Origin of the sequence: Streptomyces johnsoniae, assembly GCF_031845565.1 — a bacterium.
Taxonomy (GTDB): domain Bacteria; phylum Actinomycetota; class Actinomycetes; order Streptomycetales; family Streptomycetaceae; genus Streptomyces; species Streptomyces johnsoniae.
In genome coordinates, this window is the sequence record NZ_JAVREV010000001.1 from 341,475 (window position 1) to 452,730 (window position 111,256).

112 protein-coding genes, 1 tRNA gene and 2 pseudogenes (2 of these 115 only partly in view) are annotated in these 111,256 nt (G+C 71.8%); 44 read left to right on the forward strand and 71 right to left on the reverse strand.

The features are described 5' to 3' along the window. Window positions 1–596, forward strand: the 3' end of a protein-coding gene (gene pyk, locus RM779_RS01515) for a pyruvate kinase (RefSeq protein WP_311614937.1). It extends 835 nt beyond the left edge of the window; the window shows 596 of its 1,431 coding nt (coding positions 836–1,431); its start codon lies beyond the left edge, outside the window; its stop codon occupies window positions 594–596. Between the two features lie 62 nt (window positions 597–658). On the opposite strand, the gene RM779_RS01520 is transcribed toward pyk, so the two are convergent. The 7 genes and pseudogenes from RM779_RS01520 to RM779_RS01550 all read right to left on the reverse strand — a co-directional run. Beyond that, the gene (locus RM779_RS01520; protein WP_311614939.1) at window positions 659–2,044 is read right to left on the reverse strand and encodes a hypothetical protein; all 1,386 of its coding nucleotides are present in this window, start codon (window positions 2,042–2,044) and stop codon (window positions 659–661) included. Beyond that, window positions 2,034–2,573 carry a DUF6114 domain-containing protein gene (locus RM779_RS01525; RefSeq protein WP_394813207.1) on the reverse strand — a complete coding sequence of 180 codons (540 nt, stop codon included), beginning with the start codon at window positions 2,571–2,573 and terminating at the stop codon, window positions 2,034–2,036. The genes RM779_RS01520 and RM779_RS01525 overlap by 11 nt, the downstream gene beginning before the upstream one ends. A 112-nt stretch (window positions 2,574–2,685) precedes the next feature. Continuing rightward, a complete protein-coding gene (locus RM779_RS01530) occupies window positions 2,686–3,300 on the reverse strand; it encodes a DUF6230 family protein (protein ID WP_311614942.1) in 615 nt (204 codons plus the stop codon). A 462-nt stretch (window positions 3,301–3,762) separates the two neighbouring features. Beyond that, a complete protein-coding gene (locus RM779_RS01535; protein ID WP_311614944.1) occupies window positions 3,763–4,746 on the reverse strand; it encodes a tetratricopeptide repeat protein in 984 nt (327 codons plus the stop codon). Between the two features lie 67 nt (window positions 4,747–4,813). Next, the gene (locus RM779_RS01540) at window positions 4,814–6,514 is read right to left on the reverse strand and encodes an acyl-CoA mutase large subunit family protein (protein WP_311614946.1); all 1,701 of its coding nucleotides are present in this window, start codon (window positions 6,512–6,514) and stop codon (window positions 4,814–4,816) included. A 118-nt stretch (window positions 6,515–6,632) separates the two neighbouring features. After that, window positions 6,633–6,968, reverse strand: a complete 336-nt coding sequence (locus RM779_RS01545) for a DUF3817 domain-containing protein (protein ID WP_077058767.1) — start codon at window positions 6,966–6,968, stop codon at window positions 6,633–6,635. A gap of 99 nt (window positions 6,969–7,067) precedes the next feature. After that, window positions 7,068–7,568: pseudogene (locus RM779_RS01550) on the reverse strand (MarR family winged helix-turn-helix transcriptional regulator); the annotation flags it as partial. 92 nt (window positions 7,569–7,660) lie between these two features. Here RM779_RS01550 and RM779_RS01555 point away from each other — a divergent pair. Next, window positions 7,661–8,683 (forward strand): glycoside hydrolase family 6 protein, encoded by a 1,023-nt coding sequence (locus tag RM779_RS01555; protein ID WP_311614949.1) that lies wholly within the window; start codon window positions 7,661–7,663, stop codon window positions 8,681–8,683. Between the two features lie 43 nt (window positions 8,684–8,726). Here the strand turns inward: RM779_RS01555 and RM779_RS01560 are convergent, their stop codons facing one another. The 3 genes from RM779_RS01560 to RM779_RS01570 all read right to left on the reverse strand — a co-directional run bounded on the left by RM779_RS01560 (window position 8,727) and on the right by RM779_RS01570 (window position 12,871). Beyond that, entirely contained in the window at window positions 8,727–10,658 is a 1,932-nt protein-coding gene (locus tag RM779_RS01560; protein WP_311614951.1) for a radical copper oxidase GlxA, read from the reverse strand. Next, the gene (locus tag RM779_RS01565; protein WP_311614952.1) at window positions 10,655–12,430 is read right to left on the reverse strand and encodes a glycosyltransferase family 2 protein; all 1,776 of its coding nucleotides are present in this window, start codon (window positions 12,428–12,430) and stop codon (window positions 10,655–10,657) included. Before RM779_RS01565 ends, RM779_RS01560 begins: the two co-directional genes overlap by 4 nt. Window positions 12,431–12,526: 96 nt before the next feature. After that, window positions 12,527–12,871, reverse strand: coding sequence for a DUF3817 domain-containing protein (locus RM779_RS01570; RefSeq protein WP_077058772.1), 345 nt, complete (start codon window positions 12,869–12,871; stop codon window positions 12,527–12,529). A 135-nt stretch (window positions 12,872–13,006) separates the two neighbouring features. Here RM779_RS01570 and RM779_RS01575 point away from each other — a divergent pair, with 135 nt between their 5' ends. Beyond that, on the forward strand, window positions 13,007–13,480 hold the full coding sequence (locus RM779_RS01575; protein ID WP_311614953.1) for a MarR family winged helix-turn-helix transcriptional regulator: 474 nt from the start codon (window positions 13,007–13,009) through the stop codon (window positions 13,478–13,480). Window positions 13,481–13,526: 46 nt separating this feature from the next. Here RM779_RS01575 and RM779_RS01580 read toward each other — a convergent pair whose 3' ends face one another. Next, window positions 13,527–15,008, reverse strand: coding sequence for a sensor histidine kinase (locus tag RM779_RS01580; protein ID WP_311614955.1), 1,482 nt, complete (start codon window positions 15,006–15,008; stop codon window positions 13,527–13,529). Beyond that, on the reverse strand, window positions 15,001–15,669 hold the full coding sequence (locus tag RM779_RS01585) for a response regulator transcription factor (protein WP_311614957.1): 669 nt from the start codon (window positions 15,667–15,669) through the stop codon (window positions 15,001–15,003). Before RM779_RS01585 ends, RM779_RS01580 begins: the two co-directional genes overlap by 8 nt. Window positions 15,670–15,789: 120 nt before the next feature. On the opposite strand from RM779_RS01585, the gene RM779_RS01590 reads away from it, so the two are divergent. Next, window positions 15,790–16,641 (forward strand): peptidase M4, encoded by an 852-nt coding sequence (locus RM779_RS01590; protein ID WP_311614958.1) that lies wholly within the window; start codon window positions 15,790–15,792, stop codon window positions 16,639–16,641. A gap of 89 nt (window positions 16,642–16,730) precedes the next feature. Here the strand turns inward: RM779_RS01590 and meaB are convergent, their stop codons facing one another. Both meaB and RM779_RS01600 read right to left on the reverse strand, forming a co-directional pair. Next, a complete protein-coding gene (gene meaB, locus RM779_RS01595) occupies window positions 16,731–17,705 on the reverse strand; it encodes a methylmalonyl Co-A mutase-associated GTPase MeaB (protein WP_311614960.1) in 975 nt (324 codons plus the stop codon). Between the two features lie 107 nt (window positions 17,706–17,812). Further along, a complete protein-coding gene (locus RM779_RS01600) occupies window positions 17,813–19,021 on the reverse strand; it encodes an acetyl-CoA C-acetyltransferase (protein WP_311614962.1) in 1,209 nt (402 codons plus the stop codon). A gap of 137 nt (window positions 19,022–19,158) precedes the next feature. Between RM779_RS01600 and mce the strand changes: the two genes are divergently transcribed. The 7 genes from mce (at window position 19,159) to RM779_RS01635 (ending at window position 28,381) form a co-directional block, all read left to right on the forward strand. Further along, on the forward strand, window positions 19,159–19,611 hold the full coding sequence (gene mce, locus RM779_RS01605; RefSeq protein WP_311614965.1) for a methylmalonyl-CoA epimerase: 453 nt from the start codon (window positions 19,159–19,161) through the stop codon (window positions 19,609–19,611). A 122-nt stretch (window positions 19,612–19,733) separates the two neighbouring features. Further along, window positions 19,734–23,042, forward strand: coding sequence for a hypothetical protein (locus RM779_RS01610; RefSeq protein ID WP_311614967.1), 3,309 nt, complete (start codon window positions 19,734–19,736; stop codon window positions 23,040–23,042). 226 nt (window positions 23,043–23,268) lie between these two features. Then, entirely contained in the window at window positions 23,269–24,213 is a 945-nt protein-coding gene (locus RM779_RS01615) for a coiled-coil domain-containing protein (RefSeq protein ID WP_077058781.1), read from the forward strand. 111 nt (window positions 24,214–24,324) lie between these two features. Then, window positions 24,325–25,233, forward strand: a complete 909-nt coding sequence (locus RM779_RS01620) for an ABC transporter ATP-binding protein (RefSeq protein ID WP_311614970.1) — start codon at window positions 24,325–24,327, stop codon at window positions 25,231–25,233. A gap of 3 nt (window positions 25,234–25,236) precedes the next feature. Next, window positions 25,237–26,004: an ABC transporter permease gene (locus tag RM779_RS01625; RefSeq protein WP_311614972.1), complete on the forward strand. Its 768-nt coding sequence runs from the start codon at window positions 25,237–25,239 to the stop codon at window positions 26,002–26,004. Between the two features lie 107 nt (window positions 26,005–26,111). Beyond that, complete coding sequence (locus RM779_RS01630; protein WP_311614974.1) at window positions 26,112–27,494, forward strand: ABC transporter ATP-binding protein; 1,383 nt, start codon at window positions 26,112–26,114, stop codon at window positions 27,492–27,494. Next, window positions 27,491–28,381, forward strand: a complete 891-nt coding sequence (locus tag RM779_RS01635; protein ID WP_311614976.1) for an ABC transporter permease — start codon at window positions 27,491–27,493, stop codon at window positions 28,379–28,381. The genes RM779_RS01630 and RM779_RS01635 overlap by 4 nt, the downstream gene beginning before the upstream one ends. Window positions 28,382–28,420: 39 nt before the next feature. Here the strand turns inward: RM779_RS01635 and RM779_RS01640 are convergent, their stop codons facing one another. Further along, window positions 28,421–28,735 (reverse strand): ATP/GTP-binding protein, encoded by a 315-nt coding sequence (locus RM779_RS01640; protein WP_311614978.1) that lies wholly within the window; start codon window positions 28,733–28,735, stop codon window positions 28,421–28,423. Window positions 28,736–28,930: 195 nt separating this feature from the next. On the opposite strand from RM779_RS01640, the gene RM779_RS01645 reads away from it, so the two are divergent. Then, window positions 28,931–29,995: an LLM class flavin-dependent oxidoreductase gene (locus RM779_RS01645; RefSeq protein ID WP_311614980.1), complete on the forward strand. Its 1,065-nt coding sequence runs from the start codon at window positions 28,931–28,933 to the stop codon at window positions 29,993–29,995. Here RM779_RS01645 and RM779_RS01650 read toward each other — a convergent pair. Beyond that, window positions 29,964–30,362 carry an SCO5389 family protein gene (locus tag RM779_RS01650; protein ID WP_077058787.1) on the reverse strand — a complete coding sequence of 133 codons (399 nt, stop codon included), beginning with the start codon at window positions 30,360–30,362 and terminating at the stop codon, window positions 29,964–29,966. The two genes, RM779_RS01645 and RM779_RS01650, sit on opposite strands and share 32 nt — an antisense overlap. 410 nt (window positions 30,363–30,772) lie before the next feature. Between RM779_RS01650 and RM779_RS01655 the strand changes: the two genes are divergently transcribed. Beyond that, entirely contained in the window at window positions 30,773–31,612 is an 840-nt protein-coding gene (locus tag RM779_RS01655; protein ID WP_311614983.1) for a helix-turn-helix domain-containing protein, read from the forward strand. Window positions 31,613–31,621: 9 nt separating this feature from the next. Further along, window positions 31,622–32,296, forward strand: a complete 675-nt coding sequence (gene nucS, locus RM779_RS01660) for an endonuclease NucS (protein ID WP_077058788.1) — start codon at window positions 31,622–31,624, stop codon at window positions 32,294–32,296. A 22-nt stretch (window positions 32,297–32,318) separates the two neighbouring features. On the opposite strand, the gene RM779_RS01665 is transcribed toward nucS, so the two are convergent. The 3 genes from RM779_RS01665 to RM779_RS01675 all read right to left on the reverse strand — a co-directional run bounded on the left by RM779_RS01665 (window position 32,319) and on the right by RM779_RS01675 (window position 36,065). Further along, on the reverse strand, window positions 32,319–34,637 hold the full coding sequence (locus RM779_RS01665; protein ID WP_311614986.1) for a serine/threonine-protein kinase: 2,319 nt from the start codon (window positions 34,635–34,637) through the stop codon (window positions 32,319–32,321). Between the two features lie 113 nt (window positions 34,638–34,750). Next, entirely contained in the window at window positions 34,751–35,044 is a 294-nt protein-coding gene (locus RM779_RS01670) for an STAS domain-containing protein (RefSeq protein WP_077058790.1), read from the reverse strand. 172 nt (window positions 35,045–35,216) lie between these two features. After that, window positions 35,217–36,065, reverse strand: a complete 849-nt coding sequence (locus RM779_RS01675) for a 3-hydroxyacyl-CoA dehydrogenase family protein (RefSeq protein ID WP_311614988.1) — start codon at window positions 36,063–36,065, stop codon at window positions 35,217–35,219. 244 nt (window positions 36,066–36,309) lie between these two features. Between RM779_RS01675 and RM779_RS01680 the strand changes: the two genes are divergently transcribed. Beyond that, window positions 36,310–37,335 carry an acetylxylan esterase gene (locus tag RM779_RS01680; protein ID WP_311614990.1) on the forward strand — a complete coding sequence of 342 codons (1,026 nt, stop codon included), beginning with the start codon at window positions 36,310–36,312 and terminating at the stop codon, window positions 37,333–37,335. Here the strand turns inward: RM779_RS01680 and RM779_RS01685 are convergent. Then, window positions 37,308–37,949 (reverse strand): TetR/AcrR family transcriptional regulator, encoded by a 642-nt coding sequence (locus RM779_RS01685; protein WP_311614992.1) that lies wholly within the window; start codon window positions 37,947–37,949, stop codon window positions 37,308–37,310. The two genes, RM779_RS01680 and RM779_RS01685, sit on opposite strands and share 28 nt — an antisense overlap. Window positions 37,950–38,028: 79 nt before the next feature. On the opposite strand from RM779_RS01685, the gene RM779_RS01690 reads away from it, so the two are divergent. The 3 genes from RM779_RS01690 (at window position 38,029) to RM779_RS01700 (ending at window position 40,236) form a co-directional block, all read left to right on the forward strand. Continuing rightward, window positions 38,029–38,820 carry an ABC transporter ATP-binding protein gene (locus RM779_RS01690; protein ID WP_311614994.1) on the forward strand — a complete coding sequence of 264 codons (792 nt, stop codon included), beginning with the start codon at window positions 38,029–38,031 and terminating at the stop codon, window positions 38,818–38,820. 74 nt (window positions 38,821–38,894) lie between these two features. Next, the gene (locus tag RM779_RS01695) at window positions 38,895–39,644 is read left to right on the forward strand and encodes an ABC transporter permease (RefSeq protein WP_311614996.1); all 750 of its coding nucleotides are present in this window, start codon (window positions 38,895–38,897) and stop codon (window positions 39,642–39,644) included. 19 nt (window positions 39,645–39,663) lie between these two features. Then, window positions 39,664–40,236, forward strand: a complete 573-nt coding sequence (locus tag RM779_RS01700) for a cob(I)yrinic acid a,c-diamide adenosyltransferase (RefSeq protein WP_311614998.1) — start codon at window positions 39,664–39,666, stop codon at window positions 40,234–40,236. Window positions 40,237–40,287: 51 nt separating this feature from the next. On the opposite strand, the gene RM779_RS01705 is transcribed toward RM779_RS01700, so the two are convergent. Then, entirely contained in the window at window positions 40,288–40,860 is a 573-nt protein-coding gene (locus RM779_RS01705) for a hypothetical protein (RefSeq protein ID WP_311615000.1), read from the reverse strand. Between the two features lie 154 nt (window positions 40,861–41,014). Between RM779_RS01705 and RM779_RS01710 the strand changes: the two genes are divergently transcribed. From RM779_RS01710 to RM779_RS01770, 13 genes are all read left to right on the forward strand, one after another. Next, window positions 41,015–42,199 carry a sensor histidine kinase gene (locus tag RM779_RS01710; protein WP_311615002.1) on the forward strand — a complete coding sequence of 395 codons (1,185 nt, stop codon included), beginning with the start codon at window positions 41,015–41,017 and terminating at the stop codon, window positions 42,197–42,199. Then, the gene (locus RM779_RS01715; protein ID WP_311615003.1) at window positions 42,196–42,861 is read left to right on the forward strand and encodes a response regulator transcription factor; all 666 of its coding nucleotides are present in this window, start codon (window positions 42,196–42,198) and stop codon (window positions 42,859–42,861) included. Before RM779_RS01710 ends, RM779_RS01715 begins: the two co-directional genes overlap by 4 nt. A gap of 79 nt (window positions 42,862–42,940) precedes the next feature. Continuing rightward, window positions 42,941–43,225, forward strand: coding sequence for a gas vesicle protein GvpO (gene gvpO, locus RM779_RS01720; RefSeq protein WP_311615005.1), 285 nt, complete (start codon window positions 42,941–42,943; stop codon window positions 43,223–43,225). 36 nt (window positions 43,226–43,261) lie between these two features. Next, entirely contained in the window at window positions 43,262–43,756 is a 495-nt protein-coding gene (gene gvpJ, locus RM779_RS01725) for a gas vesicle protein GvpJ (protein ID WP_311615007.1), read from the forward strand. Between the two features lie 3 nt (window positions 43,757–43,759). After that, complete coding sequence (locus RM779_RS01730) at window positions 43,760–44,515, forward strand: GvpL/GvpF family gas vesicle protein (protein ID WP_311615009.1); 756 nt, start codon at window positions 43,760–43,762, stop codon at window positions 44,513–44,515. A 1-nt stretch (window position 44,516) separates the two neighbouring features. Beyond that, on the forward strand, window positions 44,517–44,783 hold the full coding sequence (locus RM779_RS01735) for a gas vesicle protein GvpG (RefSeq protein WP_311615011.1): 267 nt from the start codon (window positions 44,517–44,519) through the stop codon (window positions 44,781–44,783). Next, window positions 44,783–45,211, forward strand: a complete 429-nt coding sequence (locus tag RM779_RS01740; RefSeq protein ID WP_311615013.1) for a hypothetical protein — start codon at window positions 44,783–44,785, stop codon at window positions 45,209–45,211. Before RM779_RS01735 ends, RM779_RS01740 begins: the two co-directional genes overlap by 1 nt. Window positions 45,212–45,216: 5 nt before the next feature. Then, a complete protein-coding gene (locus tag RM779_RS01745) occupies window positions 45,217–46,152 on the forward strand; it encodes an SRPBCC family protein (protein ID WP_311615015.1) in 936 nt (311 codons plus the stop codon). A gap of 17 nt (window positions 46,153–46,169) precedes the next feature. Beyond that, window positions 46,170–46,493: a gas vesicle protein gene (locus tag RM779_RS01750; RefSeq protein ID WP_311615454.1), complete on the forward strand. Its 324-nt coding sequence runs from the start codon at window positions 46,170–46,172 to the stop codon at window positions 46,491–46,493. Beyond that, window positions 46,490–47,317 (forward strand): GvpL/GvpF family gas vesicle protein, encoded by an 828-nt coding sequence (locus tag RM779_RS01755; RefSeq protein WP_311615017.1) that lies wholly within the window; start codon window positions 46,490–46,492, stop codon window positions 47,315–47,317. Before RM779_RS01750 ends, RM779_RS01755 begins: the two co-directional genes overlap by 4 nt. Then, on the forward strand, window positions 47,307–47,534 hold the full coding sequence (locus RM779_RS01760) for a gas vesicle protein (protein WP_311615019.1): 228 nt from the start codon (window positions 47,307–47,309) through the stop codon (window positions 47,532–47,534). The genes RM779_RS01755 and RM779_RS01760 overlap by 11 nt, the downstream gene beginning before the upstream one ends. Next, window positions 47,531–47,812, forward strand: coding sequence for a gas vesicle protein K (locus RM779_RS01765; RefSeq protein ID WP_311615021.1), 282 nt, complete (start codon window positions 47,531–47,533; stop codon window positions 47,810–47,812). The genes RM779_RS01760 and RM779_RS01765 overlap by 4 nt, the downstream gene beginning before the upstream one ends. A 264-nt stretch (window positions 47,813–48,076) precedes the next feature. After that, the gene (locus RM779_RS01770; protein WP_311615456.1) at window positions 48,077–49,333 is read left to right on the forward strand and encodes a glycoside hydrolase family 18 protein; all 1,257 of its coding nucleotides are present in this window, start codon (window positions 48,077–48,079) and stop codon (window positions 49,331–49,333) included. Between the two features lie 100 nt (window positions 49,334–49,433). On the opposite strand, the gene RM779_RS01775 is transcribed toward RM779_RS01770, so the two are convergent. From RM779_RS01775 to RM779_RS01890, 24 genes are all read right to left on the reverse strand, one after another. Next, the gene (locus RM779_RS01775) at window positions 49,434–49,883 is read right to left on the reverse strand and encodes a DUF2550 domain-containing protein (protein WP_311615023.1); all 450 of its coding nucleotides are present in this window, start codon (window positions 49,881–49,883) and stop codon (window positions 49,434–49,436) included. Window positions 49,884–49,957: 74 nt separating this feature from the next. Next, complete coding sequence (locus RM779_RS01780; RefSeq protein ID WP_077058806.1) at window positions 49,958–50,341, reverse strand: F0F1 ATP synthase subunit epsilon; 384 nt, start codon at window positions 50,339–50,341, stop codon at window positions 49,958–49,960. A 114-nt stretch (window positions 50,342–50,455) separates the two neighbouring features. Next, the gene (gene atpD / locus RM779_RS01785; protein ID WP_311615026.1) at window positions 50,456–51,898 is read right to left on the reverse strand and encodes a F0F1 ATP synthase subunit beta; all 1,443 of its coding nucleotides are present in this window, start codon (window positions 51,896–51,898) and stop codon (window positions 50,456–50,458) included. A 2-nt stretch (window positions 51,899–51,900) separates the two neighbouring features. Next, on the reverse strand, window positions 51,901–52,830 hold the full coding sequence (locus RM779_RS01790; protein ID WP_311615028.1) for a F0F1 ATP synthase subunit gamma: 930 nt from the start codon (window positions 52,828–52,830) through the stop codon (window positions 51,901–51,903). A gap of 3 nt (window positions 52,831–52,833) precedes the next feature. After that, window positions 52,834–54,405 carry a F0F1 ATP synthase subunit alpha gene (gene atpA, locus RM779_RS01795; RefSeq protein ID WP_077058809.1) on the reverse strand — a complete coding sequence of 524 codons (1,572 nt, stop codon included), beginning with the start codon at window positions 54,403–54,405 and terminating at the stop codon, window positions 52,834–52,836. A 95-nt stretch (window positions 54,406–54,500) separates the two neighbouring features. After that, complete coding sequence (locus tag RM779_RS01800; protein WP_311615030.1) at window positions 54,501–55,325, reverse strand: F0F1 ATP synthase subunit delta; 825 nt, start codon at window positions 55,323–55,325, stop codon at window positions 54,501–54,503. A gap of 39 nt (window positions 55,326–55,364) precedes the next feature. Continuing rightward, on the reverse strand, window positions 55,365–55,928 hold the full coding sequence (locus RM779_RS01805; protein WP_311615458.1) for a F0F1 ATP synthase subunit B: 564 nt from the start codon (window positions 55,926–55,928) through the stop codon (window positions 55,365–55,367). Between the two features lie 40 nt (window positions 55,929–55,968). Further along, window positions 55,969–56,193, reverse strand: coding sequence for an ATP synthase F0 subunit C (gene atpE, locus RM779_RS01810; protein ID WP_077058812.1), 225 nt, complete (start codon window positions 56,191–56,193; stop codon window positions 55,969–55,971). An 86-nt stretch (window positions 56,194–56,279) separates the two neighbouring features. After that, window positions 56,280–57,107, reverse strand: coding sequence for a F0F1 ATP synthase subunit A (atpB, locus tag RM779_RS01815; protein ID WP_311615033.1), 828 nt, complete (start codon window positions 57,105–57,107; stop codon window positions 56,280–56,282). A 228-nt stretch (window positions 57,108–57,335) separates the two neighbouring features. Further along, the gene (locus RM779_RS01820; RefSeq protein WP_077058814.1) at window positions 57,336–57,761 is read right to left on the reverse strand and encodes a hypothetical protein; all 426 of its coding nucleotides are present in this window, start codon (window positions 57,759–57,761) and stop codon (window positions 57,336–57,338) included. Window positions 57,762–58,149: 388 nt separating this feature from the next. Further along, window positions 58,150–59,502, reverse strand: a complete 1,353-nt coding sequence (locus RM779_RS01825; protein WP_311615035.1) for an MraY family glycosyltransferase — start codon at window positions 59,500–59,502, stop codon at window positions 58,150–58,152. 192 nt (window positions 59,503–59,694) lie between these two features. Then, window positions 59,695–60,354 carry an arsenate reductase/protein-tyrosine-phosphatase family protein gene (locus RM779_RS01830; protein ID WP_311615460.1) on the reverse strand — a complete coding sequence of 220 codons (660 nt, stop codon included), beginning with the start codon at window positions 60,352–60,354 and terminating at the stop codon, window positions 59,695–59,697. A gap of 32 nt (window positions 60,355–60,386) precedes the next feature. Continuing rightward, entirely contained in the window at window positions 60,387–61,034 is a 648-nt protein-coding gene (locus RM779_RS01835; RefSeq protein WP_077058817.1) for an L-threonylcarbamoyladenylate synthase, read from the reverse strand. A 31-nt stretch (window positions 61,035–61,065) separates the two neighbouring features. Beyond that, window positions 61,066–61,944: a peptide chain release factor N(5)-glutamine methyltransferase gene (gene prmC / locus RM779_RS01840; protein ID WP_253194596.1), complete on the reverse strand. Its 879-nt coding sequence runs from the start codon at window positions 61,942–61,944 to the stop codon at window positions 61,066–61,068. Window positions 61,945–61,969: 25 nt separating this feature from the next. Beyond that, window positions 61,970–63,040 carry a peptide chain release factor 1 gene (gene prfA / locus RM779_RS01845; protein ID WP_311615041.1) on the reverse strand — a complete coding sequence of 357 codons (1,071 nt, stop codon included), beginning with the start codon at window positions 63,038–63,040 and terminating at the stop codon, window positions 61,970–61,972. Between the two features lie 128 nt (window positions 63,041–63,168). Beyond that, window positions 63,169–63,393, reverse strand: a complete 225-nt coding sequence (gene rpmE, locus RM779_RS01850) for a 50S ribosomal protein L31 (protein WP_077058820.1) — start codon at window positions 63,391–63,393, stop codon at window positions 63,169–63,171. Window positions 63,394–63,562: 169 nt separating this feature from the next. Continuing rightward, window positions 63,563–64,678: an LCP family protein gene (locus tag RM779_RS01855; RefSeq protein WP_394813198.1), complete on the reverse strand. Its 1,116-nt coding sequence runs from the start codon at window positions 64,676–64,678 to the stop codon at window positions 63,563–63,565. Between the two features lie 104 nt (window positions 64,679–64,782). After that, window positions 64,783–66,840, reverse strand: coding sequence for a transcription termination factor Rho (rho, locus tag RM779_RS01860; protein WP_311615043.1), 2,058 nt, complete (start codon window positions 66,838–66,840; stop codon window positions 64,783–64,785). Between the two features lie 406 nt (window positions 66,841–67,246). Further along, window positions 67,247–68,173, reverse strand: coding sequence for a homoserine kinase (gene thrB, locus RM779_RS01865; protein WP_311615045.1), 927 nt, complete (start codon window positions 68,171–68,173; stop codon window positions 67,247–67,249). Between the two features lie 219 nt (window positions 68,174–68,392). Continuing rightward, on the reverse strand, window positions 68,393–69,496 hold the full coding sequence (thrC, locus tag RM779_RS01870) for a threonine synthase (RefSeq protein ID WP_253194598.1): 1,104 nt from the start codon (window positions 69,494–69,496) through the stop codon (window positions 68,393–68,395). A gap of 81 nt (window positions 69,497–69,577) precedes the next feature. Then, window positions 69,578–70,870, reverse strand: coding sequence for a homoserine dehydrogenase (locus RM779_RS01875; protein WP_311615047.1), 1,293 nt, complete (start codon window positions 70,868–70,870; stop codon window positions 69,578–69,580). 109 nt (window positions 70,871–70,979) lie between these two features. Then, entirely contained in the window at window positions 70,980–72,371 is a 1,392-nt protein-coding gene (gene lysA, locus RM779_RS01880) for a diaminopimelate decarboxylase (protein ID WP_311615049.1), read from the reverse strand. 20 nt (window positions 72,372–72,391) lie between these two features. After that, entirely contained in the window at window positions 72,392–73,129 is a 738-nt protein-coding gene (locus tag RM779_RS01885; RefSeq protein WP_311615051.1) for a hypothetical protein, read from the reverse strand. Further along, window positions 73,126–73,563, reverse strand: coding sequence for a response regulator (locus RM779_RS01890; protein ID WP_311615052.1), 438 nt, complete (start codon window positions 73,561–73,563; stop codon window positions 73,126–73,128). The genes RM779_RS01885 and RM779_RS01890 overlap by 4 nt, the downstream gene beginning before the upstream one ends. A gap of 156 nt (window positions 73,564–73,719) precedes the next feature. On the opposite strand from RM779_RS01890, the gene RM779_RS01895 reads away from it, so the two are divergent. Then, window positions 73,720–73,791, forward strand: a tRNA-Arg gene (locus RM779_RS01895). Between the two features lie 376 nt (window positions 73,792–74,167). After that, window positions 74,168–74,797: pseudogene (locus RM779_RS01900) on the forward strand (IS5 family transposase). Here the strand turns inward: RM779_RS01900 and RM779_RS01905 are convergent. Together RM779_RS01905 and RM779_RS01910 are read right to left on the reverse strand one after the other, a co-directional pair. Next, a complete protein-coding gene (locus RM779_RS01905) occupies window positions 74,783–75,037 on the reverse strand; it encodes a heavy-metal-associated domain-containing protein (protein WP_311615054.1) in 255 nt (84 codons plus the stop codon). The pseudogene RM779_RS01900 and the gene RM779_RS01905 sit on opposite strands and share 15 nt — an antisense overlap. Next, window positions 75,034–75,456 carry a nuclear transport factor 2 family protein gene (locus RM779_RS01910; protein ID WP_311615056.1) on the reverse strand — a complete coding sequence of 141 codons (423 nt, stop codon included), beginning with the start codon at window positions 75,454–75,456 and terminating at the stop codon, window positions 75,034–75,036. Before RM779_RS01910 ends, RM779_RS01905 begins: the two co-directional genes overlap by 4 nt. Window positions 75,457–75,567: 111 nt before the next feature. Here RM779_RS01910 and RM779_RS01915 point away from each other — a divergent pair, with 111 nt between their 5' ends. Next, entirely contained in the window at window positions 75,568–76,155 is a 588-nt protein-coding gene (locus RM779_RS01915; RefSeq protein WP_311615058.1) for a TetR/AcrR family transcriptional regulator, read from the forward strand. A 207-nt stretch (window positions 76,156–76,362) separates the two neighbouring features. Here the strand turns inward: RM779_RS01915 and RM779_RS01920 are convergent, their stop codons facing one another. The 4 genes from RM779_RS01920 to RM779_RS01935 all read right to left on the reverse strand — a co-directional run bounded on the left by RM779_RS01920 (window position 76,363) and on the right by RM779_RS01935 (window position 77,868). Beyond that, window positions 76,363–76,650 carry a transposase gene (locus tag RM779_RS01920; protein WP_449657293.1) on the reverse strand — a complete coding sequence of 96 codons (288 nt, stop codon included), beginning with the start codon at window positions 76,648–76,650 and terminating at the stop codon, window positions 76,363–76,365. Next, the gene (locus tag RM779_RS01925; RefSeq protein ID WP_311615060.1) at window positions 76,590–77,099 is read right to left on the reverse strand and encodes a helix-turn-helix domain-containing protein; all 510 of its coding nucleotides are present in this window, start codon (window positions 77,097–77,099) and stop codon (window positions 76,590–76,592) included. Before RM779_RS01925 ends, RM779_RS01920 begins: the two co-directional genes overlap by 61 nt. Further along, window positions 77,086–77,301, reverse strand: a complete 216-nt coding sequence (locus tag RM779_RS01930; RefSeq protein WP_311615062.1) for a helix-turn-helix domain-containing protein — start codon at window positions 77,299–77,301, stop codon at window positions 77,086–77,088. Before RM779_RS01930 ends, RM779_RS01925 begins: the two co-directional genes overlap by 14 nt. Window positions 77,302–77,451: 150 nt before the next feature. Continuing rightward, window positions 77,452–77,868 carry a VOC family protein gene (locus tag RM779_RS01935; RefSeq protein WP_311615464.1) on the reverse strand — a complete coding sequence of 139 codons (417 nt, stop codon included), beginning with the start codon at window positions 77,866–77,868 and terminating at the stop codon, window positions 77,452–77,454. Between the two features lie 76 nt (window positions 77,869–77,944). On the opposite strand from RM779_RS01935, the gene RM779_RS01940 reads away from it, so the two are divergent. Further along, window positions 77,945–78,538 (forward strand): TetR/AcrR family transcriptional regulator, encoded by a 594-nt coding sequence (locus RM779_RS01940; RefSeq protein WP_311615064.1) that lies wholly within the window; start codon window positions 77,945–77,947, stop codon window positions 78,536–78,538. 98 nt (window positions 78,539–78,636) lie between these two features. Here RM779_RS01940 and RM779_RS01945 read toward each other — a convergent pair whose 3' ends face one another. Next, complete coding sequence (locus RM779_RS01945; RefSeq protein ID WP_311615066.1) at window positions 78,637–79,230, reverse strand: TetR/AcrR family transcriptional regulator; 594 nt, start codon at window positions 79,228–79,230, stop codon at window positions 78,637–78,639. Window positions 79,231–79,331: 101 nt separating this feature from the next. Between RM779_RS01945 and RM779_RS01950 the strand changes: the two genes are divergently transcribed. Further along, complete coding sequence (locus tag RM779_RS01950) at window positions 79,332–80,072, forward strand: nitroreductase (protein ID WP_311615068.1); 741 nt, start codon at window positions 79,332–79,334, stop codon at window positions 80,070–80,072. Between the two features lie 21 nt (window positions 80,073–80,093). Here RM779_RS01950 and RM779_RS01955 read toward each other — a convergent pair. The 7 genes from RM779_RS01955 to queD all read right to left on the reverse strand — a co-directional run bounded on the left by RM779_RS01955 (window position 80,094) and on the right by queD (window position 85,916). After that, window positions 80,094–80,968, reverse strand: a protein-coding gene (locus RM779_RS01955; RefSeq protein ID WP_311615070.1) for an IS5 family transposase whose coding sequence is annotated in 2 segments (ribosomal slippage) — window positions 80,094–80,615 and window positions 80,618–80,968 — 873 coding nt in all. Because the reading frame shifts where the segments join, the coding sequence is not laid out codon by codon here. Window positions 80,969–81,144: 176 nt separating this feature from the next. Continuing rightward, window positions 81,145–81,756 carry an LppU/SCO3897 family protein gene (locus tag RM779_RS01960; RefSeq protein ID WP_311615072.1) on the reverse strand — a complete coding sequence of 204 codons (612 nt, stop codon included), beginning with the start codon at window positions 81,754–81,756 and terminating at the stop codon, window positions 81,145–81,147. A 260-nt stretch (window positions 81,757–82,016) separates the two neighbouring features. Beyond that, window positions 82,017–82,949, reverse strand: coding sequence for an NAD-dependent epimerase/dehydratase family protein (locus tag RM779_RS01965; protein WP_311615074.1), 933 nt, complete (start codon window positions 82,947–82,949; stop codon window positions 82,017–82,019). Between the two features lie 64 nt (window positions 82,950–83,013). Continuing rightward, complete coding sequence (locus RM779_RS01970) at window positions 83,014–84,171, reverse strand: glycosyltransferase family 4 protein (RefSeq protein ID WP_311615076.1); 1,158 nt, start codon at window positions 84,169–84,171, stop codon at window positions 83,014–83,016. 49 nt (window positions 84,172–84,220) lie between these two features. After that, window positions 84,221–84,745 (reverse strand): GTP cyclohydrolase I, encoded by a 525-nt coding sequence (folE, locus tag RM779_RS01975; protein ID WP_311615078.1) that lies wholly within the window; start codon window positions 84,743–84,745, stop codon window positions 84,221–84,223. A 50-nt stretch (window positions 84,746–84,795) separates the two neighbouring features. Beyond that, on the reverse strand, window positions 84,796–85,464 hold the full coding sequence (locus RM779_RS01980; RefSeq protein WP_311615080.1) for a 7-carboxy-7-deazaguanine synthase QueE: 669 nt from the start codon (window positions 85,462–85,464) through the stop codon (window positions 84,796–84,798). 89 nt (window positions 85,465–85,553) lie between these two features. Beyond that, window positions 85,554–85,916, reverse strand: coding sequence for a 6-carboxytetrahydropterin synthase QueD (queD, locus tag RM779_RS01985; RefSeq protein ID WP_311615082.1), 363 nt, complete (start codon window positions 85,914–85,916; stop codon window positions 85,554–85,556). A gap of 201 nt (window positions 85,917–86,117) precedes the next feature. Here queD and RM779_RS01990 point away from each other — a divergent pair, with 201 nt between their 5' ends. After that, window positions 86,118–87,011 (forward strand): glycosyltransferase family 8 protein, encoded by an 894-nt coding sequence (locus RM779_RS01990; RefSeq protein WP_311615084.1) that lies wholly within the window; start codon window positions 86,118–86,120, stop codon window positions 87,009–87,011. A gap of 25 nt (window positions 87,012–87,036) precedes the next feature. Here the strand turns inward: RM779_RS01990 and queC are convergent, their stop codons facing one another. The 8 genes from queC to RM779_RS02030 all read right to left on the reverse strand — a co-directional run bounded on the left by queC (window position 87,037) and on the right by RM779_RS02030 (window position 99,289). Further along, the gene (gene queC / locus RM779_RS01995) at window positions 87,037–87,768 is read right to left on the reverse strand and encodes a 7-cyano-7-deazaguanine synthase QueC (protein ID WP_311615086.1); all 732 of its coding nucleotides are present in this window, start codon (window positions 87,766–87,768) and stop codon (window positions 87,037–87,039) included. A gap of 98 nt (window positions 87,769–87,866) precedes the next feature. Then, window positions 87,867–90,743, reverse strand: coding sequence for an AAA family ATPase (locus tag RM779_RS02000; RefSeq protein ID WP_311615088.1), 2,877 nt, complete (start codon window positions 90,741–90,743; stop codon window positions 87,867–87,869). A gap of 110 nt (window positions 90,744–90,853) precedes the next feature. Then, window positions 90,854–91,585 (reverse strand): class I SAM-dependent methyltransferase, encoded by a 732-nt coding sequence (locus RM779_RS02005; RefSeq protein ID WP_311615090.1) that lies wholly within the window; start codon window positions 91,583–91,585, stop codon window positions 90,854–90,856. Window positions 91,586–92,536: 951 nt separating this feature from the next. Continuing rightward, window positions 92,537–94,663 (reverse strand): bifunctional serine/threonine-protein kinase/ABC transporter substrate-binding protein, encoded by a 2,127-nt coding sequence (locus RM779_RS02010; RefSeq protein WP_311615093.1) that lies wholly within the window; start codon window positions 94,661–94,663, stop codon window positions 92,537–92,539. Between the two features lie 167 nt (window positions 94,664–94,830). Next, a complete protein-coding gene (gene secD / locus RM779_RS02015) occupies window positions 94,831–97,116 on the reverse strand; it encodes a protein translocase subunit SecD (protein WP_311615095.1) in 2,286 nt (761 codons plus the stop codon). Window positions 97,117–97,183: 67 nt separating this feature from the next. Continuing rightward, window positions 97,184–97,606, reverse strand: coding sequence for a hypothetical protein (locus RM779_RS02020; protein WP_311615097.1), 423 nt, complete (start codon window positions 97,604–97,606; stop codon window positions 97,184–97,186). 61 nt (window positions 97,607–97,667) lie between these two features. Further along, the gene (locus RM779_RS02025) at window positions 97,668–98,333 is read right to left on the reverse strand and encodes a response regulator transcription factor (RefSeq protein ID WP_311615099.1); all 666 of its coding nucleotides are present in this window, start codon (window positions 98,331–98,333) and stop codon (window positions 97,668–97,670) included. After that, on the reverse strand, window positions 98,330–99,289 hold the full coding sequence (locus RM779_RS02030) for a sensor histidine kinase (protein ID WP_311615466.1): 960 nt from the start codon (window positions 99,287–99,289) through the stop codon (window positions 98,330–98,332). Before RM779_RS02030 ends, RM779_RS02025 begins: the two co-directional genes overlap by 4 nt. 353 nt (window positions 99,290–99,642) lie before the next feature. On the opposite strand from RM779_RS02030, the gene RM779_RS02035 reads away from it, so the two are divergent. The 4 genes from RM779_RS02035 to RM779_RS02050 all read left to right on the forward strand — a co-directional run bounded on the left by RM779_RS02035 (window position 99,643) and on the right by RM779_RS02050 (window position 101,878). Next, on the forward strand, window positions 99,643–99,990 hold the full coding sequence (locus RM779_RS02035) for a TraR/DksA family transcriptional regulator (protein WP_311615101.1): 348 nt from the start codon (window positions 99,643–99,645) through the stop codon (window positions 99,988–99,990). An 86-nt stretch (window positions 99,991–100,076) separates the two neighbouring features. Next, the gene (locus RM779_RS02040) at window positions 100,077–100,397 is read left to right on the forward strand and encodes a hypothetical protein (RefSeq protein WP_311615103.1); all 321 of its coding nucleotides are present in this window, start codon (window positions 100,077–100,079) and stop codon (window positions 100,395–100,397) included. After that, window positions 100,394–101,206: a rod shape-determining protein gene (locus tag RM779_RS02045; RefSeq protein WP_311615105.1), complete on the forward strand. Its 813-nt coding sequence runs from the start codon at window positions 100,394–100,396 to the stop codon at window positions 101,204–101,206. Before RM779_RS02040 ends, RM779_RS02045 begins: the two co-directional genes overlap by 4 nt. A 60-nt stretch (window positions 101,207–101,266) precedes the next feature. Then, window positions 101,267–101,878: an Rv1733c family protein gene (locus RM779_RS02050; protein ID WP_311615107.1), complete on the forward strand. Its 612-nt coding sequence runs from the start codon at window positions 101,267–101,269 to the stop codon at window positions 101,876–101,878. A 329-nt stretch (window positions 101,879–102,207) separates the two neighbouring features. Here RM779_RS02050 and RM779_RS02055 read toward each other — a convergent pair whose 3' ends face one another. Continuing rightward, on the reverse strand, window positions 102,208–103,092 hold the full coding sequence (locus tag RM779_RS02055; protein WP_311615109.1) for a fructosamine kinase family protein: 885 nt from the start codon (window positions 103,090–103,092) through the stop codon (window positions 102,208–102,210). A 485-nt stretch (window positions 103,093–103,577) separates the two neighbouring features. On the opposite strand from RM779_RS02055, the gene RM779_RS02060 reads away from it, so the two are divergent. After that, a complete protein-coding gene (locus tag RM779_RS02060; protein WP_311615111.1) occupies window positions 103,578–104,606 on the forward strand; it encodes an ArsR/SmtB family transcription factor in 1,029 nt (342 codons plus the stop codon). A 31-nt stretch (window positions 104,607–104,637) separates the two neighbouring features. Here RM779_RS02060 and RM779_RS02065 read toward each other — a convergent pair whose 3' ends face one another. Next, window positions 104,638–105,627: an MBL fold metallo-hydrolase gene (locus RM779_RS02065; protein WP_311615112.1), complete on the reverse strand. Its 990-nt coding sequence runs from the start codon at window positions 105,625–105,627 to the stop codon at window positions 104,638–104,640. A gap of 510 nt (window positions 105,628–106,137) precedes the next feature. After that, the gene (locus RM779_RS02070) at window positions 106,138–107,520 is read right to left on the reverse strand and encodes a glycoside hydrolase family 43 protein (RefSeq protein WP_311615114.1); all 1,383 of its coding nucleotides are present in this window, start codon (window positions 107,518–107,520) and stop codon (window positions 106,138–106,140) included. A gap of 382 nt (window positions 107,521–107,902) precedes the next feature. Here RM779_RS02070 and RM779_RS02075 point away from each other — a divergent pair, with 382 nt between their 5' ends. Then, window positions 107,903–109,033 carry a glycoside hydrolase family 5 protein gene (locus RM779_RS02075; protein ID WP_311615116.1) on the forward strand — a complete coding sequence of 377 codons (1,131 nt, stop codon included), beginning with the start codon at window positions 107,903–107,905 and terminating at the stop codon, window positions 109,031–109,033. 87 nt (window positions 109,034–109,120) lie between these two features. Next, a complete protein-coding gene (locus RM779_RS02080) occupies window positions 109,121–109,786 on the forward strand; it encodes a DUF998 domain-containing protein (RefSeq protein ID WP_311615118.1) in 666 nt (221 codons plus the stop codon). Window positions 109,787–109,811: 25 nt separating this feature from the next. On the opposite strand, the gene RM779_RS02085 is transcribed toward RM779_RS02080, so the two are convergent. Then, window positions 109,812–111,256: the 3' portion of an MFS transporter gene (locus RM779_RS02085; RefSeq protein ID WP_311615120.1), read on the reverse strand. Its footprint extends 91 nt past the window's final position; only the last 1,445 of its 1,536 coding nucleotides appear in the window; the start codon falls outside the window, past its right edge — the gene reads right to left on this strand; it ends in the stop codon at window positions 109,812–109,814.

Here is a 111,256-nt window from a genome sequence, read left to right on the forward strand (position 1 = left end):
AGTCGATGATCACCAACTCCCGCCCGACGCGCGCCGAGGCATCCGACGTGGCGAACGCGATCCTCGACGGCGCGGACGCGGTCATGCTGTCCGCCGAATCGTCCGTGGGCCGCTATCCGATCGAGACGGTCAAGACCATGTCGAAGATCGTGGTGGCCGCGGAGAGCGAGCTGCTCTCGCGCGGCCTGCTGCCGCTGGTGCCGGGCAAGAAGCCGCGCACCCAGGGCGGGTCCGTGGCCCGCGCCGCGGCCGAGATGGCGGACTTCCTCGACGCGAAGGCGCTGGTGGCGTTCACCCAGTCCGGGGACACCGCGCGGCGCCTTTCGCGCTACCGCGCGGTGCAGCCGATCCTGGCGTTCACCTCCGACATCGGGACCCGCAACCAGCTGACGCTGAGCTGGGGCGTCGAGACGTTCGTCGTGCGGCACGCCAACCACACGGACGAGATGGTGGAGTTGTGCGACGCCGAACTGTCGCGCCTCAACCGCTTCTCCCAGGGCGACACCATGATCATCACGGCCGGTTCCCCTCCCGGCGTGCCGGGCACGACCAACATGGTGCGCGTCCACCACCTCGGCGGACACGGCGGCGTCTGACCGTCGCGCGGCCGGCACCGGGGGCGGGGACCGGGGACGCGCGGCTCCCCGGTCCTTGCCCGTCAGGCCGGGGGAACGGTCGGGCCGTCGTGGGTGTGGTAGATCTCCATGCCCTGCATGGTCAGCGTGCCGCCGAACTGCCCCGCCTGCGTGACGAACACGTCGGTGAAGTGGACCAACGGCAGATCCAGCGGCGGCTGGTGCTCCGGGTCGAACACGATGGGGATGACGCCGAACAGGTTTCCTTCGAGCCGCTCGGTGTACATGGTGACGGTGCCGTTCCTGAAGGTGGAGTTGGAGCCCTCGGCGGTGCCCACGTGCGTGCGCACGCCGTCCTGGCCGTCCACGATCTGGTGCAGGTCGCCGATGTCCACCTTCTCCGCGGTGAACTTGAGCACCTGCTTGGTGGTGCCGTCCGCGGTGGTGACGTTGACGACGCCGTGGTACTGGAGGCCCGCCAGGGTGAGGTAGGTCGCCTCCAGGTACCAGGGGTCGTTCGGCAGCGTGCGGGGCGTCCGCTCGTCCGTCCCGGCGACGGACTCCTCGACGGGGCAGGGGAACGGCTCGCGGCCCGCCGCGTCCGGCGCGAACGGGTCCGCACCGGCCTCTTCGTCGTTCCCGGCTTCGTCCTCGGCCGCCGCGTCCTCCGCGGCCTCTTCCTGCCGCGCCCCGGGGTCCTCGGACGGCGGCTCCTCCTCGGGCTCCGCCGGTTCGTCGGGCTCCGCCGGCTCGTCCGGTTCCTCCGGCTCCGCAGGCTCCTCCGGGGCGACGGGCTCCTCGGGCGGCTCCGTGTCCTCGGGCCGCTCCTCGTCCCGGCGGCCCGGCGTGAGCAGGTCTTCCAAGCCGTTGCCCAGGTCCTCAAGGCCCTGCCCGAGCCCGAGCGGGTCCCTGGGGTCGAACTCCCCCGCGGCGGACTCCTCTTCCGGCTCCGCCTCGGGCTCCTCGGCCACTTCCTCCGGCCGACGCGGCTCTGCGGCCCCGTCGGCGGCTCCCGCGTCCCCCACGGCGCCCTCGGCCTCCGCGGTGTCCCGCGCCTCCTCCGGCTCCGGATCAGGCTCCGGATCAGGCTCCGGTTCCCCGGCCGGCTCCTCCTCGGACCCGGACTCTTCCGCCGGTTCCTCCGCGGGCTGTTCCGGCTCGTCCGGCTCGTCCGGCTCGGCAGGCTCCTCCGGCTCGGCAGGCTCCTCCGGCTCCTCGCCCGGCTGCTCGCCGTCGGGAACGGCCACGCACGGCCCGCTCTGGAACGGGTTCTCCGGGGGCTGCGGGTCGGCCTTGGCCAGCGGCGAGGTGAACCCCATCCCCATCAGCGCCGCCGAGGGCATCGCCGCCAGAGCGATCGCTTTCCCCACCGGCATGTGCAGGCGTTGCAGCAGCGTCTTGCGGGGGGCGGCGTGCCGCGGGCCCTCCTCGGCCGCCGCGTCGGCCGGTGCTATGTCGTCAGTCGGCACGGTGTTTCCCCTTCCCCGGGTCCTTCCCGCGCTCGGGTGCGGCCCCCTCGAAGCCGGCCAGCGCGCTGCCGGTGCCGGGAGTCGTGGCCGGCGGCTCCCGGTCCCCTGTGTCTTGCTCGTCCGCCGCGGAACGCTGCTCGCCCGGCAGCCACGCGACGCTCATCGCCCCGCCGATCATCCCGAAGAGGAATCCGACGAGAAATCCGCCGAAGTTCGAGACGATCAAGGACACCAGCGCCAGCAGAATCGCCGCGACGCCCGCGAATATCCGTACGTGTGGCTGGAACCATATGGTGAGCCCGAGCAGCATCAGCAGAATCCCGATCACCAGCGACCCCGCGCCCGCCGTGGTGGCCATGCGGACGGTGAGATCGCCGAAGGTGACGTTCCGGTACGGGAAGTAGGCGATCGGCAGTCCCGCGATCAGGACGAACAGGCCGGCCCAGAAGGGCCGCCGCCACCGGAAGTACCGGAACGCAAGGCGTCCGCGGGAGAAAAAGGAAACAATGGGCTGACCCTCGGTGTTGATGCTCACGGCACGTACTCCCCAGTGGCGCGATTCAGTGGCGGGACGCACGATACGGCGTTTTTCCCTGGGGCAGAGACGGGAGTCCGCTCTGCCCCAGGCACGGCTCATGCCGTCAGAAGCACTCGTCCTTGCCCGTGTGCAGGCTCAAGCTCAGATCGGTGAGCTCGAACGTGCCCGCGGACGTGGCCCACGCGGTCTGCTCGACATCGGTGAGCACGACGGACTCTGCCTGCTGCCCGAACGAGCCGGGGGTGAACTCCCCTGTCGGGTCGGGCCCTCTCGACTGATCGTCGACGCTGACACCGATGTCGATGTTCGTGAACACGGCCTGCGCGTCCAGTTGCGAGATATCGATGAACAGGTTGTCGGCGATGACCGGGTTGCTCGGGTCGCTGCCCGCCCCGATCTTCAGGGTGACGTCCCCGATGAAGGGCACCGGGACAACGACCGACTGGCAGAGGTTGTTGATCTCGGCGCGCTCGAACGCCGAGATCGCGACCGGCTCCCGTCCGGGTCCCGGCGGATTGACGCTCGCGCCGTACTGTACGAATCCTTCGCCGTACAGCCGGTCGACACTCACTTTGAACTCCTGCCCGGAAACGCTGAACGAAGCGGCCAGCGCGCCCTGGGCCAGGGCGACGCCTATGGCTGCGGTTGCGGCCACGCTCGGCACCATGACCAGACCGAATCGCCGCCATCTGGTGCCGCCGCGAGCCTGTGACTCCATGACTTTCCTCCTTCACGGACGAACATCTCCACACGACCCGGCGACTGTGGTCAGCAGGCGTCCGGCGCCTGGAGAGGAGAAGCGCGTTATCCCCGGACTGCACCCCGGCGACAGCCACTGGCCGCGGTGTACGCGGCTCACTGCGGAACAGGTCCCGCCCGACGGGCGGGAACCCCCCTGCCCCGAGGCCGACACGTGACTCCATCGGCTTGGCCGATCGTGGTGCATCTCACGGGATGACACAAGGGGTTCATTACTTGCCAGTAATACCGATGTGGGAAATCCGTGGAGAACGCCCGGACTTCCGCACGCACGATGCACACGACAGGTCACCCCACACGCGCACCAAATCGGACGTAACACGCCCGAAATCACCAACAGGAACTACACAATGTGACAGCGGCCGCGATTACCAAGTTTTGGTAAAGCGCGGCCGCTGTCGCTGGATGAGAGGGCCGCGGCTCAAAAGAGCACGCGCGCGAGAGCGCCGCGGGCGGCGATCACACGCGGGTCGTCGGGGCCGACGACCTCGAACAGTTCCAGCAGCCGGACCCGCGCCGCGTCCCGGTCCTCGCCGAACGTGCGCTGCACCGTGCCGACCAGCCGGCCGAACGCGTCCTCGACGTGCCCGCCGACCAGGTCGAGGTCGGCGACGGCCAGTTGCGCGGCGACGTCCTCGGGGCGGTCCGCGGCGGCCTTGCGCGCCTGGTCCGGGTCCGTGCCCTGAATCCGGTTCAGGAGCTGGGCCTGGGCGAGGCCGAGCTTGGCCTCCACGTTCCCCGGCTCCTCGGCCAGCACGTTCTCGTAGGCCTGGATCGCCCCGCCCAGGTCTCCCCCGTCCAGCGCGGCGTGCGCCGCGGCCAGCGCCGGGTTGGACGGCGGCTCGGGCTCGACCGGCTCCTGGACCTGGCGGTCCGCGGCGGCCTGCGCCGGGTCGACCTGCGTGCCGACGATGCCGAAGCGCTGCTCCGCCGCCTCGATCAGCTGGTCGAGTACCTGCCGCACCTGCGGCTCGGGCGCGGCCCCCTGGAACAGCGGCAGCGCCTGGCCCGCGATCACGGCGAACACCGCGGGAATGCCCTGCACCCCGAATTGCTGGAACAGCATCTGGTTGGAGTCGACATCGATCTTGGCCAGGATGAACTGCCCGGCGTACTCCTCGGCCAGCCGCTCCAGGATCGGGCTGAGCTGCTTGCAGGGACCGCACCACTCGGCCCAGAAGTCGATGACGACCGGAACCTCGGTGCTGCGCTGGAGCACCTCCTGCTCGAAGGTCGACTCGTCGACATCGATGACCAGCTGGATGTGGGCTTCCGGCTGCTGCCCGCCCGCCTGGGCCGTGGCCCGCTGAGCGCGGGCCTGCTCCGCCTTCTGCTTGGCCTCTGCGGCCGCCTTCACCGCGGAGAGGTCAACGGCTCCGCTCATGGACATATTGCGTGGCTGCATGAGACCAGTCTCCCCCCTTCCGTGACCGTTCGGGTACGGGCCCCGCGGTGGCGGGGCCCGGAGGGGCCTAAAACCCGGGCGGCTCGGTCCAAGTGCCCCACTCGTCCCGCAACGTTCCGCAGATTTCTCCCAGGGTCGCCTCCGCGCGCGCCGCGCGCAGCATGGGCTCGATCATGTTCCGCCCGGAGCGGGCGGCGTCGAGCAGGCCGCCGAGTGCCGCCCGGACGTCCGCCTCGTCGCGCGCCGACCGGCGGGCGCCCAGGGCGCGTACCTGCTCCCGTTCGACCTCGTGTCCGACACGCAGGATCTCCAGCTCACCGGTGACAGAGCCGGTGTGGCGGTTGACGCCGACGACGCGCTTCTCGCCCTTCTCCAGCGCCTGCTGGTAGCGGAACGCGGCCTCGGCGATCTGCCCCGTGAACCAGCCCTCCTCGATGCCGCGCAGCAGCCCGGAGGTGACCGGCCCGATCGGGTGCTGCCCGTCGGGCACCGCGCGCCTGCCGCGCTCCAGGATCTGCTCGAAGATCTTTTCGGCCTCGGCCTCGATCCGGTCGGTCAGCTGCTCGACGAACCAGGAGCCGCCGAGCGGATCGGCGACGTTCGTGACGCCGGTCTCCTCCATCAGCACCTGCTGCGTGCGCAGCGCGATCTCGGCGGCCCGCTCGCTGGGGAGGGCCAGCGTCTCGTCCAGCGCGTTGGTGTGCAGCGAATTGGTGCCGCCGAGCACCGCGGCAAGCGCCTCCACGGCGGTGCGCACCACATTGTTGTACGGCTGCTGGGCGGTCAGCGAGACACCCGCGGTCTGGGTGTGGAAGCGCAGCCACTGGGCGCGCTCGCTCGTGGCGCCGTAGACGTCGCGCAGCCAGCGCGCCCAGATGCGGCGGGCGGCGCGGAACTTGGCGATCTCCTCGAAGAAGTCGAGGTGGGCGTCGAAGAAGAACGACAGTCCCGGCGCGAACGTGTCCACGTCCAGGCCGCGGCTGAGGCCCAGCTCCACGTAGCCGAAGCCGTCGGCGAGCGTGTAGGCCAGCTCCTGCGCGGCGGTGGACCCGGCCTCGCGGATGTGGTAGCCGGAGACGGACAGCGGCTTGTAGTCGGGGATGCGCGCGGAGCAGAACTCCATCAGGTCGCCGATGAGCCGCAGGTGCGGCTCGGGCGCGAACAGCCACTCCTTCTGGGCGATGTACTCCTTGAAGATGTCGGTCTGGAGCGTCCCGTTGAGCGTGCCGAGGTCCACGCCCTGCCGCTCCGCGGCCACGACGTACATGCAGAAGACGGGCACGGCCGGCCCGCTGATCGTCATGGAGGTCGTGACCTCGCCGAGCGGAATGCCGCGGAAGAGGACCTCCATGTCGGCCGCGGAGTCGATGGCGACGCCGCAGTGGCCGACCTCGCCGAGCGAGCGCGGGTCGTCCGAGTCGCGGCCCATGAGCGTGGGCATGTCGAACGCGACCGAGAGGCCGCCGCCCCCGGCGTCCAGGATCATGCGGTAGCGCTCGTTGGTCTGCTCCGCGTTCCCGAAGCCGGCGAACTGGCGGATCGTCCACGTCCTGCCACGGTAGCCGGTGGAGTACAGGCCGCGCGTGAAGGGGAACTCGCCGGGCCAGCCGATGCGCTCGAAGCCCTCGTAGGTGTCGCCGGGGCGGGGGCCGTACACGGGCTCAACGGGATCGCCGGAGAGCGTGGTGAAGTCGGCGTCCCGGGTACGGGACGCGTCGAAGCGAGCCTGCCAGCGTCGGCGGCCCGCGGTGATGGCGTCGGAGTCCATACCGCCAATTTACTTGGACGTCCTAGTAACTGTCGAGTGCAGAGCCCTCCGGAGCCGGAGGGCTGTAGGACTCCGCCTTGCGCCGCGGACCGCGGCCTGCGGTCCGCGGTTCGCGGCGTTACGCGCCGACGGGCTCGGACTGCTCCTCGTCCTCCAGCAGCGGCTGCACCTCCGCGCTGATCCTCCGCTCGACGACGAACGCGGCGAACGGGATCGTCCCCGACACCAGGACCCACAGCAGCTTGCCGAAGGGCCAGCGGGCCTTGTGGCCGAGGTCGAAGGCGAAGACCAGGTAGATCATGAACAGCAGGCCGTGGGCCTGCGAGACCATGAAGGTGACGTCGTCGCCCGTGTCGAAGCCGTACTTGAAGACCATGCAGGTGCAAAGGACCAGCAGCATCACGGCGGTGACGTAGGCCATGACGCGGTACCGCGTGAGTACACTCCGCTTCATGCGGCCGAGCCTATCCGGTCATTCGGGGCGATCTTCCCCGGCCCCCTCGAAGCCCGCACCGCCCTCGAAGCCCGCACCGCCCTCGAAGCCCGCACCGCCCTCGAAGTCGCGGGCCGCGATCCGCAGCGGGCGCAGCAGCGCGAAGATCTCCTCGCACTCCTCGTCGTCGTAGGCGCCGAGTCCGAAGTCGACCGTCATCAGGTCCCGGGTCGCGGCGTCGCACACCGCCCGGCCCTCCTCGGTGATCGACGCCAGGGTGCCGCGGCCGTCGTTGGGGTTCGGCCGCTTGGTGACCAGGCCCGAGCGCACCAGGCGGTCCACCGTGTTGGTGACGGAGGTGGGGTGGACCATCAGCCGCTCGCCGATCTTGGACATCGGCAGCTCGCCCGCCTTGCTGAAGGTGAGCAGGACCAGCGCCTCGTAGCGGGCGAACGTGAGCCCATAGGGCTTGACCACCGCGTCCACCTCGGCCAGCAGGATCTGGTGGGCCCGCATGATCGAGGTGATCGCCGCCATGGACGGCGCCGGTCCCCAGCGGCGTTTCCAGAGGTCGTCGGCACGGGCGATCGGATCAAAAGGAAGGCTGAGCGGTTTCGGCACGCGGCGACCCTATCGGCCCAGTCGCGGCGAGCGCCGCCGAGCGGTCGGTGGCGCTGCCGGGCAGGCACGTTCCGTCATGACACGATGACGCCATGTACGGCAGTCTTCGCATCCGGCGCCTCGCCGCGGCCGTGATCTGCGCCCTCCTCGCCCTCGGCTGCACCTCCGGCTCCGCCGGCTCCTCTGGGCCCGGCGGGCCCGAGGAGGAGGACCCGTCGCAGGCGGCGGACGCGGGCGGGGAGTTCTGGGTGGACCCCGAGAGCCCGGCCGCGCGGCAGGTGCGGGAGTGGGAGGCGGCGGGCCGGGCCGAGGACGCGGAGGTCCTGCGGCGCATCGCCGACCGCCCGGTGGCGACGTGGCCGCCGGGCGAGGAGGACCCCGCGCCGCGGGTGCGGGCGGTGACCGGAGCGGCCACGGCGCAGGACCGGACGGCGGTGCTGGTGGCCTACAACATTCCGCACCGCGACTGCGGCCAGTACTCGCAGGGCGGCGCGGCGGGCGCGGGGGCCTACCACGAGTGGATCGACTCCTTCGCCGCGGCCATCGGGGACGCGTCGGCCACCGTGGTCCTGGAGCCGGACGCGGTGCCGCACACGGCGGACGGCTGCACCGACGCGTCGTACGTGCCCGAGCGTTTCGCGCTGCTGGCGCACGCGGTGGACCGGCTGAAGCAGCAGCCGAACACCCGGGTCTACCTCGACGCCGGCAACCCGAGCTGGATCACCGAACCGGCCCGCCTCGCCGACCCGCTCCGGCAGTCCGGCGTCGAACGGGCGGACGGTTTCGCCGTGAACGTCGCCAACTTCCAGACGCTCCGGGACAGCGCGGCGTACGGGCACCAGCTGTCGGAGCTGCTCGGCGGGGCCCACTTCGTGATCGACACCAGCCGCAACGGGAACGGTCCTTACGAGGGTGGCGAGGAGGCGTGGTGCAACCCGCCGGGCCGGGCGCTCGGCACCCCGCCCACGACGGACACCGGCGATCCCCTGATCGACGCCTACCTGTGGATCAAGCGCCCCGGCGAGTCCGACGGCGAGTGCCGCGGGGGTCCCGCCGCGGGCCGCTGGTGGCCCGACTACGCGCTCGCGCTGGCCCGGGAGTCGGGCACCGGCTGAGCGCGCGGCACGCGGTCGGTGGCACGCGGTCGGTGGCACGCGGTCACTCGACGACGTGAATCCACTTCGCCTCGGACGGCGTGCCCGCCTCGTCCGTCACGAACAGCATGTACCAGCCGGGCGGGACGAGGGACGTGTCGTCCGGGATGGTGAACGACGCCTCGCCCTCGCCGCGTTCGATCTCCAGCTCGATGGAGCGCTGCTCCACGTCGGTGGTGTGGGTGACGGCGCTGGGGCGCATCAGGCGGGCCGTCTCGATCCGGCCCGGCCGCTCGGTGCGGAACGTGACGGTGTCACCGGGCGCGGCCCGCCGCGGGCCCTCGCCGAGCGCGGGGCGCGTCTCCTCCTTGCCGTCGAAGAGGTACGGCGGGGTGTAGATCTCGATGCGCTTCTCGAACTCGCCCATGCGCGTGTTGTCTTCGTCGCCGAACAGCGGGTCGGAGCCGAACGTCGCGACCCGGCCGTCGGGCAGGAGCAGCGCCTCGGAGTGGTAGTTGCGGCCCACCTTCGGGTCGGCGGCCTGCCGGAACTCGTTCGTCGCCGGGTCGAAGAACTGGGCCCGCAGGATGTCGCTCTCGCCGCGCCCGCGGTAGTCCTCCGAGCCGCCGGAGGTGAAGACGGTGTCGTCCGGCAGGATCACGCTGTTGAGGTAGCGGGTGCCCTGCGGCAGGGACGGGCCCTCGCGGTAGCGGGGGTCGTCCTCGGTGAGATCGACGATCGCGGTGCGCTCCGTCGACTTCTCCGACTCGCCCACGCCCCCGCCGCCGAGCACCATGAACCGCTGGTCCTGGGCCGGGGGCAGCAGCAGGGAGGCGGAGGTCTCCAGCTGGTCGGGGTCGCCGATGCCGCCGACCTCCGTGAACGTGTTGTCCTCCAGGTCCCACAGGCCGGGTTCGCGGCCCTCGTCCGCCGGGCCGTAGCCGGCGTTGGAGCCGGTGTAGAAGATCTTGCCGCCCTGGGTGAGGAAGAGGGCGGGATAGGTGGGGAAGTAGCGTTCCGGGCCCTCGGACCAGGTCTTCGACTCCGGGTCGTAGATCTCGTTGATGCCCGGCACGACCTCGCCGACCTCGTCGAGCCCCGAGACGGTGAGCACCCGGCCGTCGGGCAGCGCGGTGAGCGTCGGGTACCAGCGGGCCTCCGCCATGGACGGCACGGGCACGTAGCGCTCGGCCTCCGGGTCGAACTCGTAGGCCGCATCGATGCCCTGGAAGTCCTGGTCGTCCAGGGTCAGTTCGCCGGCCAGGCCGTAGAAGTTGTCCGCGTCGCGCCCCTTGAGGCCGACGATCTCGTACTGCGCGGAACCGTTCGCGACGCCCTCCTCGCCCTCCTCGGCGGCGACCACGAACACCCGGATCTCGCCCGCGGTGATCCGCACCTCGCCGTCCACGACCTCCTTCTCGGCCCGCGGCACGGTCACCGTGGCCTCGGTGACGTACTCCTGCCCCGAGGGGGAACGCAGCCGCGTGCCCTTCTCGAACTTCCGCTCGACGTCCGGGTTCTCGTTCTTGAGCAGCATCGGGCCGCCCGCGTGCGTCACGGCGTCGCCGAGCACCTCGTAGCGCGCGGTGCCGCCGGCCACCAGCAGGCGGCCGTCCGGCAGTTGGGCGTGCCCGGCGCAGAACAGGTCCTCGGGGGTGGGCACCTCGGAGAACTCGTTCGTCTCCGGGTCCCACAGGACCGTCTGGAAGGTCCCGGCGTCGAACTCCTCCTCGACGTTGCCCGAGCCCGCGATCAGCAGCACCTTGCCGGTGCGCAGCAGCGCGGCGTGGATGGCGTTCGTGCGGAACTCCTCGGGCACGTCCACGACGTCCCAGGAGCCGTACCGCGCCTGGTACTCGGGCCTGGATATGCGGTACTCGTGCAGGCGGTCCTGCGCGAAGCTCAGCGCGGCGGGCACGTTGAACGCGGCGAGCAGCAGGGTGGCGCCGGTGCCGACGGCGGTCTTCTTCATCCGGTCGCTGGGGCGGTACCTCATGCGTCAACTCCCACGGGTCGTTGCGGAGCGGTGTCGTCGGTGGGTTCGGGGGCGCAGGGCTCGCCCGCGCCCGGCGGCCCGGCCTCGGCGGGCCGCGGGGAGCCGGCGGCGCGGCGCAGGTCCAGGCGCCAGACGGCCACGGGGGCCAGGCAGATGACGAGGGCGAGCAGCGCCCAGGTGCGCATCGCGGCGTGGGTGTGCCCCTCGGCGAAGGAGAAGAGGAACGCGCAGGCGATGACGCCGGCCCAGAAGAAGTGCAGCCGGAACGTGGCCGGCCGGTCGGGGCTCGCCTCGCCGCCCTTGGGGGTGACGACGAAGGAGGAGCGGCGGCGCAGCAGGGCGTCGAGCAGGGAACGGGCGTAGACCGGCGCGGAGAGCGCGGACATGAGCATGCCCGCGGCGCCCGAGGAGCCGGCCGGTTCGTGCGGGGAGACGTTGTGCCGCCGGTTCCACATGTACAGGCCGATCTGGAGGGCGGCGACGTCGCTGTAGAGCATCATCCACACCGAGGAGGCGACCTGCGTACCGGAGGCGCCGAGGGTGAGGTAGAGGGCGCAGCCGAGCGCGCCGAGGACCCAGGTGATCGCGGCCATCGGGTAGAAGGCCAGCATCAGCGAGTAGGCGAACGTGGCGCCGGCCGGGTGGCGGCGCGGGCCGCGGCCGTACTGGCGCAGGATGGTGTCGTAGGTGCCGCGGGACCAGCGCAGTTGCTGGGAGAAGAAGTCGGTCCAGCTGGAGGGGCCCTCGCCGACGGCGAGCACGTCGGGGGTGTAGACCGAGCGCCAGCGGTTGCCGGTGTCGGGGTTGACGGCGCGGTGGAGTTCGAAGCCGGTGGCCATGTCCTCGGTGACGGAGTCGACGAGGCCGCCGATGCCGCGGAGGGCCGAGATGCGGACGGCGTTGTTGGTGCCGACGAACATGGCGGAGCCGTAGCGGTTGCCCGCGCGCTGGATCAGGGCGTGGAAGAGGAACTGCTGGCTTTCGGCGGCCTTGGTGACGGGGGTCAGGTAGTTCCCGTACACCTGCGGCCCGACGACGAACGCGACCTCGGGATCGCGGAAGTAGCCCAGCATCCGTTCCAGGTAGCCGGGCAGGGGCACGTGGTCGGTGTCCACGGAGGCGAAGAAGTCGTACTCGTCGCCGTGGGCGGCCAGCCAGGCGTTGTAGTTGCCGTGTTTGGTGCGGGCCCGGTGGGGGCCGGTCGGCCGGTTCCACTCGGGGACGCCGTGCCGGGTGAAGTGCCGCACGCCCAGCTCCGCGCACAGCTCGCGGGCGGCGGGGTCGTCACCCTCGTCGAGCAGCCAGACGTCCAGCGGCCCCGGGTGCCTGAGCCGGACGGCGCCCTCCAGGGTCGCCCGCACCATGGCCAGCGGCTCCTTGCCGGGCACGAAGGTGGTGAGGAACGCGACGCGGGTGCCGGTCTCGGCGACGACGGGCACGGGGTCGCGGGCGACCAGGGTGGCGTGCGCGATGGAGACGACGTTGACGAGGCGGAACAGCTCGATGAGCCCGATGCAGCCGAGCATGACGGCGTCCGCGGCGAGCAGCCACCAGGGCGCGTGGTCGCGGTCGGTCCAGTGGCTCGGCCAGACCAGCCAGATCAGCAGCACCGCGGACAGCAGCGGCGCGAGCGTCATCAGCAGGGTGGCGCGTATTCGGTGCGGCTCACGGGAGATCAGCGTCCGGTAGCGGACCCGGTAGCCGGGCTCCGGCTCGGCGAGGGGCCCGGCAAGGCAGCTGAACGTCTCGTAGTCGTACGCCGCAAGCCGCACGGCACCCTCCTCAGGACGAAAGCCTCAAAGCCGACATATCAACGACACGTCAGGCCACAGGCCCTGTCGACCCGAGGGGGGCCGAGTGAGGGAAGGTCAGGCGTTGATGACGCCCTCGCGCCGCGCCCGGTCGGCGATCACCGCGTCGTCCTGCGCCCGGCGCAGGCTCCGCTCGGCGAAGAAACCGCCGGCGGGCAGCACGGACATCAGGAAGTACCAGGCGGCGGTCTTCAGCGGCCACTTCGTGCGGTTCCAGGCGTCGGCCCAGAACAGCACGTACACGACGAAGAGGAGGCCGTGCACCGCACCCATGACGGGCACGGCGTTGAAGTCCGTGGTCCGCTTCAGCACGGAGCAGAGCAGCAGTACCAGGAAGGAGACCGCTTCTGGGGCGGACACCAGACGGAGCCGGCGCAGGGCGGAGACGGTCTTGAGGTCCATGGGAATCCGCTTTCCGGGAACGGGAACGGGAACGGGAACGGGGTGAACGTGAATGAATGCACAACCCCCGCCATTGTCGCAAGCCGTGAAACGATCATTCCGGCCGGGTCGCCGCGGTTGGTTACAGTTCACCGCATGGACACCGACACCGGGACCCGCTGGCTCACGGACGCGGAACAGCGTGCGTGGCGCACGCATCTTGAGGTCACCAAGCTCCTCATGCACCAGCTCGAACGGGACCTCCAGCCGTTCGGACTGACCATGAACGATTACGAGATCCTGGTGAACCTCTCGGAGTCCGACGAGCGCCGCATGCGGATGAGCGACCTGGCGGCGGCCACCCTCCAGTCCAAGAGCAGGCTGTCCCACCAGATCACCCGCATGGAGAAGGCCGGCCTCGTGCGCCGGGAGAACTGCGACTCCGACAAGCGCGGCCTGTTCGCCGTGCTCACCGAGCAGGGCTGGACCACCATGCTGGAGGTCGCCCCGCACCACGTGGCGTCCGTGCGCCGCCACCTCCTCGACCTGCTCGGCGCCGAGGACCTGGCCGTCCTGCACCGTCTCCTCGCACCCGTCGCCGAGCACCTGCACGCCCAGCGCGGGCGGTAGCGCCCGGCGCCAGAACGCGGGACGCCGGGCGGCGGGCGCGGGGCCGTCAGGCCATGGCGGGCAGGCGCAGCACGAACAGCGCCCCGCCCTCCGGCGCGTCCCCGACCGTCAGCGAACCGCCGTGCCGCGCGGCCACGTCCCGCGCGATGGCCAGGCCGAGCCCGGCCCCGCCGTCGTCGCGGCTGCGCGCGTCGTCCAGGCGCACGAACCGCTGGAAGATCCGCTCGCGGTCGCCGGCGGGCACCCCCGCCCCGTCGTCCGCGACCTCCACCACGGCGTCCCCGCCCTCGCGCCGCACCGACACCCGCACCAGACCGGCCGCGTGACGCTGCGCATTGTCCACCAGGTTGCCCAGCACCCGGGCCAGCTGGCCGCGCGAGCCTTGGACGTCCACCTCCGCCAGCTCGGCCGGGCGCACCGGGTGCGGGTCGGCGGCGGGCCGCTGCTCCAGCTCCTCGGTGACCAGCCCCGCCAGGCCCACCTCGCCCGGCTGCGGCCGTTCGCCCGCGTCCAGCCTGGCCAGCAGCAGCAGGTCGGCGGCCAGGGCCTGGAGCCGGACGGTGTCCTTCACCGCGCCGGGCACGTCCAGCAGTTCGGGGTGGGCCTCCCCCACCTCCAGCTGGGTGCGCAGGCTGGCGATGGGGCTGCGCAGCTCGTGCGAGGCGTCGGCGACGAAACGCCGCTGCCGTTCGACCGCCGTCTCCAGCGCCGCGAGCGTCTCGTTCGTCGTCACGGCCAGACGGCCGATCTCGTCCTGCGCCGGCGGCTCGGGAACGCGGCGGGACAGGTCCGCGGAACGCGTGATCGCCGCCATCTCCCGGCGGATGCCCTCGACCGGGCCGAGCGCGCGGCGCGTGACCAGCCAGGTGACGACGCCGACGACACCGAGCAGCAGCGGCACCGCCACCAGCATCGAGGTGCGGATGCTGTCGATGGCCGCCTGCTCCACGTCGAGCGGCGAGCCCGCGTAGACGATGGCCTCCTCGCCACGCGGGGTGGTCACCTCGACCTCGGCGAACAGGTACTCGCGGCGCTCGCCGTTCATCACCGCCCAGCCGTTGCCGTGCTCGACGTCGTTGTCGACCTCGCTGGGCTCAAGGCCGTCCTGGTCGTCCTGCCGCTCCTCGGTGTCGTCGTCATCGTCATCGTCGTCATCGTCGTCGTCCCGGTCGCCTTCCTCGCCCTGTGGGGCGGACGGCGTGGGCTCGGGCGACGGCGGGTGCGACACGTCGAGCCGGTCGCTGCCGGTACCGCCGATCTCCTCCAGGCCATCGCTTTTCGCACGGGTCAGGCCGGTGCTCCGGTCCACGACCTGCACCGGCTCAGGACTGTCCAGGTCGAGGTCCCTGAAATCGGTGTCCGTGGCCAGCTGCTCGGCGACCATGCGGCCGGTCAGCTCGGCATCGTCGGCGACCTGCTCGTCCAGATTCTCCCGGAGCAGCGCGAGCATCATCAGCCCCGCCGCCACCAGCGCCACGGCCACGACCGCGGTGGCGCCGAACGCCGCCTTCGACCTGACGCTAGCCACGGGGAGCCACCAGCCGGTACCCGGCGCCGCGCACGGTGACGATCAGCCCGGGGCCGATCTTCTTGCGCAGGGCGCTGATGTAGACCTCGACGATGTTCGGATCGCCGTCGTAGGCGAAGTCCCAGCCGTGCTCCAGGATCTCGGCCTTGGAGACGACCTCCCCCTGGCGGCCCGCCAGATACTCGAGCACCGTGAACTCCTTCGCCGTCAGGGCCACCTCAAGGCCCGCCCGGGACACGCGCCGGGCGGCGCGGTCCACGACGAGATCGCCCACGCGCAGCTCGGGCGAGGCGCCCCGGCCACCGCGCCGCCGCAGCAGCGCGCGGACCCTGGCCACCAGGACCACGTAGGAGAACGGCTTGGTCAGGTAGTCGTCGGCGCCCGTGTCCAGACCCTCCGCCTCGTCGTACTCGCCGTCCTTGGCCGTGAGCATCAGGATCGGCGTCTCGTCACCCATGGCCCGCAGGGCGGCGCAGATGCGGTAGCCGTTCATGCCGGGCAGCATGATGTCGAGAATGAGCAGGTCGTAGGACCCCTCGGTGGCCCGGTGCAGGCCGTCGGTGCCCGTGTGGGCCACATCCACGGCGAAGCCCTCGGCCGTCAGCCCCTGGGCGAGCGACCTGGCCAGTCGCTTCTCGTCCTCCACAATCAGCACGCGCATGGAGCAAGCTTGGCAAACCGTTCCTGAAGAAGTCTTCAGGTGCCTTCAGCTCCCCTTCAGCAAGGATCAGGCATCGTCGTTCCCGTTGGCAGGAACCAGGACCACGGGGAGGAAACCCTCATGAAGCGCAACATTCTCATCGCCATCGTCGCCGCCGGTGCAGTCGTCGGCGGGGGCACCCTGGCCGGCGCCGCGATGGGCGGGAGCGGGGACGACAGCGAGCAGACGTCCAACACGCTGGACGAGATCTCGGTCGCGGACGCCGGCAGCGACACCGCCGCGGGCGGCGCGGGCAGCGACGATGACGGCAGCGCGGGCGGCGGCTCGGCCGCCGAGCGGGCGGTCGGCACCGCCGTCGCCGAGCGGCCCGGCGTGGTGACCGAGATCGAGCTGGACGACGACGATGACGACGACGACCGGCACCGCGGCTGGGAGGTCGAGATCTTCGGCGAGGACGACCAGTGGTACAAGGTCTTGGTCAGCGAGGACGGCGCCGAGGTCCTCGGCAGCCGCGCCACGGACGGCGACGATGACGACGATGACGACGACGACCAGGCGGCGGTGACGAGCCTGCGTTCGGGCAACGCCGAGGTCGACGCGCTGGCCGCGATCCGCCTGGCCGAGGAGCAGACCTCGGGTGCCCTGCGCGAGGCGAACGTCGACGACGGCCACTGGGAGCTGGAGCTGCGCGGCGACGACGGCGCGGAGCACGAGCTGAGCATCAACCTCGCGACGGGCGACATCACCGACCGCGAGCGGGATGATGACGACGACCGCGACGACCGCGACGACCGGGACGACGACCGGGACGACCGGGACGACGACCGCGGTGACGACGACGCGGACGACCGGGATGACCGCGACGACCGCGACGACCGCGACGACGACAACGACGACCGGGATGACGACAACGACGACGACCGCGACGACCGCGACGACGACCGCGGTGACGACGACGCGGACGACCGCTGAGGCCGCCCGCCGCCCCGTGCGGCGGGACGGCGAACGCCCCCTGGAGGCCCCGGCCCTTCAGGGGGCGTTCGCCCGTGCGGGGGCGTCCCTCACGCCTCGCCGGTGAGGCCCGCCACCAGCTCGTCCGCCGCCGCGTAGGGGTCGAGGGCGCCCGCGGTGATCCGTTCCGCGAGGGCGGTCAGGCGCCGGTCGCCGCGCAGATCGGCCATCCGCTCCCGCAGGGCGGCGACCGCGATCGCCTCCACCTCGCGCGCCGCCCGGCGCACGCGGCGCTCGGCGAGGGCGCCGCCCCCGGCCAGCCAGGCACGGTGTTTCTCCAGCGCCTCGACGACCTCGTCCAGGCCCTCGCCGCGCGCCGCGACCGTGCGGACCACCGGCGGGCGCCAGTCGCCGGGGGCGCGGGCCTCGCCGAGACCGAGCATGTGATTCAGCTCGCGAACGGTTGCCGCGGCGCCGTCCCGGTCCGCCTTGTTGACGACGAAGACGTCGCCGACCTCCAGGATGCCCGCCTTCGCGGCCTGCACCCCGTCGCCCATCCCGGGCGCGACCAGCACCGCCGTCGTGTCGGCCTGGGCGGCGATCTCCACCTCCGACTGGCCCACGCCGACCGTCTCCACCAGCACCACGTCGCAGCCCGCGGCGTCCAGCACGCGCACCGCCTGCGGTGCGGCCCTCGCCAGGCCGCCCAGGTGGCCGCGGGTCGCCATCGAACGGATGTAGACGCCGGGATCGCAGGCATGCTCGCCCATCCGGATGCGGTCGCCGAGCAGCGCGCCCCCGGAGAACGGCGAGGACGGGTCGACCGCGAGCACCCCGACCCGCTTCCCCGCCCGCCGGAAGGCGGAGACCAGGGCCGAGGTGGACGTCGACTTGCCGACACCTGGCGAGCCGGTGATGCCCACGACGTAGGCGTGGCCGGTGTGCGGCGCCAGCGCGGCCATGACCTCCCGCAGCTGCGGCGAGCCGCCCTCCACCAGGGAGATCAGCCGGGCCACCGCCCGCGGCCCGCCCGCCCTGGCCCGCGCCACCAGCTCACCCACGTCGGCGGTCGTCGCCCTCGCCACCCGTGCTCCCTTCCCGTGTTCCTCGTCGCCGGGCCCGTCCGCTCCGCTCAGGCCCCGCTCGGGGCGCGCTCGGGCCACGCCCGCGGCCAGTCACCGAGCGGAGCCGGTCAGGCCGCCGGCACCCGCAGAATCAGCGCGTCGCCCTGGCCGCCGCCGCCGCACAGCGCCGCCGCGCCCGTCCCGCCGCCGCGGCGCCGCAGCTCCAGGGCCAGATGCAGCGCGAGCCGGGTGCCCGACATACCGATCGGGTGACCGAGCGCGATGGCCCCGCCGTTCACATTCACTCGTTCGTGGCTTACCCCGAGGTCCTTCATTGACTGCACGGCCACCGCGGCGAACGCCTCGTTGATCTCGATGAGGTCCAGGTCCGCGACCGTCAGACCGGCCTTGCCGAGGGCCTGCCCGATCGCGTTGGCCGGCTGGGACTGGAGGGAGTTGTCCGGGCCGGCCACGTTCCCGTGGGGGCCGATTTCGGCCAGCCAGGAGAGTCCGAGCTGCTCCGCCCTGGCCCGCGACATGACCACCACGGCCGCCGCGCCGTCGGAGATCTGCGAGGACGAACCGGCGGTGATGGTCCCGTCCTTGTCGAACGCGGGGCGCAGCGCGGCGAGGGACTCCACGGTGGTCTCCGGCCGGATGCCCTCGTCCAGGGCGAACGGCAGCGGGTCGCCCTTGCGCTGCGGGATCGCCACCGGGGCGATCTCGGCGTCGAAGATCCCGTTCTTCTGGGCGGCGGCGGCCCGCTGGTGGGAGAGGGCGGCGACGGCGTCCTGCTCCTCGCGCGTGATGGCCAGGCGGGTGTTGTGCCGCTCGGTGGAGGCACCCATCGCGATGCCCTCGAACGGGTCGGTCAGCCCGTCGTGCGCCATGGCGTCCAGCATCTCGATCGCGCCGTACTTGAACCCGGCGCGCGACTTCGGCAGCAGGTGGGGCGCGTTCGTCATGGACTCCTGGCCGCCGGCCACCACCACGTCGAACTCGCCGGCCCTGATCAGCTGATCGGCCAGCGCGATGGCGTCGAGGCCGGAGAGACAGACCTTGTTCACGGTCAGCGCGGGCACGGTCATCGGGATGCCCGCCCGCACCGCGGCCTGCCGTGCGGGGATCTGCCCGGTGCCCGCCTGGATCACCTGGCCCATGATCACGTACTGCACCTGCTCACCGGTGACCCCGGCCCGCTCCAGAGCGGCCCGGATGGCGAAGCCGCCCAGATCGGCGCCGGAAAAGGGCTTGAGCGCGCCGAGCAGGCGGCCCATCGGCGTTCTCGCACCGGCGACGATCACGGACGTGGCGCCGCTGCCGCTGCTGGATGTCATGGTGCGCTCCTCGGAAATATGGGGAGTGAACGATGGTTCACACACAATGTACAGAGCGTGACGCACCGGGTCACCGGCGCGTGTCTGTGACGGTGCGCACGTTGCGTGCGTCACGTCAAAGGCGGTGGGATGGGGGAATGTTGACGCGCATCGATCACATCGGGATCGCCTGTACCGACCTTGACGCCACCGTCGAGTTCTACCGCGCCGCCTACGGCTTCGAGGTCTTCCACACCGAGATCAACGAGGAGCAGGGCGTGCGTGAGGCCATGCTCAGGATCAACGGCACCGACGACGGGGGCTCGTCCTACCTCCAGCTGATCGAGCCGACCAGGGAGGATTCGGCCGTCGGGAAATGGCTGAAGAAGAACGGTGAGGGCGTGCACCACATCGCGTTCGGCACCGCCGACGTGGACGCCGACTCCGAAGCGATCCGCGGCAAGGGCATCCGGGTGCTCTACGACGAGCCGCGCCGCGGTTCCATGGACTCGCGGATCACGTTCCTCCACCCGAAGGACTGTCACGGCGTGCTCACCGAACTCGTCACCTCCGCCGCCCCGCACGCCCAGGGGGAGCCCGAGGGCCACTGACGCACGCTGCCCCGGCCGGTAGAGTGGCCGAGCCGGGGCTGTGGGCGCATTCACTCGTCCCGTCGTTCGGCCGATGACCGGATCTTGCAGTGCCACGACCAGGGGACGGATGGGACCGCGCAGTGCGGGGCTACGACGCCTACCAGGCTTCAGACCACCTCTCGCAATTCGAAGCCGAGATGGAGCGGCTGAAGAAGGAGCGGGAGAAGGCGGTCGACCATGCCGACGATCTCGGCTACCAGGTCGAGGTGTTGCGCGCGAAGCTGCACGAGGTGCGCCGGGCGCTCTCCCTGCGCCCCGTCTACGGTGACGCCACCGCCCACGCCGAACAGATCCTGCGGTCCGCCCAGCACCAGTCGGACCAGATGCGCGTCGAGGCCGAACGCGAGCTGAGGGAGGCCCGCACCAGGTCCCAGCGGGTCCTTCAGGAACAGTCCGAGCAGCGCGCCCGCATGGAGGCGGAGCTGCACGCCGAGGCCGTCGGCCGCCGGCGGCGCCTCGACGAGGAGCTGGCCCAGCGCCGCTCCACCGTCGAGTCCCACGTCAACGAGAATGTCGCCTGGGCCGAGCAGGTCCGCGCCCGCAGCGAGTCGCAGGCCCGTCGGCTGATCGAGGAGACCAGGGCCGAGGCCGAGCGGACCGTCGGCCAGGCCAGGGCCGAGGCGCTGCGCCTGACCGAGGAGGCGCGGCAGCGGAGCGCCGCGGAGGCCGAGGCCGCCAGGGCCGAGGCGGACGAGCTGCTGCGCCGCGCCAGGGCGGACGCCGAGCGGCTGCTCGGCGCCGCGTCCGCGCAGGCGCAGGAGGCCACCGAGCACGCGGAGCGGCTGCGCAGTTCCACGGCGCAGGACGCGGAGACCGGGCGCAAGGAGGCCGCCGCGCTGGTCCGCAAGGCCGAGGAGCGCGCCGAGGAGGCGCAGGCCGGGCTGCGCACGGCGCGCGAGGAGGCCGAGCGGCTGGTCACCGAGGCCACCGCGGAGGCCGAGAAGCGGCGCGGCGCCGCCGAGTCGGAGTACGAGCAGCGCACCGCGACCGCCAAGGCCGAGGTCGCCCGCATGGTCGGCGAGGCCACCCGCGACGCGGACAGCCGCAGGGCCGAGGCGCGGCACGCGCTCGAAGAGGCCCGTGCCGAGGCGGAACGGGTGGTCGCGGAGGCCGCCGAGGAGGCCCGTTCCAAATCGGCCGAGGAGTACGCGGCCCAGCTGGCCGAGGCGGCGCGGACCGCGGAGGAAGTGCTGAGCAAGGCCGCCGAGGAGGCGCAGGCCACGAAGAAGGCCGCCACCGAGGAGGCCGAGCGGCTGCGCGCCGAGGCGGAGGCCGAGGCGGACCGGCTGCGCGCCGAGGCGCACGACGTGGCGGAGCAGCTCAAGGGCACCGCGCAGGACGACACCGCGGAGTACCGCGCCAAGACCGTCGAGCTACAGGAGGAGGCGCGGCGGCTGCGCAGCGAGGCGGAGCAGCTGCGCGCCGAGGCCGCGGAGGAGGGCGAGCGGGTTCGCGCGGACGCGCGGCGGGAGTCCGTTGCCCAGATCGAGCAGGCCGCGGCCAGCGCGGAGGAGCTGCTCGCGCAGGCGCGGAGCGACGCGGAGGAGCTGCGTTCCGCGGCGACGGCCGAGAGCGAACGGGTCCGCACCGAGGCGATCGAGCGCGCCACCACCCTGCGGAACCAGGCGGAGCAGGCGCTGCGCAAGGCCCGCACCGACGCGGAGGCGCAGCGCGAGGAGGCGGCCGGCCAGGCGGAGCGGGTCACGCAGGAGGCCGAGGACGCCGGGCGGCGGCTGCGCACGGAGGCCAGGGAGGCGGCGCGGGCCGAGCGCGAGGCCGCGGCGGCCGATCTGGAACGGCTGCGCACGGAGGCCGAGCAGCGGGTCACGGCGGCCGAGGAGGCGCTGGCCGAGGCGCGCGAGGAGGCGGGCCGCCTGCGCACGGAGGCCGCCGCGGAGACGGACCGGCTGCGCACGGAGTCCGCGGAGCGGATCAGGGCGCTCACCGAGCAGGCCGAGCAGGCCGCGGTACAGCTGCGGGACGAGGCCGTCACGGACGCGGCCAGGGCCAGGGCCGAGGGCGAGGAGGTCGCGGTCCGGCTGCGGGGCGAGGCCATCGCGGAAGGCGACCGGCTGCGCGACGAGGCACGGCAGGCCGCGGACCGGGTGCGCGCCGACGCGGAAGCGGCGGCCGAGCGCACCGCGGCCGAGGCCGCGCAGGCGCTGTCGGCGGCGCGCGAGGAGGCGGCGCGGCTGCACGCCGAGGCCGATACCACGCTCACGGAGGCGCGGGACGCGGCGCACCGGGAGCGGGCCCAGGCGCGGGAGCGGAGCGAGGAGTTGCTCGCCTCGGCGCAGGCGCGCGTCGACGACGCGGAGCGGCGGGCGGAGACGCTGGTCGCGGCGGCCGAGCACAAGGCGCAGCAGGTGCGGGACTCGGTGGCCGGGCTGCGCGAGACGGCCGAGGCGGAGATCGCGACGCACCGCGCGGAGGCGGAGCGGGAGGCGGCCCGGGTGCTGCGGGAGTCCGCCGAGGAGAAGGAGGCGGCCTCCGCGCTGGCCGAACGGACGGTCCAGGAGGCCATCGCCGAGGCCGATCGGCTGCGGTCGGGCGCGGAGGAGGCGGCCGAGCGCACGCGGTCGGAGGCCGACACCATCCTGGACCGGGCGCGCCGGGAGGCGTCGCGCAAGCGCAGCGACGCGGCGGCGCAGGCGGACGAGTTGCTGGCGAAGGCTCAGGAGGAGGCGCTGCGCATGGCGTCGGCCTCGGAGGAGCAGTCGGACCGGATGGTCGCCGCGGCCCGCAAGGAGTCGGGCCGGCTGATCGCGGAGGCACAGGAGACCGGCAGCGAGCTGGTGGAGACCTCCCGCAGGGACGCCAACCAGCTGCTTGAGGAGGCCCGCCGGGACGCCACGGCCGTCAGGGAACGGTCCGAGGAGCTGCGGACGCGCGTCGAGTCCGAGGTCGAGGAGCTGCACGACCGGGCCAGGCGGGAGTCCGCCGAGCTGGCGCGCGCGGCCGGCGAGCGGGTCGACAAGCTGATGAAGGCGGCGGAGGAGCAGCGGGCCGAGGCCAGGTCGGCGGCGGAGAAGCTGTCCGCCGAGGCCAACGCGGAAGCGAGCAAGGTGCGGATCGCCGCGGTGAAGAAGGCGGAGGCTCTGCTGAAGGACGCCGAGCAGCAGCGTACGAAGGTGCTGCGCGAGACGCAGTCGATGCGTTCCGAGGCCGAGCGGGAGGCCAAGCGTCTGGTGGACGAGGGCAAGCGGGAGTTGGAGAAGCTCTCCCGCCGCCGTGCGGACATCAATGCCGAAATCTCCCGTGTTCAGGACGTGTTGGAGGCCCTGGAGTCCTTCGAGGCGCCCAAGCCCGGTGGTAAGGGCGGCGGCAAGGGTGCGGTCTCCGCGGGCGCCGGCGGATCACGTTCCGGCGGCAAACGGCCCGGCGGCTAACGGAGTCGGGCCAATCACCTGAACACTCGATTGAGCGGAAGGGGCGAACATTCTCCACGGAGAAGGCGCATCCGCTCGAAGACACGCCGGTTCGCCCCCTAGGATGATGGCCCCGAGGGCATGGACCCGTCTGCACAAAGGCTTTAGGAGCTCGACCTCGAAGCGCTGAACGCCCAGGCCCGACATTCCATCAACTCACTCACCCGTCTGATTCGACAGGAACCCCATGAGCGACACTTCCTCCCCCTTCGGCTTCGAGCTCGTGCGGCGCGGCTACGACCGCGGGCAGGTGGACGACCGCATCTCGAAGCTCGTCGCCGACCGTGACAGCGCACTTGCTCGTATCACCTCTCTGGAGAAGCGGATCGAGGAGCTGCACCTCGAAACGCAGAACGCCCAGGCGGCCGTTACCGATTCCGAGCCGTCATACGCGGGTCTTGGCGCCCGGGTCGAAAAGATCCTCCGCCTCGCCGAGGAAGAGGCGAAGGATCTGCGCGAGGAGGCCCGGCGGGCCGCCGAACAGCACCGCGAGCTGGCCGAGGGGGCGGCCCAGCAGGTGCGCAACGACGCCGAGGCGTACGCGGCGGAGCGCAAGGCCAAGGCCGAGGAAGAGGGCTCCCGCATCGTCGAGAAGGCGCAGGGCGAGGCCGCGGCCACCCGTGCCGAGGCCGACAAGGACGCCCTGGCCAAGCGCGAGGAGGCGGACGCCCTCTTCGAGGACACCCGCGCCAAGGCCGCCCAGGCCGCCGCGGACTTCGAGACCAACCTGGCCAAGCGGCGCGAACAGTCCGAGCGCGACCTGGCCTCGCGTCAGGCCAAGGCCGAGAAGCGGCTTGCGGAGATCGAGCACCGCGCCGAGCAGCTGCGTCTTGAGGCCGAGAAGCTGCGCACCGACGCCGAGCGCCGGGCCCGCCAGACGGTGGAGACCGCGCAGCGGCAGTCCGAGGACATCGTGGCGGACGCCAACGCGAAGGCCGACCGCATCCGCAGCGAGTCCGAGCGCGAGCTGGCGGCGCTGACCAACCGCCGCGACAGCATCAACGCGCAGCTGACGAACGTGCGCGAGATGCTGGCCACGCTGACCGGCGCCCAGGTCGCGGCGGCGACGCTCGGCGACGACGACGGGGACGAGGGCGTCACCAAGGGCGTGCCCGCTCAGCAGTCCCGCTGAGCAGGACCACCGAGCGCTCCCCGGCCTGCCGGGCCGGGGCGCTCACCCCGATGGCGCAGGGGCCGCCGCCTGGACGGGCGGCGGCCCCCGCGGCGTTCTAGCGTCGGTTCCATGATCGAGCTGTCTGAGCTGACCAAGCGGTACGGCGGGAAGACGGCCGTGGAGGGGCTGACCTTCGCGGTGCGCCCCGGTGTGGTCACCGGCTTCCTGGGCCCGAACGGCGCGGGCAAGTCGACCACCATGCGCATGATCCTGGGTCTCGACCGGCCCACGAGCGGCGACGTGCGTATCGACGGGAAACGGTACGACCAGCTGCCGGAGCCGCTGACGTACATCGGGGCCCTGCTGGAGGCCAGGTCGGTGCACCCGGGCCGGACGGCGTACCACCATCTGCTGTGCCTTGCGCAGAGCAACGGCGTTCCCGAGCGGCGCATCGGCGAAGTGCTCGATCTGGTGGGCCTTTCCGGCGTGGCGAGGAAGCGGCCGAAGGGTTTCTCGCTGGGGATGGGGCAGCGGCTCGGCATCGCGAGCGCGCTGCTCGGCGATCCCAAGATCCTGATGTTCGACGAGCCGGTGAACGGCCTCGACCCCGAGGGCATTCACTGGATACGCAATCTGATGAAGCAATTGGCGTCGGACGGCCGCACGGTGTTTGTCTCCAGCCATCTCATGAGCGAAATGGCGCTGACCGCCGACCACTTGGTGGTGATCGGCCAGGGCAGGCTGCTGGCCGACACCTCGATGGCGCGGTTCATCGAGGAGAATTCCCGTCCCTACGTCCAGGTGCGGTCGCCCGATCCGGAGCGGCTGCGCGTTTCGCTGGCCGGCGCCGGGCTGCGGCCCGTGCCGCAGCCGGACGGCGGGTTCGAGGTGGAGGGCGTGCCGGCCGCGCGGGTCGGCGAGATCGCCGCGGCGAACGGCCTGGTGCTGCACGAGCTGTCCCGGCGGCAGGCGTCGCTCGAGGAGGCGTTCATGCGGCTGACGCACGGGTCCGTCGAGTACCAGGCGCGGGAGGGCTGAGCGATGGCGCACACCGGCTGGGTGCTGACCTCGGAGTGGACCAAGATCCGTTCGGTGCGTTCCACACTGTGGACGCTGGCCGCCGCCCTGGTGGTGACGGTGGCGCTCGGCATGCTGATCAGCTTCCTGGTCCGGCAGAGCTACGACGATCTGTCACGCGAGGAACGCCTGACGTTCGACCCGACGTTCATCAGCTTCGCGGGCACCTCGCTCGGGCAGCTCGCCATGATCGCGTTCGGGATTCTGGTGGTGTCCAACGAGTACAGCACCGGCATGATCCGCGCCTCGCTGACGGCCGTGCCGCAGCGCGGCGTGCTGATGGGCGCCAAGCTGGTGATCGCGACCGCGCTGGCGCTGCTGGTGGGGATGCTGACGAGCTTCCTCACGTTCTTCCTCGGCCAGGCGATGCTGGGCGAGCACCGTACGGACCTCGGCGAGCCCGGGGTGCTGCGCGCGGTGTTCGGCGGCGGGCTCTACATGGGGCTGATCGCCCTGTTCGCCATGGGGGTCACGTGGATGCTGCGCAGTCCGATGCTGTCGTTCGGCGTGCTCATCCCGTTCTTCTTCATGATTTCCAGCATTCTGGCCAACGTCGAGGCGACGGAGAAGATCGGCGATTACCTGCCGGATCAGGCGGGATCGCGGATCATGGCGGTGATCGACGACGGTGAGCGTCCCTACGGCCCGTGGACCGGCCTGCTGATCATGCTGGCCTGGGTGGCCGCCTCGCTGCTGGCCGGATACGTCGTCCTCAAGCGGCGGGACGCCTGAGCCGTCCCGGACGGCGGCGTGGCCGCCCCCGCCGCCGATAATGACGAACAGCCGATAGTGTCTTACCTCCATTGGGGGATGAGTTTCGGCTGTGACGGGTGAAAGAGATGATCGAGGCAGTCGGCCTGACAAAGAGCTACGGCTCGAAGACGGCCGTGTACAACCTGAGCTTTTCGGTCCAACCGGGCAAAGTGACCGGGTTCCTCGGGCCGAACGGCGCGGGGAAGTCGACCACCATGCGCATGATCCTGGGCCTTGACCAGCCCACGGCGGGCGCGGTGACCATCGGCGGCTACACGTACCGGCAGCTGCCGAACGCGCCGCGGCAGGTGGGCGCGCTGCTGGACGCGAACGCGAAGCACGGCGGGCGCAGCGCGCGGGCGCACCTGCTGAGCCTGGCGCAGCTGTCCGGCATCCCGGCCAGGCGGGTCGACGAGGTGCTGGGGGTGGTGGGCCTCCAGGACGTGGCGAAGCGGCGCTCGAAGGGCTTCTCGCTGGGCATGGGCCAGCGGCTCGGCATCGCCGCCGCGCTGCTGGGCGACCCGCACGTGCTGCTGTTCGACGAGCCGGTGAACGGTCTCGACCCGGAGGGCATCCTCTGGGTCCGCAACCTGATGCGGCGGCTCGCCGCCGAGGGCCGCACGATTTTCGTCTCCAGCCATCTCATGAGCGAAATGGCGCAGACCGCGGACCACTTGATCGTCATTGGCCGCGGCCAGCTGATGGCCGACCTGCCGGTGGCGGACTTCATCCGGCAGAACTCGACCGGTTTCGCCCGGGTCAGGACCGCCGAGGACGCGGCGGAGCCGCGCGAGAAGCTGGTGCACGCGCTGGCCGAGGCCGGCGGCCAGGTGATCCAGGAGCAGGACGGCGCGCTGAAGGTCGTGGGCCTCGGACTGCCGCGCATCAGCGACCTGGCCCACGAGGCCGGGGCGCGGCTGTGGGAGCTGTCGCCGCACACCGCCTCCCTGGAGGAGGCGTACATGCGCATGACGCAGGGCGCCGTGGACTTCCGGTCGACGGCGGACCAGCGCAGCGGCCTCATCCAGCAGGCCCCGGCCGCGGCATGGCAACCGCAGCAGGCGGCGGCCCCCGTTCCGCAGCAGGCGCCCGCGGGCGCCACGATGGCACTCGGCGTCCCGGCACAGCAGCCACCGCCCGGCGCCACGATGGCACTCGGCGTCCCGGCACAGCCGCCACCGCCCGGCGCCACGATGGCACTCGGCGTCCCGGCACAGCCGCCACCGCCCGGCGCCACGATGGCGCTCGGCGTCCCGGCACAGCCGCCGGCCGCACCCCCGCAGCAGCAGCCGGGCGGCACCATGACCCTCGGCACCCCCGTCCAACCCCCCACCGAACCCCCGCAGCAACAACCCCCCGGCACCATGACCCTCGGCACCCCCGTCCAACCGCCGGCCGCACAGCCCGCTGCGCAGCAGCCGCCGCAGCCGCAGCCGTCCGACCCGTCCAGCTCCGAGGATGCCCGATGACCGCCCCGGCCCAGATGCCGCCCCCGCCGCCCGCCCCCGGCTACGCCTCGCCGATTCCGGTGGTGCGCACACACCTCGGGCACGCGCTCGCCTCGGAGTGGACCAAGATCAAGTCGGTCCGCTCCACCGTGTGGACCCTCGTCCTGATGTTCGTCATCACCGTCGGCATCGGGCTGCTCTTCGCCGTCGCCCTCGCCAGTGACGACTACGTCGGCTGGCCGCTGCTCGCGGGCGGCTTCTTCGGCGTGATGCTCGGCCAGTTGTGCATCATGACCCTCGGCGTGCTCGTCATCTCCTCCGAGTACGGCACCGGCATGATGCGCACGACCCTCACCGCCTGCCCGCACCGCGGGCGCGTGCTGATGGCCAAGACGGTGGTCTTCTTCTCTCTCGCGTTCGTCATGACGCTCGTGGCGACCACGCTGACCAGCCTGATCCACTCTTCCCTCCTCGGCGACCAGGACATCCCGCACTACGCGGCGCAGGACCCGTACATGGAGGGCTCGATCGAGAACGGCGAGCTGGTCGCCACCGCGGGCCACTGGATGGGGGCGACCGTCGGCGCGTCCCTGTACGTCTCGCTGCTCGGCGTGCTCGGCCTGGCTCTCGGCGCACTGCTGCGGCACTCCGCCGGGGCGATCACCACGCTGATCGGTCTTGTCATGCTGCCACTGATCGCCGCGATGTTCATGGTCGGCGAAAGCATGGAGACGGTCCGCGAGAAGCTGATCGAGTACTCGCTGCTGAACGGGCTCGCGTCGCTCTACCGGCTGCCGATGGAGGGCGATGACACGGCCACCGGCTGGCCGCTGCTCGGCATGCTCGCCGGCATCACGGTGGCGGCCCTCATCGGCGCCTACGCGCGCCTGACGTCGACGGACGCCTGACACACGGCAGCCGGTGCACCGTTCGGCGTCTGCGGCCGCTCAGTAGCGTGGGGCGTTCCGCGAACGCAGGGGGCGTGCGCCTCTGCGGTCGCGGGCGTTCCAGCACGGGCCGTGCCAGTGCCTGCGGTCGTCGACGGCGCCCGCCCGCGGCCAGGTGACGACGTGCGGCACGCCGGGCGGGATCTCCTGGTCGCAGCCGGGGCACCGGTAGTGCTTGGCCGCCGCGCCGCCCGTTATGGGCCGGACGACCCACTCCTCGCCCCGCCACAGATCGGTCCGCTCGATGCCGTGGTCGGCGCCGCGGGCGCCGGGCGGCGGCCCTGCGGCGCGTGGCCGGTTGCGACGGGGGGACACGGATACACCTCGGAGGTCCGACGGCAAGCTGTTTTTCGAGTCTACGCGTCGGCCCAACCCGGCCACCTGGCCGATCATCCGAAGAAATTGCCGCTGGCCCGTGCCTCCGGCACGTGTCCTGCGTTAGTGCCCACGAAAGAACGGGGCAGGCGCACTGCGACGACCACGGTGAGAGGGGCCACGGCAATGGGGCCGATGCGGATTGGGACATTTGTGCTGGCTGGTCAGTACCCGGGGCAGAGCGACCGCGAAGCACTGCAACGGGCGCTGCGGACCGCGGAGGTGGCCGACGAAGTCGGTCTCGACTCCGTCTGGCTGGCCGAGCACCACTTCGTTCCGTACGGCGTCATCCCGTCCGCGACCACCCTGGCCGGTCTCCTCCTCGGCCGCACCGGCCGCATCGGCATCGGCACGGCCATCAGCGTACTGACCACCGCGCACCCCGTCGCCCTGGGCGAGCAGGCCGCGCTGCTGCACATGGCCTCGGGCGGGCGCTTCACGCTCGGCGTCGGGCGCGGCGGGCCGTGGGTCGACCTGGAGGTGTTCGGCGGCGGCGTCGAGGCGCTGGAGAGCGGCTTTCCCGAGTCGCTCGACCTGCTGCTGCGCTGGCTGAACGAGCCGCGGGTCGGCGCGGAAGGCAACCGTTACCGCTTCCGCGAGGTGCCGGTGGTGCCCAGACCCGCGGACGCCCCGCCGGTGATCGTGGCCTGCACCTCACCCGCCACCGTCGAACTGGCCGCGCGGCACGGCCTGCCGATGCTGCTCGGCATGCACACCGGGGACGAGGAGAAGGCGGAGATGGTCGCGCTGTGGCGCAAGGCCGCCCGGAACGCGGGGCAGTGTCCGGACGCCGACCACGTGTCGGTCGGCGTGTGCCAGGTCGCGGACAGCCATACGGAGGCGGTCCAGGTGCTGCGCCGCGCGCTGCCCGGCTGGCTGCGCCGGGGCCTGACGGCCCACCGCACCGTGGACGACCGGCCGCGTTCGATGCGCGATCCCCTGGCGTACACGGAGCTGTTGTGCGAGCTGCACCCCGTGGGGCCGCCGCAGCTGTGCGCGGACCGGCTGACCGCGACATCGGAGCGGACGGGGATCACGCGCTTCGCGCTGCTGGCCGAGGGCTCGGGCGAGCTGGTGGCCACCGAGACGAATGTGCGGCGGATCGCGGAGGACGTGCTGCCGCTCCTGCCCAAGGCAGTGGCCGGAGCGGCGGCACGCCCGCGTACCGTCAGCAGTCGCGCAGTTCGGGCGACTGGTTGAGGATCTGACCCCGGATCGAGGTGAACCGGGTGAGGGGCGCGTCGGACGACGTGGAGGCGTCGAGCGGGAAGACTGCCACCCGGTGGCAGTTCTGGAACGCGAGCCGGACGCCGAAGTGCCTTTCCAGGGCGCCCCGGATGGCGTTGCTCGCCAGGGCGCGCAGCAGCTGCCCGCGGGCCTGTTCGTCCGGCGGCGGGGTGGTGTTGTCGGCGAAGGCGCCGCCGTCCACCTTGAGCCGGGCCACCAGGTTGCTGATCATGTCCCAGGCGTAGGGCAGGGACGTTCGGACGCAGTCGACGAACTCCGCTTCGTCGACATCGCCTCGCTCGGCCTGATCGAGCAGTGCCGGTGAGACGTCGAGCGACATGGGATTCTCCTCTCGCGACCCCTGGCCGGGGGGTCTGGCGGACGGGCCGGAGAGCACCGCTGCCGAGCAGGACGCCGCACGCGGCGGCACAATGCGAACGACGGTGACGCCCCCTTGGCACACGGTAAGCCGCCTGGCCCGTGCATGTCAGCGGAACGGGCACATATCTGGCCAATGCTCAATCCCGCCAATCCCGCGCATAACGCTGACCCCGTGACCTTCCGCCCGTTACTCCGCGAGCCGCGCCGCCGAGCCGCCGGACCGCCGCGCCGCCGGGCCGCCGTGGGACTTTCGTGCCATGGCGTTTCCTTCCGGGTGGCGTTTGCGCCGAACTCCCTTCAGTCCGGCCGATATGCACCTACTGTGACCGGCCTGTAGCTGGTGGGGACCCCGATCCGGAAGGTGTGCGCATGCCGGCAAGGAAACCGACCCGGGGGCGGGACAAGCCGTCGGCACGGCTCATGCTCGCCCAGGAGCTTGGCCGGCTGCGCCACGAGGCGGGCTGGTCGCTGCGCCGGCTCGCCGACAAGCTGGGCTGGGACCACACGCACCTGTACAAGCTGGAGAAGGGCGAGGGCCTCGGCGGGCCCGACGTCATCGCGGCCCTGGACTCCGCGTACGGGACCACGCCGCACCTGATGATGCTGTGGGAGCTGGCACGGGACGACGCCGCGCGGGAGAAGTACCGCGGCTATCTGCGCCTTGAGGCGCGGGCGCGCACGATCCACCAGTACGCGGTCGGCGTGGTGCCGCGGCTGCTCCAGACCGAGGAGTACGCGCGGGAGTTGCTGCGCATGGCGCACCCGCGCGAGGCGGACCTGGAGGCGCGGGTCAGGGCTCGGCTGGCACGGCAGCTCGTCCTCACCGCGGAGAACCCCACCGACTTCCGCGCCGTGCTCGACGAAGCGGTGCTGCGCCGCCCGCTGGCCGACCGGGGCGCGTGGCGGCGCCAGCTCGGCCACCTGGCGGAGATGGCCGCCCGGACGAACGTCACGCTGCACGTGCTGCCGTTCTCCGCCGGGCTGCACGGGCTGACGCACACGGAGATGGCCATGCTGTGGCTGCCCGCGGGGCGCACGGCGGTGTACACGGATTCGGGCTGCTCGGGCGAACTCATCCGCGAGCAGCGGGAGATCGAGCGCCTGCGGACGGTCTACGACCGGGTGCGCGACCTGGCGATGCCCCCGCCCGCCACCCTCGCGTTCCTGGAACGCCTGAGGGCGGACGTGCGCTGCGCGGGTCCCGTCTAGGCTGGCCTCATGCGTCTCGTCATCGCCCGCTGCTCGGTCGACTACGCCGGCCGGCTCACCGCCCATCTGCCCCTGGCACCACGGCTGATCCTCGTCAAGGCGGACCAGTCCGTCTCGGTACACGCCGACGACCGGGCCTACAAGCCCCTCAACTGGATGTCGCCGCCGTGCACGTTGAAGGAGAGCGAGGGAGAGGACGGCACCCCGGTCTGGACGGTGCAGAACAAGGGCGGCGAGAAGCTGATCATCACGATGGCCGAGGTCCTGCACGACTCCTCGCACGAGCTGGGCGTGGACCCGGGGCTGATCAAGGACGGCGTCGAGGCGCACCTCCAGGAGCTGCTGGCGGACCGCATGGAGACGCTGGGCGACGGCTGGTCGCTGATCCGGCGCGAGTACCCGACGGCGATCGGCCCCGTGGACATCCTGGGGCGGGACGCGGCGGGCGGGACCGTCGCGGTCGAGATCAAGCGGCGCGGCGAGATCGACGGCGTCGAGCAGCTGACCCGCTATCTGGAGCTGCTGAACCGCGATTCGCTGCTCGCCCCGGTGCAGGGCGTGTTCGCGGCCCAGGAGATCAAGCCGCAGGCCCGCACCCTGGCCACCGACCGCGGCATTCGCTGCGTCACGCTGGACTACGACGCGCTCCGCGGCGTCGAGGACGACAAGCTGCGCCTGTTCTGAGGCGCGGGCCGGACGGGCGGCGTCAGCCGACGCCGCCCACCGCCTCCGAGGCTGTCGGCGCCGGGTCGCCGGTGGAGGTCGGCGTCCCGCCGCCGCCCTCGGCGCCCTGGTCGGCGCCGCCTCCGGGGCCATCGGACGTGCCGTCCTCGGCACCGCCGTCACCGCCCTCCACAGCACCCCCCTCGTCCGTGCCGCCCCCGGGGCCATCGGACGTGCCGTCCTCGGCACCGCCGTCACCGCCCTCCACAGCACCCCCCTCGTCCGTGCCGCCCCCGGGGCCATCGGCCGCGCCCTCATCCGCGCCGCCGTCCTGTCCTCCCCCGTCGCCCGGAGGGGTGGGGTCCTCGGTGGGGGTGCCGCCCGGCGTGCCCGGGTCGCTCGGGGTGTCCTCTTCCGTGGGATCGGGCGCCGGCTCCTCGGCCACGGGCGGCGGCGGCGTGACGTCCTCAGCCGTGGGCGCCGACGGGGTCTCGGAGGGCGTCGGGCTCTCCTCGTCCTCCGGGGAACGACTCGCCGGCCGCTCCGACGGAGAGGTCTCCTCCTCGGTCGGGCCCTCGTCGTCGAGGCCGGCCGGTGTGGTGCGTTCGCCGTCCTCTGAACCGGATTCGCCGGAGCCGCCCGAGAGACCGAACGCCACGACCGTGCCGAGCACCGCGAGGAGCGCGGTGCCCGCCGCGGCGGCCACGGCGTTGCGGCGCGGGCCGGGGCCGCGGCGGGCGGGGCCCGCCGGCCGCGGGATGACCTGGGTGGCGGCCTCCGTCCCGCCGGGCGGACCCGGCGGCAGCCCCGCGGCCGGAACGGGCCGCGGCAGCGCGGCCGTCGGCACGCCGTCGGGCGGCGTCGTGGTGCGCCCCGAGCCCAGGTCGTCCACGAGCGCGAGCGCGCGGCGGCCGACGACGGTGCCCCCGGTGTCCGAGAGCACGCTGCGCAGCGCGGTCGACGCCTCCAGCTCGGTGCGGGCCTGGTCCAGCTGCCCCTGGATGACGGCGAGCACGCCGAGTTCGTGGTGGAAGTACGCCTGCTGCGCGACCTCCCCGGCCGCGCGGGCGGCCTCCTGGCCGCTGTGCAGGACCCGTTCCCACTGGCTCCAGCGCAGCGCGGCGCCCAGCCGCGGGGCCGCGGCGCGGGCCAGCGCGGCCACGGCCGCGTCGTGCCCGGCGCGCTGCGCCGCGTGAACGGCGGCGAGGAGCGCCTCCGTCTCCGCGGCGGCCTCCCGCGTGGTGGCGGACTCGCCGAGCCACCATGCGTAGTGCTGCGCGACGGCGAGCAGGCGGTCGGCCGACGCCTCGCCGTAGCCGGCCGCGAGCAGTTCCGCGTGGGTGCCGTGGGCGAGGCGGTGGCGGGTGCCGACTGCGGTGAGCAGGCCGTCGGTCACCAGCTCCGCGTGCTCGTCGGCGGCGGCGGGGAAGCCGGTGAGGGCGGGCAGCCGGGCGGGGCCTGGCACGTCGCCGCCGAGGGCGACGGCGTAGCGCAGGATCTCCTTCGCGCCCTGGGGCAGCGCCCGCGTGAGGGTGGGCACGAGGGTCGCGGCGTTGGGCAGCGGGACCGGCGTCCCCGGCGTGCGGCGCCGCAGCAGTGCCGCGGCCTGCACGAAGCGCAGCGGCAGCCCCTCCGTTTCGAACCACAGGTCGGCGGCCCAGTCGGTCTCGGCCTCGTCCAGGGGACGGCCGATGCCGAGTTCGAGCAGCTCGAGCGAGGCGGTGCGGCTGAGGCCGGCGAGGTCGACCTCCTCCAGGCGCGCCTCGCCGGCGGGCAGGGGCACGCCCGCCCCGGCGGCGATGAGGAACGCGCACTCCGGGGTCGCGTCCAGCAGGTCTTCGAGCGCGGCGCCGCCGGACTCGACGTCGTCGAGGACGACGACGGCGCCGATCTGCCGCAGTGCGGCGGCGAGTTCGGATGGGCCGGGGCGGTGGGCGGGGGTGTGGTGCACGGCGGCGTACAGCTCGTGCATCAGGTCGGCCGTGGTACGCCGGTAGCCGCTCAGCCGGATGACGCCGTCGGGAGCCAGCCCCGCGCAGTCCCGCGCGACGGCGTCGAGCAGCGCGGTGCGGCCGCCGCCGGCCGGGCCCGACAGGTGGACGGACCGGCCGCGGGCCAGGAGGCGGTAGAGCCGGTGCCGTTCCTCGTCGCGTTCGAGCAGGGGCGCGGCCTGCGCCGCGCCGTCCGCGCCGCCGCCGTCCGCGGGCGCGCGCCGGGGCACGATGGGGCGGCGGCCCGGTGGGCAGGACTCGATCTCGCTGCCGTCCACGGGGTTGATGGTGAGCAGAAAGTCACCCGCGACCAGCTCGACGGTCCGCGCCGAACCGTCGTCGGCTCCCCCTGCGGGGTGCGTGAGGTCCATGGTCAGTGTCTTCCGGGAGCGGTGCGGCCAGGCCGCCTGTGGGGCCAACGCTACCGTTGTGTTCCGTGTGCCTCATGGCCGGTGCCGTGCAACCCGTCGGCAGATTCCGGGGATTACGGGGCAATCGTGAGGATTCGGTGGAGCCGGGTGGCCACCAGTACGCGCTGCACGTGCGGCGGCACGTCGCGCAGCACCAGGCGTCTGCCGCACCGGCCCGCCCGCCGGTGCACGCCCATGATGACGCCGAGGCCCGTGGCATCGCAGGAGTCGAGGTGCTTCAGGTCGAGCACCAGGTCTCCCTGCCCCGCGTCAACGGCGCGGTGGAGCGCCATTCTGGCATCTGCCGCGCTGCGCACGTCCAGACGGCCGCCGACGACCAGCTCCGCGTGGTCGCCCTTGATCTGCATATACGCTCCCCGCTCCCCTGGGACGTGGCCGGTTGGTGACAGATGTCAACCAATGTCAATGACTGATAAATGTGACAGCTTCCTGAGCCAGGAGTTGCTGTCTGTGTTCAAACCGATACCGAAATCACCCGTGGAGGTGATCGAGTCGTGATCGGCGGGGTGTCCGGCGGGCTCAGTGGCGGTAGAAACCCCGCCCGCTCTTGCGGCCGATGTCCCCCGCGTCGACCATGCGGCGCATCAGCTCGGGAGCGACGAACTTGCCGTCCTGCGTTTCGGTGTGGATGTTCTGCGCGGCGTGCAGCAGGACGTCGACGCCGGTGAGGTCGGCGGTCTCCAGCGGCCCCATGGCATGCCCGAAGCCCAGGCGGCAGGCCGCGTCGATGTCCTCCGCGGTGGCCACGCCCGACTCGTACAGCCGGACCGCCTCCATCAGCAGGGCGGAGATCAGACGGGTCGTCACGAAACCGGCCACGTCCCGTTCGACCACGATGCACGTCTTGCCGGTGGACTCGGCGAACTCCCTGGCGGTGGCCAGGGTTGCGTCACTGGTCCGGTGGCCGCGGACCAGTTCGCACAGCGCCATCAGGGGCACCGGCGAGAAGAAGTGCGTGCCGATCACGCGCTCGGGGTGTGCGGTGGCGGCGGCGAGTTTGGTGATGGGGATGGCGGAGGTGTTGGAGGCCAGCACCGTGTGCTCCCCCACCAGGCCGTCGAGGGTCCGCAGCAGGTCCTGCTTGACGTCGAGCCGCTCGAAGACGGCCTCCACGACGATGTCCGCGTCGGCCGCGGCGTCCAGGTCCGTGGTCGTGGCGATCCGCGCGAGGGCGGCCCGGGCCTCGTCCTCCGACACCTTGTCCTTGGCCACGAACCTCGCGAGGGAGGTCTCGATACCGCTCCTGGCACGGGCGAGCGCGGCGTCGGTGACGTCCCGCAGGGTCACGTCCCACCCCGCCGCGGCGGCGACCTGGGCGATGCCTGACCCCATGAGTCCTGCCCCGATGACGGCGAGCTTCCTGGCCACGTTGATCTCCTTTGATGCGTGCCCGGCCGGGAACCTCAGACCCTAGCGAGAGCGGGGCGTTCGTGGGCGCAGAAGAGACGCGCGTCACGATGTGACCCCCGCCCCACGGCGCGCGGTGACTGGTCGCCGCGCGCCGGAGCGCCAACGCCTCGCGCGCTCCGCCGCGTTGACGGGTCGTGCGTGGGGCGCCCGGACCCGGTGGCACTCTGGAACACACGACGGACGAGGGGCGGGCGGCGGACCGATGGTGAACGAGACGGATGCGGTCCGGCGGGCCGCCGCGCTGCGGCACGCTTTCGCGTTCGATCCCCGGCACGGATACGACCTGCCGGCGCTGCGCGCGGTCGGGGCGCCGGCGGCGCCGGACGGGTTCGACGCCTTCTGGCGTGCGCGGCACGCGGCGGCGCGCGCGGTCGAGGCCGCGCCGGTCGTGGGCCCGCGCGAACGCCGGGCGGCTGGCTTCGACGTGCACCCCGTCCGTTACACCTCGGTCGGCGGCCGGCGCATCGGGGGCTGGCTGACGCTGCCCTCCGACGGCCGCGTGACCCGCGGCTGCGTGGCCGCGCACGGCTATGGCGGGCTCGCGGCGCCCGAGCCCGCGCTGCCGCCGCCCGGCGCGGCGACGATCTGGCCCTGCCTGCGCGGCCTCGGCACGCGCAGCCGCTTCCCCGACGTTCCCGAGGCGCCGGACGCGCACGTGCTGCACGGGATCGAGGGGCGGGAGACCTACGTGCACGGGGCGTGCGCCGCCGACGTGTGGTGCGCGGCCTCCGCCCTGCTGGCGCTGTTCCCGGCCGCCGCCGGGCGGCTGGACTTCGTCGGCGTCAGCTTCGGCGGCGGCATCGGGGCGCTCGCGCTGCCCTGGGACGAACGGTTCCACGGGGCCGCGTTGACGGTGCCGAGCTTCGGCAACCACCCACTGCGGCTGACGCTGCCGTGCACCGGCAGCGGTGAGGCGGTGCGCGCCCGGTACGCGCGCGACCCGGCGGTGGCCGGGGTGCTGCGGTACTTCGACGCCGCCGTGGCGGCCTCGCGGATCGCGGTGCCGGTGCTGGTGGCGGCGGCACTGTTCGACCCGGCGGTGCCGCCGCCCGGCCAGTTCGCGGTGCACAACGCGCTGGGCGGCCCCGCGGAGCTGTTCGTGCTGACGGCCGGTCACTTCGACTATCCGGCGCTCGACGCGGAGACGGCGGCGCTGCGCGCGGCGCGGCTCCGCTTTCTCGGCGGCGGGGACGCGCGCCCTCAGCCGGCGACGGGGCGGCGGGCGTAGTCGCGGACCTCGGGGCTCAGCAGGGTTTCGGCGAGGGCGAGCTTCTCCAGCATCAGCCGGGCGGTCTCCTCAACGGACCACGCGTCGAGCGCGCACTGGCCCGCGGTGCGGTACACGGCGCCCTGAACGGCCATCAGCTGGCCGGCGATGAACTCGGCGCGGTGGTCGCCCGCGGGGTCGCCCGCCTCCTCGGCGAGGGTTTCCGCGAGCCGCTGCTGCGTCCGGTACATCATGTGGATCAGCCGGGCCGTGAGCGTCGGCGCGCTGAAGGCGACGCTCACGAAACGTTCGTATCCCTCGCCGAGCCCGGCCCAGGGCTGCCGCTCCTCGATGTCGGTGCGCAGGCCGCGCAGCACCGCCTCGGGGGCGGACTCCCCAGGGGCCCTGGACCTGACGCGCTCCGAGGGCCGTTCGACGACCTCTTCCTCGCGGTCGAGGAAGAGGTCCTCCTTGGCCGGGAAGTAGTTGTACACGGTGTTCACCGAGACGTCGGCGGCCTCCGCGACCTCGGCGACGGTGACCGCGTCGAAGCCGCGTTCGAGGAAGAGGCCGGTCGCGACATCGGAGATGTGGGTCCTCGTCTGCTGTTTCTTGCGTTCCCTCAGCCCGGCCATGCCGTCATGGTAGCGATCCTTGACCAAATGCAAACTTGGAGGCATTGCAAGTTTGCAGTCACTCTGCTTTTCTGGGGCCATGGCACCGGCACCGATCCTGACCACGCACGACCTCGCCCGCACCTTCGAGACCAAACACGGCACGGTCGAGGCCGTCCGCGGCATCGACATGCACGTCGAACGCGGCGAGATCCTGGGCTTCCTCGGCCCCAACGGGGCGGGCAAGAGCACCACGCTGAAGATGCTCACCACCCTGCTCGCGCCCACCCGCGGCCGGGCGTCCGTCGACGGGCTCGACCTCGCCCGCGAGCCGGCGGCCGTGCGCCGCCGCATCGGCTACGTGGCCCAGACCAGCGGCACCGATCCGAACGAGACGGTCCACGGCGAGCTGGTCTTCCAGGGCCGCCTCTACGGGCTGGCCAGGGCCGAGGCCACCGCACGCGCCGAGGAGGTGGCCGACGGCCTCGGCCTCGGCGCGCTGCGGAGCCGCACGTGCGCCCAGCTGTCCGGCGGCCAGAAACGCCGCCTGGACATCGCGCTCGCTCTCGTCCACCGGCCCGCCCTGCTGTTCCTCGACGAGCCGACCACCGGCCTCGACCCCGGCAGCCGCGCCGACCTGTGGGACCTGATCCGGCACGTCCGCGGCGAGCGCGGCACCACCGTCTTCCTCACCACGCACTACCTGGACGAGGCCGACGCGCTCGCCGACCGGCTGGTCGTCGTCGACGGCGGCCGCGTCGTCGCGGAGGGCACCCCGCACGACCTCAAAACCACCCACGGCGGCTCGCCCGAGGCCACCCTCCAGGACACGTTCATCGCCATCACGGGCCGCGGCCCCCGCCGGGACGAGCCCGCGCCCGTCGCCGTCTGACGCCCCGGACGACCGGACGGCACCACCGGCACCACCGGCACCACCGGCACCACCGAGGGGAGACCAACTCCGCCATGCCCACCGTGCTCACCGACACCCTGCTCGTCCTCGACCGCTACCTCCGGCAGACCCTGCGCTCCCGGATCGCCCTGGTCTTCGGCCTGATGCAGCCCGCGCTGTTCCTCGTCCTCTTCGGCCCGCTGCTGCGGGACGTGCCGCTGGGCGAGGGCGACTCCTGGCAGATACTGGTCCCGGGCCTGCTCGTTCAACTCGGCCTGTTCAGCGCCGCGTTCGCCGGCATCGGCATCATCATCGAGAAGCAGCTCGGCATCGTCGAACGCATGCGGGTCACCCCCGTCAGCCGCCTCGCCCTGCTCCTCGGCCGGGTGCTGCGCGACACCGTCGTCCTGCTGACCCAGTCCCTGGTACTGGTGCTCCTCGGCACCGCCCTCGGCCTGCGCGCGCCGGTGCCGGGCGTGCTGATCGGCTTCCTGGTGGTCGCCGGCCTCGGCATCTCGCTGGCCTCGCTGTCCTACGCGTTCGCGATGCGCGTCAACAGCGCCCAGGAGTTCGCGCCCGCCATCAACGCGGTCAACCTGCCCGCCATGCTGCTCTCCGGCATCCTGCTGCCCATGAGCCTCGCGCCCGGCTGGCTCGACGCCCTCTCGCGCGCCGTCCCGTTCCGCTACCTCGTGGAAGGCGTGCGGGCCGCGTTCCTCGGCGACTACGGGAGCACGCTGCTCATCGGCCTGCTGGTCACCGCCGGGCTGATGGCGCTCTCCCTGGCGCTGGGCAGCCGGCTGTTCTCGAGGGCCGGTGCCTGACAGCCTCTAAGCTCACCGCATGGTCAACCTCACGCGGATCTACACCCGTACCGGAGACACCGGTACGACGGCGCTCGGCGACATGAGCCGCACGGCCAAGACCGACCTGCGGATCGCCGCCTACGCCGATACGAACGAGGCCAACGCCGTCATCGGCACGGCGCTGGCCCTCGGCCGGCTCCCCGACGAGGTCAGCACCGTGCTGATCCGGGTACAGAACGACCTGTTCGACGTCGGGGCCGACCTCGCCACGCCCGTGGTGCCCGACCCCGAACATCCGCCACTGCGCGTTCTGCAGACCTACATCGACCGGCTGGAAGCCGACTGCGACCGCTTTCTGGCCGATCTCGAAAAGCTCCGCAGCTTCATCCTGCCCGGCGGCACCCCGGGGGCGGCCCTTCTGCACCAGGCGTGCACCGTGGTCCGCCGGGCGGAACGCGCCACCTGGGCGGCACTCGAAGAGCACGGCAACACGATGAACCAACTCACCGCCACGTACCTCAACCGCCTGTCCGACCTGCTGTTCATCCTGGCCAGGACGGCCAACAAGGAGGTCGGGGACGTACTGTGGGTCCCCGGCGAGAACCGCTAGGCGCGACGACCTGGGCGGGCCCCCGCGCCCCCGGGCGCGCGTCGGCGCGGCTCAGCCGTGTTCGACCGCGCGCCCCGGGTCGCGCTCCGGCGCCGGGGCTTTTTTCGGCCACAGCGTGTAGCTCAGCGCGATCAGCGCATGAATGCCGAGGGCCCGCAGCGCCGTGCCCTGCCAGGTGCGCAGCGGATCGGTGCGGTCCCCGTCGTCGATCGCCCAGATCATGCCCTGGAGCACCGCCAGCCCGATCAGCACGCCGACCAGCGTCATCGTCCAGAGCCGCCACTCGTGCCTGGCCCGCGCCATCCCGTGGCGCGGCGGCTTCGCCGGCCGCGGCGCCCCGCCGAAACGATGCGCCGCATGCCCGTCCGCCCAGCGGACCACGTAGTGCCCGTAGGCGACGGTGAACCCGAGGTACAGGGCGGCCAGGCCGTGCGCGGCCGAGGGATCGGCGCCGCGCCGCAGGTCGATCGCCGTCGCGGTCAGCAGCAGCACGTCGATCAGCGGCACACACAGCAGCAGCGCCCCGCCGAGCCGCGGCCTGCGCAGCAGATAGCGAACGGCGAGGCCGCCGCCGAGCACGACCCAGAAGCCGATCTCGGCGGCAACGATCAGAGTGACGATCACAGCGGGCTCCTCCCCGAGGTTCGCTCGTAAGGCTCGCGCGCCCCGCGCCCCGTTCCATCGCCCCCCGCGACGATTCGCCGCGCGGCGACTGCATCGTTCGATGTACGCCGCCCGACGGTGCCCGCCCCGCGCCCCCACGTGCTGTGATGGAGCCATGCTCAGCCCGCCCCGCCCGCACCGCGACGACGTGCTGATCGCGGTGGCGGGCCTGGCCGGCGGGCTGGTCGCCATCGCCTTCGGCCTCTACACCTTCCGCGTCAACGACCCGCACGGCCCCGAGGTCATGGCCGGGCTGATCGTGACGTGCGCCGCCGAGCTGCTGCGGCGCGTCGCGCCCGGGCGCGCACTGGCGCTCGGCGGCGCGGGGGTGGTCATCGACCTGCTGACGGGCGGGCTGCTCGCGGTCATCGTCATGTTCAGCGACCTCGTGTACGCGGCGGCGCTCTACGGCAGGGCCCGCCTCGCCCGGTCCGTCGTCACGGGCAGCGTCGTTCTCACCGTGGCCATCACCGTCGGCACCCTCGCCTGGCTGCGCGAACCCGAGGTACTGCTGCTCGGCGCGGTGTCCGCCGGCCTCACCGTCGCCCCGGCCTGGACCGGCCTGATCATCCGCAGTCACCGCGACGCCGCGGCCGCGGAACGGCTGCGCGCCGAACAGACCGCGCTGCTCGCCGAGATGGACCGGGTCCAGGCCGTGGCCGCGGAACGTTCCCGGATGGCCCGCGAGCTGCACGACCGCGTCGCCAACCACCTGTCGGCCATCGCGATCCACTCCACCGCCGCGCTCTCGCTGGGCGAGCCCGCCGCCACCCGCGAGGCCCTGTCGGTGATCAGGGAGAACAGCACCCAGGGCCTGACCGAGATGCGCCGCCTGATCGGGCTGCTGCGCGAGGCGGGCGGCGGCCAGGCCGTCGAGGCGTCGCCGAGCCTCGACGGCCTCGACGCGCTGCTGCGCGACGCCGCCAGGAACGGGGCGGCCGGCGGGCTTCGCTTCAGCCGCCGCGACGAACGGCCGCCGGACGCGGCCAGGCCGCCCGCGCCGGTCGAGCTCGCCGCGTACCGGATCGTCCAGGAGTCGCTGACCAACGCGGTCAAGCACGCCGCGCCCGGCGAGGTCACGGTGACCCTCCGGCAGGACGCACAGGCCCTGCGGATCACCGTCACCAGCCCGTTCCACGAACGGACCCCCACCCGCGCCCCCGGCTCCCGGGCCGGCCTGGTCGGCATGCGGGAACGGGTGGACCTGCTCGGCGGCACCTTCGGGGCCGGGCCCGCCGCCCCCGCGTCCTGGCGGGTCGAGGCCGCACTTCCGCTCCGGGAAAGGACCCCGCAGTCATGACCATCCGGGTGCTCGTCGCCGAGGACCAGGCCGCCGTCCGTCAAGGGCTCGTGCTCATCCTGCGCAGCGCGCCCGGCATCGAGGTGGCGGGCGAGGCCGCCGACGGCGAGGAGGCCGTTCGGCTCGCCCGCGAACTCCGCCCCGATCTGGTGCTGATGGACCTCTCGATGCCGCGCCTCGACGGCGTCTCCGCCACCGGCAGGATCACCGGCGAGGGGCTCGCGGAGGTCCTGGTGCTGACGACGTTCGACTTCGACGAGTACGTCTTCGGCGCACTGCGCGCCGGGGCCGGCGGCTTCCTGCTGAAGGACAGCGACGCCGCCGCCCTGATCGACGCCGTGCGCACCGTCGCCGCGGGCGAAGGACTGATCGCCCCGGCCGTGACCCGCCGCCTCCTCACCGAGTTCGCCCGCAGCAGGCCCGCCCCGCCGCGGCCCCCCGCCGCGGACCCGGCACGACTGTCCGGCCTCACCCCGCGCGAACGCGAGGTGCTCGGCCGGGTCGGCGAGGGGCTGTCCAACGCCGAGATCGCCGACCGCCTCGCGATGGCGGAGGCCACGGTGAAGACGCACGTCAGCCGCATCCTCGGCAAGCTCGGCCTGCGCAGCCGCGTCCAGGCCGCCGTGCTCGCGCAGGAGTTCGGCCTCAGCCGCGAGCCCTGACCCGACGTCGGCACAGCGGCCGTTCCCGAATGGTCGTCTCCAGCGGGTGCCCGGCGCACGGTCGGCGAAGACTGGGGCCATGTCAGACGCAGCCGAGAAGTCATCCCGAGTCCGCGGCCCGGTCGGGGCGGCCCGCCGGGCCAGCCGCCGGCTCGCCCGCCTCACGGGACACGCGGTGGACGGGGTGTCCGCGGTGACCCGCGCGGAACACGGGTGGCACGTCAACGTGGATGTCGTCGAAGTGCCCCGCATCCCCGACACCACCAGCCTGATGGCCACCTACGAGGTGCAACTCGACGAGGAAGGCCGCCTGCTGGAGTACCGCAGAGTGCGCCGCTACCGGCGCTGCGCCACCGTCGACTGACGCCACGGCGCCCGCCGGACGAAGGAGAAGCGCCTCATGACCGTCACCCCCACTTACCGCGACGACGTGGCCTGTGTGCCGAGGGCCGGAACGCTCTACGACGTCGTCGACATCATCCTCGACCGCGGCATGGTGATCGACATCTTCGTCCGGGTCTCCCTGGTCGGCATCGAGATCCTGAAGATCGACGTCCGCGTCGTGATCGCCAGCATCGACACGTACCTGCGCTTCGCCGAGGTCTGCGACAGCCTCTGCTCAGAGGAGGACCCGCACAGCCGCCGCCTGGGCGACCTCATCAGCGGCGGCGGGCCGGCCAAGGCGGCGGTGGGCGGCAGCCTCAAGAAGGCCACGCAGAGCGTCGGCCGCAAGGCGAAGAACGTGCTGACCGGCGACGACGGCGACGGTACGGACGACGACGGTCGCGCGAACGACCGCGCCGGGCACCGGTCCGGCGGCGGGGCCGGCGGGGGCGGCGGCAAGGGCGGGAAGCGGCACGGCGGCTCCGCGCGCCGCCGCGGGGACGAGGGCTGAGGCGTGCTGACCGACCACCCCGTCTACGTCTACGGCGTGATCCGCGCCGACCACCCGTTCCCCGCCGGGTGCACCGGGATCGGTGCGCCGCCGGCCCCGGCGCGCACGCTGCGCGCCGGGGCGCTCGCGGCCGTGGTGAGCGCCGCGCCGGACGAACTCCTCGCCCGCCGCCGCGACCTGCTGGCGCACCAGAACCTGCTGCTCGCGCTCGCCGAGGACGGCCCGGTGCTGCCGATGCGGTTCGGCGTGGTGGCGCCGGAGGAGTCCGCCGTCGCCGACCAGCTCACCCGTTCCGAGGCCCGTTATCTCGACACGCTCGCCCGCCTCGCGGGCCGCCTGGAGATGAACCTCAAGGTGTTCCCCGCCGAGGAGGCACTCCCCGAGCTGCTCCGCGCCGACCCCGCGCTCCGCGGGCTGCGCGAGGCGGCCAGGCGCCGGCCCGGCTACGAGGCGAGCCTGCGCCTCGGCGAGGCGGTGGCCGGTGCCCTGACCGCCGCCGCCACGCGCGCCGCCGGCCTGGTGACCCGGCGGGTGGCGCCGTTCGCCGAGGCGGCGGTGCCCGGCCCCGAGGTGCCGGGCTGCGTGCGGAACACCTCGTTCCTCGTGCCCCGCGGCGCACTTGACGCGTTCAGGGCCGCGGCCTCGGCCGGTATGGAACCCGCCGCACGCGCCGATGTGCGGCTGACCGGACCGCTGCCGTGCTTCAGCTTCGTGCCCGCCGATGGCCGGGCGGCCACCACCGCGGCGGGGAGGGCGTGACGTGGGACTGCTGTCCGGGCTGCTCCTGCTGCCCCTGGCCCCCGCCCGCGGCGCGGGCTGGCTCGCGGAGCGCGTCGCCGACGCCGCGGAACGCGAGGCGGCCGACCCGACGCCGGTGCGCACCCGCCTCGCGGCGCTGCACCGTGCGCTCGCCGACGGCGAGATCGGCCTCGACGCGTTCGAGGCCGAGGAGGAACGCCTGCTGCGCCTGCTCCAGCCGGACCCACCGAACGGCCCACCGAACGGCCCACCGAACGGAAGTAGCTGATGAACGAAGCAAGCAAGGCCGCCTTCGCCGCGGGCATCGCCGGCGGCTACCTGATGGGCCGCAGGAAACGGGCGAAGATCGCGTTCGCCGTGGCGACGTACGTCGTCGGCCGCCGCTTCCCGCTCGGCCCGCGGAAGCTGGCCGGCGAGGGCGTGCGCAAGCTACGCGAACACCCGCAGTTCTCCGAGGTCGGCGGCCGCCTCGGCAACCGGCTCGCGGAAGCCGGCCGGACGGTCGCCTCCGGCGCGGTCGGCCGCCGCATCGAGTCGCTCACCGAGGCGGTGGAGGGGCGCGTACAGGCGCTCAACGAGCCGGAGAACGCCGGACCCGAGTCCGCGTCCGAGTCCGAGTCCGGGGACGAGGCGGGGCGGCCGGCGAAGAAGAACGGGAAGGCGGAACGCTCCGCCGTCGGGGCCGAGCGGGAGTGAAGGGCATGGAGAAGAAGACGCAGTCCGGGTCCGACGGCCTGGCCGGGGGCCTGGAACGGCTCGGGACGGCCCTCATCGGCCTCGTCGAGGCCCAGGCCAAGCGCCTCGCGGACACCGCCGGGCAGAAGATCACCGACCTCGCCGGGCGCGTCGGGGAGTCGGCCGCGCCCGCCGCCGCGGTGCCGAAGGCCGGGGCGGCGCTGGCCGGGCAGGGCGCCAAGCAGGCCAAGGACCACGCCGTGGGCACGGCCAAGAAGGCCGTCGGCAAGGGTGGCGAAGATTCCGACGACGGCGGGGACGCGGGCGGCGGAGGCGGAGGCGGCGGCAAGAGCCCCGACGCCAAGGTCACCAGCATCATCGAGACGATCGACGTCGGCGTTCCGCTGCGCGACTGCTACAACCACTGGACCAGCTACGACAACTTCAGCGACTTCATGAAAGGCGTGCAGAGCGTCGACCGCTCCGACGATACGACGAGCGAGTGGAAGCTGAAGATCGGCCCGTCCAACCGCTCCTGGAAGGCGACCGTCCAGGAGCAGATCCCGGACCAGCGCATCGAGTGGCGTTCCGAGGGCGGCAAGGGCAGCACCCGCGGCGTCGTCACGTTCCACGAGGTGGCCCGCAATCTCACCCGCATCGTCGTGGTCGTCGAGTACTACCCGGCCGGATTCTTCGAGAAGACCGCCAATCTCTGGCGTGCGCAGGGCCGTCGGCTGCGTCTGGACCTCAAGCAGTTCCAGCGGTACGTGACGCTGGTCGCCGAGGAGACGCCCCCCGGCTGGCGCGGCGAGGTGCGGGACGGCGAAGTGGTGCGCGGCCCCGACGAGGAGGAGAACGGGAACGGGGACGACGACGAGGATCTGGACGACGAAGACGAAGACGAAGACGACGAGGACGAGGACGAGGACGAGGACGACGACGAGGAGCGTGACGAACGGTGAGCGGCGCGCTCGAACCCCTGACGGCCTGCGAGCCGATCGACCCGTGCCCGCCCCGGGCGGCAAACCTCGCCGACATCCTGGAGCGGGTGCTCGACAAGGGCATCGTCATCGCCGGAGACATCAAGATCAATCTGCTCGACATCGAGCTGCTGACGATCCGCCTGCGACTGTTCATCTCCTCCGTCGACACCGCCAAGAAGGCGGGCATCGACTGGTGGGAGTCCGAACCCGCCCTGTCCTCGCGCGCCGCGCGGGACGCGCTCGCCGAGGAGAACGCCCGGCTGCGGGAGCGCCTCACGGCCCTGGAGGACCGTTCGCGGGAACGGGCGGAGGACCGGTGAACGGCGGCGCCGTCCGCGTGTTCGCCGTCTGCGGCGGGGCGGCCACCCCGGCCCTCGCGGGTCTGCGCGGGCACGCCGAGGGAACGGCCGTCCGCTGCCTGCGAGTCGGCGCGCTCGCCGCCGTCGTCCAGGACGTGCCCGCCGCGCAGTTCACGGCCGAGGCGCTGCGCACGCACCTGTCCGACCGGGCCACGCTGGAACGGTATGCCCGCGCCCACCACGAGGTGGTGGCCGCCGTGGCCGCGGCGGGGCCCGCCGTTCCCGTTCCGCTGACCACGCTGTACGCGGACGAGGCACGGGCGCGGGCGGCCATCGCCCGCGAGAGCGCCCGGTTCCTCACGGTCCTCGACCGGGTGCGGGGCCGGGCCGAGTGGGGCGTGAAGGTGTTCGCGGCCGGCCCCGTGCCCGGCCCCGACGGCATGCCGGGCGCACCGCCGCGGTCCGGACGCGCCTACCTCGACCGGCTCAGGGACCGGCAGCGCGGCCGCGAGGCGCACCGGGATGCGGTCCGGGCGGCCGTCGACCGCATCGATGCCACGCTGCGTGCGACGTCCGCCGCGGCCAGGCGGCTGCGCACGCACGGCACCGACCTCACCGGCGAGGCGCAGCCGCAGGTACTGAACGCGGCCTACCTGGTCGACGCGGCCCGGTGCGACGAGCTGACCAGGGCCGTCGCGGCACTGCGCACCGACCCGGAGTTCGGCCCGCTGGTGCGCATCGAGACCACGGGCCCGTGGGCCCCGTACTCGTTCGCCGACGAGGCCGAAGAGACGGACGAGGCCGAAGAGACCGACCGGGGCGGGGTCGATGACGATGACGCGTGAACCGGTGCCGTGGCAAGGTGCGGAGAGTGCCGCCGGGCCGCTCGGGGTGCCGTTGGTCGATCTGTTGGACCGGGTGCTCGCCACCGGCGTCGTGATCAGCGGTGATCTCGTCATCGCCATCGCCGAGGTGCCGCTGGTCCGGCTCTCGCTGCACGCGCTGCTGTCCTCGGTCAGCGACCGCGTGCCCGCCCCCTGGGGCGATGGCGGTCCGCTGTGACGGCCCCCGCCCGCGTCAACCTCGACGCCGACACGGTGGGCAGGGATCTGGCCGCGCTGGTGCTGACGGTGGTGGAGCTGCTGCGCCAGCTGACCGAGCGGCAGGCGCTGCGCCGCGTTGACGCCGGGGAGCTGACGGACGAGCAAGTGGAGCGGGTGGGCACGACGCTGATGCTCCTCGACGAGCGGATGGTGCAGCTCAGGGAGCACTTCGGGCTCGGGCCCGAGGACCTCAACCTCGATCTGGGCCCGCTGGGTTCCCTGCTGCCGCGCGACTGACACCCGGCCGGCGCGCGCCGGGAACGGAGGCGGAACACCCGCCCGGCGTACGCCCGTCGCGGGTCAAGGACCACCACGACACCTTTGGTACAGACCTATTGACCTGTGGTCCAGACCTCTCTACGCTCACGGCATCTGCGGTGAGCACGCCATGACAATCAACAGCGGGCTCCTGGGGCGGCGCAGATCCTTCGTCCCGTCCGACCGACTTGAGGAGCTCCCTTGAGATCCGCAAGAACCGCGACCCCGGCAGGGCGCGGCGGCCTGAAAACCAAGATCCTCACGGGGATCGCCGCCCTCGCCCTCCCCCTCACCGGCATCGTGGCCCTCACCGGTCCCGCCCAGGCCACCCCCGACGCCGACACCGCCGAGGCCCCCGCCGCGGCCGACACCACCGCGGCGCCGAGCAACCACGTCAACCTCGGCTACTTCGCCGAGTGGGGCGTCTACGACCGGGGCTACCACGTCAAGGACATCGTGGACTCCGGCACCGCCGACGAAATCACCCACATCAACTACGCGTTCGGCAACGTCCAGAACGGCGAGTGCACCGTCGGCGACTCCTACGCCGCCTACGACCGCGCCTACACGGCCGCCGAAAGCGTCAGCGGCGTCGCCGACACCTGGGAGCCGGGCGCGCTGCGCGGCAACTTCAACCAGCTCCGCCAGCTGAAGGAGCAGTACCCGGACATCCAGGTGCTGTGGTCCTTCGGCGGCTGGACCTGGTCGGGCGGCTTCGCCCAGGCCATGCAGGACCCGCAGCGCTTCGCGCAGTCCTGTTACGACCTGGTCAACGACCCGCGCTGGGCCGGTGTCTTCGACGGCATCGACCTCGACTGGGAGTACCCCAACGCCTGCGGCCTCACCTGCGACTCCAGCGGGCCCGAGGTCTTCGAGGAGATGATGCAGGCGTTCCGCGGCGCGTTCGGCGACCAGCTCGTCACCGCGGCGATCACCGCCGACGCGTCGGACGGCGGCAAGATCGACGCCGCCGACTACGCCGGAGGCGCCCAGTACGCCGACTACCTCGCGGTGATGACGTACGACTTCTTCGGCGCGTTCAATGCGACAGGCCCGACCGCCCCGCACTCGCCGCTGACGACGTACGACGGCATCCCGCAGCAGGGCTTCGACAGCCAGTCGGCCATAGAGAAGCTCGTCGCCCAGGGCGTCCCACCGGAGAAACTGCTGCTCGGCATCGGCTTCTATGGCCGCGGCTGGAACGGCGTCACCCAGTCGGAACCCGGCGGCACCGCCACCGGCGCCGCGCCGGGCACCTACGAGGCGGGCATCGAGGACTACAAGGTCCTCGCCGGCCGCTGCCCGGCCAACGGCACCGTCGCGGGCACCGCCTACGCGCACTGCGGCAACGAGTGGTGGAGCTACGACACCCCGGAGACCATCGCGGGGAAGATGGACTGGGCCACGAACGCGGGCCTCGGCGGCGCGTTCTTCTGGGAGCTGTCGGGCGACACCGCCGACGGCGAGCTGGTCCGCGCCATCAGTACCGGGCTGGGCTGATCTCCCTCATCACCCGGCTCCGTACGGCCGGGCAGGCGGACCGCCCCCGCCTGCCCGGTCTTTCTCGTTCGCCCGCCCGCCGGACCGCGGCGGGCGGACGTCACGCGACGTTGACGCGCTGGCCGGGCGGCGCCGCCTCCAGCCAGGCGAGGAAACCCGTCAGCGCGTCCTCGCTCATCGCCAGCTCCACGTCGAAGCCGTCGTGACGGCAGCTGAGCACCACCGCACCCGGCAGCAGGGCCAGCTCCTCCTCGCCGTGCGGATGACGGCGCTCGCGGACCTGGATGCGGTCCCGCTGGAGGGAGCGCCGCGGACGCGGTGCGTAGGAGAAGACGCGGAACCATTCGACCTGGTCCCCGTTGTAGCGCGCCACCCCGTAGAGCCAGCCCTTGCCCTGCGACTGGTCCACGCGCGGCGGCGCGAAGCGCGCGCTGCAGTCGAACGTGCCGCCTGGCCGCTGGATCAGCCGCCGCCGCACGCCGAAGCCGAGCAGGCCGAGGACGACAACGGCGAGAATCACGCCGCCCACCACAAGCAGTGCGAGGACCATCTCTACCGACCTCCTCGCCTCGTGGTGTGCCTACGCGCCTGGTGCAGCAAAGTCCCCTGAGTCGTCCGTGTCCGTCAGCGTCCCGCCGTCGCGGCCCGGAGCCGGACGTCGGCGCGGCGCTCGGCCGATGCGTCCGCCTCCGCACGGGCCTGCTCCAGCGCCCGCTCCGCGCGGTCGACATCGATCTCGTCCGCCAGCTCGGCGATCTCGGCGAGCAGCGACAGCTTACCGTCCGTGTACGAAATGAAACCGCCGTGCACCGCGGCCACGACCGTGCCCTCGCCGGTCTCACCCGTCGTGCGGACGGTGACCGGACCCGACTGGAGGACGGCGAGCAGCGGCTGGTGGCCGGGCATGATGCCGATGTCACCCGAGACCGTGCGCGCGACGACGCGGCTGGCCCGGCCGGACCATACCTGCCGGTCCGCGGCGACCAACTCGACGTGCAGCTCAGCCACGATGGCTCCTCATCCCTTTAGTACCTGGCTTTCCGAAGAATAGTTGGCATGCCCTGTCACGTGCGGGGCGGGGTCGTGGAAACCCCGCCCCGGACGAGTACCGCAGGCGGTGCGTCAGGAAACGCCCAGCTGCTTGGCCTTGGCCTTCAGGTCGTCGAGGCCACCGCACATGAAGAACGCCTGCTCGGGGAAGTGGTCGTACTCCCCGTCCGCGATGGCGTTGAACGCGGCGATCGACTCGTCCAGCGGCACGTCGGACCCGTCGAGACCGGTGAACTGCTTCGCCGCGTGCGTGTTCTGCGACAGGAAGCGCTCGATCCGGCGGGCCCGGCTGACCGTGAGCTTGTCCTCCTCGCCCAGCTCGTCCATGCCGAGAATCGCGATGATGTCCTGGAGATCCTTGTACTTCTGGAGAATCCCCTTGACGCGGGACGCGCATTCGTAGTGGTCCTGCGAGACGTAGCGCGGGTCCAGGATGCGGGAGGTCGAGTCCAGCGGGTCGACCGCCGGGTAGATGCCCTTCTCGGAGATGGGCCGGGAGAGCACCGTGGTGGCGTCCAGGTGGGCGAACGTCGTCGCGGGCGCCGGGTCGGTCAGGTCGTCCGCGGGCACGTAGATCGCCTGCATCGAGGTGATGGAGTGACCACGGGTCGAGGTGATGCGCTCCTGGAGCACACCCATCTCGTCCGCCAGGTTCGGCTGGTAGCCCACCGCGGAGGGCATGCGGCCCAGCAGCGTGGACACCTCGGAACCGGCCTGGGTGAAGCGGAAGATGTTGTCGATGAAGAACAGCACGTCCTGCTTCTGCACATCGCGGAAGTACTCCGCCATGGTCAGGCCGGCCAGCGCGACCCGCAGGCGGGTGCCCGGCGGCTCGTCCATCTGACCGAAGACGAGCGCGGTCTGCGGGAGAACGCCCGACTCCTCCATCTCGTCGATCAGGTCGTTGCCCTCACGCGTGCGCTCACCGACGCCGGCGAACACGGAGACGCCCTCGTGCAGCTTCGCCACACGCATGATCATTTCCTGGATGAGCACGGTCTTGCCCACGCCCGCGCCGCCGAACAGGCCGATCTTGCCGCCCTTGACGTACGGAGTGAGGAGGTCGATGACCTTCAGACCGGTCTCGAACATCTCGGTCTTCGACTCAAGCTGGTCGAACGCCGGGGCCTGCCGGTGGATCTCCCACCGGTCGGTGATCTCCGACTCGGCCTCGGGCTCGTTCAGGATGCGGCCCAGGGTGTCGAACACGCGGCCCTTGGTCACGTCACCGACCGGCACGGTGATGCCCTTGCCCGTGTCGACGACCGGCGCCTGGCGCACCAGGCCGTCGTTCGCGCCCAGGGCGATCGTGCGCACCAGGCCCTCGCCCAGGTGCTGCGCGACCTCAAGGGTCAGGGTCTTGGTCTGCCCGGCGTTCGCCGGGTCGGCGATCTCGACGTGCAGGGCGTTGTAGATCTCCGGCATCTGGTCGACGGGGAACTCCACGTCGACAACGGGGCCCCTCACACCGGAGATGCGGCCGGTCGCGGTGGCCGCTTCAGCAGCAGTGGTCATGATTAGCGTTCACTTCCCGCGGTCGCGTCGGCCAGAGCGCTCGCGCCACCGACGATCTCGGAGATTTCCTGGGTGATTTCGGACTGGCGGGCCGCGTTGGCAAGTCGCCCGAGCGACTTGATCATGTCCTCCGCGTTGTCCGTCGCCGACTTCATCGCGCGCCGGGTGGCCGCGTGCTTGGAAGCGGCGGCCTGGAGCAGCGCGTTGTAGATGCGGCTCTCGACATAGCGCGGCAGGAGCGCGTCCAGCACCTGCTCCGCCGACGGCTCGAAGTCGTACAGCGGCTGCACGTCGCGGCCCTTGGCGAAGGTCTCGGCGGACTCCTCGGCCGACTTGTCCAGCGTGAGCGGCAGCAGCCTGCGCTCGCGCGGCGTCTGCGTCATCATCGACTCGAACTCGGTGAAGGCGATGTGAATCTCGTCCACGCCGCCCTCGTCCGCGTCCCGCTCGATGGACTCGATCAGGGGCGCCGCCACGGCCTTGGCGTCGGCGTACGTCGGATTGTCGGTGAACCCGGTCCAGGTCTGGGCGACGCCCCGCTCCCGGAACGAGTAGTACGAGACGCCCTTGCGGCCGACGACGTACGTGTCCACCTCCAGGCCCCGCGCGACCAGCTCGCTGGTCAGGTGCTCACCCGCCTTGATCGCGTTGCTGTTGTACGCGCCGGCCAGACCGCGGTCGGAGGTGATCAGCAGCACGGCGGCCCGCCGGGGCCGGTCGGCCTCGGTGGTCAGCGGGTGCTTGACGTCCGAGCCCTGCGCCACGGCCGAGACCGCGACGGTCAGCTCGTCCGCGTACGGCTTGGAGGCCGCCACCCTGCGCTGCGCCTTGACGATGCGCGAGGCGGCGATCATCTCCATCGCCCGCGTGATCTTCTTGGTGGCGGTGACGGACTTGATCCGGCGCTTGTACACCCGAAGCTGAGCGCCCATGGATCAGCCCTCGCCCAGCAGCTTGCCGTCCGACGTCTGGAACTGCTGCTTGAACTTGTTCACCGCGGAGCCCACGGCCTGGACCGTGTCGTCCGACATCTTGCCGCCCTCGCGGATGCTGGTCATGAGGTCCTTGTGCTCACGGCCCAGGTAGTCCAGCAGCTCCCGCTCGAAGCGGCGGATGTCGGATACCGGGATCTCGTCCATCAGGCCGTTGGTGCCGGACCAGATGGAGACGACCTGGTTCTCCGTGGAGAACGGGCTGTACTGCTCCTGCTTCAGCAGCTCCACCATGCGCTGGCCACGGGCCAGGGCGGACTTCGACGCGGCGTCCAGGTCGGAGCCGAAGGCGGCGAACGCCTCCAGCTCGCGGTACTGCGCCAGGTCCACGCGCAGCGAGCCGGTGATCTGCCGCACCGCCTTGTGCTGGGCGGAGCCGCCGACGCGGGAGACGGAGATACCGACGTTCAGCGCCGGGCGCTGGCCCGCGTTGAACAGGTCGGACTCCAGGAAGCACTGGCCGTCGGTGATGGAGATGACGTTCGTCGGAATGAACGCGGAGACGTCGTTGGCCTTGGTCTCCACGATCGGCAGGCCGGTCATCGAGCCGCCGCCCATGTCGTCCGACAGCTTCGCGCAGCGCTCAAGCAGCCGGGAGTGCAGGTAGAAGACATCGCCCGGGTACGCCTCGCGGCCCGGCGGGCGGCGCAGCAGCAGGGAGACCGCGCGGTAGGCGTCGGCCTGCTTCGACAGGTCGTCGAAGATGATCAGTACGTGCTTGCTGTCGTACATCCAGTGCTGGCCGATGGCCGAGCCGGTGTACGGGGCGATGTACTTGAAGCCGGCCGGGTCGGAGGCAGGAGCCGCCACGATGGTGGTGTACTCCAGGGCGCCCGCCTCCTCCAGCGCGCCGCGCACGGACGCGATGGTGGAGCCCTTCTGGCCGATCGCCACGTAGATGCAGCGGACCTGCTTGTTCGGGTCGCCGGAACGCCAGTTGTCGCGCTGGTTGATGATCGTGTCCACCGCGAGGGCCGTCTTGCCCGTCTGCCGGTCGCCGATGATCAGCTGACGCTGGCCGCGGCCGATGGGCGTCATGGTGTCGACGGCCTTGTAGCCGGTCTCCATCGGCTCGTGCACCGACTTGCGCTGCATCACCGACGGGGCCTGGAGCTCCAGGGCGCGGCGGCCCGTGGTCTCGATGTCCCCCAGGCCGTCGATCGGGTTGCCCAGCGGGTCGACGACCCGGCCGAGGTAGCCGTCACCGACGCCGACGGAGAGCACCTCGCCGGTGCGGCGCACCGGCTGGCCCTCCTCGATGCCGCTGAACTCACCGAGAACGACGACGCCGATCTCCCGCTCCTCCAGGTTGAGGGCGAGGCCGAGGGTGCCGTCCTCGAACTTCAGCAGCTCGTTCGCCATGGCCGAGGGCAGCCCCTCGACGCGCGCGATGCCGTCACCGGCAACGCTGACCGTCCCGACCTCTTCCCGCGAGGCCGCGTCCGGCTTGTACGACTGGACAAAGTTCTCCAGCGCGTCCCGGATCTCATCCGGCCGGATCGTGAGCTCCGCCATCTGGGTTCCCTGCTCTCCTTGTTGGGCCCGTAAGTTTGTCCATTACGGCCCAACCCGGGCCGCTTGTCCTGCTTCTTGAGTTGGTCGCGCCGCCGTCAGCCGGCCATCCGGCGATTCACCTCGTCGAGGCGGTCGGCAACGGTGCCGTGGATGACCTCGTCACCGATCCGGACCGAGATCCCGCCGAGGACCGCCGGGTCGACGTCGAGATTCAGCTGGATCTGCCGACCGTACAGCCGGGCCAGGGCATCGCCGAGGCGCTGCCGCTGCCGGTCATCGAGCGGCACCGCGGAGGTGACGACAGCCACCGAACGCTCCCGCCTGGCGGCCGCCAGGACGCTCAGCGCCTCAAGCCCTGCTTCCAGGCTACGTCCCCGCGGACGTTCCACGAGCCGGATGACGAGACGCTCGGTGACCGGGCGTGCACGTCCGCCGAGCAGGTCGCGGATCAGGGCGGCCTTGGCGATGCCGCCCGCGGCCGAATCGTCCCTGCCGCTCAGCGCGGCGCGGAGCTGGGGCGCGGTGGCGATGATCCGGCCGAACCGGAACAGCTCGTCCTCCACCGTGTCCAGGCTGCCGTCCCGCTCCGCCGCGATCAGGTCGGCCGTGTCGGCCAGCCCTTCCACGGCGTCCACCAGGTCACGCGAGGCGGACCAGCGGGACCTGACCATTCCGGAGACCAGGTCGACGGCCTCGCCGCCGACCTGTCCGCCCAGCAGGCGGCCGACCAGGTCGGCCTTGCCCTCGCCGGGCTGCGCCGGGTCGGTGAGCACCCTGCGCAGCGACGTCTCACGGTCGAGCAGCGCGGTGACGGCCGCGAGGTCGGCGGCGAGCGCCACGGCGTCGACGGCGGTGTTGTCGACCAGCGCGTCAAGCCGCTCCCGCGCGGCGTCCAGCGCCTCGCGACTCGCTCCCATCATGGCGTCACGCTCCCCTGTTCGCTCGTGGCGTTACGGCCGTCATCGTCCCGCCTCGGAGGACTCGGAGGAAACGGACCGGCCGGCCTGCTCCTCCAGGTCGTCGAGGAAGCGGTCGATCGTGCGGCTCTGCCGGGCGTGGTCCTCCAGGGACTCCCCGACCAGCCGCCCGGCCAGCTCGATGGCGAGCTTGCCGACGTCCTGGCGCAGCAGCTCCGCGGCCTGCTTGCGGTCGGCCGCGATCTGGGCGTGGCCCGCGGCGATGAGCTCCTCGCGCTGCCGCTGACCCTCCTCGCGCATCTCGGTGATGAGCGAGGCACCCTGCTCCTGCGCCTCCTGACGCATCCGGGCGGCCTCGTGGCGCGCCTCGGCGAGCTGTTCCTTGTAGCTCTCCAGCGTCTGCCGAGCCTCGGCCTGAGCCGCCTCGGCCTTCTCCATGCCGCCCTCGATCGCCTCCCGTCGCTCATCGAGCGCCTTGTTGATGGCGGGCAGCAGCTTCTTGTGGAAGACGAAGTAGACGACACCGAAGCAGATCAGGCCAATGACGATCTCGGGCACCACCGGGAGCACAGGGCTCATCGGCTCTTCGGCAGCCAGTTCGATCAGCATGGTGGACCTTTCGTCGGTAGTGGCGTCGTGATCGACGTCAGATGGCGAAGGCGAGCACGAAGCCCATCAGCGCCAGCGCCTCGATGACGGCGAAGCCGAGCAGCATGTTCTGCCGGATGACACCGGTGGCCTCCGGCTGACGGGCGATGGCCTGGACGCCGTTGCCGAAGATGATGCCGATGCCGACACCGGGGCCGACGGCCGCGAGGCCGAAGCCGATGGTGTTGACGCTGCCTTCAACTGCGGCGAGAGTTGCGGACATGTCCGTTTGTTCCTTATCTCTGATGAGCCGGTGGCGGAGTGTCCACCGGATTGGTGCGGTCGGTAGGGGTGGCCGATCGGCCGCTCTCAGTGCGCCTCTTCCAGCGCCTGGGAGATGTAGGTGGCGGTCAGCGCGGTGAACACGTAAGCCTGGAGCGCCTGGATGAACAGCTCGAAGAACGTCAGCGCCACCGTCATGACCATCGAGGTCGCCGCGTAGAACGTGCCGACCACGGAGCCCAGCGTGTACCAGGTGCCGATGATGAACACCAAGAGCAGCAGGTGCCCGGCGAACATGTTGGCAAAGAGCCGGACGGTGAGCGTCAGCGGGCGGACGATGACGTTCGACAGGAACTCCATGGGCGTGAGGATCACGTAGATCCCCTTCGGCAGCCCGCTGGGCACGCACAGGTTCCGCAGGCCGCCGACGAAACCGTTCGTCTTGAAGGTCAGCGTCATGTACGTGACCCACACGATCAGCGCGAGCGCTGCCGGGTACGCGATGATCGATGTCGCCGGGAACTGGGCGAAGGGAATGATCGCCCAGATATTCATGATCCAGACGAAGAAGAAGAGCGACATCAGCAAGGGCACATACGGCTCTGCCTTCTTGCCGATGGTCTCGCGGGCGATGCCGCGGCGCACGAAGTCGTACAGCACCTCGGCGAGCAGCTGGACCTTGCCGGGGACCACCTTCGCCCTGGAGAAAGCCACCCAGAAGAACGTGCAGACGATCGCCGTGCTGAGGAGCACCAGCGCCATCGGCTTGTCCACTTCGAACGAGCCGATCGTGAACAGCGGGTCGAAGATGAACGACCACTCGGACGGGGCGGGGAAGCCACAGCCGTCGAACAGATGGCAGTCGGTCTCGAAGGCGAGCACCTGGTCGTTACTCACCGTGAACTCCCTCGACATGACGCATGGATACGGCTACCTCGATGTGTCGGCGCGGCGGCATGGGCCGCGGAACGGCACTGGACTGGATGGGGCGGGAGGAGCGCCGGTCAGCACCCGCGTGGCTGTCCCGCACAGCCCGCGCACGGCCCCCGGCCCCTGTGGGCGCCGCGATCCGGCCTTCCGGCGAGGGACGATAGCAGCCCGCGACGACACCCCGTATACAGCCCCCGCCTTCGTCGGTACCGCTCATGACGGGCCGCCGGTTGACGCGGTCGCCTTGTCCGGCTCCACGTAGAGGGTCTTGACCTTGGTGTGCGCCCGCACCTGACCGGCCAGCCAGACGGCCGTCCCGGCCAGCACACCGGCGGCGAAGGCACGCCCGTTCAGGAAGGAGGCGTCACGCAGCAGGAGGAGCAACCCGAGCAGGAAGCCCATCTGCGTCGTGTAGATCAGGAAGGCGGCGCCGAAGAAGAGGTCGGGCCAGCGCCTGCCGACGTAACCGAGTGAGATCAGGCCGCCACCGAAGAAGACGGCGGCGACGAGCACGCCGAGCGCGACCCCGCCCGCGCCGTCCCCCCCTGCCACCACGGCGCCGATGACGGTGGCGAGCACGCCTGCCACGGCAGTGGGGATCGCGGCGCCGCGGACGATCCGGGCGTCGTTGGACTGCATCGAACTGCTTCTCCGGCGGGGCTTCGGGGACGTGTCGTCGTTGACGAGCGGGTTCCGGCACGTGGGTGATGCGCCGGGGTTTCGTGAACGCTATCACAAACTATTTGATGAGGTCTTTACCCGATCCGTGTGCAGGACCTCACACTCCGGAGGTAACACCCGCGTTGCGCCGCTGACGTGTGGCACCGCATCTGATAGAGCCGCGTCGGGGCCAGGTCGTGTCGTTTGGATCTTCGCGGGGGCCGCGCTTCCCCCAGACTCCTCCCCCAGACTTCGTCCGGGAGGTGCCCCCACGTACGAGCTGCGATACTCCTCCCCCAGCCGCCAGGCCGGGGGAGCACCGCATCTGACAACGCGACCTGATCCACGAAGATCCAAACGACACGGCCTAGGAGCGGGTGTCGATCTTGCGGCGCAGCGCGAAGCGCTGCCGGTCGCCCACCGCCGTCGCGCCGTGCAGCCCGGCCAGCGAGGTGGGCTGTGTACCGGGCGCGGGCGGCCCGCCCGCGGGCCGGTCCGCGGCGTGGGCGTCGAGCGCGGACTCCACGGGCAGCTGCGGGGCGAGCCGCCGCTTGCGGTCCCGGTAGCGCGGCGGCACCAGCCGCTGCGCCCAGCGCGGGACGCGGGGCGTGAAGCGGGGCATCAGCAGCACCACGAGCCCGACGGCGCTGAGCACCATCACCGCCGGCACCAGCACCGCGTTCGCCGACTGCACGGAGTAGGCGACCGCGCCGAACGCGATCAGCGCCGACCAGAAGTACATGATCAGCACCGCGCGGCTCTGCGAGTGCCCGATCTCCAGCAGCCGGTGATGCAGGTGGCCACGATCGGCCGAGAACGGCGAGTGACCGTTCCAGGTGCGACGCACAATCGCCATCACCAGGTCGACGAACGGCACCGCGATGATCGTCAACGGCAGCAGCAGCGGCATGTAGACGGGCACCGTCTCGAACACCGCGCTGCGCACGGAGCCGGAGAACAGCTTCATCGCGTCCGGGTCCACCTGTCCTGTGATCGACACCGCGCCCGCGGCCAGGACGAGGCCGAGCAGCATCGAGCCCGAGTCGCCCATGAAGATCCGGGCCGGATGCAGATTGTGCGGCAGGAAGCCCAGACACATGCCCATCAGCACCGCCGCGAACAGGGTGGCGGGCGCGGCGGCCTCGATGCCGTACCCGTACCAGATGCGGTAGGCGTACAGAAAGAACGCGGCGGCGGCGATCCCGACCATGCCGGCCGCGAGGCCGTCGAGGCCGTCCACGAAATTGACCGCGTTGATGGTGATGACCACGATCGCGACGGTGAGCAGCGTGCCCTGGAGCGGGGTGAGCGCGACCATGCCGACCGTGGGCACCGGAAGCCACAGAATGGTCAGCCCCTGAAGGACCATGACGCCCGCGGCGATCATCTGGAGACCGAGCTTGATCAGGGCGTCCACACCGTACTTGTCGTCCAGTACGCCGATCAGCCAGATCAACCCGGCGCCGGAGAGCAGCGCCCGCGGCTCGTCGGAGATCCGGAACACCTCGCCCACGTTGGTGAGCTGGGAGGCGACGAGCAGCCCCGCGCAGAGCCCGCCGAACATCGCGATACCGCCCAGCCGCGGCGTCGGCTCACGGTGTACGTCGCGCGCCCTGATGGGCGGCATCGCGCCCCAGGCGATCGCGAACTTCCGCACCGGCCCCGTCAACAGATACGTGACGGCCGCCGTGACGCAGAGCGTCAGTAGGTATTCGCGCACAAGATGCCCCAGAGGTCTCGCAGGACTACCGCGCAACACCCTCTCATGCCCGCGCCCCTGGGTGCGGACTCGGTGTCGCGTCGTTACTGCCTTGGACTCCAGGTTAGGACGGGTCGCCCGCCCGCCGCTCGGCCGGGCGGGAGCGCGAACGCGGGCGCGGGCGCGAACGGGCCGGGGCGGCCCGACCGCGCCCTACAGCAGCGCACGCCCCGACCACGCGCCCCGCGGCGGCACTCCGGTCAGCGCCGTGACCACCGGATCGAGCGCGGCGCGGATCTCCTCGCCGATGGACCGGAAATACGGCAGCGGCGCCCCGTACGGGTCCTGCACCTCGTCCGCCTCCGCGTTCGGCGCCAGCAGCCAGCCGCGGAGCGCCGCGGCGGCACGCGCCAGCGCCCTGGCGCGCTCCACCAGCTCCTCCGGCGAGGCGGCGACCGGCAGCGTGGCCATGTCGATGGCCCGCACCAGCCGCGTGAACTCCTTGAGGGTGAACGTGCGCAGCCCGGCCGAGTGCCCCATCGAGATCACCTGGGCGCGGTGATCCCTGGTCGCGGTCAGCACCAGATCGGCGTCGATGACGTGTTCGTCCAGCAGCTCCCGGCCGATGAAGTCGCCCGCGTCCGCGCCGTATTCGTCCAGCAGCTGGGCGGCGTGCGCCTCCATGGGGGCGCCCTCGTGCCCCCAGGTGCCGGCGCTCTCCACCACCAGACCGGCCGCGAAGCCGCCCAGGCGCTCGGCCAGAGCCTGCCGCGTCAGCCGTTCCGTGATCGGGGAGCGGCACACGTTGCCCGTGCTGACGTGCAGAATCCGGAAGACCTGCCGCGGCCCACCGGAGGTCTCCGGCGCCGGTATGCCAACGTCCGCGGGGCTACCCGAGGGGGGTGTCAATGCGCGGTCTCCAGATCGGGAACGACCTTCCGCAGCTCCTCCTCGCTCACCGCCCCGGCGCGCAGCAGCACCGGAACCCGCCCGGTGACGTCGACGATGGAGGACGGCACGGCATCCGGGGTCGCCCCGCCGTCGAGGTAGACGGCGACCGAATCACCCAGCATCTCCTGCGCGCCGTCGCAGGTCTGCGGCGCCGGGTGGCCGGTGAGGTTGGCGCTGGAGACGGCCATCGGGCCGAATTCCTTGAGCAGTTCGATCGCGACGGGGTGCAGGGGCATCCGCACCGCGACCGTGCCGCGGGTCTCCCCCAGGTCCCACGTCAGCGACGGCTGGTGCTTGGCGACCAGGGTCAGCGCGCCCGGCCAGAAGGCGTCCACCAGCTCCCACGCCTTCTCGGAGAAGTCGGTGACCAGCCCGTGCAGGGTGTTCGGCGAGCCGACGAGCACCGGCGAAGGCACCCCGCGCCCGCGGCCCTTGGCCTCCAGCAGATCGGCCACGGCCGTGGTGTTGAACGCGTCCGCGCCGATGCCGTAGACGGTGTCGGTCGGCAGGACGACCAGATCCCCGCGCCGGACCGCGGCGGCGGCTTCCCGCAGGCCGTGCTTGCGATCGACCACGTCAGAGCAGTCGTAACGCCGTGCCATGACTGAATGTCCTCCTCTTGCCTTGCCCCGGCTACCGCGCGACGCGGCGGGCGGTGGCGAATCGGGGCCGGTTGTTGAGGTCCGGGTGGTCCGCGGCATCGGCCCAGCCGCGGTCCTCGGTGAAGATCCAGGGCACCTGCCCGCCTTGGGTGTCGGCGTGCTCGATGACCACCATGCCGCCGGGCCGCAGCAGCCGGTGCGCGGCCCGTTCCAGACCGCGGATGACGTCCAGGCCGTCCTCGCCGGAGAACAGCGCGAGCTGCGGGTCGTGGTCCCGCGCCTCCGGCGCCACGTACTCCCACTCGGTCAGCGGGATGTACGGCGGGTTGGAGATGACCAGGTCGACCTGGCCGCCCAGCTCGGGCAGCGCGGCACGCGCGTCTCCCTGGTGCAGGACGACGCGGCTGCCCTCCACGTTCTTCCTGGCCCACTCACAAGCCGTGAAGTCCAGCTCCACGGCGTGCACCCGGGAGCGGGGCACCTCCTGCGCCAGGGCGAGCGCGATGGCGCCCGAGCCCGTGCACAGGTCGACGATCAGCGGCTCGGCGACGTCCATCGCCCGGACCGCGTCTATCGCCCAGCCGACGACCGACTCCGTCTCGGGGCGCGGCACGAAGACACCCGGCCCCACCTGGAGCTCCAGATACCGGAAGAACGCGCGCCCGGTGATGTGCTGGAGCGGCTCGCGCGCCTCGCGGCGCGCCACCGCTTCCCAGTAACGGGCGTCGAACTCGGCGTCGGGAACGGTGTGCAGCCTGGACCGCTCGGTGCCGTGCACGAACGCCGCCAGCTCCTCGGCGTCGAAACGCGGCGAGGGCACCCCGGCGTCGGCCAGCCGCTGGGTGGCCCTGGCCACCTCGGCCAGCAGCACGGAACGGGACGCCCCGGAAGACACAGAAGACGCAGTCACATGGCCCACCCTACGCACCCCACGGTCACCCTGCCGCCGCCAGCTTGGCGGCCGAATCCGCGTCCACGCACGCCTGGATGACCGCGTCGAGGTCACCGTCGAGCACCTGGTCGAGGTTGTACGCCTTGAAGCCGACACGGTGGTCGGAGATCCGGTTCTCCGGGTAGTTGTACGTCCGGACGCGCTCGGAACGGTCCACGGTCCGCACCTGGCTGCGGCGGGCGTCGGACGCCTCCCGGTCCGCCTCCTCCTGCGCGGCGGCCAGCAGCCTGGCGCGCAGGATGCGCAGCGCCTGCTCCTTGTTCTGGAGCTGGCTCTTCTCGTTCTGGCAGGAGACGACGATGCCGGTGGGCAGGTGGGTGATGCGGACCGCGGAGTCGGTGGTGTTGACGGACTGGCCGCCGGGGCCGGAGGAGCGGTAGACGTCGATGCGCAGGTCGGCCGCGCTGATCTCCACGTCGACGTCCTCGGCCTCGGGGAGCACCAGCACGCCCGCGGCCGAGGTGTGGATGCGGCCCTGCGACTCGGTGGCGGGCACGCGCTGCACGCGGTGCACGCCGCCCTCGTACTTCAGCCGGGCCCACACGCCCTGTCCCGGCTCCGGGGTGCCCCTGGCCTTCACGGCGACGGAGACGTCCTTGTAGCCGCCGAGGTCCGACTCGTTCCCGTCGATGATCTCCGTGCGCCAGCCGACGCGCTCGGCGTACCGCAGGTACATCCGCAGCAGGTCGCCGGCGAACAGGGCCGACTCGTCGCCGCCCTCGCCCGCCTTGATCTCCAGGATCACGTCCTTGTCGTCGCTGGGGTCACGGGGGACGAGCAGCAGCCGCAGCTCGTCCGTCAACTCCTCGCGCCTGGCCTGGAGGTCCTTCACCTCGGCTGCGAAGTCGGGGTCCTCGGCAGCCAGTTCACGGGCGGTCTCGATGTCCTCCCCGTGCCGCTTCCACGAACGGTAGGCCGCGATGATCGGCGTCAGCTCGGCGTACCGCTTGCCGAGCCGCCGGGCGGTGCCCTGGTCGGCGTGCACCGCGGGGTCGGCCAGCCGCCGTTCGAGGTCGGCGTGCTCGCCGACGAGATCCTCGACCGCCTCGAACATCTTCTGTGCTCCTGAATGGGGACGTGGAGGGGACGCGAACGCTGGGGACGCGGGACGCGAAAGGCGCCGGGCCCGGGGGCCGGTGACGTCGCGCGTCAACGGCCGCCGGCCCGGCGCCGACGGGGTCGCTACTTGCGGGCGGACCCGGCGTTCTTGCCGAAGCGCGCCTCGAAGCGGGCCACGCGGCCACCGGTGTCGAGGATCTTCTGCTTGCCGGTGTAGAACGGGTGGCACTCGGAGCAGATGTCGGCGCGGATACGCCCCTCGCTGACGGTGCTACGGGTGGTGAACGAGGCACCGCAGGTGCAGCTGACCTGGGTCTCGTAGTACTCCGGGTGAATGTCGCGCTTCACGGTGTCTCCTAGCTCGGGAGGGCGCCGGGTCGACGCGCGGGCTGCGCGCCGTGAACCGGGGCCGACGCTCCAGTTTGCCAGCAGGTAGCGTGCCCGACAAAACGGGGTGCCGCTGCCGCTCGTTCCCCGTCCGTACACCCGCCGTTCCGCGCCGGGCGACTACCGGGCGTCACCCCTCGGTGACGACGGAACGGTCCCCGTTCTCCTCGGAGACGGAGCCCTCGACCGCCGAGGCGGGCACCGGCTCGTCGCGGCGCAGCGCCCGCCACACCTGCCCGGCCTGCTCGGCGAGCGGCGTGACGCGGTTGGGGTCGGCCGGGTCGGTGCCGACGGGCAGGGTGACCATCTGCATGGCGTCCGGGCCGATGCCCTCCAGCGTTCCGGCCAGGTCCGCCAGCTCCCGCACCGAGCCGATACCGGAGTCGGTGGTGACCGCGGAAGTCGCGGCGTCGGCAAGGTCGTAGAGCCGCTTGGGGCTGGTCAGCCCCACGCCCCCCGCCTGGTCCGCCAGGGCCCGCAGGAAGGACTGCTGGAGCTCGATGCGGCTGAGGTCGCTGCCGTCGCCGACGGCCTTCCTGGTGCGCACCAGCGCGAGCGACTCACGCCCGTCGAGGGTGTGGGTGCCCGCCGGCAGCTCCAGGTGGCTGTCCTCGTCGTCGATGGCCTGTGTGGTCGTGATCTCCACGCCGCCGAGGGTGTCGACCAGCCGGGCGAAGCCGTCGAAGTCGACCTCCAGGTAGTGGTCCATGCGCAGCCCGGTCATGGACTCGACCGTCTTGACGGTGCAGGCCGGACCGCCCACCGTGTACGCCTCGTTGAACATCGAACGGTCCGCCGCGGGCTCGGTCGAACCGTCGCCCCGCTCGCACCGCGGTCGGTCCACGAGGGTGTCGCGCGGGATGGAGACGACGGTGGCCGCGTCGTGCGCCTCGTTCACGTGGACGATCATCGCGGTGTCGCTGCGGGCGCCGTCCTGGGCGTCCGGGCCGCCGAAGTCGCCGTTCGTCCCGGCCCTGGAGTCCGAGCCGAGGACGAGGATGTCCATCGAGCCGCCCGGGGTGTCCCGCGGCCGGTCGGGTCCGAGCGCGGAGTCGATGTCGACCTGCGACAGATTGCCGTCGAGCTTCACGTACAGGGCGGTGAGCCCGGCGCCCGTCAGCAGGACGACCGCCGCCAGGCCGATCACGACGGCGCGCAGCAGCCGCCGCCTCCCGGGGCCGCGGCGCGCCATCCGCGGACGACGGGGCCGCCCGGCCCGCCCTTCATCGTCCGGTTGGGTGCCCATTCACCCATTGTGCCCCCTTGGCGAGGGTGATGCCTCCCGGCGGAGACGGCGGCGGCCCCGCACCCTGCCGGGTGGGGGCCGCCGCCGTGCGCGCGAGGGACCGGTCAGTCCCCGTTGCCGGGGGCCGGGGTCGTCTTCTGGATCTGGAGCAGGAACTCGGCGTTCGACTTGGTCTGCTTCATCTTGTCCAGCAGCAGCTCGATGGCCTGCTGCTGGTCCAGGGCGTGCAGCACCCGGCGGAGCTTCCAGACGATCGCCAGCTCGTCGCTGCCCATCAGGATCTCCTCCTTCCTGGTGCCGGACGCGTCCACGTCCACGGCCGGGAAGATGCGCTTGTCCGCGAGCTTCCGGTCCAGCTTCAGCTCCATGTTGCCGGTGCCCTTGAACTCCTCGAAGATCACCTCGTCCATCCGGGAGCCGGTCTCGACCAGCGCGGTGGCGAGGATCGTCAGGGAGCCGCCGTCCTCGATGTTGCGGGCCGCGCCGAAGAACTTCTTCGGCGGGTACAGCGCCGCCGAGTCGACACCGCCGGACAGAATCCGGCCGGACGCCGGGGCCGCCAGGTTGTAGGCGCGGCCGAGGCGCGTGATGGAGTCGAGCAGCACGACCACGTCGTGGCCCAGCTCCACCAGCCGCTTGGCGCGCTCGATGGCCAGCTCGGCGACCGTGGTGTGGTCCTCCGCCGGCCGGTCGAAGGTCGAGGAGATGACCTCGCCCTTCACCGAGCGCTGCATGTCGGTGACCTCTTCCGGCCGCTCGTCGACGAGGACGACCATCAGGTGGCACTCGGGGTTGTTGCGGGTGATGGCGTTGGCCACCGCCTGCATGATCATGGTCTTGCCGGTCTTGGGCGGCGCCACGATCAGCCCGCGCTGGCCCTTGCCGATGGGCGAGACCAGGTCGATGATGCGCGTAGTCAACGCGCCCGGGTCGCTTTCGAGACGCAGCCGCTCCTGCGGGTACAGCGGCGTCAGCTTGTTGAACTCGGCGCGCCCGCGCCCGGATTCGGCGGCCATGCCGTTGACCGAGTCGAGACGGACCAGCGCGTTGAACTTCTCGCGCCGCTCGCCGTCGCGCGGCTGGCGGACCGCCCCGGTGACGTGGTCGCCCTTGCGCAGGCCGTTCTTGCGGACCTGGGCGAGCGAGACGTACACGTCGTTCGGCCCCGGCAGGTAGCCGGACGTGCGGACGAACGCGTAGTTGTCGAGGATGTCGAGGATGCCCGCGACCGGGATCAGGACGTCGTCCTCGGCGATCTGCGGCTCGCTGACCTCGTCGCGCCCGCGCCGCCCGCGGCGGTCGCGGTAGCGGCCGCGGCGGCCCCGGCGCCCGCCCTCGAAGTCGTCGTCCGCGTTGTCACGGTTATCGCGGTTGTCGCGGTTGCCGCCGCGGCTGTCGCGGTTGTCCCGGTTGTTGTCGCGGTTGTTGTCCCGGCCCTCACGGCCCTCACGGCTGTCCCGGCCGTCCCGGTTGCCGTCGCGGCCCTCACGGCCGCCCCGGCCGCCGTCCTTGCCGGACGGGCCCTGGCCGTCGTTCTTGCCCGACTGGCCCTGGCCGCCCGCGTTCTTGCCGCCCCGCCGGTCGCGGTCGCGCTTGCCCTGGCGCTCCTGGCCCTCGGTCCTCGGGGCCTCGCCCCCGGCATCGCGGTCCTTGTCGCCGCGGTCCTTGTCGCCGCCCTTGTCCGCGGCCTTCTCCTGAACCTTCTCCTGGCCCTTCTCGCCCGTGTCGTTCGCGGCGGCGGGCGCGGACTTGGCGTCGGCGCCCTGGCCCGGAATCTCGATCTGCTGCTGTGCGGCGGCCGCGGCGGACTCGCCGGTCCTGGTGCGCGAGGTCGCGCGCCGCTTCGGCTTCTCCGTGGAGGCGGACTCGGCCGACGCGCCGTCCGCGTTCGCCGCTCCCGGGCTTCCGGCGCCGGTGGCCTGCTTCTCCTTGATGACCTCGATCAGCTGGCTCTTGCGCATCCGCGCGGTGCCCCTGATCCCCAGCCCGGAGGCAACCTGCTGCAACTCGGCGAGAACCATGCCGTCGAGGCCGGTACCCGAGCGCCGGCGCCGCGTCGCGGCGGGGGCGGCAGGAGCGTCCGTGGCGGACGCGGTGGCAGCACCGGCAGTCTTGTCGGCGGTGTCGGCACTCACGCCCATCAGATCGGTGGTGTCGCTCACGAAGGGTCCTTCCCTGGAGCGGACGTCGGCCTGTCTGGCTCGGCGACCGGTCGTGCTGTCCGGCTGCGGCCCCGTGCGGTGGGCCGGCCGGTGCGGTAATCCCGCCTGCTCACTTGCGGCGGAAGATCAAATTCACGGTGTGGTGCGGGGAGGATCATCAAGAAACCGTCTCGCACCGTTCCGGAGCGTGCTCGTCCCTGCCAGGCAGGCTGCTCAGGCAGATGAGTGGAGGCTCCCGGAAGAAAGTGGGGTGGTCCCCAACCATGGGACCCCGGAATTCCGCACGAAACCGACTGTGGCGGTACGTGCAGACTTGAGGTTAACACTACCGGACCCTGCCTTCATTCCCCCTCTCCCTCTTCCATCCGCGCCCCCGCGACCCGCCCGGGCGGACGGGCTGCGCGGGTCACTGACCAGCCCCGGCGAGCGGCAGGACGCACGTTCCCGCCGTGTCCAGAGCCAGTCGATTCGCCGTCCAGCCGTCTCCGGCCAGCCGGGCGACCTTGTCGGCCTCCCCGTCCTCCGCGAGCGCGAGCACCGTCGGGCCCGCCCCCGAGATGACCGCGGGGACGCCGTCCGCCCGCAGGCGGCCGACGAGATCCATGCTCTCGGGCATCGCTGGCGCCCGGTAGTCCTGGTGCAGCCGGTCCTCCGTGGCCGGGAGCAGCAGCTCGGGGCGCCTGGTCAGCGCCTCGATCAGCAGTGCCGCCCGGCCCGCGTTGGCCGCCGCGTCGACATGCGGAACGTGCTGCGGCAGCAGCCCCCGCGCCGTCTCCGTCGCCAGCGGCGTGGCCGGCACGAATACCACGGGAACGACCGTCTGCGCGGGGTCCATCCGGATCGCCCGCACCGCACCGCTCTCGCCCCACGCCAGCGTGAACCCGCCCAGCAGGCAGGCCGCGACGTTGTCCGGGTGGCCCTCGATCTCCGCGGCCAGCTCCAGCAGCGCGGCGTCGTCGAGCTTGCCCTCCCCGCCGGTGGTCACCGCGCGGGCCGCCACGAGACCGGCGCAGATCGCCGCGGAGGAGGAGCCGAGGCCGCGCCCGTGCGGAATCCGGTTCGCACACACGATCTCCAGGCCCCTGGGCTGCCCGCCGAGCGCGTCGAACGCCGTGCGCAGCGTGCGAACGAGCAGATTGCGCTCGTCCCGCGGCACCGAGTCCGCGCCCTCACCCGCGATGTCCAGATGCAGCCCCGAGTCCGACACCCGGACCACGACGTCGTCGTACAGGCCGAGCGCCAGCCCGAGCGCATCGAAGCCGGGCCCGAGATTGGCGCTGGTCGCGGGCGTGCGGACCCGTACAGCGGCGGCGCGGAAGGCGGGATGGGCCATCGCTCGATGACTCTCCTTGGTGAGATGTGCGGCATGTCCCCGCCGGGCGGGTGGCGCCGCCGAAAGCGACGCGCGCCCTGGCTCGTGGACGTAACAGCGGGCAGTACACCACTCCGGGACGAATACCAGCCTATCGAAGGAAGGTTCAGACGCGATACAGGGCGGGCAGGTGTCGCCCGCGGCGCCCGCCCCCGCGCGCGCCGCCCCGCCCGCGCCGCGTCACCGGACCAGGTCCAGGCGGGCCGCCGCCGCGTCCGCGTCCACCGGCACCGTCACCGGCTGCGGCGCTCCGGAGACCGCCCAGTCCGGGTCCTTCAGCCCGTTGCCCGTCACCGTGCACACGATGCGCTGCCCCGGGTCGACATCGCCGTTCTCCGCCGCCTTCAGCAGCCCGGCCACGGACGCGGCGGAGGCCGGCTCCACGAACACTCCCTCACGGGCCGCCAACAGCCGGTAGGCCGCGAGGATCTGACGGTCGGTCACCTCGTCGACGCGTCCGCCCGACTCGTCCCTCGCCTGCTCCGCGAGCGTCCAGGAGGCCGGGTTGCCGATGCGGATGGCGGTCGCGATCGTCGTGGGGTCCTTCACCGGCTCGCCGCGCACGATGGGCGCCGCGCCCGACGCCTGGTAGCCCCACATCCGGGGCGTGCGAGAGGCGATGCCGTCCGCCGCGTACTCACGGTAGCCCTTCCAGTACGCCGTGATGTTCCCCGCGTTGCCCACCGGCAGCACGTGGATGTCGGGGGCGTCGCCGAGCATGTCGACGATCTCGAACGCCGCGGTCTTCTGCCCCTCGATACGCACCGGATTGACCGAATTGACCAGCGCCACCGGGTACTTCTCCGCCAGGTCCCTGGCCAGCGTCAGGCAGTCGTCGAAGTTTCCCTCCACCTGGAGGATGCGCGCGCCGTGCACGAGCGCCTGTCCCATCTTGCCCAGCGCGATCTTGCCCTGCGGAACGAGAACGGCGCACACCATCCCCGCCCGCACCGCGTAGGCCGCGGCGGACGCCGAGGTGTTGCCGGTCGAGGCGCAGATGACGGCCTGCGCCCCCTCCTCCTTCGCCCGCGACATCGCCATCGTCATGCCCCGGTCCTTGAACGAACCGGTCGGATTCGCGCCCTCGACCTTGAGATAAACGTCACACCCGGTACGTTCGGAAAGCACCACGGCAGGCACGAGCGGCGTCCCGCCCTCGCGCAGCGTCACCACGGGCGTGCGGGACGTGACCGGGAGGCGGTCGCGGTACTCCTCGATCACCCCGCGCCACTGGGAGCTGGTGCGGCCGCCGGCAGCGGCGGCGGACATGGCTGGTGCGTCCATGACGTAAGTCAGGCCCTTCTGTTCATTTCTCCGCCCCCGGAGGACGGACATCCCAGGCGAGGAGCGGCACGCCCGGCCCGGCTACTCACCCTCGACCCGCATGGTGCTCGCGACACCGTGCACGGTATCCAGTCTGCGCAATGCCTCGACCGTTGCGCCGAGCGCCGCGTCCGACGCCCGGTGCGTGACCACGACGAGCTTCGCCTCGCCGTCCTTGCCGGTCTGCCGGACCGTGTCGATCGACACCCCGTGATCGGCGAACACCATCGCGCACTGCGCCAGCACACCCGGCTTGTCCGCGACGTCCAGGCTGATGTGGTAGCGGGTGACCACCTCGCCCATCGGGCTCACCGGCAGCCGCGCGTACGCCGACTCCCCCGGCCCCAGCCCGCCGCCCCGCTTGTTGCGGCAGGCGGCCACCAGGTCGCCGAGCACCGCCGACGCGGTCGGCACACCGCCCGCCCCCGGGCCGTAGAACATCAGCCGGCCGGCCGCCTCCGCCTCCACGAACACCGCGTTGTACGCCTCGCGCACGCCCGCCAGCGGATGACTGAGCGGGATCATCGCCGGGTGCACGCGAGCGGTCACGGAACGTCCGTCCTCGGCCCGTTCGCAAATGGCCAGCAGCTTCACCGTGCATCCCATCTGCCGCGCGCCCGCCACGTCGGCCGCGGTGATCTCCGTGATGCCCTCGCGGTGCACGTCGTCCAGGCCCACCCGGCTGTGGAACGCGATCCCGGCCAGGATCGCCGCCTTGGCCGCCGCGTCGAAGCCCTCCACGTCCGCCGTCGGATCGGCCTCGGCGTAGCCGAGCGCCGACGCCTCCTGAAGCGCCTCGCCATACCCGGCGCCGGTCGACTCCATGCGGTCGAGGATGAAGTTGGTCGTGCCGTTGACGATGCCGAGCACGCGGTTCACCTTGTCGCCCGCGAGCGACTCGCGCAGCGGGCGCAGCAGCGGGATCGCCCCGGCCACGGACGCCTCGAAGTACAGGTCGGCCGCATGTTTCTCCGCCGCCGCGTGCAGCGCGGGCCCCTCCTGGGCCAGCAGCGCCTTGTTCGCCGTGACGACGCTCGCGCCGTGCTCGAACGCCGAGTTGATCAGCGTGCGGGCCGGCTCGATGCCGCCGATCAGCTCCAGGACGACGTCGATGTCGCCGCGCGCCACCAGACCCGCCGCGTCCGTCGTCACCAGCTCGGGCGGCACGCCCTCGCGGTCCTTCCCCAGGCGGCGCACGGCCACCCCGGCCAGCTCGACCGGCGCCCCGATGCGGGCGGCGAGGTCGTCCGCGTGCGTCGTCATCAGGCGGGCCACCTGCGTGCCGACCACGCCGCAGCCGAGCAGCGCCACCTTCAGCGGACGAGTGCGCACCATTCGACCTCGCCTTTCCGTTCTCGTGAACCTTCAGTCTCACGCACCGGCGGGGAAACCCCCGCCGGGCGTTCAGTATGCGGACGAGCCGCTGCCCCGGGGCGCCCGGGCGTCAGCCGATGTCCAGGGCGAGCAGGTCCTCCTCGGTCTCCCGCCGCACGATCTCCCGCGCCGCGCCATCCGTCACCGCGACCACGGGCGGACGCGGCGTGTGGTTGTAATTGCTCGCCATCGACCGGCAGTAGGCCCCCGTGGCGGGCACGGCCAGCAGGTCGCCGGGCCGCACGTCGGCCGGCAGGTACGCGTCGCGGACGACGATGTCCCCGCTCTCGCAGTGCTTGCCGACCACGCGGGCCAGCATCGGCGGCTCCTGGGAGACCCGCGAGGCGAGCACGACCGAGTACTCCGCGTCGTACAGCGCCGTGCGGATGTTGTCCGACATGCCGCCGTCGACGCTGACGTACGTGCGCAGCCCTTCGAGCGGCTTGACCGTCCCCACCTCGTACAGCGTGAACGCGCTCGGCCCGACGATCGCCCGCCCCGGCTCCACCGACAGGCGCGGCACCGCGAGCCCGGCCGCCTCGCACTCCTTCGTCACGATCTCGCCCAGCGCCTTGCCGATCTCGTGCGGCTCGCGCGGATCGTCCTGGGGCGTGTACGCGATGCCCAGGCCGCCGCCGAGGTCGATCTCCGGCAGCTCGACCCCGTGCTCGTCCCGCACCGCGCTCAGCAGCCCCACGACGCGACGCGCCGAGACCTCGAAGCCGGCCATGTCGAAGATCTGCGAGCCGATGTGGCTGTGCAGGCCGACCAGTTCCAGACTCGGCCGCGCCAGCACCCGGCGCACCGCCTCCGCGGCCGTGCCGTCCGCGAGCCCGAGCCCGAACTTCTGGTCCTCGTGCGCGGTGGCGATGAACTCGTGGGTGTGCGCCTCGACTCCCACCGTGACCCGGATCTGCACGCGCTGCCGCGCGCCGTGGCGCTCCGCGGCCCGGGCGACCCGTTCGATCTCCTCGAACGAATCCAGCACGATCCGCCCCACACCCGCCTCGACGGCCCGCCGGATCTCGGCCGCCGACTTGTTGTTGCCGTGCAGCGCGATACGTTCCGCGGGCATCCCGCCCGCCAGCGCCGTCGCCAGCTCACCGCCCGAGCAGACGTCGACGTTCAGCCCCTCCTCGCACAACCAGCGCACAACGGCGCGCGAGAGAAAGGCCTTTCCCGCGTAGAACACATCGGCATCCGGCCCGAACGCCTCCCGCCAGGCGCGGCAGCGCGCGCGGAAGTCGGACTCGTCCAGCACGTACGCCGGCGTGCCGAACGACTCGGCGAGCGCCTCGGCGCTCACGCCCGCGACGCGGACGACGCCGTCGTCCCCCCGCGTGACGGAACGGGCCCAGACGCGCGGGTCCAGCGCATTGAGATCGGTGGGCGGCGCGGCGTAGTGCCCCTCGGGCAGCACGTCGGCGTGACGGGGCCCGGCGGGGTGGGCGGAACGGCTCATGTCGGAAGTCCTCTATCTGTTCACACGTGGTCGGGCGCACTGATGCCCAGCCGGAGCAGGCCGCCGGCCAGCACCGCTCCGGCAGCCTGGGCGAGAGCCAGCCGGGCGCGGTGGGCGGCCCCGGGTTTCTCGTCGCCGACGGGCAGCGCCGACCTGGCCCGTTCGGTCTCGAGGAAGGCGTCGGCGACGCGCACCAGGCGCCCCGCGGACCACACCTGCTCCCCCAGCGCGGCGAGCAACGCCCGCTCCTGCGCCGTCTCCAGCGCCGCGGCGCCCGGCTCCGGCGACACGCCGAGCGCCCGCGCCCCGCGCTCCAGCGCGCGGCTGCGGGCGTGCGCGTACCTGACCCGGAACAGCGGGTTCTCGTCGCGCTGCACGAGCAGCGCGCCCCCCGCGCCGCCCGCGGCGGCCCACCGTTCGGCGTCGCGCGCGGGGTCCTCGGGCAGCGCGGCCGGCCGGGGGCGGGCGAGCAGCTCGCGCAGCAGCTCGGCATCGGCCCCCTCGGCCAGCCTGATGTTGAGGAAACCGCCCCCGACGACCTCGACGTCCCGCACCCCCGCCTGCGCCACCAGCCGCTCGCGCAGCCGCGCGGCGGCCTCGGCCCCCGTCATCCCGGCCGGCCCGGCCAGCCGCATGGCGATCCCAGTCCCCCACTCCCGCGCCCCGCGCGGCCGCAGCCCGGCACGCTCGGGCACGTCGACGAAGCCGAGCTCGCGCGCGGAGCGGAGCACGGCCCGGGAGAGCCGGTCAGGAGTCACGGAGCAAGCGTACGAGAGGCCGGGCGCCGCTCCGCCAGCCGTTTTACCTGCCGGACGGGCCCCGCCCGCCGCCCCTCGTCGCACAGCCTGCGCACGACGCCGACCAGCTCGGCCGGCTCGAACGGCTTGGCCAGCAGCGCGTCGATCCCCGCCGGCGCCTCGGGCCCCGCGCTCGCGGACACAAGCACCAGCGGAATATCCGCGGTCCGCGGGTCCACCCGCAACCGCCCGACGGTCCGCATCCCGTCCATCCGCGGCATGGCCAGGTCGAGCGTGATCACATCCGGACAGAAGCGGTGCACCGTCTCCAGACACTCGGCACCGTCGGATGCGGTCATGACCTCGAACCCGTCAAGTTCGAGGTTCACCTTGATCAACTGCCGGATGACCTGGCTGTCGTCGACGACGAGGACCCGGCCTGAAGCGCCTGGCACCCACCCAGGGTAAGCGCCTTCCCCACCCGGCGTCCGGCCTTTCCCCGAAGTTGTACCCGGGAGTAGCGCCCCCCGCACCCCCGTACGGAAAACACCGGTGCGGACCACCGCCACCAAGCTGATAGAGTCCTTCCCGTCGCCACAGAGACGACACCAGCCCCCGTAGCTCAGGGGATAGAGCAACGGCCTCCGGAGCCGTGTGCGCAGGTTCGAATCCTGCCGGGGGCACCCACTGTGAGGTGCCAACAGACCCCGCGACCAGCAGACTTGCTGCGTCCGGGGTCTTTCAGCCTCATGTCAGTGATCACGTAATGACGACGTAATGGGACCTCTCCGCAGCAGGTCACAGGCGGTTCCCGGGTACGCCGAAGGCCCCGGGGAACCCGGGGCCTCACAGCGTCAGTCACGGGCCATCTGCGGGCCAGGCGCGTCGTTCCCCGCCCCTCCCTCCTCCCCGAGGCCCTTCATGATCCGCTCGTTCATTTGCGTTTCCTGACCGTCGACGCACTTCGCGTAAATCTTGAGCAGCACCTCGGGCACACCCGAGTTAACGCGTGTCCGGTAGGTCGTGTGACGGGCACGTCGACGGGTCGTTCGGTCCGGTATGGGGCGTGGCGGCCTGTCTGATCAAGAGTGGGCTCGGCTGGAGCCATACCGGCATCAATGGCACGCTCTTCCAGCTGAGGACTGGCGTTCCCTGGCGGGATCTGCCCGCGCGGTTCGGGAAGTCGAAGACGGTTCATGATCGGCACCGGCGATGGTCGGCGGACGGCACATGGGAGCAGATCCTTCGCGCCGTCCAGGCCGACGCGTATGCGGAAGGCCGGATCGACTGGAGTGTGGTGAGCGTGGACTCCACCGTGTGTCGCGTGCACCAGCACGCCGCCGGAGCCCACCACCGGCCGGCCCGAATACCGGGACGGCACCGCCGGTCCGTCGGGCATCGCCCCGACGAAGCGGTTGGCCGCTCACGCGCAGGGCTCACGACGAAGACCCATCTGGTGAGTGAGGGCGGCCTGAACGCCGGGACCAACGAGCCAACCGCGAGCGCCGCGGCAGCCGGGGCGGGCGGCCCACCGGCCTCGACCGAGCACACTACGCCCGCAGGAATGAAGTCGAGCGGACCTTCAGTTCGCTCAAGGACGCCCGCGCTGTGGCAACTTGGTACGACAAGAGAGCGTACGTCTTCCTCGGCACGGTCACTCTCGCATCGATTCGGCTATGGCTGCGTTGATGACCCGACGGACAGTCCTTGGGGCGTGGTGAGTTCGTAGCCCGCTTCCTCTACTGCGGCACGCACAGCTATCGGGTCGGATTCCCTCTCACTGGTCACTGTCATCGAGCCGCTCGCGACGTCGACGGTCACCGAGGTGACCCCGTCGACGAGTTCGACCTCCTCGGTGACCGTGGCGGCGCAACTGCGGCAGGCCATGCCGATGACCTCGTACGTGGAGATGTATGTGGCCTCGCTCATGCCCCCTCCTGCGACCTCGGGGCTTCCCTGACGTTCGGGCCGTTGGTGACCGGCCGGGTGAAGCCGTGGGACCGGCGCATCCGGCCGTCCGAAGTGAAGGTGCAGAAGGACATGGTCTCCGTGGAGACCCGCTTCTTGCGCATCGCGGCGTGGATCGTGAGCCGTACCGCGATCCAGTCGCGGTCCGCAATGGCCTCGTGTACCTCGAAGCGGGCCTCGTCGTCCTCGGCCAGGTTCTTGCGTACGGGATGGATGTGGGCGAGGAGCTTGTCCCAGTCGAGTCGTATGCCGTCGCTGATTATGACGATGTCGGGTGTGTAGAAGCGGGCCACGTGGTCGCCCTGCACGACTTCCTCGTGGAACGTGGAGAAGAAATCGGTGATGAACTGCTCGGGGGTGCTGTGTGCCAGTGGCTTCATGCTGCTCCAGTCCAGGCGCGGCGACGGGAAGCGGCCCGTGCGGCACCACTCCACTAACTCTTACATCCCGTAAGATATAGAGGACCCGACAGCTTTGACAAGGTGTAAGAGTTGAATTCTCCTCCGCGGCGCCGTGCCGACGCCGAACGCAGCCGTACCGCCGTCCTCGACGCGGCCATCCAACTCCTCGGCGAACGCCCTGACGCGGGCATGGCTGCGGTCGCGGCCGCAGCCGGGGTCACCCGCCAGACCGTCTACGCCCACTTCCCCTCGCGGGACGACTTGCTCACAGCAGTCGTCGACCACATGACGGAAAGGGTGACGCGGGAGATGGACGCTGCGGGGGCCGAGGAGGGCCCGGCCCCGGAGGCGCTGCTCCGTCTTCTCGACGCCGCCTGGCGCGTCTCCGAGGAGTATCCGGCCCTCATCCGGCTCGGGGGTCGCCCGACGCCGCCCGAAGAGGGCCGCTCCCGCCACGAGCCGATCGCCGACCGCATCGCGCGCGTACTCCAACGCGGCCGTGACGCAGGGGACTTCGACCCGGAACCCGCCCTCTCCTGGCAGGTGGCGGCCGTGATCGCGCTCGGCCATGCCGCGGGCGAGGAGATCCGAGCGGGCCGCATGCCCACCACCGCCGCCACCGCCGCCCTCCACTCCGGACTCCTGCGACTCCTTGCGCCCGGTGCCCAAGAGCCTTAGTGGTTAGCTCCGGACGTTCTTCGGGGGATGATCATGCTGCGAGTGCGGTGGAGGATTCTTCCTGTCGGTCGGTGAGTGCGTGTCGATCAAGTCTGGCCAGTACATCGTCCAGGTCGGAGGTGGTGAATCTGCACTGGAACGGCTGTGCCGTGGCGTTGTAGCGGTCTTCGGACGCTCGGAGCCGGTCCCGGACTTCGTCGAGGTCGGTTAAGTCGTGGGGTGAGACGACCTTGCGCTGTACATGGAGAAGAAGATCTCTATTTGGTTCAGCCAGGAGGCGTGGGCGGGTGTGTGGCCCAAGACGGCGTTCGGGAACCTGGCGGCCAGGCGGTCGGTGGCCGACTTGCCGCGGCGCGAGGAGCCGTTGTCGACGATGAAGAAGACCCGTTCCGCATTGGTGCAGGGCTCGCTGATCATCACCTGCTCGACCAGTTTCATGAACGGCACGATGCCTGTGGTCTGTTCACAGCGGCCGAAGACTTCGGCCCGGTTGATGTCCTAGGCGGCCAGGTAGGCCAGGGCTCCGCCGCGGCCGGGGGCCAGGGTGGGATGGCAGCGACGGCGGGCTTGGATGGAGGTTTTCTCGTCCGCAGAGATGACGTACTCGTCTTCGCCGAGCGAGGCGCCGTCGAAGACGCGGGCGTACAGGTCCAGGACTCGTTGGCCGTGGCGCGGAAGTTCGGGTCGCGGATGAAGATCCAGGATTGGTGTTGCCAGGGCTTGAGTGCGTCGGCCTTGAGCCATCGGCGCACCGTGGGGGCGGAGATCGTGTCGATGATGGCCCGAAAGACGGCCTCACGTGCGAGCTCGGGGCATGACCAGCGGGAGAACGGGGCTTCGGACTCGGTGGGCAGCCGGCAGGCCAGTGCCTTGACTTCGGCGATCTGCGGCGCGGTGAACGTCGGTGGCCGCCCCGACCGTTCGCGGTCGTCAAGGGCGGGCATCCGGCGCGGCCGCGAATCGGCCGCGCCAGCGGCGCACTGCGTCCACGGGCAGGTGGGTTTCGGCGGCGATCCAGGCGTTGCCGCGGCCTCGCGCGGCCAGGAGCACGATCGTCGCGCGCTGGCGTGCCTGGTGTGGGGTCTTGTGGCCGTAAGCCATCTTCGTGAGCCGGTGGCGCTCGGAAGCAGCCAGCTCCACGGGCACGGCGGAGCACACGGGCATAAGAGGACAGCGGCCCATCTCTCGGGGCGGTGAACGGGCGGGACAGCGTCGGCTTCCCTCACCGGCGCAGCCCTCAAGTCGCCGACGAGCAGGGCGTGTCCGGCAGGCCGTAGACGAACACGCCCTTCGGGGTCAGCTGGTGACGTACCGCTCGGAGTATTCCGCGGTGGGGGCGATGGGCGTGATCACGTCGATCAGGACGCCGTTGGGATCGGCCACGATGAAATGCCTTTGCCCGAAGTCCTCGCTGCGCAGTGCAAGGACGGGGTGCAGCCCTTCGCTGGTGACGAGCCGTTCCCATTCCGCGTCCACGTCCTCCACTTCGAAGTTGAGCAGCAGGCCCTGTGCGGGGACCCGGTGACCCTCGGGAAGCGTCGGGTGGGTGTGGTCGAGGAGGGCGAGTTCGTACCCGGGATCTCCCGGCCGGCGCAGGCTGACGTACCAGTCGGCCTCGAACGTCGTCTCGAACTCCAGCAGCCGGGTGTAGAAGTCGCGGGACTCTCGCAGCTTCGCTGTGCTGATCACGGGATAGAAGCCGGTCAGTTTCATGCCTGAACCCTTTCGCATACCATCAGTATGCGAAAGAAGCTATTCACATACCAGCGGTATGTCAATGGGGAGTGCGATGCGACAGCACGGCATCCGGGCACAGCAGCGGGAGCAGACCAGGCAGGCGCTGCTGCGGGAGGGCAGGCGCCTGTTCTCAGGCAGCGGTTACGGCGCTGTGGGCCTGGCGGAGATCGTCCAGGCAGCCGGGGTGACCAAGGGCGCGCTGTACCACCACTTCACAGGCAAGGCGGACCTCTTCCGCGCCGTCCTGGAGGAGTTGCAGCAGGAAGTGGCCCGACGCGTGGCCGCGGCCGCCGACGCCCACGATGACCCCTGGGCCCAGCTGACCGCCGGCTGCGAGGAGTTCCTCACCGCGACCACCGATCCTGACATCCAACGGGTCATGCTCGTCGACGGGCCTGCCGTGCTGGGATGGAGCCAATGGCGGGCGATGGACGAAGCCGCCTCGGCCCGCCATCTCGCCGACGCATTGTCCTTCCTCATCGACGCAAGGATCATCACCCCGCAGCCGGTCGCACCGATGGTCCACCTACTGTCGGGGGCAATGAACGAGGCCGCTCTGTGGCTCGCGTCCTCCTCCGACCCCAAAGACCTGGACCACACCAAGGCGGCGCTGGCACAACTGCTTCAGGCACTGCGCACCGCCTGACCCGATAACCACATCACAGGGCACAATCACTCCGCTATCGAACCGCGGACACCACACGACAAGCGCTGGTCAACCCCCGACCGCGGCGTGGGGGCCTGTCAGATCGTGGTTGGCAGCGCGTTTCCCAGGAGGATCTCCGCCGCTGTCCGCGCGTGCCGGCCGTAGTTCGACTCGCCCAGCACCATGGCGCGGCTGGCAGCGCCGTCCGCGAGGGTCACGAGTTGCTCGGCGAGGACGGCGGGCTCGCGGCAGCCCAGTTCCGCTACCAGGTCGGTCACCAGCCGCACCATCAGCAGTTTCTGCTCGCGGGCGTAGGAGTGGACCGCGTTCTGCGGGTCGGGGAACTCCACGGCGGCGTCGATGAACGGGCATCCGCGCACGGGATCCGTGCCGGCCGGGGGCGGGTCGAACAGCGCGAGGATTCGCTCCTTGGCGGGGATGTCCTCGCGTGCCAGCACGCCCTCCAGGGTGCGCCCCGTCGAGGAGAGGTCCTTGAGGTGGGCGAGGACCAGCTCGTCTTTGGTCCTGAAGTGCGCGTAGAGGGTGCGCTTGGACACCGGCGCCCGTTCCGCGATCTGCTCCATGCCGGTCGCGTTGATCCCCTGGGCCGCGAACAGTCCGGCCGCGGCGGCCAGGATGCGCTCCCGCCCTCCGCGCCCCTGTCGTCGAGACGCCGTCGCCATCGTGGTCATGACGTAAGTATACGCTCTCGTTTACTTCGAAGGGGGCGGCTGGCTATAGTGCGACTTCAGGTAAACGATTCTGTTTACTTCAGCGATCTGAGGAGAGTTCCATGAGCGGACCGGTCTTCACCCGGACACGCACGAGCGAGGCGCCCACCGGCGGGACACGGACGGGCGGGACACGAACGTCGGAGTACGCCGAGCAGCTGATCCGCGGGCGCCGCGCGACCCGCGCATTCCGTCCCGACCCGGTACCCGAGGACACTCTGCGCGGGGTGTTCTCCCTGGCCGGCGCCGCGCCGTCCAATTCCAACGCGCAGCCGTGGCGGGTCGAGGTGGTCGGCGGCGCACGGCGAGACCGTCTGGCCGGCGCCCTGCGAACGGCCCACGCCGAGCGACGCGTCACGGCCGATTACCCGTACTCCGAGGACATGTACGCCCCCGTCCACCAGGAACGGCGGGCCGCCTTCGGCGCCGGTCTGTACGGAGTGCTGGGCATCGGCCCCGACGACCACCCGGCTCGCGCGGCCTACGACGCGGAGAGCCTGGGCTTCTACGGGGCGCCCCATGCCGCGTTCCTGTTCGTCACCGGCGACGGCGGGCCGCGACTGGCCGCCGACGCCGGCGCCTACCTGCAGACGCTGCTGCTGGCCATGACCGGCTACGGCGTGGCCAGTTGCCCGCAGGGCCTGCTCAGCTTCTACGCCGACACCGTCCGCGACCAACTTGGAGTGGACGAGGGGAAGCTGCTCGTGGGGATCTCCTTCGGCTACGCCGACGAGAATGCGCCGGTAAACCGGGTCGCGACCGGCCGGGCGGCCCTGGAGGCAACCACCACATTCCACACCTAGAGTCGGTCCTGAAAGCGCTGGTCACAGCCACTCGTTAAGGGCTGCGACCAGCACGGTCGCCTCATATCGGACGGCAAGTTTGTCGTATCTCGTGGCCACAGCGCGGTTCCGTTTCAGCCGGTTGATCCCGCACTCCACCGTGTGGCGTTTCTTGTAGTCGTCCTTGTCGAAGGCCGGTGGCCGGCCGCCCCGGGAGCCGAGCTTCTTGCGATTGCGTACCTGGTCGGCCTTCTCCGGGATGGTGCATCCGATCCTGCGTCTGCGCAGGTAGGAGCGGTTCGCGCGGGATCCGTAGGCTTCGTCGGCACGGACCCTGTCCGGCGTGGTGCGCGGGCGTCCGGGACCGGTGCGAGGCACGCGGATGCGTTCGAGCATGGGCTGGAACTGCGGGCTGTCGTGACGGTGGCCCGCAGTGATCAGCAGGGACAGCGGCTTCTGCTCCTGCTCGGTCACGAGGTGGATCTTCGTCGTCAGGCCACCACGGGAACGTCCGAGCCCGTGATCGTCCGGCTCGGTGTCGACCCCACCGGGCGGCTCGCGCTGCAGCTCCCCCTTTTGCGCGCGCCGGCGGCGTGCTGGTGGGCACGGCAGACGGTCGAGTCCACACTCACGTCCCAGGTGATCAGGCCCTGCGCATCGGCTTGGACCTGCAGTTGTTCCAGGATCCGCTTCCATGTGCCGTCGCGCTGCCAGCAGCGGAACAGGTCGTAGACCCGGTCCCATGGGCCATACCGCTCGGGGACGTCCCGCCAGGGCGTGCCCGCCCGGGTCCGCCACCGTATCCCGTCGATCAACTGCCGACGCGTCCACGTCCGTGGCCGCCCCGACTTCTTCCCCGCTGGTAGCAGCGGCTCCAGTCGAGCCCACTGCCGGTCCGTCAGGTCCCCTCGCGCCACACCATGATCATCACAGCTCAAGATCCACTTTCGCAACAGGCCCTAGCCGGGGTTGAAGCGGAACAGGATCGCAGCGGATTCCCGGCACTCTCGCGAAGGCGACCGGATGTGGCCGTGCGATGGCTTCATGCCGATGACTACATGAATGACGGTGACGAAGACCGGGCTCAGAACTCTCAGTCGGAGTACGCGACGGCGCAGAGGAGCACGGTCTCGTCATCGACCAACCAATAGGTATACCTGGACCCGTCGCTCGGCGTGCGGTCGCAGTCGTCCGAGGTGGGATGCGCCGGAGCCGCGTAGACGCCGGTGATGGAATACACCTGGTTGTACGGCGCCGGCACGCCGGCCCTGCAGTCCACCCAGCTCCAGAGGTTGACGCTGCCGTCCTGCGAACCCAGGAGGCACTGCCCGACCTCGAACTGACGCGTGATGCACAGCGCCACGGTCTCGCCCTCGTCACTCGTGTACGAGAGGTGGTACCGGCCTCCGTCGGACGGGCAACCACTGGTCGCGTCCGCGACGTGCGAGACCCACAGCGCGGCGCCGTCAGCGCCGCAGGCGATGACCTGCGGCACCTCGGCGGCCCAGGTGTTCTGCCCCGTCGCCCAGTTTCGGAGGCAGTCACCCGCGTTGACTGCCTGGTACGCCTCAAGCTTTGAATCCGCAGCCTGTTCGGTGACCGCCTGCCGAAGCTCCTCGTAGTTTTCGATACCGAAGAAAGCCAATAGTGCCACGGCAGATGCCGCCACACCGGACCACGTTGTCACTTTCGAGGCGCGTTCCACGTCCCGCCCTCCCCCCGACCGGCGGCGGGCGTCTGTGGTGCCCGTCAAGTCCTCGAATAAGCGTGCCAGTTGTTCTCTCGCAGCGGCAAGACAAAAGCGGCGCACCCACCGCCGCTCAGGGCCCGGTTTCCTCACGAGTTTCCCTGGCCCCGGGGGCTCCCGGCGGCTGGGTTCTTCCTGCCATCAGACGGCGACGAGCTCACAGCCGTGCCCGGAACCCCTGGGCCCGACGATCGTGCGATGGACCAGCTCGGGGAAGCTCACGGGTGGTTCCTGAACCATTCGATCGCCCGCGCGAGACCTTCGGCCCGAGTCACCTTGGGTTCCCAGCCCAATGCGTTCCTGGCGACCGCGATGTCGGGGAGGCGGCGTTCCGGGTCGTCCGCGGGGCGTTCGACGAACTCCACCGACGAGGTGGACCCCGTGATGGCGATGATCTCCTCGGCCAGTTCCAGCATGCTGACCTCATCGGGGTTCCCCAGGTTCACGGGGCCGCCGTGGCCGCTCTCCGTGAAGCGGGCTATGCCCTCCACGATGTCGTCGACGTAGCACAGCGAACGGGTCTGTGAGCCGTCGCCCGCGACCGTGAGGGGTTCTCCGGCAAGTGCCTGTCGAATGAACGTGGGGACCGCGCGCCCGTCGTGCGTTCGCATCTTGGGCCCGAAGCAGTTGAAGATCCGCACGATGCCGGCGTCGGCATCCCGATGGCGGCGGTAGGCGGTCGTCATCGCCTCACTGAAGCGCTTGGCCTCGTCGTAGACGGAACGGGGCCCGATCGGATTGACGTTGCCCCAGTAGGTCTCGGGCTGGGGATGAACGGCCGGATCGCCGTAGACCTCCGATGTCGACGCCATGACGAAACGCGCCCCGGCCGAGACCGCCGCGTCCAGCAGATGGAAGGTGCCCAGCGAGCCGGCGCCCAGCGTCTCGATCGGAAAGCGCAGGTAGTCACGGGGACTGGCCGGAGAGGCCAGGTGTACGACGACATCGATGCTCTCGGGCCAGGTGAACGGTGCGGTCACATCATGCTCGATCACTTCAAGTCTGTCGTCCGAGAGGTACTCGGTCAGATTCGCGCGGCTCCCGGTCAGAAAGTTGTCCACGCACAGCACGCGATGTCCCATGCCCAGGAAGCGGGCTGTCAGATGTGCTCCCACGAATCCGGCGCCACCCGTGACGAGTACCTGCGCCATCGTCTTTTCTCCTCTCTGCTGGTGACATGCCATCGATAGTCGGAGGAACGGGCCCCCGGCCGCTTCACAACCCCAGAATCTTGAGGAACTCCTTCGCGACCCCGCTCGGGGTGTAGGCGGTTGTCCGCAGCAGCGCCTGGCGCGAAGCCTCGTGGTAGCCGCTCTCGTCGCCGAGCAACTCGACGGCGGCGGACCACAGCGCGTTCATGCGTCGTGCCACGGAAGGAATGTGCACCGCCGGGCCGCGCAACGCCGGGAGATCGTCTCCCGGCGCCGAGAATTCGACGGCGCGTCCGCCGGCCCCGACCAGCGCGGGCAGGTGGCCCATGCGGAAACCGACGACCGGGGTACCCACGGAGAGCGCCTCGGCAGCGACGTTGCCGAAGCTCTCGGGACCGGTGGAGGGCACCAGGGCGACGGCCGCCCCGGCGAGAAACTCCTGGACCCCGCCCCAGGGCAGGGGCGGCAGGATCTCCACCGTGTCCAGCGTGTCGGCCAGTTCGGCGCACTCCCGCAGATACCGGTCCTGGAGGGCCGGCAGGAGTTCGAATCCCGCTTTGGCCAGGACGACCTGTACGGTGCGGCCCAGTCCTGGTGGCAGCGACCGCAACAGGTCGGCGACCCCCTTCTGCGGATCGGCGCGCGCCACCACCCGGACGGGTCCCGTGCGGCGGAGCTCCTCCCGCCGCGCACCGGACGGTGCGCGGCCCTCGACCAGGAGGGCGTTGGGGAGCGCGTGCCAGGCGCGGGAGTCCAAGCCCGCCCGGGCGGCCTCTTCGATCATGAACGGGCTGACGGTGATGACCGCGTCGGGCTTGTTCGCCAGGCTCTGGCGCATCGCCTCGTCGGCACGCGGGAAGTGCACCATGAGCGCGGTGCGCGTTCCCGGCCCGGCAGGGCTGAGGAAGCCCAGACCGGACACCGCGTCGCCCCAGCAGACGACGTCTGTCCTGTGGTCCGCGAGAATCCGCCGGACCTCCCGCCCGATCGCGTCGGCGCCGGCGAGCAGCCGGGGGATTTCCTCGTAGGGGACCGGGCGGGGAAAGGACACCGAGGACAGACGGACCACGTGCGGGTCGGGCACGTGGTCCGCGGAGTCCGCGGCGATGATGAGGGTGTGATGGCCCAACTCGCGTAATCCGGCGGCGAGGGAGGCGAGGGAGCGTTCGATCCCCGCGGGTTCGTCGGAGTGGTAGGTGAGCATGACGAAGGCGATGTTCATGTCTCCGCTCGCGGTGTGGAAGGGGGGCCGGAGTCGTCGTGGACCGCGCTCAGCCGCGGGGGAAGGCGATCTTGATCAGTTCCTCGCGCGGCGGACCGTAGTCGCGGAAGATGCCGTCGAAGACCGAGCACGTCATCAGGGCGGAGGTGCGGATGCCCCGCATGCTCATGCACAGGTGCTCGCCGCGGCCGATGACGGCGACGTCGTTCGTCCCGGTCACCTTGGAGATCTCCTCGGCGATGTCGCGTACGAGACGTTCCTGGACTTGGAGCCGGTGCGCGTGGCGGTGCGCGATACGGGCGAACTTGGACAACCCGAGTACGTGTTTCCCGGGCTTGTACGCGATGGTCAGCGTGCACGAGAACGGCAGGAGATGATGCTCGCACAGGGACCACACATTGACGTCCGAGACCATCACGATCTGCCCGTCGGTGCGCAAAGGGAAGTGGGTTTCGACCTGTCCCGCCTGGTAATTGCTGAATTCTCGCCACCACCGGGCGAATCGTTCCGGAGTGTCCCGAAGACCACTGCGGTCGGGGTCCTCACCGATCTCGATGAGAAGTTGTCGTGCCACGGCCTCCAAAGGATCGCGAACAGCATGACCACGAGGAAGATCTGCCAGGGTCATACGCCTCTCCGATCGCCCCACATGGTGATGTGCAGTCTTGTTGTCAGATTCCAACCGCGGGCGATGGCGGCATCCCGCACCTGGGCGAGGGACCGTTCGAGTGCAGACTGGTCCCGTCCTTCCGGCATCACCCAGACCGACTCGATGCCATACCTTTCGACGAGCATCCCGACCTCGTCGAGATCGGCCGCGGTACGGCAGACGAATTTGAACGCGGTGCCCGGCACCGCGGTGAACGCCGCCAGCGCGCTTCCGACGATGCGTCTGCTCTCGGGGTCGCCCGAGTGAGCCAATTTCGGTGACACGTTGAACCGGACCAGCTCCGCGAGCCGCGGGTGCGGTGGGATGGTCCCGTTGGTCTCGATCTCGACATCGCGTCCCGAGTCGCGGATGTCCCGCACCAACGGATAGAGCCTGGTCTGCTGGCTCAGCGGTTCGCCGCCGGACACGACGATGAGGGGCACGTCGTACGCGATCAGCCGGTCCCGGACCTCCGTATAGGGAATCGCCCGCAGTTCCTTCTTGGGGTCGTAGGCGATTCGCGTATCGCCCTGCCCGGTCCAGTCCCAGGTGTAAGGGGTGTCGCACCAGCGGCAGGAGAGATTGCACCCGCCCAACCGGGCGAAGGCACACAGCCGCCCCAGCGAGGGCCCCTCCCCCTGCACGGTTCAAGTGGGGCCGAAAATTTCGTTCACCACGAGCCTCGGCATCACCACGGCATCACCTCCTTCCGTCTCGGAATCCGAAACCTCGTTCACGGCCTGTACTCCGCCCACGTCTTGGCCGTCTCCGAGACGCGCACCGCGCTCAGCTCCGGATAGTGGGTCCTCCACTGCTCGAAGATCCAGCGACACAGGTTCTCCGCCGTGGGGTTGAAGGGGACCACGTCGTTCAGATGCCGGTGGTCCATCTTGTCGTCCAACCAGCGGGAGAATTCCTTCAGGTCTCCGTAGTCCCGCACGAACCCCACCTCGCTCAAGGCGTCCGTGCTCGCTGAAAGTGTCAGTTCCACGACGTAGTTGTGGCCGTGGAGGCGTGAGCACTGATGGTCGCGGCCGAGACCGTCGAGTCGGTGGCTCGCCGAGAAGTGGAACTGTTTCGAGATGCCGAAAGGCATGGGGCAACCTCCTCGCTCCGATGATCGCCAGGACGTGTGCCGAACACATCACGGTCGTCACCGAAAGATTCTCCGCGGGAGTACGAAGGGGCGGCGACGGGCCGACCCGGCACCTATGCTCACCGTGCCGCCCCGTCCCGCCGCCGGCGGCGGTTTCCGCGCCCCCGATCCCGGGATCGCCTACCGAGGGAGAGGACATCCGTGAATACAGAAGCTGACGGCGTGGTCCTGTGTTTCGACTCCAACTACGCGTGGCCGGCGTGCGTGGCGATGCACTCGGTCATCCGTACCTGGTCGCACGACAAGCCGCTGAAAATCTACTGTCTTTGTGACTCCTCCCTCACCGCGGCGGACCGGGCGATGGTGGAGGCGGTAGGCCGGCAGAAGAGCTGCGATGTGCGGATCATCGACGTCGAGATCTCGGTCTCCGAGGTGCGCATCCCCCATGTCAGCGCCATGGCCTACGCGCGGGCCATGGCCCCACAGCTCATCGACGCGGAGCGCTTGGTCTACCTCGATTGCGACGTCATCGCATGCACCGGCGTCGGCACGCTCTTGCGGCCCATCGCCGCGGACTACGCACTGGCGGCGGCTCGCGACGTGTACGGGCCGGAGCTCGACGCGCCCCATGTGGGGCCACAGCGCTTTCCGTTCGGGCGACGCGCCGGCACGTTCCCCTATTTCAACTCCGGGGTGATGGCCGTCGATGTCCAAAAATGGCGTGAGCAGGGCGTGACAGAACGCTTCACGGACCTGATGAAAGATCCGGAATGGCGTCCGGCACTGGACGACCAGGACACCCTCAATTTCCTTCTGGACGGCCGCTTCGAGATGCTCGATCCGCGGTGGAACGTCGTTCCTGTGGACTTCCTCAATCGCAGTTTCGGATCGGCCTCCATGCCGGGGGACCGGTATGTCCCGGCCGAGTACCAGCGGGATCTGGAGGAATCGCCCTGGATAGTCCACTATCTGACCGACCGCAAGCCCTGGCTCGTCGACTTCGGTGACGATCCCCTGGGGCACCTGTGGCACGCGACGGCGGCCGAGGCCGCCGACGTCATCGAGCGGGCGCGCGTTTCCCGGCCGCTTCGGTGACGGCCCGGCCGCCTCGCGGGCAGGGTCAGGGCGCCGCGAAGCGCGTGACGCCGTCCAGGTACTCGGTGGGGTCGGGAAGGCCGGCCTCCCGGAAGGCCTCACGCCGCTCGTAGCAGGTACCGCACGTCCCGCAGTGGATGTCGCCGCCCTTGTAGCACGACCAGCTCAGCTCCAGCGGCGCGCGGAGTCGCACGCCGTGCCGCGCGATGTCGGCCTTGGACCACGTCATGAACGGAGCCTCGACACGCGGCGCGTTGAACCCCTCGTTGGCGACCGCTATCAGCCCGCGCAGCGCGTCGACGAAGGCGGGCCGGCAGTCCGGGTAGACGAAGTGGTCGCCGGCGTGCATGCCGAGCGCCACCGTGTCGGCCCGTCGGGCCACCGCCACGGAGGCCGCGAGGTTCGCCAGTACGGCGTTGCGGTTCGGCACGACCGTGACGCGCATGGCCTCCTCCGCGAAATGTCCGTCGGGCACGGCGACCTGGTCGTCGGTGAGGGCCGCGCCTGCCAGCAGCGACCCGAAACCGGCGATCTCCAGCACGTGGTGTTCCGCACCGTAGTGCCGGGCGATCGCGCGGGCCGAGTCGATCTCCTTCCGATGGCGCTGCCCGTACTCCACCGTCACGGCCACGAGCCTGAAACGCAGCGCCGCGAAGTGGGCGAGGAGCGTCGTGGAGTCCATCCCCCCGGACAGCACCACAACCGCGGTGAAGGGGTCCCGAGCGGCATCGTCTCGTGCGGTGTCCTGTGCTTCCATCGGCATCTCCACGTGGGTGCGACTGGGCGCCGAGGCGGTGTCTCGGCCGGGCCGGCTGTCCCGTGTTCCCAGTCTCGGGCGCTCGTGACGTCGGCACATCACGGCTCACCACCGAGATGTTTCGCGCGTCGCGCCGAAGTCGCGGTGCCGTCGGTCAGGATCTCCCAGAGCCCGGGGCGGCCGAGGATCTTGCCGAACTCGCCCCGGCCGGCGATTCCGAGCTTGCGGTAGGCACTCGACAGGTGTAACTCCACCGTGCGGCGTGTGATGTGCCGATTGCCGGCGATCGCGGTGTTCGGCTGCCCGGACACCGCGTCGATCAGGATCTCCCGTTCGCGCGGCGTCAGCGAGAGGATGCCCCGCAGGGAGACGTCCTGCGGGGTGCGTGCGTCCAGGGCCACGAGTTGCAGGCGCACCCGGTCGGCGAGTTCACGAGCGCCGCGATCGGCCGCCAGACGCGCCGAACGGGTCAGGTTCGCCACGGCCTCCCCTGCCCGGCCCGACCGCGCCAGCACCGTGCCCAACTCCGCCATCGCGCGGGCGGTTTCGAGGTCGTGTCCCTCTTCCCGGAGCTGATCGACCGCCGACTTCAGCAGCCGCACCGCCGTCGGTCCCTGGGAGACCGCGCCCAACACCCTGGCGGCCCGCGCCCGTTCCTGCGGCGATCCGGTCCCCTCCGCGAACTTCACCTGCCGGCGGGCCACTCGCACCGCCTGGTCGGGGGACCCGGTCTTCGCCAGCAGAGGGACCCCCTCGTTCCGCCAGTGAAGCGTTCCCGGTCCTGACCCGCCCACCGCCTCGCGATGCCGGACGATTTCCCACAGGTCCTCGGCGCCCCCGGCCAGGTCACCGGCCCTCACCCGCAGCCGCGCCCGGGCGAGCGGCACATCGGCGTCGTACCACTCTGGCGGCGGCCGGCCCTCGTGGTGGTCACGGCGCAGCAGCGTCTCCGCCGCGGCCGGGTCGCCCAGGTCCAGGTGGATGTTGGCCAGGAGACCGACGAGGCGGGTGCGGAACCGGCCGTAGCCGTGGCCCCCGCGCATCGGCAGATCCGAGAGCCGTTCCGTGAGCATGAACCTGGCCGCGAACAGCTCACCGGCGGCGTAGTGTCCCGCGGCCTCGACGAGTTCGACCGCGACGCGCACCCACCGGGGCAGCCGGCCCAGGTCGTGGACGAGTGCGTGCCGACGGGCGAACGCCTCCGCCTGGTGGCCGCCGTCGATCAGCACGGTCAGCGCGGCCGGTAAGGCCGGCGGTTGCAGTAAGAGGTCTTCGAGGTCGTGATCGAGGGCTTCGCGCGCGCGGGCGAGCGCGGTCGACGGCGCCCGGTCCAGCAGATCGGAAAAGCAGGCGCTGACCGCCAGGGCGGCGGGATGGCCGCGCACATCGCCACGAGCGGGAGAGGCGCCGGCGCCTTCATCGGCACGAACGGCGGCCGACGTGGGCGAGACGGGCCTGCTGTAAGCGCGGAAGTCCTGCGGCCAGTCGTGCCACTCCGTACCCGCCACGGCGGACCGCACCGCCTCCAGGACGTCACGTTCCTCGTCGGGTCGGTCCCCCTCGCACAGCGTTGCCCCGACCAGGCCGAGCAGCCGGCGGCCGAGCGCCATGTCGGTCGTGCGCCCGAGCATCTCCGCCGCTGCTCGCATGCCTTCCCGCCGGTCGAGTGCGATGCGGGCGGCGGCCAGCTCGGGCGCGACGCGGGACCACGTGCCCTCCGCACCGGCCTGGGCGGCCTGTTCCAGGTAGCGGACCCGATCGCTCGCGGTGGTGTCGGCGGAGCGGGCGGCCGTGATCATGGCGGTGACCGACCACGGGGTGTCCAGGGGAACCGTTGACGCGGCGAGGTGCCGGGCCACCCGGGGCGCGGCGTCGCGGCGCCGGTGCAGGAAGGCGGCGGCGGCCAGGTGCGCCGCGTTGCGGCTCATCACGGTCATGGTGCCGCGCAGCGTGGTGCTCAGAAGTGGGTGGCGCAGGGACACCGCGTGGTCGTCGGTGACCAGACGCATTCGCGCCAAGAGGTCCAGCGTCTCCAGCGCGTCCTTGAGACGACACCCGCTGACGCGTGCCACGAGCGCGGGGTCCGCCTTGCCGGAGACCGTCGCGACGGCGATCGCCTCGGCCATCGCCCGCGCCCGCGGATCGACCCGGCTCGCGCGGCCGATCATCGCATCGGCCACGGCCGGGATCACGGCCTCCCGCAGCTCGTCCGCCAGTATCGTCAGGGGGTCCTGGGCCCGTATCCAGTCGCACACCGCGATGACCATGAACGGGTTGCCGGCGGTGATCCGGTGACAGGTCGCAACGATGTCGGCGTCGGGGCGGCGGCGCAGCCGCTCCGCCATGAGGGCGCCGGTCTCCCGCTCGTTCAGACCGCGCAGGGTGATGGTGCCGGCGCCGTGCAGCAGATTCGCGAGTTCGGCCGCGGCGACGGCTGGTTCGCCGCGCCGGGTCGAGGCGATGAGCATCACCGGTAGGTGCGCGATGTCCCGCAGGGCGCGTCGCAGCAGGACGAGGGCGGCGGGGGTCGCCTGGTCGATGTCGTCCAGTGCGATGACCAGGGGGGCTTCGCGGGTCAACGCTTCGACCAGGTCGGGGAAGCCGCCCGGCACGCCGTCCTCGGCCGGTTTCCTGGCATGCGTGTCCCCGGGGCGGACATCGGCACGTAACCGCGCGGCGGCGCGTTCGACCTCCGCGCGGTGATGGCCGGCGGCCAGCCGGAGCAGCCCGTCCACGAGCGCCGTCAACAACCGGTTCGCATGCCGGGAGGACGCTATGTGAACGGTGGGATCGGCACGGGACGTCGTGTGGCGGCAGACCAGGGTCAGCAGAGCGGTCTTGCCCACCTTGGGCTCGCCCGTCACCACGTGACAGGTGAGCCCCGTGCGCCTGCTGTGGTGACGCGCCGCCAGCAGTCTCCTGAGCAGCTCGGTCCTGCCCACGATCCCCTCATGACGTGTCCGCGTGTCCAGCATCCCCACTCCTCGCGATCGGAAGACATCGGATCTCGGAGGACGGTGTCCCGCCGTCGGGCGCGCTCCTGCGACGGACGGCGGGTGTGCCGCCCCGGCCGGGCCGTCCGGAATCAGGCGCCCGGGCGGGCGACCAGGACCGTTGCCTGATCACCGATCCCGTGTGGCCGACCGGCGAAGTGGCGGGCCAGGGCGGGCTCCAGAGCGCTCCGGATCTCCTCGGCCTTCGGGTGAGGCCCGTACCAGAAGTCGGTCAGCACGGCCGCCGCCGTCGCGACCCGCTCCGCCCTTCCCACCTCGTCGAACCGGATCGACGCCTCGGTGCGGTGGAGGGCGAAGTCAGTGAAACCGTGCTCGGCGAGTGCCTCGGCCGCCGTCGACAGCAGGTAGCCGTGATGGTCGTAGGGCTCCCCGGCGACCGGCACGCAGACCTCGTTGAGCAGTGTCAGAAGCTCGTTCCCCGAACCGCCGGCGATCAGCACGACCTTCGACTCCGGATGGTCCGGGTCGCAGACCCGGACCATCTCCGTGACGGCGTGCCCGATATCGCTGACGTAGGGGAGGACCCATGCGCAGTAGACGGCGTCGAAGGAGGCGTCGCGGAAGGGAAGCTCCTCCGCGGTCCCGGCGAACACGTTCACCACGCCGGTGGTGTCTCCCGCCTGGATCGACTCCACCAGCTGAGCGTGCGGCTCGACGGCCGTGCAGTGCCCGATCCGCGCGGCGACGGCACGCGCCAGCTCCCCGCTGCCGCCGCCGACATCGAGCACGCTGCGATTGCCTGCCGTGAGGCTGCGCACGAGGTCGATCTCCTCTCCGCGCTCCAGCCGGGTCGCGAAGCCCACCCATCCGTTTCCGGTGACCCGTCGTGGCCCGCGGTATCGCGTGGGCCGCCGGTCGTACGGGCCCAACGCGGAATGCTCCAGCAACTGCGCAAGCGAAAGCGGGGCGGGGCGCTCGGATTTCCATGAAACGCTGCCGTGAGCCGATGTGTCGAGCCGTGTTTCCGTCATGCCAAGTCCACCTCAACCAGTCGTGTGGGAGGGATCGGGTTCGGAACTGGGGCGGCCGTCCCGCGGTCTGCATTCGCAGCACCCGGCGACGCACTTGTGGCGTCGCCCCGAAGGCGGGATCTCTCGTGGATGAATGTGCTCGGAACGAGTATGTCGCCGTCTGGTTCGCCGCGGGTACGGCACCAACTGCCACAGGTATGTTGCCCCATCACACGTGGGAAATGCACACGTGTGTTCGTCCGGCTTCCTTCGCGGGCAGCCGTGGCGTCGTCGCGTGACGCCGGGGTTCCGGCGTTCTGCCAGCTCAGCGGTGGCCTCGGAGCGCGGCAGGCTCGGTGTCCCCCGCGGTGCATGGGCCGACGCGGTCGGCGTCCGCCCCGACCCGCTCATGCCCGGGCGGGTCATGCCCGCGGGACGACCGCCCAATCTCTCTTTATGACCCCCGCCCCCCGAGTTCACGTCGGACGCCGTCGGGCTGTACCTCTCGGATTCCAGCCAAATTTTCGAGCGAGGGGCTCGCGGCCGAGCGGGACATTCCGCGCGAGGCGACGAAATATTTCGCCGCATAGGTGAATCGGAGAACCACTTCCCGTTCACCCGGAGGCCACCACCGCACCCGGAGCCGCCGACCCGCGGGCGGTAGCCGAGGGTCCGGCCGGTCCTCGCCGGGGACGGTCACCTCAATGACGTTGCCCCAGCGTTTCGTCAGTGACGTTTCGCAAAGCGTGTGCCAGGGCTCGGTTCGCGGCACGGCGGTGACGCGATGTGACGGGCGATGGCGCGTCAGGGTTCGTATGTGTGGTCCTCGACCGGGCCGAGCGGGGCGAACTCACCGTTCTGGACCTGGAAAAGCTGAGGGCCGTCGCCCGCGTAGTCGCCGTCGGAGTCGAAGGCGATGAGGCCGGTGACTCCTTCGAGGCGGTGGCCCGCCACCGCCTCGAACGCCGCTTCCCGGTCCGCCTCCCTGCCGGCCCCCGCGACCGCCTCGATGATCAGTGCGGCGACGTCGAACGTCCTGGCCGAATAATGGCCAGGTCGCCGGCCGTTCGCCTCCTCGAAGAGCTGGGCGAACCGTCGGCCCTCCTCGCTGACGGACGAGTCGAACCGGTGAGAGACCAGGTACCAGCCCTCGGAGGCGTCCTGCCACGCGGAGAGGAAGCGGCGGCCCATGAGCCCTTCCCCGCCGACCAGGTCTCCCGTGTAGCCCTTGTCCCGCAGCGCGACTGCCAGTTCACCGGCCTGATCCAGGGAGCCGCAGAACGCCACGGCGTCCACGGTCGCCTCGACGACGTACTGGGCGGCGTCCTCGAAGGGCGCCGACCTCCGGGCGTACGACCCCGCCTCCCGCAGACGCTCCACCACCGCGTCCGCCAACTCCCGGCCGGGCGCGGAGGCATCGTCGATCACCACCGCCGCGCTGCCGGCGAGGAAGCTGCCGATCGCCGCCCCCGCCTGCCGGTCGTTCGGGACGCCGCGCAGGAAGGTGGCGAAATCTCGCTGCCCGGCGAACTCCGGGCTGGTGACCAAAGGGCTCACGGCGGCCAGGCCCGCCGCCGAGTACAGCGGGCCCGCCGCCTGTGCCGTGCCGGAGTACGCCGGGCCGACCACCGCGAGCACCCGACCGTCGTCGATCGCCGCCCGCGCGGCGGCGGTGGCGGCGTCAGCCGTGCCCTGGTCGTCGGCCGCGAAGACCTCGAAGCGGAGGCCGGGGTGGTCGCCGGACTCGTTGGCCAGGTCGGCGGCCAGTTGTACCGACGCGAGCATGTCGCGGCCCACGTCGGCGTTTTCGCCGGTCAGCGGGCCCTGGACGGCTATCCGCACGGTCGTGGGCTCGCCGCTGGAGCCGTCGCCGTACGTGTCACCGCCGTTCGTGGCGGAGTCACCGCCGCCGTCGCTGCCGCCGCCGCCGCCGTCGCCGCCGCCGGAAGTGGTGAGGGCGTACGTCAGCGCGCCGAGCCCCGCGACGCCCGCCACTCCCCCGGCGATGGCCAGCGCGCGGCGCCGCGAGGGGCCTCGCGCGGGAGGGGGCGTGTCGGTCCGCGTACGGACCGAGCCGGCCACCGCCTCCGGCAGCCAGTCCAGGGCGGCAAGGCCGCCCGCGTCATCGCCCAGCCGCTCGACCAACTCCGCGACCCCCGGGCGCCGTTCGGGGTCCTTCTCCAGGCACCGGCCCACCAGCTCCCGCAGCCCACCGTCCGGCATTCGCGTGAGGTCGGCCGGCTCGTACGCCGCGCGGAAGTTGACCTCGTGCGCGAGCCCCGAGCCGAACGGGCCGGTGCCGGTGACCGCGTAGACCAGCACCGCGCCGAGGGCGAAGACGTCACTGGCCGGGCCTGCGCCCGCACCCCTCAGCTGCTCGGGCGCGATGAAGCCGGGCGTTCCCACTATCGCCCCCGTCTGTGTGAGAGAGGTGCCGGTGATGGCGAGCGAGATACCGAAGTCGATGACGCGCGGCCCGTCGCCCGCCAGCAGCACGTTCGACGGCTTGAGGTCACGGTGCACCACCCCGGCGGCGTGGATCGCCTCCAACGCCTCGGCCAGCGCCCCGCCCAGCGCCCGCACCGATGCCTCGGGCCAGGGGCCGTGCGCGGTGACCGCGTCGTTCAGCGGCAGCCCGGGCACGTACGCCGTCGCCAGCCACGGCGGCGTGCCCTCCGGGTCGGCATCCACCACCCCGGCGGTGAAGAAGCCGTTGACGCAGCGGGCGGCGGCGACCTCGCGGGCGAAGCGACCGCGGAATTGCGGGTCCTCGGCCAGCTCGGCCCGCACGACCTTCACGGCCACCGGCCGCCCGCCCGGCGACCGCGCCAGGAACACCCGCCCCATGCCGCCGGACCCGAGCCGCGCCAGCACCTGGTAGCGCCCCACCCGCTCCGGATCGCCCGCCTCCAACGCCTGAAACGCCGTCATGTATGTGCCCCGTCCCGATCCGCCAACAGCCGATAAAGCGTAGCGATGAAGCGCTCACGGCAGAGCCACGCCGATGCGCGGGGCGCGGCCGATGCGCGGGGCGCGGCGTTCGCGGGCCCGGGATGCCGATCGCTCAGGCAGCATCATCACCACGCTGCACGGGACGGCTACTGCCGCGGCCGCCGGCTCGTCGGCCGTCTCGACGCGGCGGCCGGCCGGCCTTTGCCGCGCCCGGCGCGTGCGTGCAGCGCGATGGCCAGGGGGGTGGCGGTGAACACCGAGGAGCAGGTGCCGACGACGAGGCCGATGAGCAGCGCGAGGGCGAAGTCGGTGAGCGAGCCGCCGCCCAGCACGGCGAGGGCGGTCAGGATGAACAGGGCGCCCATGCCGGTGTTGACGGTGCGGGGGATGGTCTGGAGGACCGCCGTGTTGGCGAGGGAGGCGAACGTCCCGGGGCGGGCACTCAGTTCGCGCAGACGGTCGAAGACGACGACGGAGTCGTTCACGGAGTAGCCGATGACGGTGAGCAGGGCGGCCAGGAAGACGCCGTCGACGGGTTTGCCGAGCCAGGCGAAGGCGCCGACGAGGATGAGCGCGTCGTGGGCCATGGTGAGGACCGCGGCGGTGGCGTAGGTCCAGCGGAACCTGACGGCGAGGTAGCCGAGTTGGGTGACGAGGGCGGCGCCGAGCGCGATGAGCGCGCCGGTGCGCAGTTCCTTGCCGAGGCTGGGGCCGATCATCTCGTCGCGGACCTTCCGCGTGTCGCCCCCGAGGCCGCTGATCGCCTGCCTGGCCTCGGCCTCCTGCGCGTTCGAGAGTTCCTGGGTGCGGACGGTCAGCCCGCCGTCGGCGGAGGCGTGGACGACGGCGCGCGGCAGGTCCGCCTCCGCCAGGGCGTTCCTGGCCTCGTCGGCGTCGACGGGCCGCTCGGTGGTGTACTCGATCATCCGGCCGCCGGTGAACTCGACGCCGAAGTCCAGCCCGCGGGCCGTGATGCCGCAGAGGGCCAGGACCACGGCCGCGGCCGAGAGCGCGAGCCACCGGCGGCGGCGGCGCATCAGCTGCGGGTTGCGGCGTTCGAGCCAGGAACGGACCCGGCCGCGCACACCGATGCCCGAACGGGCGGGGCGGAGGCGTGCGCCCCTGCGGTCGACGGCGAGTCCCGCCAGGGCGCGGGTGATCACCAGGGCGCTGAACATGGAGGCCAGCACGCCGATGCCCAGGGTGACGCCGAAGCCGCGTACCGGCCCGGAGGCGAGGAAGAACAGCAGGGCGGCGGCGATGAGCGTGGTGACGTTGGTGTCGGCAATGGCGCCGAAGGCTTTGCGGAACCCGGTGGCCAGCGCGGTGCGCACGGTGGTGCGGCGCCGCGCGGCGTACTCCTCGCGGGCACGTTCGAAGACCAGCACATTGGCATCGACCGCCATGCCGATGGCCAGGGCGAAGCCGGCCAGGCCCGGCAGGGTCAGCGTGGCACCCAGGGCGGCCAGGGCCGCGTAGGAGATCAGGGCGTAGCAGGCCAGGGCACAGGTGGCGAGGAAGCCGAGCAGCCGGTAGGCGGCGATGATGAACAGCGACGTGAGTGCGGCGCCGATGAGCGCGGCCCGGGCGCTGGCGCTGATGGCCTCGGCGCCGAGGGTGGGGCCGATGGTGCGCTGCTCGATCGTCTCCACCGGCACGGGAAGGGCGCCGCCGTTCACCAGCAGGGCCAGTTCACGGGCCTCGGCGCGGCCGAAGTCGCCGGTGATCTGCGTCGTTCCGCCGGTGATGCCCCCGCCGCAGGCCACGGAGGGGTCCACCTGGGGCGACGAGATCAGCTCGTCGTCCAGCACGATCGCGATGCGGCGGGCCGGGTCGCCGTCACCGGCGCAGGCGGCCCGGCCGGTCAGCCGCGCCCACGCGTCCCCGCCCGCGCCGTCGAAGTCGACGGTGACGAACCAGCCCAGGCCCTGCTGCGTGTCCAGCCGGGCCTCGGCACCGGACACGTCCGCGCCGGTGAGCTCCGGCGGGCCGAGGCGCAGCCGCTGACCGGTCTCGTCCGGCAGGACCCGTTCCCCGGAGCCGTCCGGGTCCGGCCCGGACTCCGCCCGGCCGGCGCCCGCGGGGCCGAGCACGGGGTGGAACGTGAGCTGCGCCGTACGGCCGAGGACGTCGGCGGCCTCGCGCGGGTCCTGGACGCCGGGCAGTTCGACGATGATGCGGTTGTCACCGGAGCGCGTGAGCGTGGGTTCGGCTACGCCCAGCGCGTCGATGCGGTGGCGCAGGACCTCAAGGGTGTGATCGGTGGCCGCCGCGTCGGCCTCCACGCTGGGCGCATCGCGGGTCTGGAGAACGATCTGTGTTCCGCCGCGCAGGTCGAGGCCGAGGCGCGGCGGGACGACGACGGCGATACAGGCGGACAGGGCGAGTACGACAAGGGAAAGGGCGCAGCGCACCCGGGTGGCACGGGTCAAGGGAACGGCTCCAGCAGGCATGCCGCGGCCCACGCAGGCGAGGGCCGCGTGTCGGACAGGGTCTCGGTCAGCTGCCGGAAGGCGGAGCGCGCCCGGCCAGGGGCGCGGTGTACGGGGGGTGGGCGGCGGGGATCGCGGCCCGCCGCGGCCCGGCCGGGCTCAGGAACTCGGACGGGAGCGTGGGGGCCGGCGTGGCGATCAGCGGCTGGAGGGGCAGCTCCGCCGGGGCGCCCTGCGCGGCGCGCGGCGGAGCGACGGCGTCCGGCCTGTCGGCGTCCCAGGTGCCGGCGGCGCGGTCGGGCGCGCCCTCCGCCGGTGCCGGGGCCGCCGCCGCGGCGGCGGCCCCGGCACCGGCGCCCGGCGATGCGGTCACCGGGGCGGCGAGCAGGCAGACGACGGCGAGCAGGAGGACGGCCAGCGCGCGGCACCGGCCGGCCCGGGGCAGAGGCCCCCTGGGGTGGCGGGAAGCCGCGATGGGCCACGGGAGCATGCGCGGCCTCCTCGGGGGCTTCCGGAGCGGGAACGGGCCCGCGCGGGCGGCTGCCGGTGCCTCAGGGCTCGATCAGGCCGGCGCGGATAGCGTAACGGGTCAGCTCCAGCCGGTCCCGCATGCCCAGCTTGTGCAGCAGGTTCGCACGGTGGCGGTGGACGGTCTTGACGCTGATCACGAGGGTGTCGGCGATCTCCTGGGAGGTGTGGCCCTCCGCGATGAGCTTGAGGACCTCCTCTTCGCGGGGCGTCAGAACGCTGTCGGGCACTTCCTTGCCGTCGCGGGCGCGGTCGAGGTAGTTGCGGATCAGGGCGGTGACCGCGCCGGGGTACAGAAAGGGCTCGCCGCGCCCGACCGCGCGGCAGGCGGCGACCAGGTCGCGGTCGGCGACGGACTTGAGCACGTATCCGCAAGCGCCGGCCTTGAGCGCCTGGAAGAAGTACTGCTCGTTGTCGTACATGCTCAGCATCAGGATGCGCAGGCCGGGCTGGGACTGCGCGAGTTCGCGAGCGGCCTGGAGGCCGGTCATGCGCGGCATGGCGACGTCCAGGATGGCCAGGTCGGGGTGGTGGGCGGCGGCGGCGCGGACGGCTTCGGCACCGTCCCCCGCCTCGGCCACGACCACGAAGTCGGGTTCTCCCTCCAGGATGAGCCGAACGCCGCGGCGCACCAGGGCGTGGTCGTCGGCGAGGAGGATGCGCGTCGCGGCCGCGGTCGCTTCTGTCATGGGCGGGCGCCCTTTCCTGCGCTGGGCACGGTCAGCAGCACGCGGGTGCCGCCGGCCGGGCTGGGTGCGATGTCGAGAGTGGCGCCGAGCAGCAGGGCGCGTTCGCGCATACCGCGGATTCCCGCTCCCTCGGCCGCCTCGCCGATGCCGCGGCCGTCGTCGTCGATCCGCAGGACGACGGAGGAGCCGGTGCGGTGGATGGCCAGCTCCGCCCGGTCGGCCTCGGCGTGGCGGGCGATGTTGGTCAGCCCTTCCTGGGCGACGCGATAGATCACCACCTCCGCCTCCCGTTCCAGCGGCGGAAGCCCGGACTGGATGCCGCGGGAGACCTTCATGCCGGTGTGGGTGGCGAAGTCGGTGGCCAGGGAGGTGAGGGCCGCCGCGAGGCCGAGGTCTTCGAGGACTCCGGGCCGCAGCCTGCGGGCGAGGCGGCGCACCTCGTCCAGGCTGTCGCGAACGGTCTCCTGGGCCAGCAGCAGTTCACCGCGCAGCGGGTCGGGGGCCTGGTCGGCGGTGCGTTTGAGGCCGAGCAGGACCGCGGTCAGGCTCTGGCCGACCTCGTCGTGCAGCTCGGCCGCGATGCGGCGCCGTTCGGTCTCCTGCGCGGACAGCGCGCGGGCGCTTGAGGTGGCGCGTTCGGCCTCAAGCCGGTCCAGCATGGCGTTGAAGGCGTGGACCGGCTCGGCGATGCCGCCCCGGACGGGCGCGGACAGCCGCTGTCCCGGCTTGAGCAGGTCGACCGTGGACATCAGCCGGGACAGCCGGTCGAGCGGCGCGAGCCCGATCCTCAGCAGGGCCGCGTTGGCCACCAGCATCACGCCGAGACCGGTCAGCAGGATGGCGGCCTCGGGCAGCAGGATCGGCACCGACACGGTCACCGGCGCCCACAGCAGCAGCGCCGTGGCCGCGCCCAGCACCACGGCGTTCAGGCCGAAGATCCGCCAGAACAGGGACACGGAACGCCACGCCTCCTTCGTCTTCTTCGCCTTCTTCGCCTTCTTCGGTGCGGTCTCCGTCACGCACGCCCCCAGTGTCGTCCCGGGCCCGGACCGCCGCTTCCCAGGGCCGCCGCTTCCCCGGGCACCCGCCGGGTGTGCGCGGTCAAGCCTGCCTGCTCCGGCGGGTCCGGGTCGATGGCGACCACGGCCCATTCCGCGCCCGTCCGTGGGCGTCCGCCCGCGCGGGTCTGCACCCCGCGACCGGCCCGAAATGGGGCCTGGGCCCGATGGCCGTTCGTTCCGCGCCGGGTCACAGTGAAAGTTCAGGGAGGAGCGGACCGGTGAACCGGCCCGCTCCTCCGTACGATTTTGTGGCAGAAGGGACCACGTTCGCGATGTCACCGGAGACGAGCCGCCCCGCGGCCGAACCCGCGGGAGCGCAGGACGCCAGGCAGCGACTCGAGGACGAGCGCGATACCCGCCTCGCACAGTTGCGGGCCCTCGACAGCGCTGCCGACGGCGCGGATGCCGACCACCTCGTGGGGCCGCAGCGGAGTGCCGTGCAGCGCGCCCTTCAGGACATCGAGGCCGCGTTCACCCGGCTGGACAGCGGTACCTACGGGACCTGCCAGGGGTGCGCCGCCCCCATCCCGGCGGCGCGGCTGGACATTCTGCCCCACGCCAGGTATTGCGTCCCCTGTCAGCAGCGCGCCGGCTGACCCGTCGGCCGTCCATCCGCCCCCCTCGGCTCCGGCACCGCCGGAGTCTTCGTTCGTCCGTGGTCTCGCCTCGAAGGGGTGAAGCAGTGAACCATCAGTCCCCTGCCGAGTTGACCGAGTGGACCGAGTGGACCGAACTACGGCAGAGCCTCGGGGAGCAACGTGTCCTCCGCGGGGACCGGCCGAGCGGGCCGGGGCCCGGGCGGGGCGGCGGTGAGCCGGCAGCCGCCTCCCGGCGGAAGGCGCGGGACGCGCGGGACGCGCTGTGCGCCACCGCCCGCATGGTCCTCGCCGACGTGGCGGACGCCCTGCGGCGCGGGCACGCCACCGCGCCGCCGCGCCTGCGGATCGTCGCGCGGGCGCGCTGCTGCTCCCCCTGCCACCGGTCGGGGGAGGCCGGCCGATGAGCCCCCGCGACGCCGGCGGCGCGCGCCGCCGGCCGGCCTGGCCGCTCCGCCGCCGGGGCCCCGGGATCGCCCTCGACCTGGGGAGCGCGAGGACCCGGGTCTGGACGACGGGCCGCGGCGACATCCTCGACGTGCCCACGGTCGTCGGCCGCGGCGCCGGAACGGGCCACCCCGTCCGGCGGGGAACGATCGTCGACTCCGAGGGCGTCGCGCGGCTGCTGTCCCGGCTGGTGGCGGAACGCGTGCCGCGGAACGCCCGGCCCGTGGTCGTCTTCACCACGCCCGTCCTCAGCGACCCGGGCCACCAGGCCGCCGCCGCGGACGCCCTCCGCGCGCTGCGCCCCAGGACCGTGCTGGCCATCGACGGCGTCAAGGCCATCGCCCTCGCCGCCGGAGCCGACCTGTCCCGGCCTCTGCTGGTCGTCGACCTCGGCGCGCACCTCACGGAGGTGGCGCTGCTCGCCGACGGCGCCGTGGCCGTGGCCCGCCGGAGCGCCACGCCCGCCGACGGCACGGCGGGCGCTCGCCCCACGGAACGGGCCGCGGGCATCGCCGCCCTGATCACCGGCATGTTCAGCGACGACCCCAGGCCGCAGATGGTCGACGCGCTCGATCGCGGCCTGCTGCTCGCCGGCGGCGGGGCGCTGCGCCCGAAGCTCGCGCACCTGCTGTGCGCCCGCCTGCGCGTCCCCGTTCAGGCCGTGCCCCAGCCGCAGACCGCCGCCGTCCGCGGCGCCGCCCGGGCACTGGACGCCGCCCGGCGCCACCCCGGCCTGGGCACGCCCGTCGACACGCCCCCGCCCGCCTGACCCCGCGCCGCGCCGCGTCCACCGAGTGCACCCACCCCACACCGAACGAAGGACGGAACCGTGTCCGATCCGATCCCGCGCGCCCAGCCACCCCCGCAACGCGCCGAACACCCCGACCGTTGGTGGCGCTGGCGGAACAACCCGCTGCGCCGACGGAACGACCTGTTCCAGGCGTGGGTGGGCCTGCTCCTCGCGGTCGCCGTGGGCGTCGCCACGCCTCTCACCGGCTGGGCCGTCGGTGCCTCGGTGCACGGCAGCCTGAGCGCCACCGCCGAGCAGCAGGCCCGCACGGGGCGGCACCTGACGGCCGTTCTCGTGCACGATGCGCCCCGGCATCCCGAGCCCGGCTCCGCGGAGGCCCGGGAGACGCGCTATCCGGCCGAGGTCGCGTACACCGCCCCCGACGGCACGGGCCGCACCGCCACCGCCGACGTCGTCCCCGGCCTCGCGGCGGGAGCCGGCGTACGGGTGTGGGTCGACGGCGACGGAGACATCGCCGACCCCCCGGCGGGCCCCGAGGACATCCGGTACCGCGCCATCGGCTGGGGCAGCGCCGCCGGCTGCACTGTCCTGGCGACCGGCAAACTCGCCTACGCCGTCACCGCACATCTGCTGGACCGGCGCCGTTCCGCCGCGTGGAGCGACGCGTGGCACCGCGCCGCGGACCGCTGAGCCACGCCTCCGTGAAACGCCGGCGGGCGGAGCCGGGCCGGGCGACCAGGGGCGGTGGACACGAGCCGCACTGGCCCGGAGGCCGAACGGCGGACAGCGACGGGCGGGCAACCGCTGGTCCCAGCCGGGCCGACTGAGAACGTGTCCTGTGCTCCCGTGTTCGCGCTCGCCGACGGCTGGCAGGGCCCAGCCCGAAGGCCGCGGGCGGCGCCCGAATCTGCCGTCGTGTGATGTACACGATTTTCGACAGCTCCGAGGTGCGGGCGCACGGGTTGGCGGAAGCCGCGGTGATGCCGCGGTGGTCGGCTGAGCCCTCGACTCAGCTGCGCTCAGGGCCGCTGCCGGAACGGGGCGAGCGTGGCGCGCACGAGGTCCGCGGCGCCCCAGTCGGGGTCGAACTGGGCGATCACGGCCAGGTGCTGGCGTAGCTGGAGGATCGGCATGCGTTCGCGCCAGTCGCGGTCGAGCCCGGTCAACTCGGCGTACAGCTCGAAGAACACGTGCGCCTCCGGCGGCGGCGCCGTCGTCCACAGGTGGGCCAGATCGACCTCGGCCCACGTGTACGACACGGCCGGATCGATCAGCGCGGGCCGTCCGCCGGGCGTGGTCATGACGTTCAGCGCCCACAGGTCGCCGTGCGTCAGGCACGCGGGCCTGACCGGCAGCAGCTCGGGAAGCCGGTCACACAGCCGTTCAAGAGCCGCCCGGTCCGCGGCGTCGAGCGCCTCCTGGACGCGGCGCTCGCCGAGCCAGCGCAGCAGACGGTGCTGGGCGAAGAACGCGAACCCGTCGTCATCCCAGGTGTTGACCTGCCGACGACGGCCAAGCCAGTTGTCCCGGTGCCACCCGAACCGGGGGTGCCGCGTGGTGGTGTGCAGGTGGGCGAGCGCATGCGCGAGCTGCTCCCAGAAGGCCCCGGTACCCGGCCGGGGCCGCAGCACGGACAGCACGAGCAGGTCGCGGTCCGCGCGGATGATCTCGGGCGTGGCGATGCCGCCCGCCTCACGCAGCACGGTGAGCCCCTCGGCCTCCGCGGCGAAGGCGTCGTCCGACGGCGGTTCGCCGAACGCCTTGACGAACACCGACGTGCCGTCGCCGCGGCGCGCGAGCCCCGCGGTCGCGGCGAGGCCGCCAGTGGCCGGCTCGACCGCGACGACGTCGGTCAGGCCGGCCGCGTGCAGGCGTCGGAGCAGGAATGACCTCGCGGCTGTCACAGGTGCTCCTCCTCGCTGGTCCCGCGTCCCGCGTCCCGCGTCCCGCGTCCCGCGTCCCGCGTCCTGACGATCAGGGCCGAGCCCGCGGCGGCTCAAGCGCACCCTCAGCGGGAACGACCCTCTCACGAGCGCCTGTTGCTCGCACTCTCCCGCGAGAGCCGCATCGGCGCGAAGCCGCTTCCGCAGCGTTTCCGCCGATCCCGGCCACTGATGCTCCTGCCGGTGACGAGCATGCCCCGCGCGCACGTGGACGCGCGCACGTGGACCAGTCCGGGCCGGTGAGCCGCCGTTGTCACCTCGTACCAGCCGCTGCTCGCCGTTACGTGCCAGAAGCGCCAGCCCAACGTCGGCCCGTGGCTGCAACGTTGGCGGCGTTCGGCAGCAGTGTCCGGGCCGGGGGCACCGCCGTCTCGACGTCGGGGGCGAATAGTCCGAGGATGCCGAGGAACGGCACCACCGGCCTGTTACCTTGACGAGGGGGCCTCATGGCTGTGCGCATCCACCTGAGCAGTGCGGACCTGCGAAGCGTCACGGTGGCGCGCTGCGCGGAGCCGTTGTGTGAGATGGAGCGGAGCCTGCGGGCGCTGCGGTTGCCGGCGCGTGATCCGGTGACGGTCCGCTGGCGCCAGTGGGCACGCAGGCAGCTGCCGAAAGCGGCGTACCCCCTGCTGACACTGGTCCCGGCCAGCGGCCCCAGCCCTGACTTCCTGACCCCTCTCACCACCAGCCCCGACCTCGACCCCGCCCTGAACGCCGTGCTGAGCACGCCACCCGCCCGCCTCCTGGGGGACCTCGGTCCGCTCGCCCACCGCAGCAGACCCTCGTCCTGGGTGGCCGATCTGACGAGCGGGAGCCGACCTGCGCTGCGCCGTCTGGAACTGGCGATCACCAGCTACCACGACGCCATTCTGAAGCCGGTGAAGCACCACCTGACCACCGAGTTCGACACGGCTGCGGACGGCATGGCGCAGACCCTGGCTCACGGCGGCCTCGACGCCCTGCTGCGCGATCTGCACCCCTCCATCCGCTGGGAGCCGCCCGTACTCCACGTGGCGCACAGGCGGCTGGACGAGGACGTCCGTCTTCATGGCCAGGGGCTCCACCTGATCCCGTCCTTCTTCGCGAACTCCAACGCGGTCATGAACGATGCGGTCGCGCCCTACGTCGTGGTCTTCCCGATGCGGCGCCGCGCCCTATGGCACGCCGACTCCGGCCGCCCGGCACGGGCACTCGCCGACTTGCTCGGCGACACCCGCGCCACCCTCATGTACGCCATCGCCCGGGCCGCCCAAGGCGTCTCGACCACCGCACTCGCCCAGCGAGCCGGCATAGCCAACTCCACCGCGAGCCACCACGTCAAAGCCCTCCGCGGCGCCCAGTTGGTCGCCACCCGACGCGCCGGAACCAGCGCCCTGCACACGCTCACGCCGCTGGGCGAGCAAGTGCTCCGCTCCAATCCGCACCCCGATCCGCACCCCGATCGGCGCCCCGATCCGCATCCCCCGGCTCGCTGATCCGCGCCCCGGCCCGCCGCGTCGGGAACGATCAGCTCTGGAGGAACGGGCGGTTCAGGTGGGAGGTGGCCAGGAGGGCGCGGTGGCGGCGGGCCTCGGCGAGGAGGGCCTGCCGACTGCGGCGGGCCGCGGCCGGGTCGCTCTCCAACCGGTAGGCCACGGGCGGCGCGGCCAGCTGCACGGCGTGCACCAGAACGTCGCCGGTGATCACGATGCGCTGGTGTCCGCCGTCGACCAGGACGGACTGGTGCCCGGCGGTGTGGCCGGGCGTCGGCACGGCGGTCAGCTCCCCGCCCCGGCCGCCGCCGCCCAGCACCCGGACCCGCCCGTCGATCTCGTGCAGCAGACCGGCCCGGCGCAGCGGCTCCACCACGTACGCCGTGGCGCTGTCGTCCTCGTCGAGCGCCGCTGTCTCGGCGCGCTGGACCACGTGGCGCGCGTTCGGGAACATCGGCTGCCCCGCGGCATCGACCGCCCAGCCGAAGTGGTCCTCGTGCAGGTGGGTCAGTATGACCGAGTCCACGTCCTCCCGGTCGATGCCGGCCAGTTCCAGCACCGCCGGGAGGTGCCCGGGCACCGGGGCCCACGCGGACGCGGGGCTGCCGACCGGGCCGACCCCGGTGTCCACCAGGGTGACCCGGCCGCCCGGCCTGCGGACGGCATAGCAGCGGAAGTCGAGCGTCCACGTGTCGCCAGGACCGAACGCGTCGGGGTCGAGGCGTTCGGCCCGCGCCCAGTCCTCCTGCCGCGCGTCGGGGAACTGGTCCTGCCGCCTGCCGGGAAAGGGCCCGTGCGCGTCCAGCAGCGCCAGCACCTCGAACGGTCCTGCCTGCCGCGTGACGATGCGCACCGGGTCGGCGCGGCGTTCCGCGGCCGCCGCCCGGTGCGCCGTGCTCGTGCCGGCCCAGGCGGCCAGCGCGCCGACGCCCACGCGCGCCGCGTCCCGCAGAACGCGCCGGCGGCTGCCGGTCGCCGAGTCGTCCGCCGTCGCGGCGTCGGACGGAACAGGACGGTGGGTCATGGTCTCCCCCTTATCGGTCGGGTCATGGGGCCTGCGGACGGCGCCTGCCCTGTCCGAGGGTGACGGGGGCGCACGCCACCGAGCAGTGATTCGATCGTCGTCACACACCTTGACGACTCGGCCGGTTCCCGTTCACCGGCGGGCAAGCCCTGCAGGCTCGCGAGCCGCACGAGGATCAGACCGATGGGAAGAGCCGCGGACGTGGGCGGGAACGGCCTCGCGAGAGCACGGACGCCTCCTGGCAGGTGACCAGTGGGTGACTAGGTCCTGTCCTGTCGATCTTGTCGGATCAGCCCGCGGCTCCCCCAGACTCCGTCCGGGAGGTGCCCCCAGATGCGGTGCATCGCAAGGCACCGGATCGCAGCTCATACCTGTCCGTATTCGCGCGATTCGGTAACGCAGCGTGGGGGCACCTCCCAGCCGCCAGGCTGGGGGAGTGCCGTAGCTGGGGGCACCTCCCGGACGGAGTCTGGGGGAGTCGCGGGCCCGGCAAGATCGGCAGGACAGGGCCTAGTAGGTGATCTGGAACGTGGCGTCCTCACGGGCGACTTGGGATGAGTCCGCGCCGAGCCGGTCGAGGCGAAGGATGTGGCCGGAGTGGCGGATGCGGTGGTCGGGGTGGTTGTGGGAGCGGAACGAGGTCCACGAGGCGTCGGCGAGGCCGGCCTCGGCGTGGAACGTCGCGTCGGCGGCGAAGAGCGCGGTGCCGTCGTTCGCATCGAGCCGCAGCTCGAAGTTCGCGTGCCGCAGGTAACTGCCCGGGAGGTTCACCGACTCGAACGAGGTGCCGGTGGCGTCGGCCAGCCCCGGCACCGGGCGCCACTGCTGGTCGGCGGGGGGCTCCATCGGGTACGGATCGAGCCGGGCGACGCGGTCCGCGTGCCGCACATACCGACCTGGAAGGTTGTAGGACTTGAGCCGGCGCCACTCCGGCCCGCCCCAGCGGTCGATCAGCGCGTCCCGCTCGGCCGCGGTGATCGGGCTGATGCCGGCGTGTTTGGCGCTGACCGGTGCGGTGTAGCCGCGGTGGTCAAGCGCCGCCCAGCTGTCGCCGCCGACGTCGGATGAGCCCCAGGCGTAGAACACCGCGTTGGCCGGCGAGAACGAATCGCCCCACAGCCAGAAGGTGTTGCCGGTGTTCGACGCGACGAGGATCGGCGCCTCGATCGCCTGGCCCTGCCGCAGGCCGCGGGTCAGGGTGGCGTACGTGTTCGGCGCCCCCGTGGCCGACCTGGCCACGTAGAGGTTGCCGTCTTCGAGGCTCTTGTACGCCAGGTAGAAGGCGCCACCGTGCGGCAGCACGTAGCCGTCGAGGACGTTGAAGCCGGGGTCGAAGTAGACCTGCGGCCGCCCCATGGCGGTGAAGTCGGTGGTGTAGTTGACCATGAAGACGTCGCGGGTGCCGTTGTGGGCCGAGTAGACGACTCCGTACTCGCCGCGCTCCGGGTCAAAGAACGACGTCGGCGCCCAGGAGTGGGTGGCCATGTCGTGCAGATGGACGCGACGGTAGCCGGAGAACGAGGTGAGGTCCGCCGAGTCCCATACGTGGATGTACTGGTTGTCAAGGTTGAACACGCGGCCTTTGAGATCCGTGGCCAGGACCACGAAGGTGCCGTCCTGCCTGCGCTGGATGAACGGATCGCGCAGGCCCTGCGTGCCGGCGGTCGGCGTCGCCACCGGATCGTTCTGATTCAGCGGCATCCAGTTCAGGCCGTCGGTGCTGACCGCCAGGTGGAGGGCGTAGCTGTCATCGCTCTCGTTCGGTGACTCTTTGAAGTAGCACATCACATAGGCCGCGTACGCCTGCTGCTGCGCGTGCGCGGCCTTCAAGGGAACGGCCGCGGCGACGGCGGATGTCAGCGCGGTCGCCAGAACGGTTCGACGTGTCGGCATGGGGCGATCCCTTTCTGCGCGGGGGGAACCGGCGGAAGGGCCGGCGTGGGAGAGGTCGTGCGGCCCGAGCCGGCATGTGTGGGGAGCCCCCGGCCGTTAGACCGCTAGACCGTTAGATCGCTAGACCGTTAGACCGTTTGAAATATCGAACGCAGTTCGTAATACCGATAGGAAGTTAGCGCCGCCCTCACGGGCCGTCAACACTCGGCGCCGGGCCCAGGGCGGGGGTCGGATACCTGACCTGGCGATCGGATTCGTTCGATTTTGATCGATGCATGTTGCGTTGATTGACGCGGTGTTCGGGTCGGTCGACCGTGAACGGCGTACGCCATCCCACCCGCGCCGCCGCCCCGGCGGCCTGACGCGTCACGAAAGGAAGATCATGCGCCACTTCCATGCCCACCGCACCACCGGCAGGGCACGGCCCACCGTGCTCCCCGCACGCGCGCACCGCCGTCACCGCGGCCTGTCGGCAGCGTTGTGCGCGGTTGTCGCCGTACCGCTCGTGGCACTGTCGTACACCTCGGCCACCGCGGCGGAGCCGACCGCGGAACCGGCCGCGGAACCCGCCCCGCTGGCCGCCGCCGACTTCAGGGGCGTGAACTGGGCCATGCCCGGCGACAACTTCACCGACGGCCCTGTCGTTCCCGAGGGGCTGAGCGAGGCTGACAGCTACGACACCGTCAAGGCCAAGGCCGCCGTTGTCTACGATCAGTTCGAGAGCAGCATCGGCGCCAACACCGTCCGGCTGCCGATCAACTTCGACTCGTACCCCGGTACGGCGTGGGGCGACGCATACGCCGGAGCCGTCGACGCCGCGACCGAAAACGGCTTCAACGTGATCATTTCCATGTGGGAAGGGGCATCGTCGAACGGCCGGATCGACGACATGCAGCACTTCAACACGATGTGGGACGCCGTCGTCGACCGATGGGGGTCCGACAGCCGCGTCTACTTCGAGCCGATGAACGAACCCCACGGCTACAGCGCCGGGGACTGGGCCGATATCGCCGCCGCCTGGATCGAGGACCGCCCGTCGGTTCCCAGGGAGCGGATCTTCGTCAGCGGCCACGGCTACAACGGCGACGTCACGTACGTGTGCGACGACTCCCGCCTCGACGGGACCTACCTGTCGCTCCACCTCTACGCGTTCCAGTTCGGCGAGATGAGCTACGACGAGTGGGTGGACACCTTCGACGCCCGGATCGGCGACTGCGGCTCCCGCACCGTCCTGGACGAGTTCGGCGCCCCGCTGGACGACGGCAGGAACTACAACGACACGGACAGCAGCGACAACTTCGTCCGCTACATCCGCGCCGCCACCGACACCGTCCGTTCCCACGACATGGGCGCCGTCTACTGGCCGGCTCTCGGCGGCAAACACACGCACCGGCCGGACTATGACTGGTACTCCCTCTACGCCATCGAGGGCAGCGGCACCGACCTGACGCTGACCCTGCGCAACGACAGCATCGTCGACCGGCTTCACCACGCCTGGGCCACCGGCTCCTGAGGAACGCCGACCGCGGCGGCGGCACGGCGCTTGACGGAACGGTCCGCCCTCACTACGTTCGGCCGTCACAGCACGTCACCACATCGGATGGACGGTCACCGTGTCCCGAAGACCCGCTTCCGCAACGGAGTCGACGCGGCGGAGGCCGGGCCGGTGACGGGCTTGTCGTGGCTCGGCGCGTTCGGCTCATGGCTGTTCGTCGTCACCTTCCTCCTCGACGGCTGGGCCCGCCCCGGGTATCACCCGGTCCGGCATGCGGTCAGCGCACTGGCGCTCGGTCGTCGGGGCTGGATACAGACGGCCAACTTCATCGTCTGCGGCCTGGCGATCACGGCGGGCGCGGTCGCCCTCGCCGACGCGGCGGACAGCCTGTTGCTCGCCCTGGTGATCGGGGCGTTCGGGGTTTCGCTGATCGCGTCGGGCGTGTTCCCGATGGACGCCATGCGGGGGTATCCGCCGGGAACGCCCGAGGGGACACCGACGGACACGTCGACGCGCCACCAGTGGCACGACTGGGCCGGAGCGGTCGTTTTCGGCTCCCTGCCGATCGCGGCGATCATCGCGGCGTTCGTTCTGCCCGAGACCGTATGGAAGTGGTACTCGGCGCTGACCGCCATTCTCATGTTCGCCGCCGCCGCGGCATTCGGTCAGGCGTGGGAGAACGACCACCCCCGCACCGGTCTCCTGCAGCGCGCCGCGATCATCGTCGGCTGGCTCTGGCTCGGCCTCCTGTTCGCCCACACAACCCGGTAGCGCCGCCGCCGCGCCCCCGCAACGGTCAGTGCGTGACGGTCTCCGCGCCGGTCGGCTGTTCGTGCTGCTCGTGCCTCAGGTAGCGGTACACGGCCAGGCCGCCCGCCGTCAGCAGGGTGATGACGAGGGCCATGGTCAGGACGTAGCCGTTGTCGAAGGCGTTGGCGGCCGAGTCCAGCAGGCTGCGGGCCTGCGTCTCCGGCAGTGTGGTGGCGGCGGCGCGGGCCTCGTCGAGGCTGTCGCCCGCCGAGGCCGGCGTGTCCGGGGGCAGGGTGACGGTCGCGCCGTACACCGCGGTCAGGATGCTGCCGAGGACGGCGACGGCCGTGAGGTTGCCCAGCTCGTAGGAGACCTCCTCCACCGAGGAGGCCATACCGGCCCGGTGCGGTGGGGCGCCGCCGATGATGGCGATGGAGGCGGCGGTCATGACCACGTCCAGGCCGGCACCCGACACCACCATGCCGGGAACGACCCAGGCGGGACTGCCGTCCGCGCCCACGAGGCCCAGGGCTCCCGGGGTCATCAGCAGGGCCGCCAGCACACCCAACGCGCCGACCAGCAGGCCGCCGCCGATCAGCGGGCGGACGCCGGTGCGGTGGACCAGGCTGCCGGCGAGGACGCCGGCGGGCAGGGCGCCGAGGGCGAACGCGGCCACCAGCACGCCCGCGTGCAACGGCGTCAGCTCCAGGACCAGTTGCAGGCGCTGGGCGAGGACGAGCTGCATGCCGGCGGTGGCGAACATCGCCAGGCCCGCGGCGAGCACGCCGGTCAGCAGGCGGCGGCTGCGGAAGAGGGAGAAGTCGATCAGCGGGTAGGGCCGGCCGCGCTGGCGCCGCGCGAACGCCCAGAACCCCGCCGCGGAGATCAGCAGCGCGACGGCGCCCTGCCACGGCGAGGGATCGGGCTTGACCGTCGCCTTGATCGCGTAGACGAGGCCGACCAGGCCGACCATGACCTGGAGGGAGGCGAGCGCGTCCCAGGGCCGGTCGCGGCTGCCCCGGCCGCCGGGTGCGAACACGGCCGCCGCGGCCAGGGCGAGCACGACGACGGGCACGTTCACCAGGAACACCGAGCCCCACCAGAAATGTTCGAGCAGCAGCCCGCCGACGATCGGGCCGAGCGCGGTGCCGACGACGGCCATCGTTCCCCACACGCCGATGGCGATGCCGCGTTCGCGTGCGTCGTCGAACGTGACGCGGATCAGCGCCAGCGTGGCGGGCATCATCGCCGCCGCGCCCACCGCGAGGAACGCCCGCGCGCCGATGAGGGCGGCAGGGGACGGGGCGGTCGCGGCGGCGACGGACGCCGCCCCGAACACGACGAGACCGGCCAGGAACATGCGCTTGTGCCCGATGCGGTCCCCCAGCGTTCCCGCCCCGAGCAGCAGCCCGGCCATCACCAGCGGGTACGCGTTGATGATCCACAGCTTCTGCGAGGAGTCCGCCCCGAGGTCGGCGGTCAGTGTGGGCA

What these genes read in the sequence shown, in the direction of transcription:
- RM779_RS01530 (WP_311614942.1), bottom strand. Translation starts at nt 3,300, where the DNA reads ATGGAGTCACAGGCTCGCGGCGGCACCAGATGGCGGCGATTCGGTCTG.
- RM779_RS01535 (WP_311614944.1), bottom strand. Translation starts at nt 4,746, where the DNA reads ATGCAGCCACGCAATATGTCCATGAGCGGAGCCGTTGACCTCTCCGCG.
- RM779_RS01540 (WP_311614946.1), bottom strand. Translation starts at nt 6,514, where the DNA reads ATGGACTCCGACGCCATCACCGCGGGCCGCCGACGCTGGCAGGCTCGC.
- RM779_RS01545 (WP_077058767.1), bottom strand. Translation starts at nt 6,968, where the DNA reads ATGAAGCGGAGTGTACTCACGCGGTACCGCGTCATGGCCTACGTCACC.
- RM779_RS01555 (WP_311614949.1), top strand. Translation starts at nt 7,661, where the DNA reads ATGTACGGCAGTCTTCGCATCCGGCGCCTCGCCGCGGCCGTGATCTGC.
- RM779_RS01560 (WP_311614951.1), bottom strand. Translation starts at nt 10,658, where the DNA reads ATGAGGTACCGCCCCAGCGACCGGATGAAGAAGACCGCCGTCGGCACC.
- RM779_RS01570 (WP_077058772.1), bottom strand. Translation starts at nt 12,871, where the DNA reads ATGGACCTCAAGACCGTCTCCGCCCTGCGCCGGCTCCGTCTGGTGTCC.
- RM779_RS01575 (WP_311614953.1), top strand. Translation starts at nt 13,007, where the DNA reads ATGGACACCGACACCGGGACCCGCTGGCTCACGGACGCGGAACAGCGT.
- RM779_RS01585 (WP_311614957.1), bottom strand. Translation starts at nt 15,669, where the DNA reads ATGCGCGTGCTGATTGTGGAGGACGAGAAGCGACTGGCCAGGTCGCTC.
- RM779_RS01590 (WP_311614958.1), top strand. Translation starts at nt 15,790, where the DNA reads ATGAAGCGCAACATTCTCATCGCCATCGTCGCCGCCGGTGCAGTCGTC.
- RM779_RS01600 (WP_311614962.1), bottom strand. Translation starts at nt 19,021, where the DNA reads ATGACATCCAGCAGCGGCAGCGGCGCCACGTCCGTGATCGTCGCCGGT.
- mce (WP_311614965.1), top strand. Translation starts at nt 19,159, where the DNA reads ATGTTGACGCGCATCGATCACATCGGGATCGCCTGTACCGACCTTGAC.
- RM779_RS01615 (WP_077058781.1), top strand. Translation starts at nt 23,269, where the DNA reads ATGAGCGACACTTCCTCCCCCTTCGGCTTCGAGCTCGTGCGGCGCGGC.
- RM779_RS01620 (WP_311614970.1), top strand. Translation starts at nt 24,325, where the DNA reads ATGATCGAGCTGTCTGAGCTGACCAAGCGGTACGGCGGGAAGACGGCC.
- RM779_RS01625 (WP_311614972.1), top strand. Translation starts at nt 25,237, where the DNA reads ATGGCGCACACCGGCTGGGTGCTGACCTCGGAGTGGACCAAGATCCGT.
- RM779_RS01630 (WP_311614974.1), top strand. Translation starts at nt 26,112, where the DNA reads ATGATCGAGGCAGTCGGCCTGACAAAGAGCTACGGCTCGAAGACGGCC.
- RM779_RS01635 (WP_311614976.1), top strand. Translation starts at nt 27,491, where the DNA reads ATGACCGCCCCGGCCCAGATGCCGCCCCCGCCGCCCGCCCCCGGCTAC.
- RM779_RS01645 (WP_311614980.1), top strand. Translation starts at nt 28,931, where the DNA reads ATGCGGATTGGGACATTTGTGCTGGCTGGTCAGTACCCGGGGCAGAGC.
- RM779_RS01650 (WP_077058787.1), bottom strand. Translation starts at nt 30,362, where the DNA reads ATGTCGCTCGACGTCTCACCGGCACTGCTCGATCAGGCCGAGCGAGGC.
- RM779_RS01655 (WP_311614983.1), top strand. Translation starts at nt 30,773, where the DNA reads ATGCCGGCAAGGAAACCGACCCGGGGGCGGGACAAGCCGTCGGCACGG.
- nucS (WP_077058788.1), top strand. Translation starts at nt 31,622, where the DNA reads ATGCGTCTCGTCATCGCCCGCTGCTCGGTCGACTACGCCGGCCGGCTC.
- RM779_RS01665 (WP_311614986.1), bottom strand. Translation starts at nt 34,637, where the DNA reads ATGGACCTCACGCACCCCGCAGGGGGAGCCGACGACGGTTCGGCGCGG.
- RM779_RS01670 (WP_077058790.1), bottom strand. Translation starts at nt 35,044, where the DNA reads ATGCAGATCAAGGGCGACCACGCGGAGCTGGTCGTCGGCGGCCGTCTG.
- RM779_RS01680 (WP_311614990.1), top strand. Translation starts at nt 36,310, where the DNA reads ATGGTGAACGAGACGGATGCGGTCCGGCGGGCCGCCGCGCTGCGGCAC.
- RM779_RS01685 (WP_311614992.1), bottom strand. Translation starts at nt 37,949, where the DNA reads ATGGCCGGGCTGAGGGAACGCAAGAAACAGCAGACGAGGACCCACATC.
- RM779_RS01690 (WP_311614994.1), top strand. Translation starts at nt 38,029, where the DNA reads ATGGCACCGGCACCGATCCTGACCACGCACGACCTCGCCCGCACCTTC.
- RM779_RS01695 (WP_311614996.1), top strand. Translation starts at nt 38,895, where the DNA reads ATGCCCACCGTGCTCACCGACACCCTGCTCGTCCTCGACCGCTACCTC.
- RM779_RS01700 (WP_311614998.1), top strand. Translation starts at nt 39,664, where the DNA reads ATGGTCAACCTCACGCGGATCTACACCCGTACCGGAGACACCGGTACG.
- RM779_RS01710 (WP_311615002.1), top strand. Translation starts at nt 41,015, where the DNA reads ATGCTCAGCCCGCCCCGCCCGCACCGCGACGACGTGCTGATCGCGGTG.
- RM779_RS01715 (WP_311615003.1), top strand. Translation starts at nt 42,196, where the DNA reads ATGACCATCCGGGTGCTCGTCGCCGAGGACCAGGCCGCCGTCCGTCAA.
- gvpO (WP_311615005.1), top strand. Translation starts at nt 42,941, where the DNA reads ATGTCAGACGCAGCCGAGAAGTCATCCCGAGTCCGCGGCCCGGTCGGG.
- gvpJ (WP_311615007.1), top strand. Translation starts at nt 43,262, where the DNA reads ATGACCGTCACCCCCACTTACCGCGACGACGTGGCCTGTGTGCCGAGG.
- RM779_RS01740 (WP_311615013.1), top strand. Translation starts at nt 44,783, where the DNA reads ATGAACGAAGCAAGCAAGGCCGCCTTCGCCGCGGGCATCGCCGGCGGC.
- RM779_RS01745 (WP_311615015.1), top strand. Translation starts at nt 45,217, where the DNA reads ATGGAGAAGAAGACGCAGTCCGGGTCCGACGGCCTGGCCGGGGGCCTG.
- RM779_RS01760 (WP_311615019.1), top strand. Translation starts at nt 47,307, where the DNA reads ATGACGCGTGAACCGGTGCCGTGGCAAGGTGCGGAGAGTGCCGCCGGG.
- RM779_RS01775 (WP_311615023.1), bottom strand. Translation starts at nt 49,883, where the DNA reads ATGGTCCTCGCACTGCTTGTGGTGGGCGGCGTGATTCTCGCCGTTGTC.
- atpD (WP_311615026.1), bottom strand. Translation starts at nt 51,898, where the DNA reads ATGACCACTGCTGCTGAAGCGGCCACCGCGACCGGCCGCATCTCCGGT.
- RM779_RS01790 (WP_311615028.1), bottom strand. Translation starts at nt 52,830, where the DNA reads ATGGGCGCTCAGCTTCGGGTGTACAAGCGCCGGATCAAGTCCGTCACC.
- atpA (WP_077058809.1), bottom strand. Translation starts at nt 54,405, where the DNA reads ATGGCGGAGCTCACGATCCGGCCGGATGAGATCCGGGACGCGCTGGAG.
- RM779_RS01800 (WP_311615030.1), bottom strand. Translation starts at nt 55,325, where the DNA reads ATGATGGGAGCGAGTCGCGAGGCGCTGGACGCCGCGCGGGAGCGGCTT.
- atpE (WP_077058812.1), bottom strand. Translation starts at nt 56,193, where the DNA reads ATGTCCGCAACTCTCGCCGCAGTTGAAGGCAGCGTCAACACCATCGGC.
- atpB (WP_311615033.1), bottom strand. Translation starts at nt 57,107, where the DNA reads ATGTCGAGGGAGTTCACGGTGAGTAACGACCAGGTGCTCGCCTTCGAG.
- RM779_RS01820 (WP_077058814.1), bottom strand. Translation starts at nt 57,761, where the DNA reads ATGCAGTCCAACGACGCCCGGATCGTCCGCGGCGCCGCGATCCCCACT.
- RM779_RS01835 (WP_077058817.1), bottom strand. Translation starts at nt 61,034, where the DNA reads ATGGCACGGCGTTACGACTGCTCTGACGTGGTCGATCGCAAGCACGGC.
- prfA (WP_311615041.1), bottom strand. Translation starts at nt 63,040, where the DNA reads ATGTTCGAGGCGGTCGAGGATCTCGTCGGCGAGCACGCCGACCTCGAA.
- RM779_RS01855 (WP_394813198.1), bottom strand. Translation starts at nt 64,678, where the DNA reads ATGGGCACCCAACCGGACGATGAAGGGCGGGCCGGGCGGCCCCGTCGT.
- thrB (WP_311615045.1), bottom strand. Translation starts at nt 68,173, where the DNA reads ATGGCCCATCCCGCCTTCCGCGCCGCCGCTGTACGGGTCCGCACGCCC.
- thrC (WP_253194598.1), bottom strand. Translation starts at nt 69,496, where the DNA reads ATGGACGCACCAGCCATGTCCGCCGCCGCTGCCGGCGGCCGCACCAGC.
- RM779_RS01875 (WP_311615047.1), bottom strand. Translation starts at nt 70,870, where the DNA reads ATGGTGCGCACTCGTCCGCTGAAGGTGGCGCTGCTCGGCTGCGGCGTG.
- lysA (WP_311615049.1), bottom strand. Translation starts at nt 72,371, where the DNA reads ATGAGCCGTTCCGCCCACCCCGCCGGGCCCCGTCACGCCGACGTGCTG.
- RM779_RS01905 (WP_311615054.1), bottom strand. Translation starts at nt 75,037, where the DNA reads ATGAGCGAGGCCACATACATCTCCACGTACGAGGTCATCGGCATGGCC.
- RM779_RS01910 (WP_311615056.1), bottom strand. Translation starts at nt 75,456, where the DNA reads ATGAAGCCACTGGCACACAGCACCCCCGAGCAGTTCATCACCGATTTC.
- RM779_RS01925 (WP_311615060.1), bottom strand. Translation starts at nt 77,099, where the DNA reads ATGCCCGCCCTTGACGACCGCGAACGGTCGGGGCGGCCACCGACGTTC.
- RM779_RS01935 (WP_311615464.1), bottom strand. Translation starts at nt 77,868, where the DNA reads ATGAAACTGACCGGCTTCTATCCCGTGATCAGCACAGCGAAGCTGCGA.
- RM779_RS01940 (WP_311615064.1), top strand. Translation starts at nt 77,945, where the DNA reads ATGCGACAGCACGGCATCCGGGCACAGCAGCGGGAGCAGACCAGGCAG.
- RM779_RS01945 (WP_311615066.1), bottom strand. Translation starts at nt 79,230, where the DNA reads ATGACCACGATGGCGACGGCGTCTCGACGACAGGGGCGCGGAGGGCGG.
- RM779_RS01950 (WP_311615068.1), top strand. Translation starts at nt 79,332, where the DNA reads ATGAGCGGACCGGTCTTCACCCGGACACGCACGAGCGAGGCGCCCACC.
- RM779_RS01965 (WP_311615074.1), bottom strand. Translation starts at nt 82,949, where the DNA reads ATGGCGCAGGTACTCGTCACGGGTGGCGCCGGATTCGTGGGAGCACAT.
- RM779_RS01970 (WP_311615076.1), bottom strand. Translation starts at nt 84,171, where the DNA reads ATGAACATCGCCTTCGTCATGCTCACCTACCACTCCGACGAACCCGCG.
- queD (WP_311615082.1), bottom strand. Translation starts at nt 85,916, where the DNA reads ATGCCTTTCGGCATCTCGAAACAGTTCCACTTCTCGGCGAGCCACCGA.
- queC (WP_311615086.1), bottom strand. Translation starts at nt 87,768, where the DNA reads ATGGAAGCACAGGACACCGCACGAGACGATGCCGCTCGGGACCCCTTC.
- RM779_RS02000 (WP_311615088.1), bottom strand. Translation starts at nt 90,743, where the DNA reads ATGCTGGACACGCGGACACGTCATGAGGGGATCGTGGGCAGGACCGAG.
- RM779_RS02010 (WP_311615093.1), bottom strand. Translation starts at nt 94,663, where the DNA reads ATGACGGCGTTTCAGGCGTTGGAGGCGGGCGATCCGGAGCGGGTGGGG.
- RM779_RS02020 (WP_311615097.1), bottom strand. Translation starts at nt 97,606, where the DNA reads ATGCTCCCGTGGCCCATCGCGGCTTCCCGCCACCCCAGGGGGCCTCTG.
- RM779_RS02025 (WP_311615099.1), bottom strand. Translation starts at nt 98,333, where the DNA reads ATGACAGAAGCGACCGCGGCCGCGACGCGCATCCTCCTCGCCGACGAC.
- RM779_RS02045 (WP_311615105.1), top strand. Translation starts at nt 100,394, where the DNA reads ATGAGCCCCCGCGACGCCGGCGGCGCGCGCCGCCGGCCGGCCTGGCCG.
- RM779_RS02060 (WP_311615111.1), top strand. Translation starts at nt 103,578, where the DNA reads ATGGCTGTGCGCATCCACCTGAGCAGTGCGGACCTGCGAAGCGTCACG.
- RM779_RS02065 (WP_311615112.1), bottom strand. Translation starts at nt 105,627, where the DNA reads ATGACCCACCGTCCTGTTCCGTCCGACGCCGCGACGGCGGACGACTCG.
- RM779_RS02070 (WP_311615114.1), bottom strand. Translation starts at nt 107,520, where the DNA reads ATGCCGACACGTCGAACCGTTCTGGCGACCGCGCTGACATCCGCCGTC.
- RM779_RS02075 (WP_311615116.1), top strand. Translation starts at nt 107,903, where the DNA reads ATGCGCCACTTCCATGCCCACCGCACCACCGGCAGGGCACGGCCCACC.
- RM779_RS02080 (WP_311615118.1), top strand. Translation starts at nt 109,121, where the DNA reads ATGGACGGTCACCGTGTCCCGAAGACCCGCTTCCGCAACGGAGTCGAC.